The sequence below is a fragment of the Trichococcus patagoniensis genome, assembly GCF_003051085.1.
GTDB classification, from domain to species: domain Bacteria; phylum Bacillota; class Bacilli; order Lactobacillales; family Aerococcaceae; genus Trichococcus; species Trichococcus patagoniensis.
This window is the reverse complement of record NZ_QAOM01000008.1, coordinates 1-115,343: the sequence shown is the minus strand read 5'-3', so window position 1 is coordinate 115,343 and position 115,343 is coordinate 1. Positions and strand designations below refer to the sequence as shown.

Annotated in this window: 94 protein-coding genes; 18 read left to right on the top strand and 76 right to left on the bottom strand. The window is 46.4% G+C overall.

Going from position 1 to position 115,343, the window contains the following annotated elements; genetic code table 11:
• Nucleotides 1-1,101: 1,101 nt before the first annotated feature.
• Nucleotides 1,102-2,805: an NFACT RNA binding domain-containing protein gene (locus C8U37_RS07010; protein WP_108032548.1), complete on the top strand. Its 1,704-nt coding sequence runs from the start codon at nt 1,102-1,104 to the stop codon at nt 2,803-2,805.
• Nucleotides 2,806-3,066: 261 nt separating this feature from the next.
• Here C8U37_RS07010 and pyrE read toward each other — a convergent pair whose 3' ends face one another.
• The 7 genes from pyrE to lspA all read right to left on the bottom strand — a co-directional run bounded on the left by pyrE (nt 3,067) and on the right by lspA (nt 8,338).
• Complete coding sequence (pyrE, locus tag C8U37_RS07005; RefSeq protein ID WP_106449535.1) at nt 3,067-3,699, bottom strand: orotate phosphoribosyltransferase; 633 nt, start codon at nt 3,697-3,699, stop codon at nt 3,067-3,069.
• A gap of 1 nt (nt 3,700) precedes the next feature.
• On the bottom strand, nt 3,701-4,414 hold the full coding sequence (pyrF, locus tag C8U37_RS07000) for an orotidine-5'-phosphate decarboxylase (RefSeq protein ID WP_108032547.1): 714 nt from the start codon (nt 4,412-4,414) through the stop codon (nt 3,701-3,703).
• Nucleotides 4,404-5,333 carry a dihydroorotate dehydrogenase gene (locus C8U37_RS06995; RefSeq protein ID WP_108032546.1) on the bottom strand — a complete coding sequence of 310 codons (930 nt, stop codon included), beginning with the start codon at nt 5,331-5,333 and terminating at the stop codon, nt 4,404-4,406. Before C8U37_RS06995 ends, pyrF begins: the two co-directional genes overlap by 11 nt.
• Nucleotides 5,330-6,106, bottom strand: a complete 777-nt coding sequence (locus tag C8U37_RS06990; protein ID WP_211306148.1) for a dihydroorotate dehydrogenase electron transfer subunit — start codon at nt 6,104-6,106, stop codon at nt 5,330-5,332. The genes C8U37_RS06995 and C8U37_RS06990 overlap by 4 nt, the downstream gene beginning before the upstream one ends.
• A 121-nt stretch (nt 6,107-6,227) precedes the next feature.
• Nucleotides 6,228-6,767: a bifunctional pyr operon transcriptional regulator/uracil phosphoribosyltransferase PyrR gene (pyrR, locus tag C8U37_RS06985; RefSeq protein ID WP_086984896.1), complete on the bottom strand. Its 540-nt coding sequence runs from the start codon at nt 6,765-6,767 to the stop codon at nt 6,228-6,230.
• Between the two features lie 173 nt (nt 6,768-6,940).
• On the bottom strand, nt 6,941-7,846 hold the full coding sequence (locus C8U37_RS06980; protein WP_108032544.1) for an RluA family pseudouridine synthase: 906 nt from the start codon (nt 7,844-7,846) through the stop codon (nt 6,941-6,943).
• Between the two features lie 12 nt (nt 7,847-7,858).
• Nucleotides 7,859-8,338, bottom strand: a complete 480-nt coding sequence (lspA, locus tag C8U37_RS06975; protein WP_086627934.1) for a signal peptidase II — start codon at nt 8,336-8,338, stop codon at nt 7,859-7,861.
• A gap of 261 nt (nt 8,339-8,599) precedes the next feature.
• Between lspA and C8U37_RS06970 the strand changes: the two genes are divergently transcribed.
• A complete protein-coding gene (locus C8U37_RS06970) occupies nt 8,600-9,979 on the top strand; it encodes a polysaccharide deacetylase family protein (RefSeq protein WP_108032543.1) in 1,380 nt (459 codons plus the stop codon).
• A complete protein-coding gene (locus C8U37_RS06965) occupies nt 9,979-11,220 on the top strand; it encodes a putative glycoside hydrolase (protein WP_245879780.1) in 1,242 nt (413 codons plus the stop codon). The genes C8U37_RS06970 and C8U37_RS06965 overlap by 1 nt, the downstream gene beginning before the upstream one ends.
• Before the next feature lie 340 nt (nt 11,221-11,560).
• On the opposite strand, the gene C8U37_RS06955 is transcribed toward C8U37_RS06965, so the two are convergent.
• From C8U37_RS06955 to C8U37_RS06925, 7 genes are all read right to left on the bottom strand, one after another.
• Nucleotides 11,561-12,193: a copper homeostasis protein CutC gene (locus C8U37_RS06955; protein WP_108032541.1), complete on the bottom strand. Its 633-nt coding sequence runs from the start codon at nt 12,191-12,193 to the stop codon at nt 11,561-11,563.
• A gap of 54 nt (nt 12,194-12,247) precedes the next feature.
• Nucleotides 12,248-12,745, bottom strand: coding sequence for a mannose/fructose/sorbose PTS transporter subunit IIB (locus tag C8U37_RS06950; RefSeq protein ID WP_170100213.1), 498 nt, complete (start codon nt 12,743-12,745; stop codon nt 12,248-12,250).
• 68 nt (nt 12,746-12,813) lie between these two features.
• Complete coding sequence (locus C8U37_RS06945; RefSeq protein ID WP_108032540.1) at nt 12,814-13,194, bottom strand: DUF956 family protein; 381 nt, start codon at nt 13,192-13,194, stop codon at nt 12,814-12,816.
• 127 nt (nt 13,195-13,321) lie between these two features.
• On the bottom strand, nt 13,322-14,248 hold the full coding sequence (locus tag C8U37_RS06940) for a PTS system mannose/fructose/sorbose family transporter subunit IID (RefSeq protein WP_108032539.1): 927 nt from the start codon (nt 14,246-14,248) through the stop codon (nt 13,322-13,324).
• A gap of 17 nt (nt 14,249-14,265) precedes the next feature.
• Nucleotides 14,266-15,066, bottom strand: coding sequence for a PTS mannose/fructose/sorbose transporter subunit IIC (locus tag C8U37_RS06935; protein ID WP_108032538.1), 801 nt, complete (start codon nt 15,064-15,066; stop codon nt 14,266-14,268).
• Nucleotides 15,067-15,087: 21 nt separating this feature from the next.
• A complete protein-coding gene (locus C8U37_RS06930; protein ID WP_108032537.1) occupies nt 15,088-16,074 on the bottom strand; it encodes a mannose/fructose/sorbose PTS transporter subunit IIA in 987 nt (328 codons plus the stop codon).
• 209 nt (nt 16,075-16,283) lie between these two features.
• On the bottom strand, nt 16,284-19,160 hold the full coding sequence (locus tag C8U37_RS06925) for a sigma-54-dependent transcriptional regulator (protein ID WP_108032536.1): 2,877 nt from the start codon (nt 19,158-19,160) through the stop codon (nt 16,284-16,286).
• A gap of 524 nt (nt 19,161-19,684) precedes the next feature.
• On the opposite strand from C8U37_RS06925, the gene relB reads away from it, so the two are divergent.
• The 3 genes from relB (at nt 19,685) to C8U37_RS06905 (ending at nt 20,994) form a co-directional block, all read left to right on the top strand.
• Nucleotides 19,685-19,906 (top strand): type II toxin-antitoxin system RelB family antitoxin, encoded by a 222-nt coding sequence (relB, locus tag C8U37_RS06920; RefSeq protein ID WP_108032535.1) that lies wholly within the window; start codon nt 19,685-19,687, stop codon nt 19,904-19,906.
• Nucleotides 19,906-20,175: a type II toxin-antitoxin system RelE family toxin gene (locus C8U37_RS06915; protein ID WP_108032534.1), complete on the top strand. Its 270-nt coding sequence runs from the start codon at nt 19,906-19,908 to the stop codon at nt 20,173-20,175. The genes relB and C8U37_RS06915 overlap by 1 nt, the downstream gene beginning before the upstream one ends.
• 357 nt (nt 20,176-20,532) lie before the next feature.
• Complete coding sequence (locus tag C8U37_RS06905) at nt 20,533-20,994, top strand: DUF2798 domain-containing protein (protein WP_108032532.1); 462 nt, start codon at nt 20,533-20,535, stop codon at nt 20,992-20,994.
• Between the two features lie 104 nt (nt 20,995-21,098).
• Here the strand turns inward: C8U37_RS06905 and feoB are convergent, their stop codons facing one another.
• The 14 genes from feoB to C8U37_RS06830 form a co-directional block, all read right to left on the bottom strand.
• Entirely contained in the window at nt 21,099-22,997 is a 1,899-nt protein-coding gene (feoB, locus tag C8U37_RS06900) for a ferrous iron transporter B (protein WP_108032531.1), read from the bottom strand.
• A gap of 1 nt (nt 22,998) precedes the next feature.
• A complete protein-coding gene (locus tag C8U37_RS06895) occupies nt 22,999-23,232 on the bottom strand; it encodes a FeoA family protein (RefSeq protein WP_108032530.1) in 234 nt (77 codons plus the stop codon).
• Nucleotides 23,233-23,500: 268 nt separating this feature from the next.
• Nucleotides 23,501-27,313 (bottom strand): helicase-exonuclease AddAB subunit AddA, encoded by a 3,813-nt coding sequence (gene addA / locus C8U37_RS06890; protein ID WP_108032591.1) that lies wholly within the window; start codon nt 27,311-27,313, stop codon nt 23,501-23,503.
• Nucleotides 27,313-30,960: a PD-(D/E)XK nuclease family protein gene (locus C8U37_RS06885; RefSeq protein ID WP_108032529.1), complete on the bottom strand. Its 3,648-nt coding sequence runs from the start codon at nt 30,958-30,960 to the stop codon at nt 27,313-27,315. The genes addA and C8U37_RS06885 overlap by 1 nt, the downstream gene beginning before the upstream one ends.
• A gap of 355 nt (nt 30,961-31,315) precedes the next feature.
• On the bottom strand, nt 31,316-32,428 hold the full coding sequence (locus C8U37_RS06880) for a hypothetical protein (protein ID WP_108032528.1): 1,113 nt from the start codon (nt 32,426-32,428) through the stop codon (nt 31,316-31,318).
• 1 nt (nt 32,429) lies between these two features.
• Nucleotides 32,430-33,623 (bottom strand): hypothetical protein, encoded by a 1,194-nt coding sequence (locus C8U37_RS06875; RefSeq protein WP_108032527.1) that lies wholly within the window; start codon nt 33,621-33,623, stop codon nt 32,430-32,432.
• Nucleotides 33,624-33,914: 291 nt separating this feature from the next.
• A complete protein-coding gene (locus C8U37_RS06870; protein WP_108032526.1) occupies nt 33,915-37,163 on the bottom strand; it encodes a type I restriction endonuclease subunit R in 3,249 nt (1,082 codons plus the stop codon).
• 17 nt (nt 37,164-37,180) lie between these two features.
• Nucleotides 37,181-37,612 (bottom strand): HEPN family nuclease, encoded by a 432-nt coding sequence (locus C8U37_RS06865; protein ID WP_108032525.1) that lies wholly within the window; start codon nt 37,610-37,612, stop codon nt 37,181-37,183.
• Between the two features lie 8 nt (nt 37,613-37,620).
• On the bottom strand, nt 37,621-38,865 hold the full coding sequence (locus C8U37_RS06860) for a restriction endonuclease subunit S (RefSeq protein WP_108032524.1): 1,245 nt from the start codon (nt 38,863-38,865) through the stop codon (nt 37,621-37,623).
• Nucleotides 38,855-40,378 carry a class I SAM-dependent DNA methyltransferase gene (locus C8U37_RS06855; protein ID WP_108032523.1) on the bottom strand — a complete coding sequence of 508 codons (1,524 nt, stop codon included), beginning with the start codon at nt 40,376-40,378 and terminating at the stop codon, nt 38,855-38,857. Before C8U37_RS06855 ends, C8U37_RS06860 begins: the two co-directional genes overlap by 11 nt.
• 20 nt (nt 40,379-40,398) lie before the next feature.
• Nucleotides 40,399-41,001 carry a helix-turn-helix domain-containing protein gene (locus C8U37_RS06850; protein WP_245879779.1) on the bottom strand — a complete coding sequence of 201 codons (603 nt, stop codon included), beginning with the start codon at nt 40,999-41,001 and terminating at the stop codon, nt 40,399-40,401.
• A 455-nt stretch (nt 41,002-41,456) separates the two neighbouring features.
• Nucleotides 41,457-42,425 carry a restriction endonuclease gene (locus tag C8U37_RS06840; RefSeq protein ID WP_108032590.1) on the bottom strand — a complete coding sequence of 323 codons (969 nt, stop codon included), beginning with the start codon at nt 42,423-42,425 and terminating at the stop codon, nt 41,457-41,459.
• A gap of 194 nt (nt 42,426-42,619) precedes the next feature.
• Nucleotides 42,620-43,555: an MFS transporter gene (locus C8U37_RS06835; RefSeq protein ID WP_108032520.1), complete on the bottom strand. Its 936-nt coding sequence runs from the start codon at nt 43,553-43,555 to the stop codon at nt 42,620-42,622.
• A 403-nt stretch (nt 43,556-43,958) separates the two neighbouring features.
• Nucleotides 43,959-45,854, bottom strand: a complete 1,896-nt coding sequence (locus C8U37_RS06830) for a S8 family peptidase (protein ID WP_108032519.1) — start codon at nt 45,852-45,854, stop codon at nt 43,959-43,961.
• Between the two features lie 318 nt (nt 45,855-46,172).
• On the opposite strand from C8U37_RS06830, the gene C8U37_RS06825 reads away from it, so the two are divergent.
• The gene (locus tag C8U37_RS06825) at nt 46,173-46,448 is read left to right on the top strand and encodes a GNAT family N-acetyltransferase (protein WP_108032518.1); all 276 of its coding nucleotides are present in this window, start codon (nt 46,173-46,175) and stop codon (nt 46,446-46,448) included.
• A gap of 297 nt (nt 46,449-46,745) precedes the next feature.
• Here the strand turns inward: C8U37_RS06825 and C8U37_RS06820 are convergent, their stop codons facing one another.
• From C8U37_RS06820 to C8U37_RS06800, 5 genes are all read right to left on the bottom strand, one after another.
• Complete coding sequence (locus C8U37_RS06820) at nt 46,746-47,522, bottom strand: SagB/ThcOx family dehydrogenase (RefSeq protein WP_108032517.1); 777 nt, start codon at nt 47,520-47,522, stop codon at nt 46,746-46,748.
• 106 nt (nt 47,523-47,628) lie between these two features.
• The gene (locus C8U37_RS06815; RefSeq protein ID WP_108032516.1) at nt 47,629-47,847 is read right to left on the bottom strand and encodes a helix-turn-helix domain-containing protein; all 219 of its coding nucleotides are present in this window, start codon (nt 47,845-47,847) and stop codon (nt 47,629-47,631) included.
• A 10-nt stretch (nt 47,848-47,857) separates the two neighbouring features.
• On the bottom strand, nt 47,858-48,337 hold the full coding sequence (locus C8U37_RS06810) for a DUF2975 domain-containing protein (protein WP_108032515.1): 480 nt from the start codon (nt 48,335-48,337) through the stop codon (nt 47,858-47,860).
• Between the two features lie 321 nt (nt 48,338-48,658).
• Complete coding sequence (locus tag C8U37_RS06805; RefSeq protein ID WP_108032514.1) at nt 48,659-49,495, bottom strand: Cof-type HAD-IIB family hydrolase; 837 nt, start codon at nt 49,493-49,495, stop codon at nt 48,659-48,661.
• Between the two features lie 23 nt (nt 49,496-49,518).
• Nucleotides 49,519-49,902, bottom strand: a complete 384-nt coding sequence (locus tag C8U37_RS06800) for a VOC family protein (RefSeq protein WP_108032513.1) — start codon at nt 49,900-49,902, stop codon at nt 49,519-49,521.
• 189 nt (nt 49,903-50,091) lie between these two features.
• Between C8U37_RS06800 and C8U37_RS06795 the strand changes: the two genes are divergently transcribed.
• Together C8U37_RS06795 and C8U37_RS06790 are read left to right on the top strand one after the other, a co-directional pair.
• On the top strand, nt 50,092-51,006 hold the full coding sequence (locus C8U37_RS06795; protein WP_211306146.1) for a LysR family transcriptional regulator: 915 nt from the start codon (nt 50,092-50,094) through the stop codon (nt 51,004-51,006).
• A gap of 84 nt (nt 51,007-51,090) precedes the next feature.
• On the top strand, nt 51,091-52,032 hold the full coding sequence (locus C8U37_RS06790; protein WP_108032512.1) for an NmrA family NAD(P)-binding protein: 942 nt from the start codon (nt 51,091-51,093) through the stop codon (nt 52,030-52,032).
• 272 nt (nt 52,033-52,304) lie between these two features.
• Here C8U37_RS06790 and C8U37_RS06785 read toward each other — a convergent pair whose 3' ends face one another.
• Entirely contained in the window at nt 52,305-53,435 is a 1,131-nt protein-coding gene (locus C8U37_RS06785; RefSeq protein WP_108032511.1) for a DUF4878 domain-containing protein, read from the bottom strand.
• 339 nt (nt 53,436-53,774) lie between these two features.
• Between C8U37_RS06785 and C8U37_RS06780 the strand changes: the two genes are divergently transcribed.
• Nucleotides 53,775-55,499, top strand: coding sequence for an ABC transporter ATP-binding protein (locus C8U37_RS06780; protein ID WP_108032510.1), 1,725 nt, complete (start codon nt 53,775-53,777; stop codon nt 55,497-55,499).
• Nucleotides 55,500-56,065: 566 nt separating this feature from the next.
• Here the strand turns inward: C8U37_RS06780 and C8U37_RS06775 are convergent.
• The 6 genes from C8U37_RS06775 to C8U37_RS06750 form a co-directional block, all read right to left on the bottom strand.
• Entirely contained in the window at nt 56,066-56,992 is a 927-nt protein-coding gene (locus C8U37_RS06775; RefSeq protein ID WP_108032509.1) for a radical SAM protein, read from the bottom strand.
• Nucleotides 56,993-57,163: 171 nt separating this feature from the next.
• Nucleotides 57,164-57,613 (bottom strand): DUF134 domain-containing protein, encoded by a 450-nt coding sequence (locus tag C8U37_RS06770; protein ID WP_108032508.1) that lies wholly within the window; start codon nt 57,611-57,613, stop codon nt 57,164-57,166.
• Nucleotides 57,606-58,475, bottom strand: coding sequence for a damage-control phosphatase ARMT1 family protein (locus tag C8U37_RS06765; protein ID WP_108032507.1), 870 nt, complete (start codon nt 58,473-58,475; stop codon nt 57,606-57,608). The genes C8U37_RS06770 and C8U37_RS06765 overlap by 8 nt, the downstream gene beginning before the upstream one ends.
• 42 nt (nt 58,476-58,517) lie before the next feature.
• Entirely contained in the window at nt 58,518-60,215 is a 1,698-nt protein-coding gene (locus tag C8U37_RS06760; protein ID WP_108032506.1) for an FAD-dependent oxidoreductase, read from the bottom strand.
• A 26-nt stretch (nt 60,216-60,241) separates the two neighbouring features.
• Nucleotides 60,242-61,066 carry an MBL fold metallo-hydrolase gene (locus C8U37_RS06755; RefSeq protein WP_108032505.1) on the bottom strand — a complete coding sequence of 275 codons (825 nt, stop codon included), beginning with the start codon at nt 61,064-61,066 and terminating at the stop codon, nt 60,242-60,244.
• 211 nt (nt 61,067-61,277) lie between these two features.
• Complete coding sequence (locus C8U37_RS06750) at nt 61,278-62,054, bottom strand: ABC transporter ATP-binding protein (protein ID WP_211306145.1); 777 nt, start codon at nt 62,052-62,054, stop codon at nt 61,278-61,280.
• A 171-nt stretch (nt 62,055-62,225) separates the two neighbouring features.
• On the opposite strand from C8U37_RS06750, the gene C8U37_RS06745 reads away from it, so the two are divergent.
• The 5 genes from C8U37_RS06745 (at nt 62,226) to ilvA (ending at nt 67,851) form a co-directional block, all read left to right on the top strand.
• Nucleotides 62,226-63,095: a patatin-like phospholipase family protein gene (locus C8U37_RS06745; RefSeq protein ID WP_108032503.1), complete on the top strand. Its 870-nt coding sequence runs from the start codon at nt 62,226-62,228 to the stop codon at nt 63,093-63,095.
• A gap of 371 nt (nt 63,096-63,466) precedes the next feature.
• A complete protein-coding gene (ilvB, locus tag C8U37_RS06740) occupies nt 63,467-65,155 on the top strand; it encodes a biosynthetic-type acetolactate synthase large subunit (protein ID WP_245879778.1) in 1,689 nt (562 codons plus the stop codon).
• A gap of 4 nt (nt 65,156-65,159) precedes the next feature.
• Nucleotides 65,160-65,420, top strand: a complete 261-nt coding sequence (gene ilvN, locus C8U37_RS06735; protein ID WP_108032501.1) for an acetolactate synthase small subunit — start codon at nt 65,160-65,162, stop codon at nt 65,418-65,420.
• An 87-nt stretch (nt 65,421-65,507) separates the two neighbouring features.
• Entirely contained in the window at nt 65,508-66,503 is a 996-nt protein-coding gene (gene ilvC, locus C8U37_RS06730) for a ketol-acid reductoisomerase (protein ID WP_108032500.1), read from the top strand.
• Between the two features lie 85 nt (nt 66,504-66,588).
• A complete protein-coding gene (gene ilvA, locus C8U37_RS06725) occupies nt 66,589-67,851 on the top strand; it encodes a threonine ammonia-lyase IlvA (RefSeq protein WP_108032499.1) in 1,263 nt (420 codons plus the stop codon).
• A gap of 308 nt (nt 67,852-68,159) precedes the next feature.
• Here the strand turns inward: ilvA and C8U37_RS06715 are convergent, their stop codons facing one another.
• From C8U37_RS06715 to opp3b, 5 genes are all read right to left on the bottom strand, one after another.
• Nucleotides 68,160-69,809, bottom strand: coding sequence for a peptide ABC transporter substrate-binding protein (locus C8U37_RS06715; protein ID WP_108032497.1), 1,650 nt, complete (start codon nt 69,807-69,809; stop codon nt 68,160-68,162).
• Nucleotides 69,810-69,969: 160 nt separating this feature from the next.
• Nucleotides 69,970-70,914 carry an ABC transporter ATP-binding protein gene (locus C8U37_RS06710; RefSeq protein ID WP_108032496.1) on the bottom strand — a complete coding sequence of 315 codons (945 nt, stop codon included), beginning with the start codon at nt 70,912-70,914 and terminating at the stop codon, nt 69,970-69,972.
• Nucleotides 70,914-72,059, bottom strand: coding sequence for an ABC transporter ATP-binding protein (locus C8U37_RS06705; RefSeq protein WP_108032495.1), 1,146 nt, complete (start codon nt 72,057-72,059; stop codon nt 70,914-70,916). The genes C8U37_RS06710 and C8U37_RS06705 overlap by 1 nt, the downstream gene beginning before the upstream one ends.
• 11 nt (nt 72,060-72,070) lie before the next feature.
• Nucleotides 72,071-73,117: an oligopeptide ABC transporter permease gene (opp3C, locus tag C8U37_RS06700; RefSeq protein WP_245879777.1), complete on the bottom strand. Its 1,047-nt coding sequence runs from the start codon at nt 73,115-73,117 to the stop codon at nt 72,071-72,073.
• A gap of 2 nt (nt 73,118-73,119) precedes the next feature.
• A complete protein-coding gene (gene opp3b / locus C8U37_RS06695) occupies nt 73,120-74,064 on the bottom strand; it encodes an oligopeptide ABC transporter permease (RefSeq protein WP_108032494.1) in 945 nt (314 codons plus the stop codon).
• Between the two features lie 169 nt (nt 74,065-74,233).
• On the opposite strand from opp3b, the gene C8U37_RS06690 reads away from it, so the two are divergent.
• Nucleotides 74,234-74,596: a DUF3899 domain-containing protein gene (locus C8U37_RS06690; RefSeq protein WP_108032493.1), complete on the top strand. Its 363-nt coding sequence runs from the start codon at nt 74,234-74,236 to the stop codon at nt 74,594-74,596.
• Nucleotides 74,597-74,650: 54 nt separating this feature from the next.
• On the opposite strand, the gene C8U37_RS06685 is transcribed toward C8U37_RS06690, so the two are convergent.
• The 9 genes from C8U37_RS06685 to parE form a co-directional block, all read right to left on the bottom strand.
• Nucleotides 74,651-76,327, bottom strand: a complete 1,677-nt coding sequence (locus C8U37_RS06685) for a peptide ABC transporter substrate-binding protein (protein WP_108032492.1) — start codon at nt 76,325-76,327, stop codon at nt 74,651-74,653.
• A gap of 359 nt (nt 76,328-76,686) precedes the next feature.
• A complete protein-coding gene (pulA, locus tag C8U37_RS06680) occupies nt 76,687-78,690 on the bottom strand; it encodes a type I pullulanase (protein ID WP_108032491.1) in 2,004 nt (667 codons plus the stop codon).
• Between the two features lie 140 nt (nt 78,691-78,830).
• Nucleotides 78,831-79,784, bottom strand: a complete 954-nt coding sequence (locus C8U37_RS06675) for a magnesium transporter CorA family protein (protein ID WP_108032490.1) — start codon at nt 79,782-79,784, stop codon at nt 78,831-78,833.
• Between the two features lie 148 nt (nt 79,785-79,932).
• Nucleotides 79,933-80,757: a metallophosphoesterase gene (locus C8U37_RS06670; protein WP_108032489.1), complete on the bottom strand. Its 825-nt coding sequence runs from the start codon at nt 80,755-80,757 to the stop codon at nt 79,933-79,935.
• 98 nt (nt 80,758-80,855) lie between these two features.
• A complete protein-coding gene (locus tag C8U37_RS06665) occupies nt 80,856-81,785 on the bottom strand; it encodes a manganese-dependent inorganic pyrophosphatase (RefSeq protein ID WP_108032488.1) in 930 nt (309 codons plus the stop codon).
• Between the two features lie 99 nt (nt 81,786-81,884).
• Nucleotides 81,885-82,646, bottom strand: coding sequence for a pyruvate formate-lyase-activating protein (gene pflA, locus C8U37_RS06660; RefSeq protein WP_108032487.1), 762 nt, complete (start codon nt 82,644-82,646; stop codon nt 81,885-81,887).
• Between the two features lie 163 nt (nt 82,647-82,809).
• Nucleotides 82,810-85,038: a formate C-acetyltransferase gene (gene pflB / locus C8U37_RS06655; protein ID WP_108032486.1), complete on the bottom strand. Its 2,229-nt coding sequence runs from the start codon at nt 85,036-85,038 to the stop codon at nt 82,810-82,812.
• 300 nt (nt 85,039-85,338) lie between these two features.
• A complete protein-coding gene (parC, locus tag C8U37_RS06650; RefSeq protein WP_108032587.1) occupies nt 85,339-87,774 on the bottom strand; it encodes a DNA topoisomerase IV subunit A in 2,436 nt (811 codons plus the stop codon).
• A gap of 26 nt (nt 87,775-87,800) precedes the next feature.
• Nucleotides 87,801-89,870 carry a DNA topoisomerase IV subunit B gene (gene parE / locus C8U37_RS06645; RefSeq protein WP_108032485.1) on the bottom strand — a complete coding sequence of 690 codons (2,070 nt, stop codon included), beginning with the start codon at nt 89,868-89,870 and terminating at the stop codon, nt 87,801-87,803.
• 182 nt (nt 89,871-90,052) lie between these two features.
• Here parE and plsY point away from each other — a divergent pair, with 182 nt between their 5' ends.
• Complete coding sequence (gene plsY, locus C8U37_RS06640) at nt 90,053-90,655, top strand: glycerol-3-phosphate 1-O-acyltransferase PlsY (RefSeq protein WP_108032484.1); 603 nt, start codon at nt 90,053-90,055, stop codon at nt 90,653-90,655.
• Between the two features lie 98 nt (nt 90,656-90,753).
• Here plsY and C8U37_RS06635 read toward each other — a convergent pair whose 3' ends face one another.
• The 16 genes from C8U37_RS06635 to C8U37_RS06560 all read right to left on the bottom strand — a co-directional run bounded on the left by C8U37_RS06635 (nt 90,754) and on the right by C8U37_RS06560 (nt 106,259).
• Nucleotides 90,754-91,626 (bottom strand): aldose 1-epimerase family protein, encoded by an 873-nt coding sequence (locus C8U37_RS06635; protein ID WP_108032483.1) that lies wholly within the window; start codon nt 91,624-91,626, stop codon nt 90,754-90,756.
• A 36-nt stretch (nt 91,627-91,662) separates the two neighbouring features.
• The gene (gene codY, locus C8U37_RS06630; protein WP_108032482.1) at nt 91,663-92,481 is read right to left on the bottom strand and encodes a GTP-sensing pleiotropic transcriptional regulator CodY; all 819 of its coding nucleotides are present in this window, start codon (nt 92,479-92,481) and stop codon (nt 91,663-91,665) included.
• 72 nt (nt 92,482-92,553) lie between these two features.
• The gene (gene hslU / locus C8U37_RS06625; RefSeq protein ID WP_108032481.1) at nt 92,554-93,963 is read right to left on the bottom strand and encodes an ATP-dependent protease ATPase subunit HslU; all 1,410 of its coding nucleotides are present in this window, start codon (nt 93,961-93,963) and stop codon (nt 92,554-92,556) included.
• 16 nt (nt 93,964-93,979) lie between these two features.
• On the bottom strand, nt 93,980-94,504 hold the full coding sequence (gene hslV, locus C8U37_RS06620; protein ID WP_086628001.1) for an HslVU peptidase proteolytic subunit: 525 nt from the start codon (nt 94,502-94,504) through the stop codon (nt 93,980-93,982).
• A 3-nt stretch (nt 94,505-94,507) separates the two neighbouring features.
• Entirely contained in the window at nt 94,508-95,434 is a 927-nt protein-coding gene (gene xerC, locus C8U37_RS06615; protein ID WP_108032480.1) for a tyrosine recombinase XerC, read from the bottom strand.
• A gap of 71 nt (nt 95,435-95,505) precedes the next feature.
• The gene (trmFO, locus tag C8U37_RS06610; RefSeq protein WP_108032479.1) at nt 95,506-96,816 is read right to left on the bottom strand and encodes a methylenetetrahydrofolate--tRNA-(uracil(54)-C(5))-methyltransferase (FADH(2)-oxidizing) TrmFO; all 1,311 of its coding nucleotides are present in this window, start codon (nt 96,814-96,816) and stop codon (nt 95,506-95,508) included.
• 17 nt (nt 96,817-96,833) lie between these two features.
• Entirely contained in the window at nt 96,834-98,903 is a 2,070-nt protein-coding gene (topA, locus tag C8U37_RS06605; RefSeq protein ID WP_108032478.1) for a type I DNA topoisomerase, read from the bottom strand.
• Nucleotides 98,904-99,018: 115 nt separating this feature from the next.
• Nucleotides 99,019-99,927, bottom strand: coding sequence for a DNA-processing protein DprA (gene dprA, locus C8U37_RS06600; RefSeq protein WP_170100212.1), 909 nt, complete (start codon nt 99,925-99,927; stop codon nt 99,019-99,021).
• Between the two features lie 105 nt (nt 99,928-100,032).
• On the bottom strand, nt 100,033-100,809 hold the full coding sequence (locus tag C8U37_RS06595; RefSeq protein ID WP_108032476.1) for a ribonuclease HII: 777 nt from the start codon (nt 100,807-100,809) through the stop codon (nt 100,033-100,035).
• Nucleotides 100,806-101,684, bottom strand: a complete 879-nt coding sequence (ylqF, locus tag C8U37_RS06590) for a ribosome biogenesis GTPase YlqF (protein ID WP_108032475.1) — start codon at nt 101,682-101,684, stop codon at nt 100,806-100,808. The genes C8U37_RS06595 and ylqF overlap by 4 nt, the downstream gene beginning before the upstream one ends.
• 86 nt (nt 101,685-101,770) lie before the next feature.
• Nucleotides 101,771-102,433 carry a signal peptidase I gene (lepB, locus tag C8U37_RS06585; protein ID WP_108032474.1) on the bottom strand — a complete coding sequence of 221 codons (663 nt, stop codon included), beginning with the start codon at nt 102,431-102,433 and terminating at the stop codon, nt 101,771-101,773.
• Between the two features lie 33 nt (nt 102,434-102,466).
• Entirely contained in the window at nt 102,467-103,015 is a 549-nt protein-coding gene (gene lepB / locus C8U37_RS06580) for a signal peptidase I (protein ID WP_108032473.1), read from the bottom strand.
• Between the two features lie 155 nt (nt 103,016-103,170).
• Nucleotides 103,171-104,652: a S41 family peptidase gene (locus tag C8U37_RS06575; RefSeq protein ID WP_108032472.1), complete on the bottom strand. Its 1,482-nt coding sequence runs from the start codon at nt 104,650-104,652 to the stop codon at nt 103,171-103,173.
• A 20-nt stretch (nt 104,653-104,672) separates the two neighbouring features.
• Nucleotides 104,673-105,374 carry a purine-nucleoside phosphorylase gene (gene deoD, locus C8U37_RS06570; protein WP_108032471.1) on the bottom strand — a complete coding sequence of 234 codons (702 nt, stop codon included), beginning with the start codon at nt 105,372-105,374 and terminating at the stop codon, nt 104,673-104,675.
• Between the two features lie 21 nt (nt 105,375-105,395).
• Nucleotides 105,396-105,620 (bottom strand): YozE family protein, encoded by a 225-nt coding sequence (locus tag C8U37_RS06565; protein ID WP_086985045.1) that lies wholly within the window; start codon nt 105,618-105,620, stop codon nt 105,396-105,398.
• A gap of 15 nt (nt 105,621-105,635) precedes the next feature.
• Nucleotides 105,636-106,259 (bottom strand): YpmS family protein, encoded by a 624-nt coding sequence (locus C8U37_RS06560; RefSeq protein WP_108032470.1) that lies wholly within the window; start codon nt 106,257-106,259, stop codon nt 105,636-105,638.
• Between the two features lie 181 nt (nt 106,260-106,440).
• Here C8U37_RS06560 and trhA point away from each other — a divergent pair, with 181 nt between their 5' ends.
• A complete protein-coding gene (gene trhA / locus C8U37_RS06555) occupies nt 106,441-107,091 on the top strand; it encodes a PAQR family membrane homeostasis protein TrhA (RefSeq protein WP_245879776.1) in 651 nt (216 codons plus the stop codon).
• A 60-nt stretch (nt 107,092-107,151) separates the two neighbouring features.
• On the opposite strand, the gene C8U37_RS06550 is transcribed toward trhA, so the two are convergent.
• The 6 genes from C8U37_RS06550 to ahpC all read right to left on the bottom strand — a co-directional run bounded on the left by C8U37_RS06550 (nt 107,152) and on the right by ahpC (nt 114,735).
• A complete protein-coding gene (locus C8U37_RS06550) occupies nt 107,152-107,640 on the bottom strand; it encodes a dihydrofolate reductase (RefSeq protein ID WP_108032468.1) in 489 nt (162 codons plus the stop codon).
• 96 nt (nt 107,641-107,736) lie between these two features.
• Complete coding sequence (locus C8U37_RS06545) at nt 107,737-108,684, bottom strand: thymidylate synthase (protein ID WP_108032467.1); 948 nt, start codon at nt 108,682-108,684, stop codon at nt 107,737-107,739.
• Between the two features lie 19 nt (nt 108,685-108,703).
• Nucleotides 108,704-110,599 (bottom strand): ABC-F family ATP-binding cassette domain-containing protein, encoded by a 1,896-nt coding sequence (locus tag C8U37_RS06540; RefSeq protein ID WP_108032466.1) that lies wholly within the window; start codon nt 110,597-110,599, stop codon nt 108,704-108,706.
• A gap of 191 nt (nt 110,600-110,790) precedes the next feature.
• Complete coding sequence (locus C8U37_RS06535; RefSeq protein WP_108032586.1) at nt 110,791-112,467, bottom strand: formate--tetrahydrofolate ligase; 1,677 nt, start codon at nt 112,465-112,467, stop codon at nt 110,791-110,793.
• 162 nt (nt 112,468-112,629) lie between these two features.
• On the bottom strand, nt 112,630-114,162 hold the full coding sequence (ahpF, locus tag C8U37_RS06530) for an alkyl hydroperoxide reductase subunit F (protein WP_108032465.1): 1,533 nt from the start codon (nt 114,160-114,162) through the stop codon (nt 112,630-112,632).
• 12 nt (nt 114,163-114,174) lie between these two features.
• Nucleotides 114,175-114,735 carry an alkyl hydroperoxide reductase subunit C gene (gene ahpC, locus C8U37_RS06525; RefSeq protein WP_086628018.1) on the bottom strand — a complete coding sequence of 187 codons (561 nt, stop codon included), beginning with the start codon at nt 114,733-114,735 and terminating at the stop codon, nt 114,175-114,177.
• Nucleotides 114,736-115,343 lie beyond the last annotated feature (608 nt).

Sequence of the window (115,343 nt, the reverse complement as noted above, 5' to 3'; positions counted from 1 at the left end):
AAATAAAGTCAAGAGTAGGATTAGAAAAAGATGAGGTATTCTCATATTCCCTTCCGTTCCCTGTACGCAAATCAAAAAACATGATCCAGGAACCTTCCCTGTGATCATGTTTTTTGTTTTTGATTGACCCAAAAAAACTTCGGGGGAAGTTCAAATTGGCTTTCGAAATGATTTCACCTATTTCGCGTGTACGTGTAATCGAAGGGTGCTGAATAAAGGATGGATATGCATTGAATAATGGCAGTATAAGTTTGCTGATGAAGCTTATGAAAAATCGAGCAAAACACCATACTTTGCAATCTTGTTGATTCATCCATTACGTACTCCATCCCCCCAAGGCTATTTCTCTTCACCACAACACAGTAATGAGATTTTTAATATGCGACAAGCCCAAAGTTCAGTTGTCGCGATGGATTCAGTTTGGATATCGCAATCCTTTTCTTCTGCAACACCCCATGACGTATAGTTGCTGACTTTCTGCTGGTGCTTATGAATGAACAGCAGGCCCCCATTATGATGGGCTCCAATCACAGTGGTGCTGACATTCAACAAAACACGACGACAATAAAGTTGCAACCGCTTCCATGTTTCGATTACTTCCTTAGTATAAGTCACCTCAGTTTAAAAAGCAACATTTTTATGTAATATTATTAACATATTTATTTTACGTGAAATTCCCCCTGTGAAATCCGTGCTGAATTAATTTCCAGTCGTTTAAATCAATGGAACGAACTTCCCGAAAAGTTCACATTGGATTCTAGGGAAACATGCTTACAATACTTATGTATAAGCATTTCAGCATACTATTTTTACACTCTGTTCACCAGCCCCCTACGATTTCTGCGTGAAATATCGGACAGAATATGCAAAGGTGTTTATTAAATTACAAGAAAATAAAAAAATCAAATTAAATGTCACTATGTTGATTGTCTCCTTGGGAAACTAACAGTATTTTGTTTTCATCCACCCCTTCCCGAATTTTCAATGTCCAAAAAACGAATAAATCCCCTTGCCTTTCGGTCGGAACGGCCGTTTTTTCAGTTCGGGTATTTGTGTTATAATGTTAAGGCATATTCAGACATGCCTATAGGAGGTACATCTATGTCTTTTGATGGTATTTTTACGCGTGCGATGGTAAGTGAACTGAACCGGGAGTTGGAAAACGGAAGAATCGGAAAAGTTCATCAACCCTTTCAGCACGAAATCATTTTAACAGTACGCGCCAACAGGAAAAATAAACGAGTCCTGCTTTCTGCGCATCCTTCATATGCGCGGCTGCAAGTCATCGAGGATTCTTTGTCCAATCCGGATTCAGCTCCAAATTTCTGCATGGTGCTCCGCAAGAAACTGGAAGGAGCGATCATCGAAGACATTCGCCAATTAGGCAATGACCGGATCGTCATTTTCTCTTTCCGGAACTTCGATGAACTTGGCGACCAACAGCAACTGGAGCTCATCGTCGAATTGATGGGTCGTCACAGCAACATCTTTTTGATCGATAAAGAATCAAGAATCATCATCGATTGCTTGAAGCATGTGCCTTTTTACCAGAACAGCTTCAGGCCCTTGCATCCAGGCGTAGCTTATCAGCTGCCGCCTCATCAGGATCGGTCGGATCTGTTTGCGCTTGAACCGGACGAGATCGAAAACCTCGTTACGCAATTCGATCCTGAAGTCCCTTTGCGGAACGCTTTACAGCAAACCTTCCAGGGGCTTGGGAGTGATTCAGCGCAGGAAATCGCTCATTATGCCGGTGGAGAAAATCAATCAGTGACGGCAGGCATCCAGCTTTTCAAAGACCGGCTGGAGACGGTGACGCCGACCTTGACGAATGAAGGCAAAAGGAAGCAGCATTTCACGCCCTTCCCTTATGAAAGTCTGACCGGCGAGAAGCAGTCATTCGCTACCCTCAGCCAGCTGCTGGACGCCTACTATGCGGAAAAGGCAACACGCGACCGCATCCACCAAGTCGCTTCCGACTTGCTGCAGATCGTCAGTACCGAACGTAAGAAAAATCAATTGAAGCTGCAGAAACTCGATCAAACTTTGCTGGAAACCGAAAAGGCCGATGTTTTCCGGATAAAAGGCGAACTCTTGACTGCCTATCTGCATCAGTTCGGAAAAGGCCAACAGGAAGTCGTGCTTAACAATTTCTATGACGAGGAAAAACCTGTCACCATCACACTGAACCCTTCCCTTACGCCTTCACAGAATGCCCAGAAGTACTTTTCGAAGTACCAGAAGCTGACTACAGCTGTGAACCACGTGAATGAACAGATCAGGCAGACGCATGCGGAAAACGAATACCTTGAAACGATCGAAACACAGATCCAATTATCCGATCCGCAGGACTTGGAGGAGATCAAGGATGAGTTGAGCGAATCTGGTTACCTGAAGCGCAAGCAGTCGCTGAAGCACAAGAAGAAAAAAGTAAGCAAACCCCATCGTTTCAGATCCACTGATGGCACGAGCATCCTGGTCGGTAAAAACAATCTCCAAAACGATCAATTGACTTTGAAAACCGCCAAAAAGACGGATACGTGGCTGCACGCCAAAAATATCCCCGGATCCCACGTCATCATTGAGAGCAACCACCCGAGCGAGGAAACGATACTGGAAGCTGCCAACATTGCGGCCTACTATTCCAAATTCCAGAACTCGGCCAATGTTCCCGTCGATTATGTGGCCGTCAAGCAGATCCGGAAGCCGAACGGAGCCAAACCCGGCTTCGTCATCTATGAAGGACAGAAGACGGTCTATGTGACCCCCGACAAGGAATTGATCAAATCGTTAAAAGCGGACTGATACCGCAAGAAAAAAGAAGGTACCGACTCTCTTCAACCGAGTCGGTACCTTCTTTTTCTCGACAATCATTTCTTGACCGTATCGAGGTTGTCCGATAAACGCGAAGAATCGGACAACCTGAACGCATTCGATACCGAGCTTGTCCGATAAATACGAAGAATCGGACAACCCGAACACATTCGATCTCGAACTTGTCCGATAAACGCAACAAAGGACCTCCTCATCGCGAGGAAGCCCTTTATTGCGTTTTTACTACTAAGCTTATCCTTTGAACCAGTTCTCCGGGTCTTTGCTCCAGTCTTTCAGCAAATCCAGCTCAGCTTCGGAGATGTAATTCGTTTCATGGGCAACTTCCAACAGTGTGCTGTAGTTGGACAATGTGTCGATCGCTAAACCGGCATCGGCGAAGTTTTTTGTTCCTTTAGCCAATTCATAAGTGAAGATGGCGACGCAACCTAATACGTTTGCGCCTTCCAGTTCAGCGGCTTTGGAAGCTTCGATAACGCTGCCGCCTGTGGAGATCAAATCTTCGACTACAACCATTTTTTGGCCTTCGGTGATTTTGCCTTCGATTTTGCGGCCTGTTCCGTGGTCTTTGGCTTTGCTGCGGATGTAGACCATCGGCAAGTCCAGAATATCGGCGATCCATGCTGCGTGCGGAATGCCTGCAGTCGCTGTTCCGGCGATCACTTCTGCATCCGGGTATTTTTCTTTGATCAGATCAGCCAAACCTTGCGCAATCTGTTTACGTACTGCAGGGAAGCTCATGGTCACGCGGTTATCGCAATAGATCGGGCTTCTCAAACCGGATGCCCAAGTAAAAGGGTCCTGCGGGCTCAGGCTCACTGCTTTGATGTCCAATAATGATTTTGCTACTTCTTTTGCTATCGTCATTTTATTCCGCTCCATTCCATTGGTTCTTGATTTCGTGATAAGCTGCAACGGGATCCGCTGCTTGGGTGATCGGACGACCGACTACGATGAAGCTTGAGCCGATTTCTCTTGCGCGGCCCGGTGTTGCGACACGCTTCTGGTCTCCGACTGCACTGCCGGCCGGGCGGATACCCGGCGTCAAGCAGATGAAGTCTTCATTCGTGTGGTCCTTGATCATGCGCGCTTCCCATGCGGAACAAACGACGCCGTCAAGTCCGGATTTGCAGGTAAGGTCAGCGTAATGCAGGACACTTTCCTGCAGGCTGACTTTGATCAACTGTTCGGACTGCATCGCTTCTTCAGAAGTGGATGTCAATTGCGTGACTGCAATCAGTTTCGGAACAGCGCTCCCTGCCGGCGTGCCGGCTATCAAACCTTCTTTAGCGGCTTTCATCATTTCCGAACCACCTGCTGCATGGACATTGACCATATCGATATCCAAAGCTGCCAAGCCTTTCATGGCGCGATGGACGGTATTCGGGATGTCATGCAGTTTCAGATCCAGGAAGATTTCGTGGCCCAAGTTTTTGATCCATTTCACGATTTCGGCTCCATGCTGGTAATACAGTTCCATACCCACTTTTACATAAAGCGACTCATCTTTGAATAACAGAAGGAAATCTTTTATTTCTTCACTCGTTGAAAAATCCAACGCGATTATCGGTTTATCGTTCATTAAGGATGCCTTCTCTCACTTCATTGATTAATTCCTGCAGGCTGTTGATGCCCAGTTCATCCATGCGTTGCGGAAGCTGTTCGATCAGTTTCGGGCAAACGAACGGATCGGTGAAGTTCGCCATGCCGACGCCGACTGCGCTTGCTCCAGCCATGAACATTTCCAGCACATCATCCACTGTATAGACGCCGCCCATCCCGATGATCGGAATATTGACTGCGCGTGCCACTTGATAGATCATGCGGATCGCTACCGGTTTGATGGCAGGACCGGAAAGGCCGCCTGTTTTGTTGGCGATGATCGGTTTGCGCGTGTGCAGATCGATGCGCATGCCCACCAAAGTGTTGATCATTGAAATGCCGTCCGCGCCGGCAGCTTCAACCGCTTTGGCAATCTCCACGATATCCGTGACGTTCGGTGACAGTTTGACGTAAACCGGAACGGTCGCGCCTTCTTTGGCCGCACGCGTTACGGCAGCTGCCATCTCCGGGTCGGTACCGAACTGCAGTCCGCCTTTGTGGACGTTCGGGCAAGAAATGTTCAATTCGATCGCTTTGACATTCGGTGATTGTGAAACGGCTTTGCAGACTTGGTAATAATCATCGAATGTGTTTCCGGCAACGTTGGAAATCAAAGGCACATCGTATTTTTCAAGCGCTGTGTGCTTCTGTGCAACAACCACCTCAACGCCGGGATTCTGCAATCCGATGGCATTCAGCATGCCGGATGGCGTTTCCGCCAAACGCGGCGTAGGATTGCCTCTGCGGGGCTCCAGTGTCGTCGCTTTCGTCATGATGGCGCCCAACAAGCTCAAATCGTAGAACTTGCCGTAATCCTCGCCGAAGCCGAAACATCCGCTTGCAGGGATGATCGGGTTTTTTAATTCCAAACCGGGTAAACTGACTGCTAATCGATTCATAATACTATCTCCTCTGCTCTGAAGACCGGTCCTTCGACACAGACTCTGTAATTATCGTAAGCTGACGTGCTGTTTTTCTTGTCGCAGACGCAACCGTAGCAAGCTCCGATACCGCAGGCCATGCGTTCTTCCAGCGAAAGGTACGTTTTGCTCGGGTCGAATGTCTTCGCTACCGCCACCAACAAGCCTTTCGGACCGCAAGCGAAGACTGCATCCGGAACGAAGCCATCCAGTTCAGTGAAGTATTGCGTCACGAAGCCTTGTTTGCCGTAACTGCCGTCATCCGTTGCAATGTTCACTTTGCCGAATGCTGCGAATTCTTCTTCATAAAAGACTTCTTCTTTGTTTTTGAAACCGAAGCAGCTCACAACATTGATGCCTTTCGCATGCAATTGTTTTGCCAATTCATAAAGCGGAGGAACGCCGATGCCGCCACCAATCAGTAAAGCGTTTTGGCCTTCTTCGAGCATATCGATCGGATAACCGTTGCCCAATGGCCCCAGGATGTCCAACTCGTCTCCTGCTGTAAGTTTGCTGATGATAGTGGTGCCTTTTCCTTCGGTACGGTAGATAATGACGCATTCTTCCTTCTCGGCATCGATTGAAGCGATGCTGATTGGGCGTCTCAAAAGCAGTTCATCCCCTGGGACACGGATATGCAAAAACTGATCCGGCGCTCCCATTTCATTCACTAATGCACCTTTCAGGCGCAATTCGAAGATATCTTTTGCGATTTCTGTCTGACTTACGACTGTCATCATAGCTTGACTCATAATTATTTTCCTCCTTAATTTTGAAAAAATAAGGTGATCTCAAAAAATGCGATGGAGCAAGCTTCAAAGCAAATTCTTCTGTGTCTCACTGGACACAGTTAAAGAATCACCGACCTGTTGTTTACGCTCTGATCAATGTGACTTTTTCGATGCCGTCGACTTCATCCAAACGGACGGAAATCTGTTCCGCCTGGGAGGTCGGAATGTTCTTGCCGACATAATCTGCCTTGATCGGCAGTTCCCGGTGCCCTCTGTCGATCAGGACCGCTACCGTGATCCGTTTCGCTCTCCCCAGATCCATCACCGCATCCATGCCGGCCCGGATCGTACGTGCGGTGAACAACACATCATCCACCAACACGACATGCTTGCCGGCAACCGAAAACGGAATGTTCGTTTCGTGCAGCACCGGGTTTTCATTCATATCGCGGTGCACATCGTCACGGTAAAGCGTGATGTCCAATTCCCCTACCGGTACCTCGAAGCCTTCAAAATCTTTGATCCGTTCCGCGATGCGCTTAGCTAGGTAAATGCCGCGCGTCTTGATGCCCACCAAAATCAAGTTCTTGGTGCCGTCATTCTTTTCCAATATTTCATGTGTGATGCGGGTCAGCGCGCGTTTCATCGTCTGGGCATCCATGATTTCGATTTCTTCTGCCATGTCCACTACTCCTTCATCGTCAAAATGAAAAAAAATACCCTTATGCATGTGGGCATAAGGGTACAGTCACGTGACGCTATAAAAAATGTGATGCACCTTTTAGCCTCTCTGGACTATTTTAAAGGTTCCTTCAATATTACTGTAATGATAACGAATAGAGGCGTTGCTGTCAATCAGTTTTTGCGCAGTTCCGCCAGTTTTTCGCTATAGAAATCAGGCAAAGGTGCTTCAAAGCGCATTTCTTTGCCCGTCGTCGGGTGGATGAAGCCCAAAGTGGACGCATGCAAATATTGGCCATGGCCGCTGAGTGTATCAGCCGGTCCGTACATAGGATCTCCAGCCACCGGATGGCCGATGTATTTCATGTGGACACGGATCTGGTGTGTGCGGCCGGTTTCAAGGTGCAATTTCAGCAAAGTGAAATCACGGAAACGCTCGATGACATCAAAATGCGTCACTGCCTTTTTACCGCCGTCAGCAACTGTGCGTTTTTTGCGGTCGATCAACATCCGGGCGATTGGCGCATCGATTGTGCCGTCTTCATGCGGGATAACGCCATGGACCAAAGCAAGGTAGGCCCGTTCCATCGTGTGGTTCTCAAGCTGCTCCGCCAATTTCTGGTGGGCTTCGTTCGTCTTCGCGACGACCAACAAGCCGGATGTATCCATATCGATGCGGTGAACGATTCCCGGACGGATATTTGCCGTGCCGTCGGATAGCGCGTTTACGTGAAACAACAAGCCGTTGACCAAGGTGCCGGAAAGATGCCCTTTGGATGGATGAACAACCATCCCGGATGGCTTATTGACGACCAATAGCGCATCATCTTCGTAGATGACGTCCAATGCAATGTCCTCAGGCGTGACATTGATCTGTTCTGGTTCCGGAATCGTCAATTCCAGCAGATCCCCTTCTTGGACCTTATAATTCGATTTGACGGCTTTGTCGTTCACCATCAGATTGCCATCTTTGACCCAGGCCTGAATTTGCGAACGGCTCGTGCCGGTCATGAAATCCGCCAAGATCTTATCGATCCTGCCGGTTTGACCATCAATATTAAAAACGATTTTTTCTGTCATTTGAATCCCACTTTACTTTAGCTTATTTTTTGAACTTATTTTTTCTTCTTCCTCTTCCATGAAAAGGATATAGATCGTCATCAGGATGACGCCTATCGTCAAACAGACATCCGCCACATTAAAAATCGGAAAATCGATGAAGTCCAGGCGGAACATATCCACTACGTATCCCAAACGCATCCGATCGATGAAATTGCCTAGCGCACCGCTCAAAAGAAAAGCGTAACTGATGCCCACGATTTTTTTGTCGAATCCTTGCTTGTGCGCATTATAGACCATCGCGCCCACGACAACAACGGTGATGATGAAGAAAAAGAACATCCTTCCTTCAAAAATACCCCAGGCAGCGCCCTCGTTCTGTATATAGAACAGGGACAAAATGCCCGGTAACACTTCCTTTACTTCGTGCAATGCAAAATTATTTACGATGGCAAGTTTGCTCCACTGGTCCAGGACCAACAGCAAGATGGCCAATATATAATAGATAATCATCCGATAGCCTCACTTATTCTGAAATTAACGTTTTTCCGTATCTTTTGCCTCTATCTATTGTAAACTAATTTTTCAAATTGTATAGTCATTGATTCCGGCATTTCCGCTTGCAGGCTCATTAATCATGGAATGTCCGACTCTTTTTTTAATGTATTTTTAACATTTTTCTGCATATATCGCAATCTACCTTGATAAATAATCGCCATTTTCGGTATAATGAAGATTGTATTGTTATATATCACGTAATAAAGGAGCTTGTTTATGTTGAGAGGTAAGAAGATTGCATTAGTTTTTGCCGGTGCACTGGCATTGTCAGCCTGTGCAGATCAAGTGAAAGAAACGACAGAGACAATCACCAAGATCAAAACCGAGGAAACCGAAATTGTTTCCCAATTGAATGAGCTGCAACAATTGGAGACCGCGTTACAGGAAACATTCGATGCATCGCTGGCCAGCGATGAAGAATTAAAAACTTTCAAAGATGGCTCAGCAGCCGTGTTCAGCAATCTTGAAGAGCGCCGCACTTTAGCTGATTCGATTGAAAGCGCTTTGGAAGGCTTGGCCGAGACAAAAACCGACTTCGTTGCATTCGACGAAGAAACCTTGCCGCTGGATCAGATGCAGGCGATCGGCGAAACGCTGGATTTGTTCAGCGAAAATTCATTGGCTTACCTAGCTGCCTATCGAGAAAGCTTGGATAAAGAAGAAGAATTGTTGACCGGCTTCGGAGCAGATGATGCCACTTTTGATACGTTCTTTGCGGGCATCGAAGCAATCAACCTAAGCGCCGAAACAAACCAAACCAACCTTGCTCCCGTCGCTGAGAATTTGACGACTTTGGATGCGCAATTGGTTGAATTGGAAGCAGCCATCGCCGCAATCGGCGAGGAAGCGTCCTCTTCTGCCGAGGCGTCCACAGCAGTCAGCGCATCTTCGGACAGTTCCGCTGCTGAGGATACAAAAAAGAAGGCTGAACCTGTCAGCTATGAATACCGCATCAATCCGGAGATTTCCACTGTTCAACCAATCGCTGAGGACGGCAACACCCAAGTCGCTTTGTTGACTTTCGACGATGCGCCGCAGCAACCGAACAGCTACACCGTGGAAATTGCCGAGACCGTGAAATCTAAAGAGGCAAATGCCATTTTCTTCGTGATGGGACAATTCCTTACGAACGAACAGGCCCGCGAAGACATCAAGACCGTCTATGATATGGGCTTCGAAATCGGGAACCATTCTTATTCGCATCCCGATTTCCAATCCTTGACCTATGATGAGCAATTGGAAGAAATCAAATCAACGAACGACCTGATCGAAGAGATCACCGGCGAGCGTCCGCGCTTCCTGCGTGCCCCTTACGGACAGTACAACGAAGACACCATCGCAATCGCCTCAGCGGAAGGCATGACGATCATGAACTGGACCTACGGCTATGACTGGGTGGAGGAATTCATGGAAGGCACTGCTTTAGCCGATGTCATGGTTAACTCGAAATACTTGGGAGACGGCGCGAACTTGCTGATGCATGATCGCCCATGGACAAACGACGCAATCGGCGCCATCATCGATGGCCTGCGCGCAAAAGATATCACAATCGTGGATCCGAATGTGATCGAATCGCCGGAACGGGAGGAAATGTAATGATGACCTATTTTAAACAGACACTCGCTGCAGCCAGTTTATTGTTTTTCCTGTCTGGTACGACAGTTGCATTGGCCAGTGAAACCGAAAGCTCTGCGGCCAACGACAGCGCAACTGCAGAATCAACAACAGCCACAAGTACGCTGACGCTGCGCCAAGGTGCCCTTTTGAAGACCCCTACGGCCAAGGAACTGCCGAAGAAATTTTTCTACGACAGCGGCGTCGAAATCGCCTATCCGGCTGACGGCGTCAAAGGGATCTACGTGACAGCCTACTCGGTCGGCTATGAAGAAAAATTCAACAAACTGATTGAGTACGTCGATTCGAACAATCTGAACGCGATGGTCATCGATATCAAGGACGACATGGGCGTCGTGACGGCTGATTTCAACTCGAAGGATAGCCACATCCAGGAAAATACGGAAGAGTATATCCCGGATATCGAAGAGCTGATGGACGTGATGGAAGAGAAACAGATCTATCCGATCGCCCGCATCGTTACCTTCAAGGACACCTTGTTGGCCAACGAGCAACCGGAAATGTCGTTCACAAACAGCGACGGCTCCGTCTGGGTCGCTTCCAACGGCGAATCGTTCATCAATCCGTTCCTGAAGCAGACTTGGGATTACGCAGTCAATGTCGGTATTGAAGCCGCTAAAGTCGGATTCAAGGAAGTCCAGTTCGACTATGTCCGCTTCCCGGAAGGATTCGAAGTTTGGGGCGATGACTTAAATTACGACATGGGCGACTATGCCGACTTGGAAATGACCGATGACCAGAAACGCGTGCAGGCCATCACCGACTTCACCGCTTATGCGAAAGAAAAACTGATGCCATACGGCGTGGACGTATCCGTTGATATCTTCGGCTATACCGCCTCTGTCGTCGAAGCGTCCGGCATCGGCCAGAACTTCCCGCAGATTTCCGAGAATGTCGATGTCATCTCCTCGATGATCTATCCGAGCCACTGGGGCACCGATTACTTCGGCATCTACAAGCCGGATCTGTACCCGTATGAACTGGTCGCCGAATACATAAAGGTCGAAAATGAGTTGCTTGCAACCCTTGAGACACCGCCTATCAGCCGACCGTGGCTGCAGGACTTCACCGCTTCCTACCTGGGTTCCGGGTTCTATCAAACCTACGGCAAAGCGCAAGTCGATGCGCAGGTTCAGGCGTTAGCCGATGCCGGCGTCAACGAGTTCCTGTTGTGGAACGCGCTGAATAACTATACTTATTAAAAATGGTCTAACGAAGGGGCTGTCTCGATGAGGCAGCCCCTTATTTGCGGTTTGGTGGAATACCCCGCCAAATTGGCTTTTGCGGGGAATCTCAGGTTCTCCGCGGACGTTTTACCCCGTCAAATGGGTTTTGACGGGGTATCTCGTGTTGCCCTTGGACATTTTACCCCGCCAAATGAGTTTTGGCGGGGTATCTCTGCGCATGAATGCAATTACCAGCTAAAAAGAGACTGTATCAAAACCAGAAAAACCTGTTCTGGTTCTGATACAGTCTCTTTGGCGCCATTATCGGCGCTTCTGCTGAAATAATCAAAGAAGGTCTATTCAGTAATATAGATTCCTACACAATTCGTGTCCCGTGCACTTCGGTGAATTCCAAAATTTTTTCAAGGTCTGCGAGATTGTCTTTCGTAATGCCGCCACCCGGCATGATCGTCATCTCTGGACTGATTTTCGCAAGTTCGGCAATGTGCGCTGCGTTATCGAAAATCGTGTTTTTTGTTGGACCGCCATGCGTCAAAATCCGTGTAAAACCAATTTCTACCAACCATAACAATGCGTCTCTTTGCTTATCTTCCGGTATTTCATCAAATGCCATATGGAAGGCAAGTTCGATTCCATTATCGATGGCTAACTTGGCGATTTCTTCCAAAAATGGTTTATCCAATTCTTTGGCTGCGGTTAAAGCTCCTACCGCTATACCATTGGAATGCAAGGCTATTATTTCTTCTAAATCTCGCATCATGATGACTTTTTCCATAATAGAATAAACAAAATCTCCGCCTCGTGGCCGCAGTATCACGATAATGGATACATCTTTGTCGGAACAATACTCCGTTGCCATTTTGATGACGCCACTACTTGGTGTTGTTCCCCCTACTGCCAAGTTGTCACAAAGTTCGATCCGTTTAACCCCACGCTTGATGACTCCCGGGACGTTCGTAAAATTTTCTACACATGCTTCTTTTAGCATTCTGTCACCTCATGTAATTTATCCTTGCTGGAAATTCGGCTGAGTATTTAGCGCTTACACCAATCCTTCTTTTTTCAGCACTTGCATGAGATCTAGTTTATTGTCAGCGACGACCTTCCGAATATCCAAGTGGATGCCCTTAAAGTTCAAGTACTCAAAAGCCTGAATATCGCGTTTATCCACCGCAACTGCGTTTGTGATCATCTTCTTACCATCTGAATAGCTCATACTGCCGATATTGACAGCATCAATTTGAACGCCCCTTTGCACGATCCGTGCGACATCGATAGGATTCGTAAACAAGAGCATCGCCCGAAATTGGTTATGCGCATCATCGAAGTAAATTTCGATGAATTTTTCCACTGGAATCACATTGACCTTTACGCCTGGTGGAGCGACCTGACGCAAGAGCGTCTTACGCAGATGATCCTGCGCCACCTCATCACTGATGACAATAATCCGCTCTGCTTTGCTTAGCTTTGTCCACACGGTTGCCACCTGTCCATGAATCAGACGATCATCGATTCGTACTAATCGAATATCCATTACCACTATAGAACCTCCTTAAATCGCTCATCCAGCAACCGTCAACCGTATGCACCTTGATTTCGCATCGCAATTCAGGATGCTTTCTTTTTGAACATGTGCTTGAAGGCATTCTTTAGAACATCGAAGAAACCCAATGATTGAACCATATGATCTGGGCTTACATAGATGCGGATCGCACGTAACACGTCCTTGGGATTTTTTGCTGAAAAAGTATATGTACCATCTTTCTTTGTTTGAAGCGCAAAACGTGGAATCCATTTTCCTTTGAACATCACGGATGCAAGGACATAATCAACCTCTTCCCATGGAATTTGAATGAACTTTCGTGGATCGCGATGATGATAAAATTCAAACGCTTGATCTCCAATCATAATTTTTCCATAGTCTGTTAACCCCATATAAGAAGTACCATCCACTACCATATCAACCTTTGCATTCAGGGATTCAACCATTGTATATGCTCCTCTCTCTTTTCGTCTGGTTTGAGTATAATATATACCCTTTGCTTTATACAAGAAAAAGTAAGGCTCAGGCAGATTTGCCTGAGCCTCACAATCAATTTTTCCGGATATCTGAAGACTACAGCAATCCGATCAGACGTCCGCCGATACCGACAACGAACAGTCCAAGAATGATCACGATTGGAGAAACTTTCTTCTTCAACAACCACATGCAAAGCAATGTCAACAGCAAAGCTGCCAAGCCAGGGATCAACTGATCCAAGTTATTTTGCAAAGTCGTTACTTTTGTATCAGTCAGCGACAAGCCTGACGTATACTGCGACAGGGCTTGCTGGATACCGGCAGTGCCGCTTGGCAGGTTTTCCCAATCGATAAAAGCACCTTCTGAGAGCTTCACTGAAGAAACGGTTGGAGCAAACGTGATGGATACCCAACGTTGCACCAAAGCTGCCAATACGAACATCCCAAGAATGGACGCTCCTTTTGTCAAATCTTGCAGTATGCCACCGGATAGATCCTCAGTGATTTTTGATCCAGCCTTATAGCCGAATTCTTGGGTATACCACATGAATCCCCAACGGATAGCGTTCCATGCAACAAAGAATAAGATAGGTCCTAAGATGTTTCCTGTTAAGGCCAAGGATGCACCTAAAGCTCCCAGAATTGGACGGACTGTAAACCAGAATACCGGATCACCGACACCAGCAAGAGGTCCCATCATTCCGACCTTTACACCTTGGATAGTAACATCATCTACTGGAGCTCCGTTTGCACGTTCTTCTTCCAAAGCCAGTGTTACTCCTAATACCGGAGATGCCACATATGGGTGTGTATTGAAGAATTCCAAGTGGCGTTTCAATGCTAAGACGCGATCTTCCTTTGCTGGATAAAGTTTTTTGATTGCTGGAATCATTGCGAAAGCCCAGCCGCCGTTTTGCATCCGTTCATAGTTCCATGATCCTTGAATGAAGGTGGAACGCCAAGCAACCGCTAGTCGATCTTTTTTAGTTAATACGAATTTTTTATCTACCGTATTTTGTGCCATGTTTGCAGTCTCCTTTCCTAATAGTCATTGAGTATCGAATCAAGTGGATCGCCAGTATTACCAGAACCGCCATTACCGGAACCGCCCATTTTAGAAAGGTTCAAGTAGATCAAGGCCATTGCAACACCTAGGGCTCCTAATGCGATCAACGTCAATTGAGATACAGCGGCAACAACGAAACCAATGACGAAGAATGGCCATACTTCTTTGGTGGCCATCATATTGATTACCATTGCATAACCAACGGCTACGACCATGCCGCCACCGATTGCCATTCCATCAGTCAACCAAACCGGCATTGATTCCAAGCCAGCCTTGACAGCGTCTGCTGGGATGAACAAAAGCAAAGCAGCAGGAATTGCAATCCGCAAACCTTGCATGGCAATTGCTCCAATTTGAAGCCATTCAATCTTGCGATAATCTCCTTCTTCTGCAGCTGCGTCCATCATATGAACAATCGGTACAGCAAGTGTACGAACGACCATCGTCAAGAACAATCCAGCTACAGCCAGAGGGATCGCAATGGCAATAGCGGAAGATACGCCATTTACACCTTGACCACCTAAAACCAAAATAATTGCAGATGCAACAGAAGCGAGTGCTGCGTCAGGTGCTACAGCGGCTCCGATGTTTGCCCAACCTAATGCGATCATCTGTAATGATCCTCCAAGAATAATACCAGCTTCAAGATTTCCTGTGACTAGGCCGATAAGTGTACATGCAACGAGCGGTTGATGGAATTGGAACTCATCCAAAATACCTTCCATACCGGCAAAGAATGCCACGATGATAACCAGAATAATAGAAACGACTGACATAATATACCTCCTCTTTTCTTGTTATGCCTTTGCTAATTCTTCTTTAGCTTTTTTCAGCAACGCATCCATTTTTTCCGATGAATCATTCGGAACTTTCCGGACATCAAATTTAACACCTTTTGTTTTCAATGCTTCAAATGCTTTCACATCTTCAGGCCCCATTGACAAGACCTTATTCACCACAACTTTGCCGACTGAGTGAGCCATTGACCCAACATTCAATTCCTCAATCTTCACGCCGCCTTCAATTACCCGAACGACATCTTGCACATTTTCAAAAAGCAAGAGGGCGTGGGTGTTACCAAAACGAGGATCTTTGGCAATTTCAATCATTTTTTTGATTGGAATCACATTGGCTTTGACTCCTGGAGGAGCCGCTTGCACGATGAGGTTTTTACGCAATTCGTCTCTTGAGACATCATCCGAAACCACAATGATCCGATTTGTTCCTGCTGATTTCGCCCACGTTGTTGCCACTTGTCCATGAAGCAACCGTGAATCCAACCGAACTAAAGATAACTTGATTTTGCCATCGCCAACGACTGTCCCTGCGGGAAGGCTGCCTTTTGGTTGTTGCACCACGGAAGCCGCTTCCATTTTCTTCGGCTCAAGACTTTCTGGCTTCGCTCTTACGCCATCCTTCGCTGCTGGAAGAATTTGTGCAGCAATCTTTTGTGCTGAGTCCATGCTCAGACGTGCAGCATACGCTTCGATGACCATCGGAAGGTTCATTCCGGCGATAATCGCCCATGTGTCTTTATGTGCTTCAAAAAGACTGTTGGCTTGATTGAACGGTGTACCGCCCCATAAGTCGACTAAGAACAACACTTCCTCTGGGTTGTCAAAGGATGCGACGGCCTCTTGCATCTTTGCTTTGACATCGTCAGGTCCTTCGCTAGGCGCCAAGGTCACTGCTTTGACATTTTCTTGTTCGCCGAAAATCATCGAAGCAGATTGCAGAATGCCTTCAGCGAAATTCCCGTGACTTGCTAGGATAATTCCTACCATTTGTATACCTCCTATTGAATATATTTTGTGACTGTTTGGATAAATAGCTTGGTAGGCCATTTCCCACACACTAAACTATTAGCAAAAAGCGTGCCAACTTAGTGTATGGCTCATTTTACTGGAGAAAAACACATAAAAAATACACTAAAACACACAGTGTTTTAGTGTATCGCTCTTTGTTCGCCATTAGTGTATGAAACACTGTATCATTACTCTTGATAGGCCAGCAATTGCTGCAGATAGTATACTTCATCTTTCGGCATTTCAATTTGAAAGGTGCGGCTCATGAGATTTAAGGACTGTTCCAGCTGCTTAAATGTTTCTGTCTGTTCAGCCATTTCCAATTCTTCTCGCGGTGCAATCAACGTATCTTGGCGCAGAGACCGCTCAAACATGCCCGCGATGTGCATCAAAAGATTGATTACTTGGGAATAATTTTCTTCATTTTTCAACAAGGAACGACTAAACTTCCATAAGGGTTCGATCAGTTTTTGCGGATTCAAGAAAGTAAAGCTTTCCGTCATGTATTCCACGCATACCTGCTTTGCCTTTTCCAACGTCAACTCACCATCATCATAGGATTCGGACTCTTCCACTAAATAGTCCAATACTTTTTCGGCATCTCCATTGAAAAAATGTTCCATCGGAATGTAGACGGCATCGATTTTTGGTTTGACGATTCCTGTTGTTGCAAGGATTTCATACTCCTGTTGCAAGTTTGCCAGCTGCTCATCCATCTCGATCACGGAAATCGGCAGTACCTCGATTTCCACATCAAAATATTTCTCTAAATGCCTGTCGATGAGCTCTTTCATCTTTTGCGCTGTTCCTTCACCTGAAGCGCAGATCGCAATGATTGCCTTTTTGCGCATTAAAGTGAGCCCGTTCTCTTCTCTCGTGGTCTCACTGCTGCCTGCATATCCACGAAAAGATTGAAGCGAGCGATAAATTTCATCCAGTGTCGTTTCAACAAGATCCGTCTTGCGTACCGTCTCCAAAACGATCGGGGTCGTGACCATATCGATCGTTTTGACCTCGATGCCTGTTTTTTCGGTGATTTTTTCCGAAAAGGTCGTCAGCGAGCCCATATCGACCAACAAAATGACGCCGCTCCCGCGATCGATTTCCTGGACACAATGAATAATTTTTTCGAGTGCCACTTGGGGCTTCATCTCAAGCGGCATATCCACAGCGCGAATATTGTCGACCCCCAACAATGTCGTCACAACCTCCGCCATGCTCGTTGCTGTACTCCTGCCATGGGCTGCAACCACAACACCCACTCGCCCTGTGACCTTGTCTTGCTTTAATGAAACGAGCAGCAACGTCAGGTAATAAGTCTCCACCTCAGGGATTTTAATGCTGTATTCTTTTTGCAACTCCTGCTTCATCCATTGCGCGACCGCAAACTCCTGGGGATAATCTTCCACCATATTTTTGATGCTTGCATGGAGCGTCCGGTTGCTTTCGCCTAATTGGATCCGTTTTAAAAACGAACTGATATGAAGACTCATCGCATAGATAAAATTCCGTTGGAAGTGATAATCCAAATGATCTTGCGCATACGCAAACATCTCTTTGGCGAAGCGAATAATTCTTTGATCAATGATTTCGGAAAGCTTTTTCTCCGTGTCAAAGGTCAAACCCGTATCCCGATAAAAAGACTTCAGATGGACATTGATATCGGTCGTAATGAAATGGTTGATGGCTTCCTGATCAAGCCCCTCTTCGCGCAGCAGCGCAGCTTTATTCCCAATAATTTCGTATAAATTATAAGGAAGCTCATAGGAATCGCTTATCAACGTGCTTTGCGCTCCTTCATTCGGCACCATTGTCAACACGGGCTCCAGTATCCGAGTGAGTTCATTCAAGCGTTCGCGATGATTGTTCGCCAGATTGAGCAGGCCGTTTTGGATCTCCGGTGTAAGCTCGTCCAGCGTGATCGATATTTCACTGGAATTCATATAGTTCAAAAAGGCCCGCGCACAAACAAGCTGGACATTCGATTTCAGCTGCCCGACATTGCCGTAGGTCACGCTGCCGATCAAAGCCTTTACTGCATCCTCTTTCACATGGATACTTCTTTGGATGCGATTGGCTTCGATCGCGATCATACGCTTCAACAGATCCACCTGCTCCACAACCGGACGCTCCGAAAACTGCGGCAATTTAATGACGATCGGAATGCGTCGCACAAAAGTCTGGAGCAGACTCGAAGCGGGATCTTCCGTCGTTGCACAAACAAGACGGACATTGACTTTATTGGCTTTATCGGTTTCTCCTAAGCGATTATAGGTGCCATGATCGAGAAGGTAAAAAATCATTTCCTGGCCTTCAGGCGGCAGGCGGTGCACTTCGTCCATAAAGAGCATGCCGCCATCCGCCCGTTGAATCAACCCGTCCGTCGTTTCCGTCGCTCCTGTAAAAGCACCCTTGCGATACCCAAACAAATGAGCCATCAATAATTCGGGATTGTGTGCATAGTCAGCACAATTGAACACAACCAGCTCCTTATCAGCTGCAACAACTTGATTTTCTTGCGCGAAACGAAACATCGCATGTGCAAAAAAGGTTTTCCCGCTTCCTGTCGGTCCAGTGATCAAGCAGCTTAACCCCTTCGGTGGATAGAGGATTGCCGCCTTCGCCTGATCAACTTGCGTCCGCATACTGTCATTTGACCCGATTACATTCGCAAAGACCTCTTTATTTTTTTCACGGATACCCACATTATTTCCTTTTTGAGCTGCAGGAACACGAGAACTTCCAGAAGCAAGCACGCGCGTTCCGCTGCTTGGCATTGCTGTTGGCTCGGGTTGGTTTTCCTTATTCGAGTACCGCTTATTATGTGGTGGATTCTGCAATTCCAAAGAATGGTCCGCATATCTGACCGGCCTTCCAGAGGATTTGATCAGCTTTCCCTGACGCACGAGCTCATTTAAGTCGCTGCTTGCATTGGCCCGTTTGATCTGGAACTGCATCACGACTTCCTGAGTCGTCACGCCTTCGTTCTCTTGCTCAAAGGCAACTTCTGTCCACTCCTGTGAGCGGATTTTGACATACTCATAGATTCGGTCGATTCGTTTCATCTAGGATGCCTCCTTTTCCTTAATCATTCTAAAAATACCATAGTCCCGCAAAAAACGAAAGCGGATACTTACGAAAAGTGCCGTTCCACAGCCTCTTCTTTTTCAAAAGGTGATTTCCTGGGTGGTGGGTACTGCTGAAGCCGAAATTATCGAATGCAGGCAGTATATTCGACAATTTTATTGCGAAGCAAGGCAAAATTGTCGAATGTTGGAAGACATCCGACAATTTGATCCCTGTTCGAGACGAAATTATCGAATGTAAGCAGCACATTCGACAATTCGCCGCTCCCCACCGCATAGCATGGTATCGAAAAAAGTATTGTATCTCTTGACGGAAACCAAGGATGCTATAGTCCCGAATGAAACGAAAGAAGAAGCTTACGAGAAGTGCCGTTCCACAGCCGCCTCTTTTCAATAACAGCTGTCAAAACGCTACACCACCGCTCGCGCTACTATTCTGCAATCAAAACATTTGAACCACAGCCATATTTGTAATACAATGTACATACAAGGGAGTGGTCATAATGAGCACCATATCATTACGCATGGATGAAGAAGAAGAAAAATTGATCAAAGAATATGCGAAAGCCAAAAACATTACGATTTCTGCACTCTTCAGGAATGCAGTATTGGAAAAAATCGAAGACGAAATCGATCTGGAACTCTACCACGCCGCCATGAAACAACACAAAGAGAACCCTCAAGTTCTTTCTTTCGATGAAATGATGGAGGAATTAGATTTCTGATGGCTTCATACAAAGTGGTGTTTGAGAGCAATGCACAAAAGACACTGAAGAAAATGGATCGCTTTCAAGCGCAAATCATCCTTTCTTGGATCAAAAAGAATCTGGTGGATACGGAGAATCCCAGACAGCACGGAAAAGGACTTGTCGCGAATCATTCCGGTGAATGGCGTTATCGGATCGGCGACTACCGTCTGATTGCAGACATAGATGATGATACGATCACTATTTTGATTCTGGAAATCGGCCACCGGAAAGACATCTACAAATAACAGCAAAAGGTGCAGCACCCCTTGACGGAAACCAAGGGTGTTGCACTTTTTGCTGTTGACGGTATCGTCCTGGGTTCAGCTAAGGCCTAAATTGTCGGATGCAGGCAGGATATTCGACAATTTTATTGCAACGCAAGGCGAAATTATCGAATGTTGGAAGACATCCGACAATTTGACCCCTGAGCGAGCCGAAATTGTCGAATGTAGTCAGCATATTCGACAATTCGCATCCACCTTACAAAATAGCGATATAATGAATTGCAAAATAATTAATTTAATTCTGAAAATACTTCTTACACACATCCAATTTTTGTGATACCATGGTTGACGTTGCACAAAAATAGAAGGAGTGTTTATATGCCCACAAACAAAAAAGAAGGAATTATTTTTACGACGATAATGTGCTTTATGATGGTGTTAGGAATGAGTATGTACAATCTGCTGTTACATGACAAATTAGCTCTTATACCACTTGCGGTAGGCTTAGTACCAGGTTTTGTTGTTGCCTTTATTTTGGACGTATTCGTTGTAGGAGTGATCGCAAAGAAAATTGCTTTCCAACTGCCCATCAATAAAGGAAGCAAGTTGCAGTTGATTTTGACAATCTCCAGTTTGATGGTCCTAGGGATGGTTACTTGCATGTCCTTATTCGGTGTTCTTATGGAAGGCGGCATCCCGGATGATTTATGGGCAGCCTATAGCGAAGCTTGGAGAATGAATGTTATTGTCGCTTTGCCTTTGCAATTATTGGTGGTTGGACCGATTTCCCGGACAATTCTTGGTAACATCCAAGCCAATAGTCAGCTCGTAGTAGAATAAGTAAATAAAGAGGCTGTATCAAAACCAGGGTTACAAATCTGGTGCTGATACAGCCTCTTCTGTTTATCTTAATTCATATGGGAAACTTCTTTGAGAACAGCGTTTTATACCAAATGGAATAGATGAGCCAAGAAGGTAGTCAGCATTAACGTTCCAATCCCCATCACAGTGGGCACTAAGAAGGATATCCAAGTCCATTTACTGCTTTTCGTTTCTTGATAGATCGTGAATAAGGTTGTGGAACAGGGCCAATGATAAATTGTGAACAGAATCGTGTTCGCTGCCGTCAACCACGTCCAACCATTATCTAAAAGAAGTTGCTTGAACTGATCTAATGAATCAAATTCAAAGAGCGTTGATTTGCTCAAGTACCCCATCACCATAATCGGAATGACAATTTCATTCGCAGGGAATCCCAGAATGAAGGCCATCAAGATGGTTCCATCCAGGCCCATTAAACGGGCAAATGGATCAATCACATTTGTTACCAAACTTAATATGCTGCTGTCACCAATCATGATATTGGCCATCATCCAAATAACTAACCCAGCTGGCGCTGCTACTATGATTGCACGCCACAAAACAAATAAGGTTCTGTCAAAAATAGAGCGAACGATTACCGAGCCGATTTGCGGCTTGCGATAAGGTGGTAATTCCAACGTGAATGAGGAAGGGACACCTTTTAAAATTGTCTTAGAGAGCAATTGCGAAATCCAAAAAGTGGTTAATACTCCCAAAATGACGGTGGCCGCCAAGAAAATAGCAGAAAGTAAACCATTCCCCAAACTGACGGAACTTCCGACAAAAAACATGGTGATGATTGAAATCAAGATCGGAAAACGCCCGTTGCAGGGAACAAAATTATTCGTAACGATCGCAATCAATTTTTCTCTAGGCGAGTTGATGATCCGTGTCCCTACCACGCCTGCCGCATTGCAACCAAAACCCATACACATGGTCAGCGCTTGTTTCCCGCAAGCCCCTGCTTTTGCAAAATTTTTATCCAAGTTAAAAGCTACACGCGGCAGATACCCAAAATCTTCCAACAACGTAAATAATGGAAAAAAAATTGCCATTGGCGGTAGCATAACCGAGATGACCGTTGAAAGTACATTATAAATGCCATCAATCAAAGCACCTCGCAACCATTCAGGCATTTGAATGTAAGAAGCGAATTGGTTCAGATAACCACCAATCACGGAAAACAAATTGGCTATAGCGTTTGAGGGCACATTGGCTCCTTGGATTGTTAACCAGAAAATGATGATCAATAACAGAATCATAATCGGAAGTCCGGTCATTCTTTGCGTCAGGATCTGATCTAGTTTGCGGTCACCGCGATTGTAATCTTCATCAGTGAATTCCACGACATCATTAGCGATAACGGTAGCGCGATCCAACAAGGCTTTCGTATTTTCCTCCTGATTGCCTTCTAAACTGACTAAAGCCTCTTTCATATAAGGATTCATTTTAACTTCCCCAGCCACGACTTTCGCTAAAGTGGCCATTAAATCATCCAGCCCTTCGGTTTGACGCGCTGCGGTGGCAATTACTGGCACTCCCAGCAAAGATTGCAGTTTTTCAATATCAACGACTATGCCTTTTTTCCGTGCCTCATCGATCAAGTTGACACAAACCACTACTTTATCGGTAATTTGCATAATTTGTAGGACTAAGTTTAAACTGCGTTCCAATGATGTTGCATCACACACACAAATAGTCGCTTCGGATAGGTCCGATTGAATGAATGCTTGCGCTACTTCCTCTTCTTCGGAATTGGACGAAAGCGAATAGGTTCCGGGCAAATCCACCAAGCAATAATATTTGCCTTTAGTTTCCGTTATGCCTTCCGCTAAACCTACTGTTTTCCCGGGCCAATTACCTGTATGTTGCTTTAAACCAGTCAACTGATTAAAAACCGTACTTTTCCCAACGTTCGGATTTCCTGCTAAGGTGATGACGTGACCATTTTTTTCATTTTGCAGTACGAATGCATCCGCCATATTAGCCCTCCTCCACTTTTACCTGTATATATTTTGCATCTTCATCCCGGATTGCGATTACTGTCCCACGTACTTCGTAAGCTTTGGGATCCTGCTTGGGACTGAGCAGCACCAATTTGACTGCCCCGCCTGGGTAAAAACCCAAATCCATTAGGCGTTGCTGCATTTTCGGATCCGGATGAGAAACTTCCGTCACGACTGCGGGTTCACTTCTGACTAGTTTAGATAATTCCATCACAAATCACTCTTCCTTTTTAGGTTATTCCTTTTTAATAGCATGTGCTCGTTTCTATGTAATGCCATAATAATAGCGATAAGCTAATCTTTACTGTATGATGCCCTGCCCCAAAATATTTTTAGGTACACCTAAACTACATCTCGTATTATACTTTAAAATTAATTATTTACAAGGTGAAATTTCACACATGCGACCGAATAAGAAGCACTAAAAAGAAAAGAAGATGCACCAACTTTGGCTTTGGCCAAGGCTGGTGCATCTTCTTTCATTGTATTTTTACATTCGTATGGTTCGACAACAGCGCAAGATACGCCGCGCTTACAGGCTTGTGGCGGATCGTCTCGAGCCCTTTTTTGTACAGATTCATCTGGCCTTTGTACTTCTCGACGATGTTCTCCGGCAAAACCGGCGCACGGTCGCCGACGAAATCGGTCTTGAAGTCATAGAGGACGATGTAATCGTCGTATTCGATGAAGCCGTCGATGATACCGTGGATCAGCAGGTTGTCGCCGTCCTCTTCCCGGATCTCCTCGAAAATGCGGCCGGCTGGGATCAGCAGCGAAAACGGCATTTCCCGTTTCACTTTGTCCGCGTTCGCCTGGATTTCCTGCCCCAGATCGGTTTCGAAGAACTGCGCGATCTGTTCCGCATCGATTTTCTTGGCTACGGCTTCCTCCAGCAGTCCATCCTCCGTCAATTCGGCCAACAGTTGCGCGATGTAGGCTTCCGTGATGTCCAACGACAAATCCACCGACTGCATCACAAAATGCGTTGCCGTACCGATTTCGGCGCTTGTCGGCGTCACCGTTTCCTGCATGAACCTTGGCCTAGGGAAATCGGGTTCGACATAACGCGACACGCGTTTCGTATCGGCCAAATCCAATTTCAGCATATGCGTCTCATCCGGATCCTCGAACAAACGCTTGATTTCCGAAACGGACTGGTAGCTGGTCGTCGTCGTTGCCGCCTGGTGCGGGTATTCCGCCTCCATCAGCGCAACCGCCAAGCGCATATCCTCCGCAAGCGAATGCTCGTGCGCCTCGATTTTGCCGTTGGCGAGCTTCTCGATTTCGTCCTTCCATCCCGATTCGTTGATTTCCTCCAACGCCACCGGAATATACGACAGCAGGTCCTCCTCGCGGAAAGTGCTGATGCTGAAACGGACCGGGTACTGCGTCAACTCCCCGCGGTATTCGCGGGCGAAATAATCGTTTTCGGCATCCTGGTGGCGATAGAGCGACATGCCCAGCCACTTCATCAGCGTCGACGACTGCAGGCGCAGGTAGTCAGGCAGCAGTTTCCCGCTCGTTCCGTCCGCCACTTGCCAATCGGCCCACATTTTCTCCTCGGATTTGTAGGATCCGATCAGGAAGAGCTTCTGCTCCGCCCGCGTCAAGGCCACGTACAATTTGCGCATCTCTTCGGCAAGGAGTTTCTTCTTCTTCTCGATCGCCAATGCCTGGCGCGCCAAGGACGGGTACTGCACCCGCTGCGCGACATCGAAATAATCCGTCCCCAATCCGTGCGTCTCGGAGAAGATGTATTTGCTCTGGGTGTCGCTCAGGTTGAAGCGTTTCGACAAGTCCATCAGGAAGACGACCGGGAATTCCAAGCCTTTGCTGGCGTGGATGGTCATCACCCGCACCGCATCCTCGTCGTCGCTGAAGGAAGTCGGCTCGGCCAAATCCTTGTCGCGCTGCTGGATCTTCTCGATGAAGCGAATGAACTGGAACAGGCCTTTGTAGTTCGTTTCCTCGTACTTTTTGGCCCGTTCGTACAGGGCATGCAGGTTGGCCGTCCGCTGTTTGCCGGCGACCAATCCTCCGACATAGTCCAGGAAATGGGTGTCGTTGTATATCGTCCAAATCAAACTGACCAGGCTGCTCCGTCTGGCGAGGCTGCGCCATTCATTCAGCTGCCCGAGGAAGTGCGCAAGCTTGCCGGAGATCTCCTTGAGCTCGCCGCTCTGCTCCAGTGCGCTGGCAGCGTAGCTTTTCAGGAAATGCTGCACCGCATCGTAGAAATCGCCGTTTTTGTGCTGGATGCGGATCAGCGCCAACTGCTTCTCGTCCAAACCGACGATCGGCGAACGCAAGACGGCCGCAAGCGGGATATCTTGGCGCGGATTGTCGATCACCTTCAGCAAGGAGAGGATGATCGAGACTTCGGTCCGCTGAAAATAGCTTTCCGTGTCGTTCAGGATGACCGGTATCTGGAAGTCCTTGAAGATCTCCAGGATGACCAGGTTGTTCTTCTTCGTCGGCGTCAGCAGCACGATATCGCGGAAGGACAGCGGCCTTTCGGTCTTCGTTTTTTTGTCGTAGATCGGATAGTGTTCGTCGATCAAAGCTTTGATCTTCTGCGCCACCATCGTCACTTCGCCGGCGGTCTTGTCGTCGATGGTCATGTCGGCTTCAAGATCGTTCTCCGGTGTCATAGCTGCTTCTTCATTATTGTCGGCGGTTTCCGACAGGTAGATCAAGAGCTCCGTCTGGTTGCGTTCGCTTTCCGGGAAGGATTTGTTTCCGGCCTGCAGTTTGGCGGCTTCGTCGTAGGCCATTTGCCCCACCTGCTCGTCCATCAGCTGTTCGAAGATGAAATTCGTGAAACCGATGACTTCTGCGCGTGAACGGAAGTTTTCCGCCAGAATGATCCGTTCCCCGCCGTTCCTGTCGGCGAAGGCCGCGTATTTGCGCAGGAACAGGCTCGGGTCTGCCAAACGGAACGCATAGATCGATTGTTTGACGTCGCCCACCATGAACAGGTTCTCGGTTTCCGGCTGGTGCCGGGTGACCCAGTAGAGAATGCTTTCCTGCAGTTGGTTCACGTCCTGGTACTCGTCGATCAGGACTTCCTGGAATTTGCTGCGGTAATAGGCCCCGGCGTCGCTCAGTTTGCGTTCCCCGTCAACGATAGGCGCCAAAATCTGCAGCGTCAGGTGCTCCAGGTCGTTAAAGTCCAGCACATTGTCCGCCAATTTGCGTTCCCAATACGCTTCCGAGAAGCGCTTCGTCACGCGCGCCATTTCCTCGGCATACGGGAAAATGCCGTTCAGCACTTGTTCTTGTTCCGCGAGCGGGCGGTTGAAGTATTGCTTCGTCAAGTCGCCGAAATCATCCTTGTATTTGTCGCGCATCGCCTTCAATTGGCCTTTGCGCTCCTTCAGCTCATCGTCATCGGCTTTCTTTGCACTCGTCCAGCGCGCGAAGTTCAGCTGTTCCGTCACGATGCGGTAGCCTTTTTCGTAGTCGTCCTGCTCGATTGCTTCCAGTAGTTGCTCGGCGTAGCCCTTTTCGGTTTCCAGCAATTCCCGCTGTGCCGCCGTCTCCACATCATCGCCGGCCAAATGCAGGGCCTGTTCCGCGTCGTAGCGGATGCCTTCGGTCAGGCTCAGCATCTGCGGCTTCAGCAGTTCCTGATAGAGCAGGCTGTTCACAAGGCCGTCTTCGGTGTTGTACAGCGTCGGCAAGGAATCCAGCCAGTGGTAAGGATTCGGATTGGCGCGCGAAAACTCGTAGAGCGAGAAGACCAGCTTCATCAGGTCGTCATCGCTGCGGTCCTTCGAATAAGCCTTGGCCAAATTCTTGAAGAAGGTGTCCGGTTCGCCGTAGAGCGTCTCTTTGAGTTCCTCCCAGACGTCCTCCTTCAGCAGCTCGACTTCGATCGTGTCCGCCAACAGACGGAAGACCGGATCCAGATCGATCAGATAGAAATAGCGCTGGATGACCTTCAGACAGAAGGCGTGGATCGTCGAGATGTTCGCTTGCGGCATCAAGGAAAGCTGTTTGATCAGATGCAGGTACTGTTCCTGAGACTGGGCTTCGTTGATGGCGGTCTGGATGGCGCTCGTCATCCGCTCCTTCATCTCCTTGGCGGCGGATTCGGTGAAGGTTACGACCAACAACTCGTCTACGTTCGTTCCGCCCTTCACTTTTTCGATGATCCGCTGAATCAGGACGGTTGTTTTGCCTGATCCCGCCGATGCGGAAACGAGGATATTGTCGCCGGTCTGGTAGATGGCTTGCCATTGCGTTTCCGTGAATTTTTCATTGGGTGTGCGTGCCGGAATGCCAGTCATCATGCTTCATCCCCTTCCTGATTGATATCTTCCTGTCCATCCTGCATTTCTTCCTTGATCTTCGCAAGCACGTCCTCCTTCGACAGCTTGACGTACTTCCGGTAACGGTTCTCCGGCAGCGTATTGTCGAACTGCGAAATTGCGCGGTAAGGCCCGCTGACGGATGGCGTATACGGCCGGTCCTTGATCGGATCAAGCTTCAGGTCGCCGGAGAGGATTTTCTCGCCGGCTTCGACCATGTTGGCCCGGTTTTTGTTGATCAGCCGTTGGAAATCATCCAAGGAAATCAATTCGTTCTTCTTGCCGAGATTACCGCCCTTCAGCTTGTTGAAAGGGAACACTTGCGATGACTGGCCGCTTTCCACAGCCGGATCGATTGTATCGAGTACAGCCGGGTCGTTCAGCAGCAGCCCCTTCAGTTTGTAGTCGGAAATGATCGTCTGCTGGTATTCCTCGAGCGTCAGGAAGTTGTTCTGCTTGATGAACGGATTCTTGATGTGCAGATAGAAGGCGCCGGCCGGCAAGGTTTTCCCGGCCAGCAGTTTGTCCGCATTCAGGAGCGCCACATCCAGATAGGTGATCATCTGCATCGCCAAGCCGTAGTAGGCGTCGGAGAAATTGAAACTGTGCGCACTCGATTTGTAGTCGAGGATGGTCAGATAGTTCTCGCTGCCGCTGTTGACCAGGTCGATGCGGTCGATCTTGCCGCGGATGTGCAGCGTGCCGCCGTTGTTCAGCGGCATATGCAGCCCGTCCAGCATGGCCGCGTCGCGCATCTGGCCGAACACCGCTTCGGTCCGGATGTTCCGGAGCGCCGTCCGCCTGCCGTGCTGATTGATGACCCAAGCCATCTTCTGGATCGTTTCGCCCAATTGCTCGCGGATGAAGCCCATCCGGTTGGAAGTGGACAGGATCGTGTATTTCTCTTTGCCGTAGAGGTCCTGCAGCACCGCATCGGCGATGTGCTGCACCGTCTCTTCGCTCAGGTTGTCGGTATCGATCAAACGGCTCTTCAGCTGGTTGACGATGAGTTCCAGTGCTTCATGGAAAAATTCGCCTGTCCCAGCCGGAGACAGCTCGTATTTGGCCCTTTCCTTCAGCTTCAAGCCGTATTGCAGGAAATGGCTGTAAGGATCTTCGAAATAGCGTTCCAGCTGTGAGACCGAAAGATAGAGCTCTTTCCCGTAAAGCTTTTCGGCGACCGGCGCCGTCAGCTTGCTCGGCACGTTCTTGTGCCAGAGGCTGGTGAACACCTGGCGCATGATCCGGTTTGCGTCCGGCACCTTGGAGATGTAGGCCAGGATGTATTTCCACAAAGTCGGGATCGGCTCCTTCGTCGTCCGTTGTTGGCGCAAAAGGTGGACAAGCTGGCTGATGTTCTGTTCCTTCGTGCCCAAAAAGGCGGTTGTGTCTTCCGCGTCGGCGATGTCCTGCGGCTTCACCACGACCGGGATGTCCAGGGCGGCGGCGATGCGCGCAACGTAAGGCGAAAGCTTCGGCGACTTTTTGCTGTCCTCCGAACTCATCGGATAGCTGAAGATGAGCTTGTCCGTACCCGAAAGGAAAGCCTGATAGGCGACGTACGGTTCGGCGGCCATCGATTCGGCGGTCGTCGGGTGCAGATATTTTTCTTCATTATTACTATTATTACTGTTATCATTCAGCGAACCGCTGATTTTTTCGCGGTCCTCCTGCGTCAACAGCGATTTGCTCTCTTTCTGGGCCGGCAGATGGTCCTGGGTCATCCCCATCAAAAAGACCACCTTGGACGGCTCGAAGCGCGCCCCCTCGATGCTCGAGAAGACGACCTGGTCGATGCTCGGCGGTACCAGGCTGAAGGTCGCATTCTGGAAGCCGGTCATCAGGATCTCATGGAAAGCCGCCGCATTGAAAGGACTGTCCCCCAGCAGTTCGACGTATTCATCCAAAAGGTTCAGGAAGACTTTCCAGATCTGCTCCTGCTGGCGTGCCTCCGTCAGCTTTTCCTGTTCCAAGGACAAGTCCCGCCAGAAAATCATCTGTCTGTCGACCTTGGCCGCAACAAGGAAATTGTACAGCAAGGTTGCGGCTTCTCGGCCGGTTTTGGCCTTCGCCATCTTCTGGTGGAAAGGCAGCAACAGATCCTTCAGAAAGTTGCGGACATCGTTGGCGTTTTCCCAGATCAGCTTGTCTTCCGGGCTTTGCTGGTCGTTGCCGTCCTCATCCTTGAAGCGGGCAAAATACCAGTCCTCCTTCGTGATCCAGCGGTTGCCTTCAAACCCGTAGGCCAGCATGACGTTTTCCGTCACATCGACCTTTTCGCGGAACTGCAGCACCGCAGCCAGCGTCGCCTGCAAGTCCTCCGCCTTTTCGTGCGTCACCGGCGTCACCAGTTCCGTGCGCAAGAGGCGCATGATGTCCGGGTAGCGCCAATGATGGCGGCGGATGCGGAACAGGGCGTCGATGAAATCCATGAACGGGTGGTGTTTCATGGCATCGGCCTTATCGTAGAAGACATCCATCCCGGTCTGGTCGAAGATTGGCTTCACGATCGTCTCGTACTCCTCGACCGTCCGCGCCAGGATCAGGATGTCCTTGTAGCGGTAGTTTTCTTCGGCGACCAGTTTTTTGATGTGGTTCGCAACATGAAAAACTTCCGCCTGTTTCGTTTCGCAGCCCCAGATCTGGATGGATGCGCGTTGTTCCTCCGTCAAGGCGAACGAATCCTGCAACTTGTTCCCGTTCACTTCAGAGGATGCGATCCAGTATTCTTCCAGCCGGAGGATGCCGTCGCAGTAGCCGTCCGTGTCTTTGGCGATCCAGTGGTCCTTCATGACTGGCACACCCATGCCGCGCGCCAAATGATACAGCATGTGGTAAGTCGAACCGGCCGTGTAGAACAGCTGGTGCATAGCCGGCGCTTCGCTGACGTAGGCCTTATCCAACGCCAATGTGATCGTCACCTGCTTCGCCGAACGCAGCAGCGTCGTGACGATCTGCAGTTCGCGGGCGGTGAAGCGGTAAAAGCCGTCGATGAAAATATAAGTATGCTGCATATCCAGCGATTCGATGACGCCGGCCAGCGCCTCGAGGATGACTTCCTTTTCGAGGTATTTGTCCAGCAGCGCTTCATTGAAAGCATGGTAAAGAGTCGTCAATTCCTCCAGTTTGAGCTGGAAATCCGTGCCGTTGGAAGAGTCTTCCTGCTTCGAAAGCATCTCCAGCAGGTCGCCCTCTTCGATCCGGCCGCTGCGCAGCTCCAAAAACAAATCCGTCAGTTGCTGAATGAAGCCTTCCTTGTTGGCCTCTCTCCGGAAAAGGATCAGATCCTGCTCCTTCTCCAAAAGGATTTTCCGCACCAGCATGCTCAAGCCGGCTTCGGTCAATTGCTGCCGCTGGAAAATCGGCGACTTCTTCAGCAGATACCACGCCAGCCGGCTGAAACTGAACGTCTGCAGATTCATCGAGCCGATCATGTCCTGCCCCTTGAAATCGCCCAAATCCCACAAATTATCCAGGATCGACATCTCCGCTTCGAACTTCGCATGCTCCGGCACCAGCACAAATATATCCGCATCCGGCTCCTCCGTCATGATCCGCGAAATCCGCCCGTAGATCGCCTGCTTCTTATCCGCCGATTCCTTGCCTAAAATAAACTGCAACCCCATAGGATCGCCTCCTGTTCGTGTAAGTCAATAAGGCTATTTTACCATAAGGGGGTGAGGAAACATTCAGATTTGCGGTAAATAAAAAAGCGGAAATCCTGAATTTGAGGATTACCGCTTTTTATTTTTCTGAAAATAAAAACGCCGAAGAACTAGGAATCTGCATGAAATTTTAAGCTTCGATTCCCGCAAATATTATAAGGTAGTTCTATCATTATAAAGCTTGTATCAAAAGTCTTTCCCATCAAATTTCATTATATAAATTTCAACGATGTTCTGATGGGAAAACGTCGATTTTCTTGTTTATATATTTTAGCAATTCACTAAACACTTTAGTTATTAAACTAATTTTATTGATTTATTTTTCCCCTAGCGACACCCACGAATCCGTATCTTTACATAATTTATTTATTTTATCATCCATAGTATTATAAATAGATAATACTATATTAGTTACATTTTCTATAAGTTCGCGCCATTGAATAGTCTCTAGAAACTGTTCTTGATTATACCTTAAATGCGCAACATTACAGCGTACTTTGTAGATGTAATTCGCTACTTTTTCAGATTTGTTACTACATTCTTCCCCTTGAAAAAAAGCATCATAAAAATTATTTAATAAGGACCCTTCAGTGTAAGTACTAATAATATTCACCACATTAGATATTTCCGTCCTACGGAAACCTTCGTTAGCAATTATTCCTACAGCAGTTTTTTTATCAATTGGATATTTCTCTGATAACTCAATAGCATTATGTATAATAAAAAGATATTCTATGCACTGGTATAACTGAAGGAATTTATGTTCATTCATCCCACTTTGAATTAGATTAATAATAGATGTCGAGATACTGCGGCTACTCTCCAAAAATAACAAATCTCGCAAATTTTCGCAAGCTTTATCGCTAAGTGAATTATTTGAGGAAATAGTAAGCATAATCCCATGCATCCTAAGTAAGTCTTCCATATAGCTAACCTTAATACTAGTATTCAAAATTTTTGCAACTATAAATTCTTCGAAAAAGTCGGCAATTTGATTATATGTAAAGTCTACATGATCAGCGCCATTTTCTGATGAAATCTCTAGACATTGGTTAATAACCTCTAGCGAGGATAAGCCATCTTTAATTGAGATGCAATCTGAACTCATCGCTAATATACCTATACCTTGTTGGATGCCATCATCATTTTCCTTCACCAAGCCTACTACATCCAACATATTGAAATGCTTTTCTAGAAGAACAATATACCTTTCTTCCTTGTAATTGGCAGTAAAAATATTGACTCGATCATTTGTCCTTATTTGCTTAATTTCAGCATGTTTTGCTGCTTTAAATGCTTCATTTTTATATTTTTCATCGATAACAATATATCTCTTTGTCGAAATAATCCTGCTCTTATCCTCTTCATCGACTAGTCCAGATAATCTCGTAAATATATTTTCTATAACACTAACAACATTTTGTGACATATCATTCTCTCCAGAAAGTCTCAAGTGACGGTATCTCATCTAAATCATCATAACGCAAAATTTCTGTAAACGCATTCTTGAATAACCTTCTCATCTCATCTCCTATTTTTGTTTTAGGTAGTTCTTCTACGACGTCACTTAAACTGCTTAAGCCTAAAAATGCTATATCATCAATTTGATTCATTTTTTGTAAAATAATATTTACTTTTTCTCTGAGAGATTGTAAGCGCGCTGTTTTTTCTTCATCCGTACGGTTAACTGGTACTTTTCCCATTATGAACTCTGAACAAGCAACTATAAAACCTAAACATGCTGGAGCGCTAGTGAAAACATCTTTTCCGCTCCTAAACTGCATTTCAATAATGTCTTCATTATTATATTTTGCAAAAGCCAAATCCAAAGTACACAAAAACCCAAGGCATTCAACAAACAAATTAAAATTAACATCTTTTTCAATAGATTCCATCATGTCAAATCTTTGAAACTCGTCAGCTAATTCATCAGAAACATTAACTTTTACTTTTCTGGTATTGAAGCCTAGATACATTTCTATAATAGAAGATTTATGATATTTGCCGGCTTGACTCCTGCGCTTACCATCATCGACACCTAAAATTTCAATTTTCCCAGATAAATCTGGAAATTTTTTATTAAGCTCACTTATCATATTTTTTGAAAGGTTACCAAAGATAACTTCTACCTGTCTTCTTGTATTCCACGGCACTTGACCTGTATTTAACACCAACATTCTATATAATAATTTTGTACTCTGATTTGTTAACCAAAATTCAACTCTAATTTCTCTAGATTCATTTCCTTCAAAGTTTGTGAAATAAACCCCACTTCGTTGCATACCATCTATTATTGAAATATTTGCACTTTGTATATCACTTAAACTTTCTTTAAATAATTCATGTTCTTCGCTGAACTGTTTAAGTTGTTTAAAATCGTTCTCCTCATATAAAAGTCCAATAACTACTTGGGGAAATAGCGCCCCATTAATGAAATCATCATTCATCCTTTTTCTAATTTTACTTGCAACGGACGATCTTTTTATTACCCCTCTTTGCCCTTCAATATTCCCATCCGCATTAAATGACTCAAAAACCAGCGTTTTATATTCTTCTAAGGTCATTGAAGCAAGAAGAGATACACAATTACTTCTTTCATCAATTTTTCCATCTAATATCTTCATAATTTACCTCCAAAATTTATATATAAATCTAATCTAGTTCACATTTCCCAAATGTTTTCGTATATGGTCTTTTCTAACAAATCCTTTGCTACTTCCCAGATATTTCTTTTTATTGAAATCTTTCTCAGCGGTAATTCTAACTGATAATTAACTTATAATTAATTGGCAAATAGTCTCTTTGCAGAGAACAATATGTTTCAATTACAGAAGTATTGATCAATTGAATTCAAAAACAATTTGATATCCTTCTGTCCCAACATTACCTTCTGGATTGATTGAATCTTCTAAAATTTACAACCTCTTGTAAATCCCATCACCTTCCGCTACCCTGTCCCAAATGCCTTCATCATGCACATTGCCAGCCATTCGTTCGGCTTGACGCATAACGATCATCAGTGCTTTCTTTGCTTGATCTGGCGGATAATCGTATTTTTTAAGGAGTCTCTTGATTACTTTTCTCATGCTGGCTCGTGCGCTTTTTCTGACGCTCCAGTCGATGGTAATATTGTTTCGGATTGCAATGGTGAGTTCATGTGCAATTTTCTTAAGGATTTCATCTTCCATCAATTTTTTCACAATATCATCTGCAGTGAGCGCATCATAGAAAGCTATCTCGTCGTCACTGAGCCCTAACTCAGCTTCTTCTTCGCTCATTTTCTTGATATCATGGGCCATCCGAATGAGTTCTTCAATAACCTCCGCATTTGTTATCGCCTGATTACGATACTTATTGAGTGCTTTTGTTAACCGCTCGGAGAATTTTTCTGATTTCACCAGATTCCTTTTCTCCATCGCTTTAATGTTTCCTTCAAGTAGTTTTTTCAGCAGCTCGACGGCTAGATTTTTTTGCTGCATATGTTGCACTTCCTCAAGGAATTCTTCGGACAGTATCGAGATCTCAGGTCTTTTTATCCCCATCGCTTCGAAGACATCAATAATTTCCTCAGAGATGATGGACCTTTCCAAAAGCTGGTGAAGTCTTGCTTCCACTTCCTTTTTGGATAAGGCTGGATTTTCTTTCTCTTTTAATTTTGCCAGACTTGCTTTAACGGCTTTAAAATAACTGACTTCCAGCGCTTTCTGCTTGCCTTTTTCTGTGGCGGCGCACAAAGAATGCGCTTTCCCTAGTTCCAGTGCCGTATTCTTGAATTCCTTCTGGTCTTCCTCTGATTTGCCTAGCACAAAGTCCATCCCGCCCACGATTGCACGCATGCGCTCCACTTGGGAGGTTCCCATGTATTTGAAATAATCAAAACCATGCATCATATTGCTGAGGATTTCCAATTTCTCAAGCATGATAGCCAAAGCGACATCTGTATCAATACCGGTATTTCTGCGGTCACTGTTGGTGTATTGATTCAGCGCATTTTTAAGATTCTCCAGAATCCCTATGTAATCGACGACAACGCCACCGGATTTCTCCTTGAAGACGCGATTGACCCTGGCGATGGCCTGCATCAAGTTATGGCTTTTCATGGGCTTATCGATGTACATTGTATGCATGGAGGGCACATCAAAGCCAGTCAGCCACATATCGCGCACGATGACAATTTTGAGTTCATCAGCGTTGTCTTTCATCCGTCTCGCCAACAGGTCTCTCCGCTGTTTCCCGCCTACATGTTTCTGTAGATTCTCATTATCGGACGCACTGCCGGTCATGACAACTTTTATTTTCCCCTTGTCTGCATCGTCACTGTGCCAATCGGGCCTCAAATCGCTAATCGCATCATAAAGCTCCACACAAATGCGCCTACTCATGCAGACAATCATCGCTTTACCGTCGATGCTCTTCTCCTTTTCTTCAAAATGCATGACAATATCTTCAGCCAGCTTTTTGATACGGTTCGGCGAGCCAACAATTGCCTCCATCCTGGACCATTTTGTTTTATTCTTATCTCTCTCGAAATCCTCTTGGCCTTCTGTTATCTCTTCAAACTCATCATCGATTTTTGTGAGTTCTTCCTCATCCGTCTCCAGTTTGATGATCCGGTTCTCATAATAAATACGAACGGTCGCTTCATCTTCAACAGCCTGCGTCATATCATAGGTATCGATGGTATGACCGAACACCGCCACCGTAGAGCGATCCTCTAAATCAATCGGTGTGCCGGTAAATCCAATGAAGGAGGCATTGGGCAAGGCATCTCTAAGATATTTGGCATAGCCATAGGTGACTTCCCCGGTCTTGCTGTCCACCTTCGCCTCCAATCCATATTGGCTACGGTGCGCTTCATCCGCGATGATGATGACATTTTTCCGGTCCGTTAAAACTGGCATTTCGCCTTCTTCCGGCTTAAATTTCTGAATGGTGGTAAAGATGATACCGCCGGACTCCCTGTCGTTCAACAGATCGTACAATCCATTTACTTCCACGCTGTTTCCATTGCTGTGGTTGTACTTTTGTGCATCCGTTAATTTTCTGACAGTAGCCTGTTTTGGCGTTTGTCTTAGGATATCTTTGGATTTAGCAAAAGTCGTAAACAGTTGCTCATCCAAATCATTCCTGTCAGTAATGACGACAATCGTAGGATTGTTCAGCTCTTGAACCAAACCAGCTGTATAAAATACCATGGAATAACTTTTTCCTGATCCCTGAGTATGCCAAATAACACCAATTTGACGATCCCCGTTTTCTTGCGTTGCCTCCTTGGTTTTCATTACGGCTTTCTTAACTGCAAAGTACTGATGGTAAGCTGCCAGAATTTTGATGATGGATTTTTTGTCGCCTATCTTTTTTTCGCTGATATCCTTCTCTGGTTCCTTCGATTCTTGGAAAAGAAGGAAGTTATGGATGATATCCAAGAGTCTCTCTTTTTGGAGCATGCCATTAAACAGTACTTCATATTGCGGATTAGAAAGAGGTTCCACATTCTCACCGTCAACGGTACGCCAATTCATAAACCACTCCTCACTGGAAGTGATGGTTCCCGACTTCGCGTTGATTCCATCGGATAAGATACAGAACGCATTGTAATGGAATAAAGACGGGATATCCCGCTTATAGGTCTGAATCTGATTAAAGGCATTCTCAATACCTACATTTTCATCGCTGGCAGACTTCAACTCAATCAGGACTAATGGAAGTCCATTGATGAATATAATGATATCCGGCCGGCGATCTTCGTGTTCAATGATCGTAAATTGGTTGACTGCCAAGAATTCATTATTTAACGGATTTTCGAAGTCGATGATATTGGCTCTCTTTGTCCGGATTACACCATCTTCCTTGAAGCTGACTTCAACCCCTTCCGTCATGAGCTGATGAAAGTATTTGTTGTTCTCTACAACAATTGGGCTGTTGAAGGTAATCAGCTGACGATAGGCGTCTTCCAGTGCTTCTTTTGGGAGTCCCCGATTGATTTTAAAGAGTGCATCATTTACTCTAGATGGCAGGATGACTTCCCGATAATCAGTCCGTTCCGGATAATCTCCTCCCAAGGAGATATCTGGACCGAAGGTATAATCGTAGCCCAAGTTTTGCAGTATCTCAATGGCTGCTTCTTCCAAAAGATCTTCCGTAAAATTTTCAAATTGGCTCATGTGTATTCCCCTTTATTCTACAATCTAGAAGCAAGGATTGCTTCTGCGGTATAGATCGCAAACTGTTCCAATTGATTGGGCATGACTACTATTTCGAAAGTCTTCTGTCCCCTATAAAAATCTTCTATTTTAATACTCTCAATTTCACCATCTCTAGTTGAGACTTGCGTGATGTGCCCATGTACAATGCCATTTCTAACGTGGCGGAGCACATTGTTAAAACTATAATCTCCCCTACACTTTCTTATATTACTCTTGTATATCCCAAATTCCCCAGAATCATCGACATCCGTTATTGGTAATTGATGTGCTAATTTTTGCTGTGGTAATACTAACAGTCCCACAGCACAATTGATCATCTGCGTTACTCCGTATGGTCCATGATACGCTTTTAGGATTTTCAAAGTTCTTTCTATAAAATCATAATTAAAATTATTATACTCTCCCATACAACACCTCAATTCTCACTTGGCACGCGAATTTCTCCAGACATAAGTTTAGGGAGAATAGTATCTCGAAGTTTCATAAGATTTCTTGATTCACTATCTAAAATTAAATATTCTTTATCAAATTGTGAAACAATTTTTTCGAATTCTCTGACATAACCTCTAAATGGCCTGATTACTTTAACAGATTTTAGGTCATTTTTATTTATTGAACCAAATATTGTGCCTTCACCATTATAAACATCAAACGTATTTTTTAATTTCATTAAACCATAAAATAAAAATGAATTATTCTCATTTTTAGAATTAATTGCAGATAATCCACGACCAATGCAGCATATTTCATTTGCTATATTTAAATCTCCAACAGGGGCTCTTACACTCATCAATATATCACCTTTATTCGCCATACGTTTTGGCTCTGTTGTAAATAATCTTCTATTTGGATATCTCTGTGTAAAATCAGTACGACCTTGATAAAAAACTTCTCCAATACCATCCTCATTGTATGAGGATCCCTTCGGCGATTGGCCCATAGTAATATTTGCAATATCTTTTAACTGTACCACTTCCCAGCCTACAGGAATCAAACCAAGCTCGCTTTCAACCATCTTTCCACCGCTTGACTTATAAGGTTCACCCTCTTCATTAGGGAATTCGAAATCTACAAACCACTTTTTAAAAATCTCCTGGGCCATATTCTCCAGATTTTTATTGATTTGTTTGTTCACTTCGATTTTTTCGTCTAGTGTTGAAAGGAGACGTGCAATAGCTTGTTGTTCTTCTAAACTTGGTACCTTGATTTTAATTTTTTTGAAATCTTTAAGTACTATTCTTGGTATAGCCGAACCGCTGACATAATTTTCTGATATCATTTTTTTTGTAACTGGATTTATAATAAAATACTTTAAATAATCTGAATTTATAATTTTCGTATTTGGACGAAAAATAGCAATTGAAGATAAAACTGCCTCTTGTCGGTTTTCTCTGACAGTAAATATGTGTTTTAAATAACTTCCATCTTTTGCTACTAACACATCATTTTTTATTGGTACACAATCATTGCTGATCATTTTATCAAAATCATCTTTCGATATTTTTTTACAAGATGAATAATCAAATCCATAATCCCTCATATCTTTTACTGTAAGCATTGGATACCCTTCTCTTACACCTTTTGGACTAAAGTGAGAACCATCTGTTATCTTAAAGCATGTATCTTCTAAGCTTAATACATCCCAATCATTAAAACTCATACCCAATCCCCCCTAGATTCTTTCTTATCTCATCCTCTAGGTGTCGGGACTTGGCAAAGAGTTCCGCTAGCTCAGCTGTCATATCTCCCATCTTTTCCTCGAATGGAATACCATCATCTTCTACATTTTCTATGCCTACGTATCTTCCAGGAGTAAGAATATACTCGTGTTCTCTGATTTCTCCAATTTTTGCAGATTTACAGAAACCTTCGAGATCATCATATTCGCCATCCAGGTTGCGCCACTCATGATATGTGTTTGCAATCTTGTCGATATCCCCTTCATTAAGTTCTCTATGACGACGGTCAATCATTTCTCCTAGCTGTCTCGCATCAATGAACAATATTTCATGCTCTCTGTTTCGGAATCTAGTATTCTCTTTCTTATTTCTATTGAGGATCCAAAGCGATACCGGAATTCCCGTCGAATAGAATAACTTCTCGGGAAGCGCGACAATTGCATCCACTAAATCTGCTTCTAGAAGATTCTTTCTTATCTCACCTTCATTGGATGTATTGGAACTCAATGAGCCATTGGCTAACACGATACCCGCTGCACCATTCGGCGCAAGATGATACACCATGTGTTCAAGCCAAGCGTAGTTCGCATTCCCTACTGGTGGGATACCGTACTTCCAGCGCACATCATCCACAAGGTGATTACCGCCCCAGTCGCTGATATTAAAGGGAGGATTTGCAAGGATATAGTCCGCCTTCAAGGTCTTATGCATATCATGATGAAAGGTGTCAGCATGGTGCAGTCCAAGATTCGCATCCAGTCCACGGATTGCTAGGTTCATTCTACATAGTTTCCAAGTTGTAGAATTCATTTCCTGTCCATATATCGAAAGATTCTCGATCCTTCCCTGATGGTCTTCGACAAATTTTTCACTCTGTACAAACATACCTCCGGACCCGCAACAAGGGTCATAGACTCTGCCTTGGTATGGTTCAATCATTTCAACCAACGTCTTAACAATGCTGGTTGGTGTATAGAATTCTCCGCCGCCTTTGCCTTCAATAGACGCAAACTGACCCAAGAAATACTCGTAAACTCTGCCGAGCAAGTCTTTTTCACCATTCTGGTGCAACTTAATGGTCGAAATTAGGTCAATCAATTCACCTAGCCGTCTTTTATCAATTTCTGGTCTTGCATACCGTTTGTCCAATACCCCTTTAAGTGAAGTATTTTCCTTTTCGGTTAAAATCATCGCATCATCGATAAACTGCCCTATTTTGGCATCCTTGGCATTGTCCATGATGAAGCTCCATCGTGCTTCCTTGGGAACCCAAAAAATATTTTCCGCTTCATACTCATCCCGGTCTTCTTCAAATCCTGCACCTTCCTCAAGAAGTGCATTATACTTCGTTTCAAATTTGTCAGATATGTACTTCAGAAAAATCAGCCCTAATACCACATGCTTATATTCACTAGCATCCATGCTGCCCCTTAATTTATCCGCTGCTTTCCAGAGCGTTTCCTCGAATCCAATGTTTCCTGTTTGTTCTGCCATGTTTATTTCCCCTCCGATTGTCAATAGTTATTGTCATCAAAAAATTCAAAGAGCTCATCTTCATATTCATCTTGCTCGGATCCGGTACTAACCCAATCCGGTAACACCTGATAGTAATGGGCCAACGCCTCGACTGTTTTTTGCAGCACGATTTCATGCTGAGCTTTTTCCATTAATTCAACAATCAATCTATACGTATCCATATAGGGATTGTCATCAACCACTTCCATCGCTGCTTTGAATCTGGCCATCAGCGACCTTCTCTCAATCTCCCACTCAATGGCATTCATCTCTTCTTCGTCATATACTGGAACTTCCACCAAATCATTGATTTCGCCTAAGGAGAAATGCTGCTCAATTTTTTTAACGACAGGCTTCAGTTCTCGCTTTATCTTTTCTTTTTGGATCTCCAGCTGATCAATTTCTGTAATTTCTTTACTGAAGTAAGTTCTATCAATCCCAAAGATATCTTCCAAAACGGGTAGATACTTCTTGGGTATGTTTTGACGTCCCTTAACCCACATGTTAATATTTTGCTTCTTGATGCCTAATTTTTGTGCCAACTCTATATGTTGAATACTATAGAGGTTCAGAACATATTCAAGTCCTATCAAGCCACTCACACCCCCACATTAGGTTACGACTTAGTGCATATTTAGTTTACCCCTTTTTATTGACTCGGTCTATAAAATATTTTTTTTAATAACCTTTTTGCCTCTTACTGTCAAAAGATTTAATTTAGCCGTTTCCCTCAAATATTTCATAAATTCTCGCATACATGTCGTGAGAATTTATTATTACGCAGATTAATCCTGAAATTCGAATCAAAATAATATGAATATTACTAAGTTATTGCAATGGTGGGCGCCCAAAAAGGCATAAGGATTTTAATGAAGTTACTTACGCCTTTTTCTTTATTCACATTTGTTTTTGCATGTAAATGCTGCGACACTATCGTCCTAGGCATGCAGTTGTCACTGCAAAACTGTATCGACTTATAGCTTGTTCGGCTCATTTTTCCTTGAATTTCAGCAATCACATTTTGCATCCCCTTCTGAATGTCATCGGTAATAATCCCTTAATAAAGAGTGTTCTCCTCGAAATAGTCTTCATCAATTTTAAGCAATTCTATTTTTTTATGCGTTTGGACACCTACTTTGTACTTCAGCATCATATCGGTCAATTGAATACCATCAACAAGAACAATTCCTTGACGCATTGCATACTCGGTCGCAGCTTTAGAGAACCGCGAAGTGGTGATAAACACGCCTCTATCAGCATTGATGCCTGCTAAGGCACCATAGAAACCTTGAATGTCCGGTCGTTGAATAATGTTGTCTTCTTTGTATCGCTTCGCTTGCACATACACCGTATTCGTTCCTAATGGGTCTTGATTAATAATGCCATCGATACCTCCATCATTTGACTTACTTGTAACCATCGCATTACCATTAGGTCCAACATAGCCCATAGTGTCCAGTAAATCGATTACTAATTTTTCAAAGAAATAAGGATTGATGTTTCTAATTTTATCCAACAACTCTGTGGCAACTTCGTTATTTACTTTTTTTGAAAACTCAATAATGCGGATGCGCTCATCAATTGGATCCTCATCATTGACTTCATCGGCTAAAATGTTGTCACTCTTATTTCTGACCTTCATCTCTTCTTCATACTTGATATATTCAGGAGTCTTTTTCAAAAGGTCTTTCGTCAATTCATCCCCTTTGCTACTCAAAAGTTTAATTCCAAATTCGGTAATGGTATATGTAGCCCTTCTGGGTCTTGCGATAGCTCCTGCTCTATATAAATCAGTTAGAGCAAAACTGAATCGATTCTCAAGTATGCCGTCTGCCTCAGGATACTTTGGATATTTTATTCGAATAATTTCAGATGGAATATGTAAATACTCAAAAACTGCTTTCGAAATTTGTTTATTCGTTTGCTCAGATTTATCCTTCAAAACCAATAATATGTATGGATAAAGTGAATCATAAGTTGGAATACCATCCTTTGATTGCTTTAATTTTTCCCAATCCTTATTCACTATGCACTTCGCCTCCATCTCAGTTTTCATACCAGACTCTTGCCAACATCCCATCCTGTTACTATGGGATGTTTTTTTCTTAATGACATTTTAATTATCTCAATGATTAACATATTGAGCAACAACTAAATATTTTAAAAATACGTAAAAAGGCCAGAACCGAAGTCCCGACCTTATTTTTGACTATATATTTGCTATTTAGCCTTTTTAAGCTCGCGGTTTCTTAAGGTTACCGCAAAGAAGAATGAAGCTAAGCAAACGATCATGAAGACGATGCTGACGATGATAGTTGTATTGTAATTGCCGGTTGCATCGTAGAAGTAACCCAGCAGCGGGCCGCCCAAAGCTAAGCCTAGGCTGGCTGCTATCGATAGGATGCCCCAAACGGCGGTGAATTCTTTTTTACCCAAAACCTCTAACGTCACTAGTTGGTTCATTACGGCAGGAACGCCTGTGCTCACTGCATAAATCATCGCTCCGCCGATTAGGATTTTGATGTTATCGGTTGCGGCAAAGATGCAGAATGCAAAGATGTAGATTGCCGTGAAGATATAGAATGCTTTCGTTGCACCCAGCTTGTCGCTGACCAGGCCCATGACGACTTTTGATGCAATCATGACGATGGATGCAATCGACAAAATCATCCCCGCCTGAACATCGGTAGCGCCTTTTGTCGTAAAGAATATCGGAATTTGTTGCGTGAAGGTAGAAATCATTGCGAAACACACGAAAGCCACGGCCAATAAGTAGAATACCGGCGAACGCAATGCTTGCACATAAGTCATATCCGTATCTTTATGTTTGATGTTTGCCGACGAAGCCTCATTCGCTGCTTGCTCCGCTGCTGCCGCAAGCGAATCTTGCGTCACGCCATAAGGTAACATGCCTACATCAGCAGGCTTTTCGATCAGCAGGAATGCTCCCAGGAACAACGCGACAGCGTACATGGCGCCCAATAACAGGAAGCCTTTTTCCCAACCATAATTTTGGATGAAAGACGGGACAACAGCGCTCGTGATGGCGGTGCTCAGGCCGATCATTGCAGCAACGATAGAAGTTGAAGACATCATGAAAATCCCGATGACGATTGCCGCTGAGTAGAATGCAAGCAAGGATCTGCCGTTGGCCAACAGGAGGAATCCCTAAACCGAGCATCAACAGCATGCCCGCTATGATAATCCGTATGTATTTTTTCGACAAAATAAAACGCTACTCACAATGATATATTTTTCCTTCGTTTTAAATAAAGCCGCCATCTGCTATTGAAAACACTTCAATCAAGAGACATTATTCACATGTTTTTTCATTTAAATACCGTTTTTGGAGTAGACAACAAAGTAAATCAGACTGAACAACGATGTTTGTGTAGATTCAATCTCATAATGCTTACAGACTAACCTCGTTCATTATAAAGGTTTATTCTCACAGTATCTGAGCAATACAAAAAAGCCGGAACCGAAGTCCCGACTCTATTGCATTGATGAGGAAAGTTAATAGCAGCTTAAACCCTATCAAGGATACCTTGCTGTTTTATCATTTGATGATTGAACTTGTCGTCTGGCCGCCAATAGTAAAGTTCACATCTCCTATAGAGACGCTATCGACAACAAAAGTGAACATCCGTTGTTCAGTCGACTGGATTAATTTTTCGGATGTGAAGGATACCGTCCCGTTTGCTCCGGCATTCCCGGAATTAAGGCTTGTCGTTGCATCTTCCCAGTGGCCTGTGACAGTTGCATCAGCTACTTGGGCACCCGCTTCCATGACCTTCACTTTGGCTGTTGCCCATACATAATTAATTTTGTTTATTTTTCTGGTTGTGGCGCTCATCTGGACAATTAAATCCACAGTCCTTGCAGGTGCAATTGGAGGTGCAACATTTATGGTCACTGTTGCAGTGTCCGTTGCGCCTGCGCTGTCCTTTACTTCATACACAAAGGTGTCCGTGCCTGTGAAGGCAGCGTTCGGTGTATAGGTGATATCTGGCCCAGACCCACCCACTGTTCCGTTTTCCGGACCTGATGCAATCATGTAGGTCATCGAATCGCCGTCTGGATCCGCAGCGATGAGTGTGATTTCTACAGATGTATTTTGTGTTGTGTTGACAGTCTGGTCATACGCGACAGGTGGAGTATTTGTCCCAGGCACAATACCCAGCGCTGAGGAAGCGTCCACTAATCCGTAGCCGTACAGGTTGTCCTTACCTGTATCCCCCAAATCCACGGCTGTTTGATTCATTTTATTGCGGACTGCCTCCGCAGTGTAGCTCGGATCAGACGCCATCAGCAAAGCTGCGACACCTGCGACATGCGGGGACGCCATTGAAGTTCCGCTTGCTTCAATGAAGTACTCGCCTGCGTAACCTGCGAACGAAAATGGCTGCGGGCCTGCAAAGTTGCTGCCGTCTTTCCAAGTCGACAGAACCGCTACCCCAGGCGCAGCTATTTCAACGTCTGAACCCGTGCTGGAAAAGCTGGCCCTCTGATTGTTTTTGTCGAGAGCCGCAACTGCTACTACCGATGCATATCTAGCAGGGTAACTGACATTATTGCCATTGCCCGCAGCACTCCCGTCGTTGCCTGCAGAGCCTATATGCAGAACCCCGGAGCTGGCCAGCACATCAAAAGCTTCCCGAAGCTGTGACGAATTGGATCCGGTGCCATAGCTATTATTTGTGATGCGTATGGGAGAATCAGGATGTGCGGCATTATAATTCTGAATCCACTGCAGCGCTTCAATAATCCTGCTTGCGGTACCTTCCCCATTGTCATCCAGAACTCTGAGCGCCACGATCTGTGCGTTTGGCGCAACCCCTACAATTCCGAACCCGTTGCTCGCTGCAGCAAGTGTTCCTGCCACATGGGTACCGTGCCCAAAAACATCCTCAGGGTAGAAATCATCCGAAACAAAATCGTAGCCTAATTCGTTTGCGGAAAAGTCAAAGTTGTCCTGAAGGTCAAAGTGATTGAAATTCACTCCGGAATCCAAGACGGCAACCTTGACTCCCTCGCCGGAATAGCCAATGGCATGCGCTGCATCGGCGTTGACTGAATCCACACCCCAACTGTTGCCTAGCTCGTTTTCTGGCGTATATTCAAGTGCCTGCACGGCAACATCCAATTCGACTACTTCCACCTGCGGATTATTCTTAAGCGCTTCGATGGCTTTCGCCGGAAGTTTTCCGGAAACCGCTGGGATAATGGTGAAAACATTGCTGACCTCGCCGCCCAAGCCTTTGAATGCATGCAATTCCGCCTGACCAGGCTTGTCTTTAAATCTTACAATCACATCCTGAAAATCGGCAGAATTGTTCGGGGTTGCCGCTGCCTCAGATGATGATTGGGATGCCATTGCCTCAGTATTTATTGATGTATAGTTAAAAATGAACAAAGATGTTAATAAGACTGCATAAAATCTTTTCGAAAACATATTATTTCCCCTTTCTTGCTATCAAAAATCGACCACGGATGGTCGGTTACGCCTTTGATTTCAAACGATTCTAACATTATATTATTTTAGTGCATTATTCTTTGATTGTATACCTTTACATTGATTGTTTTCGAGAAGAAGTTTCTTTGTTTCCAGAATATCTTTTTAAAATTGAACGTAATCGTGCTGTTGTGGTAGATTGGTTCAATCACATTCAATGCTAATCTCTTGACTGGTCTCAACCGCAGGAATAAGATGAAATGGAAACCGGATATGTAGCGTTAAAAATACATCAAAAATTAAAAAGGAGATCAGACTATGAACTTTGATAGCGGTGACTCACGCTTCTACAAAAACGATGAAAATGAAAATTTGATATGCGAAATCAACTATTTTGTTGATGGCAGCGGGATGATTGTCATCGACCGTACTTTTGTGAATGACGATTACCGTGGCCAAGGAATTGCCGCGCAACTGGTTGAACGCGTGGTGGAATTGGCCAGGGAGGAAAACAAAAAAATCATCCCGATCTGCCCTTTTGCCAAGGGCATGCTCGAAAGGAACAGCTCACTTTACGCTGATGTGATGGGCTAAGATTTTTCCACTCGGTCAAATTAAAAATAGGCAGGCAAAAAGCGGAAAGACTGTATGTTGAAACAGTCTTTCCGCTTTTGTTTAATTTTTTTTGTATATCGGTTCGTTTTTCCCGGTGAGGGGCCGCTCGCCGGGAAATCCACTACAATCCGGATGCTAATTACCGTTGAAGCTATCCTCATCGGTAATTTCGCCCGGATTACGAGGCATTTACCCGGTGAAGGGCTCCTCACCGGGTAATTTGCCCTTCGCCAAAAAAAAGAAACCCTGATGATCAGGATTTCTTTTTTTAATCGTTTATTTGCGTTCCCGTTTCTCGACTTTCTTCCCGACAGCCGCCAAAAAGATCGTGAATTCGTCTTCGCCGTCCAGATGCAGCAGTTCGTCGACCATGTCCTGATCGTAAATGCCTAATGCGCAGGTACCGGCATCAAGCGATTCGCTCGTCAGGTACAGATTCTCCATGACCGCGCCGATGTCGATCAGGATCTTTTTGTGGGCGGTGATGTCGTATTTCCACTCCGAGCGGTACGGAATGCAGCTCCAGGAGAAGATGACCGAAGCGCGTTTGGCGAAATTCGGCACGAACGGCTGATCGAGCGTCATTTTGTCGACCTGCTCATCAATGTCGTTGACTTCGCTCAGGTACAACAGTTTATGGCAATCCGCCAAATAACGGTATACGCCCTTCTTCAAGCCATCTATGTTCAGGATGAACAAGTACGTTTCGAAGGAATGCGTGCCGCCGCTGCATGGGACCGTACGGAAAGTGATGCCTGATCGGTTGGTGCCGGTGATGGCCTGCGTGCTCCACAACAGGTAGGACAGTTCGTCCAAGGTGAGCGCATCTTTCGCATAATGGCGGACACTTCTTCTTTCCTTGATGATTTCGTAGATGTTTTCCTTTTTAACGACACTGCCATCGACGGCAGGCAGATCGATGATTTCCGCATCCGCAGCGTGGGCTTTGACGTTGGGCGGTTGCGGGATCCCTTTCTGTTTATCCGTTTCGATCGCGCTGAATGTTTTGAAATCCGACTTCAGAAAATTGCGTTGTTCCTCATATCTAGGCATGGTAAACCTCCATTTTTTCTACTATTTTACCACGCATTGTGAATGTTCGCACTATTACAGACTAAGGGTTTCCCCTGTATTTTTAGGTCATGTCGGCGCAGAATCGCTATTCCTCTTCTTCATCCTTTCGGTATTCCAGAATATCGCCGGGCTGGCAGTCCAAGGCTTTGCAGATGGCTTCCAATGTCGAGAAGCGGATCGCCTTCGCTTTTCCGGTTTTCAGGATGGACAGATTGGCCATCGTGATGCCGACGTGCTGCGACAGTTCGGTGACGCTCATTTTTCGTTTTGCCAACATGACGTCTATATTGATGATTATTGCCATTTTTCCCACCTCATATCGTGAAGTCATTTTCTTGTTTGATTGCGATCGCATTTTGCAGGAGTTTCTGAAGGACAGCGGCAAAGACGGCAATCACCATGCAGGCAAAAATGATGATCAAGCCGATCAGGACGATACCGGGAGCGTCATCCATATCACCCATCATAAAAATGAACGGCATAAACAGGATGAACAGCCCGCCGATTGAAGCTGCGCAGAGTTTAATGTTCTTCAGCACTTGCACCGTTAAATCGGAAAAAGCCAAATCCTTATCGATGTAGCCCAGCAGTTTAAAGACTTGGTACAAGGCGACGAAATAGATGCCAGCAGATGCGTACAGTCCGATCATGAATGGATATTGCAAATAAGTGAGACTTGGAACCAGTTCGACCAAGAAAGCCGCAATTTCCGGGATAATAAAAATGCATAGCGCCACTACCGGAAATCCCATCAGAACAACGACCGCCTTCAAAAAGAATGTTTCTCGTTTCATGTCTACAACACCTCGTTTGGATTTGTTACTGTTAGTTTATCCCGCAATTTATCGTTTTAAAATAATTATTTATTCTTTTAAGCGTTTCTTAACTAATGTGCTCCAACGCTACGGACGCGAATTACCGGCAAGGAAGTCCTCGCCGGTAATTTCGTCGTTATCGTACTGCGATTTCCCGGTGAGGGGCCGCTCGCCGGGAAATCCAACAACATTCGGCTGCTAAAACCCGGTTAGGGGCGCCTCACCGGGTTTTCCGCCCCAGATCCATCAAAAAAGCCAGACCCGCGCACGCATGCGGATCTGGCTTTTTTGTAAATGTTCCTACAGATATTTCTCCAGCATATGTGCGATGCCGTCTTCGTTATTGGACAACGTGATTTCGTTGGCGCTCGCTTTCAGGGCGTCGATCGCATTTCCCATCGCGACACCGATCCCTGCATAGGCGACGATGGAAGCATCGTTCTGCCCATCACCGAAGGAAATGACATGCTCCGCATCGATACCCAGCGGCTGCAGCGTTTTGTCCAGTGCATAAGCCTTGTCGATGCCTTTGTCGGCAATCTCGAAATAGAACGGCGCCGAGAAAAATCCGTTGATCTGTCCTTCAAACGGCCGCATGATTGCTTGCCAGTGCTGCGCCAAATAATCCGGTTCGCCCGCGATCAAAATTTTATGCAGGGGGAAATCGACAAAGTCAGCCAGATGTTCCACTTCGCATAGTTTAAAGTCTCCGCTGCGGGATTCGTATTCGATGATGTTCCGCAAGCCGTGTGGCGGTGCGGTGATCATGCAATCATACACGTTGTTCACATACATGTAATCCTTATGCGCAATCATCGGTTTGACCTCGAATTGCTCCAAGTGCGTCAGCAGCGCTGCGCCTATTTCTTCGGAAATGCTTTGACTGAAGAGTATCTCATCCGTTGCACAATCCGTCACGCAGGCCCCGTTATTGGAAAGGAGCAAGCCATGATAGTGTTCCATCTTTAGTTCTTTTGAGAATTTCAGCATCGCCGGAAAAGGCCTACCGGAAGCCAGCACAAGTTTCAAGCCGGCTTCTTGAGCCCGCAATAATGATTCTCTCGTCTTTGGCGTGATTACTTTCTGGTCATTCAGTAATGTACCGTCGATGTCCAAAACAATTGCTTTCAGATCCACTCAGTTCACCTCATCATTCCATATTAAATCGTGATTTCGATTCTGTTTCCTTCCGGATCGCCGATGACGGACTCATAATAGCCGTCGCCGGTCACTCTGCATGGACTCAACAAAGGATAGCCTGCAGCCACCAATTTCTCCGTCAAAGCGTCGACTATTTCCTTGCTGCCTACCGAGATGGCCAGATGGGCAAATCCCAAGATTTCAGTGTTTTGAGTCCCTTTGATGACATCTTCGCGATGCATGATTTCCAATCTGGCGCCATCCGCGAAGGACAAGAAATAGGAGCGGAATCCTGATTTTTGGTTATGGTACAATTCCCCGGCTGTGGCTTTAAAATAATCACAGTAGAATGCTTTCATTTTTTCCAAATCCGCAGTCCAAAGACCGATATGTTCTATTTTCATCTTGTAATTCCCCCTTTGATAGTGTCAGTATAACCTCTTGAACAGAAAATGACAGGCGAAAGGCTTAGGTTGAAATAAATTTGTCTGGACTATCCGACCCGGAATCAAATGAGTGAAACAATCCTCTCAAAATCTCTGATTGCCTCCTATCGGTGGTATATGGTACTTTACAGACAGACGGATTTTTGATTGGAGGCGAAGCTCATCAATATCGAAAAAATCAAATATTACCTAGACTTGGTTGACTGCCGCAGTTTCACGGAAACAGCCAAACGGAACTATGTGTCGCAGACGACCATCAGCCAGGCGATCGCTTCGTTGGAGGATACGTTCCAGATCCGGCTGATCAACCGCAAAAAGACGCCGATTGAGCCGACAGAAGCTGGCCAGCTTTTCTACGAGGAAGCGCTGGTACTTTGGAAACAATACCAGGGCATGCAGAAAAAAATGCGCAATTTCCAAGCCAATCAACGGGAAACCTTGTCGATCGAATACTCCGCCATGACGGATATCCAGACGCTTCTGTCCGTCATCCCGGCTTTCCGTAAAGAAAACCCGCTCGTCGAACTGAATCTGAACAAGGTGCTGTTGAAGAACATTTCCGATTATCTCGTAAAAGGGATCTATGATGTGGCCATCGCTTTCGATTCCGAATTCGAGGGCAAAAAGGAAATCACGACGGTGCCGTTGTATACCGGAAAATATCAGGCCGTCGTCAGTGCAGGACATCCATTGTTCACGAAAGAATCGGTTACACTTGCCGAACTGTACCGGTACCCGCTCGTCATGCTGGATCCATCCGTCATCGGCGCGTCTTACGATCTGATGGTACAACATGCGCAAAAAGACGGTTTTCAGCCGCAGATCGCCAAAACCGTCGATGATGTCGAAACGGAATTGTTTACAATCCGGACCGACAACCTGATCGGCTTCTTTCCGGACAACTACAATCTCAATTACCCATCAGACGAAATCCGCATGATTCCGATTGAAGGCTCCTTCCATACTTTTGAAATCGCCCTGGGTTACCTATCCAGCAACGCCAAGCCGGCTATCCAAGCGCTGATCCGCTCCATCCAAGCGCATTATTCGATTTCCGAATAAGCCATTCGCTTTTTGTATTGGTTATTGCTCTCTATTTCACATATCATAAAGACAGATAAAAAAGAGATAGGGGACGATACTTTTATGGGTAAATTATTATTGACAGGCGTGGATGGAAACCTTGGAAATCAGGCGGCGGAGTACCTTTTGGATTTGGTCGAAAAGGACCAGCTGATTTTCTGTGCATACAGCGAGGCTGCATTAAAAAAATATGCGGACTTAGGCATTGAAACACATGTCACAAACTTCAACCACAAGGACGGCTTGGCTGAAGCTTTCACCAATGCCGATAAAGTTGCACTGATTTCGATGCCTTTCGTCGGGGAAAAACGCCAAAATGCACACAAAAATGTCGTGGATGCCGCCAAAGAAGCCGGCGTTCAGCAGATCATCTACACTTCATTGGTCAACGCGGCTGATGAAGGCAACCCGAGCATCGAAAAAATCGATCACATCTTTACGGAAGACTATATTAATGAAGTCGGCATGGATCATATTTTCCTGCGCAACTCTCAATATGCCGAAGCCATGGTCACCAACTACTTCACTTTCGTAAAAATGGGCGGCGTTATGCAGAACAACCAAGCTGACGGCAAAATGGCCTATATCTCCCGCAAAGATTGCGCCAAGGCCGTTGCGCATGCATTGGCTACCGATAAATACCACGATGCGGTCCTGAACATCAATGGCCCTGAATTGATGACCATCACGGATTTCGTGAATTACGGCAACGAAGCGACCGGCAACAACGTCAGCTATCAAGCCATCTCAGATGAAGAAAACTACGCCATCTTTGACGCGATGGGCGTGCCGAGAACAACAGAAGGCCAATTCAAAAAAGGCTCCGAAGCACCCTTCTCTTCTGAAGGCATGGTCACATTCGGCGAGGCGATCCGCCTCGGCAAAATGGATAACTTTACCGATGACTTCAAACAACTGACCGGCGAAGATGCCGTGACTGTGAAATATATGTTCGAACATGCCGATGATTTTCAGGTTGGCGAACGGCATTCGGAAGATAACTGAATCCGATAACTGAAAATGAAGGGGTGTATCCAAATCAGAATGGTATTTTCTTGCTTGGGTACACCCCTTTGACATTATGTGGTAATTGAACCTATGAACGGAACTAACTCTAGAAACCAGCAACTGCTCTTCTCCGCTGAACGCATGCTTCACCGGAGTTCGGCACACAATCTGCTTTTGTCCTCCGATGAGGCTGTCTTCGTCGGAGATACGTTCGGTTGTTAACGGTGTCCTTCGGTGAACAGCTCCTTCACCGGAGGACACCACTTTGCTTATTGAGCGCTAGAAAAATAATACGATGCAGAGAACCCTTCAGTATATGAAATCAAGAAGTTATCCCCTATTGGAGCGTATTTTACGACTCGGCCTGAAGCCTCTGCTCCCGGGAACAGATCGGTGTAGCCAAACTCGTTCCCGTTCAGAGTTCCATAGGCATCTTGGGCAATCTCACTTCCTGAAGAGGAAATGATGTCAAAGGACGGAAATGTTGTATAAGGTGTATCTTGATTTCCATCCAACAACTTCAGAGCAACATCAAAAATGACCCATTCCATTCCCTCTGGAGGTGCTTCATTGAATTGGTTTTCAGCCATTAGCGTGTCCAAGGCAGCCTGACCTTTTGTAATGCCATTGACTTGGAGGGAAATAGTCCCTTCGTAGTTCTCCGTCCAATCCTCATTGGAATACTCAACCGGAATTTCAATGGCTTGTCCCAAAGGCACAGGATTGCTTCTTTTTCCGACTATAGAGGAAGTGGAAGCAGATTCTTCTGTGCTTGTTTCATCCAGGGGCTCGGTTTCCTCAAAGGCACTATCCAACTCAGTGCTGAGGGACATAAAGCCTGACATGACCACATCCATCATTTCATCCGTAATTTCCGTAATATACCACTCGTTGTCCTCTTTAACTAAATTGATTTTCAATGTAGTTTCTTTGAACGTTTCCGAAACGATCTCTGCCTGTTCCTTCATCGTATCAGCGAACATTTGGTTTGTTTCATCTTCGGTCATTTCTGTACCGCTGAATGCCAAGGGCAACATTTTCATGAATACGGAACTGAATGTTGCTGTAATCAATGGAGCACCATCGACATACTTCGCATTCATCGTCACGACTGCCTTGTCATCGTCAATTTCGCTTTTTGTTACTTCATAAGTCATTTTTTCAGCATTGGTTTTGAAATATTCCAGTAGATATTCATTCGAATCATCAGTCAGCAGCTCTTCAGGCTCCGTCACTTCTTCCTCATTCGTGGAAAGGACAGTGGCTGCCATGGCTTCGGTATCAAGTTGTTGCCCAGCCGCAAAAAATTCTTCGACCGTCGATTCAGGTTTTGCGCCACTACAGCCGGCCAATAAAGCTAGTGACAGCATCGTTACTACGATTGTTCTCCATTTTCTCATTCTATTACTCCTCCAAGTTTCGAATTGTGATCCTTAGCACTCCTTTATGTAAATAACTACGGATTACCGAATTGATAAAGCAAATGTTTCTTTGATGGTAGTATCGCTCATTGATTGAGTCCAGCTTTTGATGTCCGGATACTCAAGAGCTCAGCGTTCTGAACCCTGCCAATAGAGGGATATTTATTTTAATATAATTGTACCACTATGCGGATGTTAAGCAACATTATTCAAATAAACTTTTTCCAGAAGTCTGCAGGAATTTACAGGAGCGTATCAATACCTCATTCCGGCAATCTATGTTATAACTATATTTGAATGATTTTAGAGGAGGTCACTATGCTTAAACGTTTTTTCGGCTATTATAAACCCTACAAGCAGCTGTTCATGCTTGATTTTTGTTGTGCTATTTTGGCGGCTGTCCTGGAACTTTCTTTCCCGGTCGTCGTCAACAGCGTCATTGATTCGATTTTGCCTTCCGGGCAGTGGAATTTGATCCTCATGGTTTCGCTGGGCCTGTTGGTGTTGTACATCGTAAACACAGCGATGCAGTATATCGTTGTCTATTTTGGGCACGTACTGGGCGCCAACATCGAGACCGATATGCGCCGAGAACTGTATGGCCACATGCAGAAGCAGCCTTTCAGCTACTATGATGACCAGCAGACCGGCAAATTGATGTCGCGGCTGACGACGGATCTTTTCGAAATATCCGAAGTAGCGCATCACGGACCCGAGGATATCTTCATCACCATCATCACCTTGTTGGGATCTTTTCTGTTGATGCTGCAGATCCATGTGCCGTTGGCGATCGCCACTTTCATCCTGATTCCCTTCATTACGATAGCGCTCGTCTTTTTCAACAAGAAAATGACGAAGATCAATACCCGGATTTTTGAAGAGCTGGGGGAATTCAGCGCGGGGATTGAAGCGTCTGTCAGCGGCATCCGCGTCGTGCAGGCATTCGCAAACGAAGCCTATGAAGCGAAACGGTTCGAAGGCTTGAACCAGGCTTATCGCCGGTCCAAAATTGCCTTCTACAAAATGATGGGCATCAGTTCTTCCTATAACTATCTGCTGATCCGGCTGATCAACCTGTTCGCGCTGTTCTTCGGCGCCTATTACACGATCCAAGGCCAGCTTTCCTACGGCGAGTTCGTCGGTTTCATCCTCTTGTCCAACATTTTTGTCCGTCCGATCGAAAAAGTGAACACGATGATCGAAAGTTATCCGAAAGGGATCGCCGGTTTCAGACGCTTCACCGAAGAACTTGACCGGACACCGGATATTCTGGATAAACCGGATGCTATCGAAGTGTCCCATCTGAATGGCGACATTGTCTACAATATGGTGTCATTCGGCTACGACGGTTCCAAAAAAGTATTGGATGGAATCAATCTGAAGATCCGCGCTGGTGAGACAGTCGCTTTCGTCGGTCCAAGCGGCGCGGGGAAAACAACCTTGTGCAACCTCCTTCCCCGCTTTTACGAAGCAACGGAAGGGACCATCACTGTCGACGGCATCAACATCCGGGATCTGACCATGCACTCGTTGCGTAACCAAATCGGCGTCGTGCAGCAGGATGTCTTCCTCTTCCCGGGTACCATCCGCGAGAATATCGCCTACGGCAAACTGGATGCTACCGATGCAGAAATTGAAGATGCGGCCAGGATGGCGAATCTGGACAAAGTCATCGCGGAAATGCCGAAAGGCTTCGATACGATGATCGGAGAACGCGGCGTCAAATTGTCCGGCGGGCAAAAGCAACGGCTTTCGATTGCGCGCATGTTCCTGAAAAATCCTCCGATCCTGATTTTGGATGAAGCGACTTCCGCCCTGGATACCGAGACCGAGCAAGTCATCCAGGAATCTTTGGATAACCTGTCGAAAGGCCGGACGACTCTGATCATCGCCCACCGTTTGACGACCATCAAGCATGCCGATCGGATCATCGTCGTCGATGAAAAAGGAATTTCCGAACAAGGCTCCCACAAGGAATTGCTGGCTCAAGACGGAACCTACCGCCGCCTGTATGAAGCCCAGTTCTTGGGAATCGATCAGTGATAATCAAAAGCATCCATATAAAAACAAGAAAGTGCTGTCTGGTGTTTCTGCGCATTCTCGGGGCGGAGACCCGAGAAAACCCGCATCTGTCGGCTGAACGGATACCGAAAACCGCAAAACACCAGACAAATCGCTCTTCTGTCGGGCGTACGCCCAGGACGGATCCGGAACAGTCGAGAGAACCCGCATCTGTCGGCTGAACGGATACCGAAAACCGCAAAACACCAGACAAATCGCTCTTCTGTCGGGCGTACGCCCAGGACGGATCCCTGAACAGTCGAGAAAACCCGCATCTGTCGGCTGTTCGGTATGCATAGCCATTCCAACAACCGACATCCACATATTTATGTGTCTCAAAAAAAGAAGAAGCCGTCTCATTTTATTTTGAGATGGCTTCTTCTTTACGGTTGGGTAGTATGTTTGTCCGGTCTGGGATTCGCGTTCATGGCGGATTTCCCCGCCAAAATGGTTTCGGCGGGTTGTTTCTTAGCATCAGAAGGTGCAACAGCCACTTCTGTATGAAGATCGGGAGACTTCTTTCGGCATTAAGTCAAAGGAAGCTAAGCTCAACTTAATCTGTAGGTCACGATGCCTTTATAATCTATCGCATAGACTTTTTCGTCAGCTTTCAGTCTGGCAAAAATGGCCTCGTTTTCTTTGCAGTTTCTGGAATTCAAAAAGCCTTCTACTTCGAATTGATTCATCGGATGGCGTTTGATGATGCTCATGATGGCTGCATAATCATCCGGAATCTCGCTGTGGAAGCCTTCGGTATCGAGAAAATTGATCGGAATCCCGCCTAATATGTCGACTGCGCGGTTCATCCTTTCTGGGCTGATCGCTTTGGCATAGGCTTCGGCAGGCGGACGGACCGGTGTATTGATGTAGACGCGGTCATATTTGATTTTTTTTAAAGCCTCCGCATACTTACTGAGGGATTCGTCATCGTCATTGATACCGTCTACCAGCATAATCTCAATCCACAAGGCCCCTGAATACTCCTTGGAAAAGGTGATCAAGCCGTCGTTGACCTGATCAAAATCGATTGTGCGGTGCGGGCGGTTGATTCTCCTGAACGAGGCAGCATCGTAGGCGTCCAATGTCGGAAGAACGATATCAGCCGCTTGTAATTCTGCGCGCAGCTCCGGATCATAAAGCAGGGCCCCGTTTGTGATCACCGCAATCGGCTTTTCGGTCCGTTCTTTTATTCCCAGCATAAGCTCGCCCAGACCCAAATAGAGGGTTGGTTCACCTTCTCCCACTATCGTAACGACATCAAAGGGCACAGCACTTTTCAAGAATGTGTCAAATTCATCCAGTATTTCCGCGACAGGAAAAAACATCTCACGCGTGTTCATGAAATGATCCGTTTTCCCGAGTTGGCAATAGATGCAGGAATAATTACAGGTCTTCTTAGGGATCGGGCTTACTCCCAAAGATATTCCGAGTCGTCTTGAAGGTACTGGACCATAAATATACTTCATGTCTGCCATTGACCATACACTCCTTTATGAGTATCCGTCGATTTGTATCCGCTCTCATGCCAAATTGACATGCTGGTGTCGATCGGTTCAAATCTCAGTTGAAAAGCTTTAAGACATTTTGAAAAAGAGACCCTAACCTGAAAAATTATCAAGCTAAGGCCTCTACTCATAACCTAACCATTATTTGCTATCATTATCCTGCTTATCCAACGGGACAGCAAGCAAGTCGACTTGATTTCCGGAAATTTCGGGTGCACTCTCTTCCTGAACGCATTTCTGGCGGTCTCTACCGTGTCTGCGTCTGCGGCAACCATTTCCGCAGCACTCCCCACTCTCATTGCATAGCCTGTATTCGCCACCCTCAATCCGCAGCATTTTCCCATTTACGACCAATTCAGCCAATTTTTTCCTTGCGCTATTGTACATGCCTTGCACCGTAGTCCGGGCGATATCCATTTGTTCTGCGCATTGCTCTTGCGTGAAGCCCTCTTGATCAATCAAACGGATCGTTTCATATTCATCTATCGTCATGAAGACGATCTGTTCCGGTTTCTTCTCGTCATTAAGAGGTCCAAACCGATCATTACTGGGTAAACAACATACTTTTCTCCATTTTCTTGGCCTAGCCATTATCGCAAAACCTCTTTCCGTTGTATTTGAATACATAATCATTGACAGTGACTCCAATTGATTTGGCAATTTTAGGGCATTTTGCTTTCAAAAGGAAAAATATTTTGCGGGACGCATCCGATAGGGCCTCGTAATTCCCTTGTCCTTTGCTGATGACAATGTCGGCAGTATTGAATACTTCCAGAAATGCCTCGCTGCATGATTCCAGCACCGCACCCGGGGCGCCGCAGCCAGTCGAAACAATATCAGCAACATTGTCCATTCCCACTCGCAGGGCTTCCTCGATTGTTACATCATTGATGATGGCCGCATCCCTTACCGCGTATATGACCTGGTGGTCCACTGCCAAAAAGCGCGCCAACAGTTTGTCAAAAACGGCTTCTCCGGCATTATCGCCGATGATCAGGATTGTCTTTGCTTTTTCCAAGTCCTTTTTGAAAGACCCTTCATCGGAGATGACAAAAGGCATCTCTAATTCCTCGATCAGAAAAGATTCGAGGTAGCGACTGCTGTACAGTGCCGAATCCATCACATTGCCTGTAGCGGAAATTTTTAACGCACATACCATTGGATCAATTGCTTCTTCAAGCAAGTTTACAAGCGTCGGTTCGAGGCTGAACGCTGTTTGGATATCACTGCTTTTGATGTTTGCGTATGGATCAGCGCTTTCCGTATATTTCTTCACAACTGCGTGCATATCTTCGCACACTTCCGGCGCATATCGGTAAGGTTTATTGTCGGAATATGCATTGAAGGCTTCACACAGGATCTTTTCCTGTAAATCCGTATCGTTTGTTACCAATCGCGTTGCCTCAAGCACTTGCTTCAACATGCAGGGCAAGCAATCCAAATATAATTCCATCCTTGGACCTCCTATATTATTTTCGTCTTTTTAAAGAAGCCCTTACTTGAAGTTATAGGCTGTTACAATTTTTTCGCGGCCGGTCGTGCAGTCTTGGACGTATTCATACAAGCAGATGCCCAAGAATGAGCCGGAAATATTCACTACGTTAGCGTACCCTGCGTTCTGCAAGGCCATAACCGCGTTGTAGCTTCTCTGGCTGGAACGGCAGTGCAGATAGACGGGTTGGTCTTTCGGAATTTCATCGAAACGATCCCTCAATTCGCTTAATGGGATGTTCACGGCATTCACAAGATGTCCTCTTGCGAATTCGCCCGTTTCCCGAACATCAACGATATAGGCGCCTTTTTCGACCAATTCTCTGACTTTTGTAACCGGCACCTGTTGGAATCTGCCGTACAGCAGGTTAAGTCCCACCAGTGCTGCATAGTTGACGACATCTTTGGCAGTTCCGAACAGAGGGGCATAGCACAATTCCAATTCTTTCAGGTCTTCCAGTGTCCCGCCCATCGTAATCATGGCTGCGATCACATCGATCCGCTTATCCACATTGCCTTTGCCGATTGCTTGGGCTCCTAATATCTTTCCGGTCGGATATTCGTAAATAAGTTTGAAGTGCATCGGATTGCTGTCTGGCATCAATCCGACTTTATCGTTGGCGATGATATAGACAAAATCGCAGGAAATATCGGCAGCTTTTGCTGTTTTTTCATTCAGTCCGGTTGAAGCAGCCCCCAGTTCAAAAACTTGCACCACGGAAGAGCCGATCACACCTTTGTAGTTGTGAGGCATCCCGTACATATGATCAGCCGCTGCCCGCGCCTGTCTTTGGGCAGGACCTGCCAAAGCAAGTTTTGTCGGTTTATGCGTCAATTGGCTGTATACCTCAATCGCATCCCCTACAGCGTAAATATTCTTATCGTTGGTCAAATAATTATGATCTACTTTGATCGCACCAGTGACGCCTATTTCAATGCCGGCATCCCTGGCAAGGCTGGTTTCCGGAGTGACCCCAATCGACATGACGACTGCTTGGGCAGCTATTTTCCGACCGGATTGCAATTCAATGGCATCATCCGCTATTGCCTGCACACCATCATCCAAAATCAGATTGATCCCATTGTCCATCATTTCCTTATGCAGGATTTGAGCCATATCGAAATCAAATGGGGCCATGATCTGATTTTGCGCTTCAATCAGGCTGACATTTTTCCCTGCCAAACGCAGATTTTCAGCCACTTCGACTCCTATGAAACCGCCGCCGACAACGGCCACATCCTGGATATCGTTTTCGACGATATAGCCGTTCAGCTTCTCGATGTCCACGACATTCCTGACCGTAAAAACATGCTGACTGTCGATGCCCGCGATGTTTCTTGGAAGGATCGGGCTCGCCCCTGGTGACAAGACAAGCTTATCGTAACTTTCTTCATATTGTTCACCGGTAATAAGATTTTTTATGGCTATTTTTTTGGAATCCCGATTGATGTGGACTACCTCACTATTGACACGGGCTTCAATGTCATATTGTTTCTTGAATTTTTCTGGGCTCATCAAAACCAAGTCAGCGCTGTTTTCTACTATTCCGCTCAAATGATAAGGTAACGAGCAGTTTGAAAAGGATACGTGTGGCCCCTTGTCGAACATGATGACCTCTGCATCCCCGTCGATTCTTCTTACTCTTGCTGCCACTGAAGCTCCGCCTGCAACTCCGCCGACGATCAAAATTCTTTTACCCATAAATTCATTTCTCCCTGTTCATTTTTTTAAGATAGGCTCAGCTGACTTCCTGTCGCCAAATAACCTATCTTTTCCTTCATTTGTTCTTTCAATCGATTATAGGGTGCCAGCCCTGTGCAGTGGCACGTGTAGTAATCCGCCTTTGTCGTCAACAAAAATTCGCCTATTTGTCTCATTACTTCAGGATCTTCTTGTTGATCTTTTGATCGGTTGTATAAATGGAAGCCGCCGATGACGAAATCCGGATATGCATTTTTCATGGAATGAAAATGTTCCACGATATTCACTATCCCTCTGTGGGCACAACCCGCTATCAAAACCGTTTTCCCGGCATCTGTGATTATCAGGTTGTGTTCATGGCTAAAGTCATCCTGCAAAAGATCCGACCCCTGTTTCATAAAAAGTGTCTCATTTCCTGATGGATAGAACCGATTGACAGCAACACCAGCGAACAGCTCAAGTTCCTCGTCCAGTTTGAGATGATCATCAACGAATACAAAGCGTTCGTTCGGCAATAAGTGCTGATTTAATCCTATGTCGGCCATACCGCTGGGTCTAGCCGAATAATGTTCCTCGAAAGCTTTTTTGTTCACATATATTTTTGCCGTGGTATTCAAATTCAAAAAAGTCTCCAGACCGCCGCCGTGATCGGAATGCCCATGCGAAATGATTACGGTGTCGACCGCTGCGAGATCGATCCCCATCTTTTCGGCATTCTCAGCGAACAAGCCACTTGCGCCCAAATCAAAGAGAAGCTTGTGCTTGCTCGTTTCAATATAAAGACTGAGACCATGTTCCGTCCCGAAAGTGTCGGCAATTGCCGTGTTTTCGGCTAATGTTTTAATTATCACCTTTTAAACCTCCTTTTTGCATGGATTGTGCACCTAGAATTTTACCTCATTTATGACATATGTCAATAACCTGTTTGTTTTTTCACATGTAAAATTCATGAATAAACAAAACATAAAAAAGCCGTGAACTGTTGCAACAACGCACATTTCACGGCTAATTCCTTTTTTTATTTGCTTCTTTCTACCAACGCTGATCAAGTTGAAATCTTATTTATTTCGGAAAGACTGCCAGCCGGTTCTTGGACATCCGGATTGTCTGCACCGGCTTTTCGTAGAAATCATTCAATATTTCCTCTTTCAGCAAGTTGCTTGTTTTGCCTGTCATATGGATAGAACCATCCTTCAACAGCATCAGCTTTTGGAAACACGGCAGGATTTCCTCGGTGTGATGGCTGACGTAGATCATCGTCGGCCCTTCCGGCTCATCGGCGATCCGCTGGATATCCTCCAGCAGTTTCTCCTTCGCAAAGAGGTCCAGGCCGTTGCACGGCTCATCCAAGATCAATATTTCCGGATTGGCCATCAAAGCGCGGGCGATCAGAATGATCTGCTGCTGCCCTTGGGAAAGGATGCCATAGCGGATCCCGATCAGTTCCTTTCCGCCGCATTTGATCAGCAGATCCAGCGCCTGCTGTTTTTCGGCTTCAGTCGGGATGGTCCAGACACCGATCGAGGCGAATTTGCCGCTCAGGACGATGTGTTCGGCAATTTCTTGCTGATTCAGCTGTTGCTGCAGCGCGGAACTGACCCAGCCAATCCGTTTGCGCAGCTCGGGGATGACCGTTTTCCCGAACGTTTCACCCAACACGACCAGTGTGCCGCTGCTGGGCCACAGATAGCCATTCAGCAGTTGCAGCAAGGTTGTCTTGCCCGATCCGTTCAAGCCGAGTATGGCCCAATGCTCGCCCTTTGTTGCGTGCCAATTGATGTCTTTCAAAATTTTCCGGTTGTCGCGCGTGACGCTTACATGGTCGAATCTGATCATCATCTCACCCCATCTAAAATTTTGTGGTCATTAGGTATCATTAATGCGAATATACCACATTTGCCGCATCCGGAAAAGGCTTTCGCCATCCCGATCCTTAAGGGAATAAAAAATGAGAAAAGCATCGCATCACACCGCAATGTCATCTATACTATAGATTGAGGTGAAAAATGTATGGAACAGAATAAAGAAAAAGTATCCTTGATCATTGAAGGAGGAGCCATGCGCGGCGTCTTTTGCGCAGGAGTCATCAACACGCTGCTGCGTCAAGAAATCTACATGGATTATGTCATCGGGGTTTCTTCCGGATCAGTCAATGGCATCAATTATGTCAGCCGGGACCTTATCCGCACAAAAGCTTCATTTGTTGATATCGCCGCAAATCCGGCTTTTTCAGGGGTGAAATACCTCCTCAATGGCCAGGGTTATTTCAACACCAAATACATCTATGAAGATGCGATCACGACCGATATCCCCTTTCATTTCGATTCATTCAAGCACAATTCGGCTTCCATGAAAATCGTTGCGACGGATATGGAGACCGCACAACCTGTTTATTTCGATAAAGAAGACATCGCAACCACCGAAGAATTGGCACTCAAAATCCGGGCGTCTTCCACTGTGCCGTTGCTGATGCCCCCTACCCAAATCAATGGCAAATTCTATCTGGACGGCGGCATCGTTGACTCGCTTCCAATCGAAAAAGCGATTGCAGACGGCAACCAAAAGCACGTAATCCTGCTGACGCGCCCGCGCGGCTACATCAAGGAAAAGCAGCGCTTCAATGCCATTATCCGGCGCCATCTGCGGGCTTATCCCGAAGTGATTGCAGCCATCGAGCAGCGGCACATCGCCTATAACCGCTCAATGGCACTGATTGAGCAACTGGAAAAGGAAAACAAGGCGTTTGTCATTGCGCCCGACCAGCTTTCCATAGGCAGGATGGAACGGAACGTGCAGCGTCTGGATGCTTATTACCAGTATGCCGAACGGGCCGCTGAAAGGCAGCTGCCTGAGTTGCAGGAGTTCTTGTCAAGCCGGTGATGCGCACAAAAAAATCGTCCGGCATGTCCAATTCGGCCAATTATTAGAAATAAATGAAATTAATGTGAAAATTACCGTTGACACTCTCATGTAAATCTTATATGATTATATCAATCACTTAAGCAATAACAAATCCATATAGAAATCAGGTATCCCATATGAAAACGATGAATCCACTAAACATTATTATCGTCTTAATGATCTAGGAGTTAAACACTGTAGAAATTTTTTACAGATTGTTTAAGTCCTATTTGTGGTAATCAAATGGGATGAAGCATCCCATCATTGATTGATGAGGATGCTTTTTTTTATCCATATTGCAAACAGACATAGGTAAAACGAGAAATGGGGAGATTAACATGGAATCTGAAATGAAAACTAAAACAAAAAAAGGCGTAACCCTTCTTGTTGAGGCGTTGAAAAATGAAGGTGTTGAAGTTCTGTTCGGCTATCCAGGCGGCTCTGTCCTTCACATCTACGATGAATTCTACAAATCCGAATCGAATCATGTCCTGACAAGACATGAGCAAGGCGCTGTCCACGCGGCTGACGGCTATGCCCGCGCTACCGGCAAACCTGGCGTCTGTATCGTTACAAGCGGCCCCGGCGCAACAAATGTGCTGACCGGAATTGCAACAGCTCAATTGGATTCTATTCCATTGATTGTTATCACTGGCCAAGTGCATGAGGCCGGCATCGGTAAGGACGCTTTCCAGGAAACCGACATTATCGGGATGACGACGCCGGTGACGAAATACAACTATCAAATCCGTAATGCCAAGGATATCCCGCGCATCATCCACGAAGCTTTTTATCTGGCGAATACAGGCAGAAAAGGACCGATTGTCATCGATATTCCAAAAAACATCGGTGTCCAGGAAGTCTCCTATGAAGATTACACCCAACCCGATAAAAATCTACCGGGCTATAATCCAGAGTGTCTGCCTGTTCCGGAAAAGATTGCTAAAGTGAACGAAGCGATCGCTGCAAGTAAAAAACCGATCATTTTGGCCGGTCAAGGCGTTATCCATGCCCAGGCTGAAAAAGAACTCTTGGCTTTTGCTGAATACTACCAAATTCCCGTGGTAAACACGCTTTTGGGTCTTGGCAGCTTCCCAATCAAACATAAGCTATCATTGGGAATGGCCGGTATGCACGGCTCCTACGCTTCGAATATGGCTCTGATGGAATGTGACCTGCTTCTCAACTTCGGTGCACGTTTCGATGACCGTGTCGCCAGCGACCCAACCAATTTCGCACCGGAGGCGGTTATCGTCCATGTCGATATCGACAATGCCGAACTTGGTAAAATCATGCACACGCATATTCCGGTGTTGTCTGATGCCCGCTTGGCTTTGATTATGCTGAACGACACAAAATTGGCTGAAGTGCCTGACCATTCCGTTTGGTTCAGCCACGTGATGGACAATAAAAAACAGCACCCTTTCGGTTATGAAAAATCCGATACATTCATCAAGCCGCAACATGTAGTCGAGTATGTCGGCGAATTGACTCACGGTGAAGCCATTGTTGTAACCGACGTTGGCCAACATCAGATGTGGGCAGCTCAGTATTACCCGTTTACACACGGCAAACAATTGCTGACAAGTGGCGGCTTGGGAACGATGGGCTTCGGCATTCCGGCAGCGATCGGCGCCCAAATGGCTTACCCTGACAAAACGGTCGTTTGCTTCGTCGGCGACGGCGGTTTCCAGATGACCAACCAAGAATTGGCGATCCTGAATGCCAACAGGCTGAATGTGAAATACTTTATCCTCAATAATGAAGTATTGGGCATGGTTCATCAATGGCAGAATAAATTTTATAAAGGCCGTTACTCCCATTCCGAGATTCCGGATTCACCTGATTTCGTTAAACTGGCTGATGCATACGGCATAACAGCTGCGAGAGTATCCGATCCGGATAAAGTCGATGAAGCCATCCAGACAGCCTTGAATTATCCAGGTCCTTATATCTTGGATATTCTGATTTCAAAAGATGAAATGGTCTACCCTATGGTAGTTTCGGGCAGGCCAAATAACGAAATGGAAGGGGTGTAGGACGATGCTAAGATTAATCCAAACCAAAGTCGTGAATAAACCCGGCGTTTTGAATCGTATCACGCAAGTTATCCTGAAGCCGCAATACAACATCGACACCCTGACGCTGACCGGTACCGAGGATTACGATGTTTCCATGATTACGGTCGGCATCAGTTTCGATAAAATAGAAGATGCTGAACTGTTGACGAAACAGTTGGAAAAACAAGTCGACGTCATCAGCGCAACCGACATCACCGAAAAACGTTTAGGCCTAAGAGCTTAAACCAATACAACCGTACCACCCTACTTACCGAATCAAATTGCTTAAAAAGCATTGAGAATATAAAAAAAATAAGGAGGTCATTTCAATATGACTAAAGTATACTACGATCAAGACGTAACAGTAAAAGCACTAGAGGGCAAAAAAATCGCCGTTATCGGATATGGTTCGCAAGGACATGCACATTCACAAAACCTACGCGACAACGGTAATGATGTCATCATCGGAATCCGTGCAGGTAAATCTGCAGACAAAGCAAAAGAAGACGGATTCGAAGTATTCTCTGTTGCTGAAGCAACAAAACAAGCTGACGTAGTAATGATCCTTATCCCTGATGAGCAACAAGCTGAAGTTTATGCAGCTGAAATCGCTCCTAACTTGGAAGCTGGAAATGCCATCGCATTCGGTCACGGATTCAACATCCATTTCGGCACAATCACACCTGCTGCTGACATCGATGTATTCATGGTTGCTCCAAAAGGCCCAGGCCACATGGTTCGCCGTCAATTCGCTAAAGGCTCTGCAGTACCTGCTTTGTTCGCAGTCTACCAAGACGCAACAGGCAACGCAAGAGACCTCGCTCTTGCTTGGACACAAGGAGTCGGCGCTACACGCGTAGGCGTTTTGGAAACAACATTCAAAGAGGAAACTGAAACTGACTTGTTCGGTGAGCAAGCTGTATTGTGCGGCGGAACAACTCACTTGGTTCAAGCAGGTTTCGAAACATTGGTTGAAGCTGGATACCAACCAGAAATCGCTTATTTCGAAGTATTGCACGAATTGAAATTGATCGTTGACTTGATGTATGAAGGCGGCATGGAAAAAATGCGCTACTCCATCTCAAACACAGCTGAATACGGCGACTATGTTTCCGGACCACGCGTCATCACTCCGGATGTTAAAGACCGCATGAAGGATGTCTTGACGGATATCCAAACAGGCGCATTCGCTAAACGCTTCACTGATGATTACAAAGCTGGCTTCCCTGATTTCCACGCAATGCGCGCTAAACAACAAGGCCACCAAATCGAAGCAGTCGGCGCTGAATTGCGCAAAATGATGCCTTTCGTGAATGAACAACAATAATAATTCAACCCTTTAGTTGAGAGCAATCCTTATTTTAAGCCTTCTCTCGTCATGATTGAATTAATAAAGATGGGGAGCAGATAGAATGATAGATGACTTAGTGAACAAAGAAGACGTGCTTAAAGCATATAAAGTACTGCGCAGTGTGGTCAAGCAGACACCCTTGCAGCATGATGCGTATCTATCGCAGAAGTATCATGCCAACATCTTTTTGAAGCGGGAGGACCTTCAGATCGTCCGCTCCTTCAAATTGAGAGGCGCTTATTATGCCATTTCGCAGTTGAGCGAAGCCGAAACGGAGACCGGGGTAATCTGTGCTTCAGCCGGGAACCATGCACAAGGGGTAGCTTACACATGCAACCATTTGGGCATCAATGCTACCATCTTCATGCCGTCGACGACGCCTTCCCAAAAAATAGACCAAGTCCGTTATTTCGGGAAAGAATATGTTGAAATCAAATTGATCGGCGATACCTTCGACGAATCAAACAAGGCCGCCCATGCTTATGCGGATGAACACAATCTGACTTTCATTGAGCCTTTCAATGATCGCAATGTGATTGCCGGCCAAGGCACTTTGGCAGTGGAAATCCACCAGGATCTCGTTGCCGAAGGCGAAACGGCTGATATGGTATTCGCGGCAATCGGTGGCGGCGGCTTGATTTCAGGCGTCAGCAGCTACATGAAGGAAGCCATGCCCGAGACAAAGATCATCGGCGTGGAGTCCTTGGGCGCCCCTGGCATGAAAGCTTCGCTTGATGCGAATAAAGTGACGACTTTGACTGATATTGATAAATTCTGTGATGGGACCGCCGTAGCGACTGTCGGTGACCTGACTTTCAGACACTGCCAGCAAAATGTCGATGACATCCTGCTTGTGCCAGAAGGGCAAGTTTGCGGCACCATCATCGATTTATACACTAAACAAGCTATCGTAGCGGAACCATCCGGCGCCCTCTCCGTTTCAGCCCTGGAACAATACAAGGATGAAATCAAGGGCAAAACGGTCGTCTGCATCATCAGCGGCGGGAACAATGATATCAATCGGATGGCTGAAATTGATGAACGCTCCCTACTCTATCAAGGTCTGAAGCATTATTTCATCGTGAACTTCCCGCAAAGGGCCGGCGCGCTGAAAGAGTTCGTGAATGATATCTTGGGCGGTAATGACGATATCACCAAATTCGAATATACGAAAAAGGTCCATCGCAGCGAAGGACCGGTACTGATCGGAATCTTGTTGAAAAATCGCGACGATATTGAGGGCTTGCTCAGCAGGCTCGAAAAATTCGATCCCCATTACATTTCAGTGAATGAGAATTCCAAACTGTATTCCTTCCTGATCTGATGTATTACAAAAAAAAACTGACGCGAGCCGCTAAAGTGGCTCACGTCAGTTTTTTTGTTGCGTGGAATTTTTGGAGCCTGGATTGTGCGGCGACGCCGCAAAACATGAATAACTGCGGGTTATTCATGTTTTTGAACCCAATATCACCGGAAAACATGAATAAATTCTGAGTATTCATCTTTTCAACCTCGATATCACCGAAAACCATGGATAACCCCGGAATATCCATGGTTTCCGCCCTGCTCTTTCAACGCAGAAGGGCCGACTCAGACGAGTCGGCCCTTCTTGCTGTTCTATACATTACATTCTTATTCTTCGATATACGCTCTGCTTAGGTCAAATTCATTCCCAACGGAATTGAAGATGATGCCCTTCAAGTTAGGATTTCTGAGTTGTGTTTCTGCTTCCTGATACAATGGGATGATCGCTGCATCTTCCATGATCAGCTTGTGGGCAGCCATCAGATCAGCCCAACGCGCTTCAGGATTGTTTGCGTCTGTCGTTTTGGAGGCATCGATCAATGCATCGAAATCTGCATTCGCATATTGTCCTTCGTTGTAGGCGGATGTGCTGTAAAGCAAGTCCATATAGTTGATCGCATCGGCAAAATCCGCTCCCCAACCTGTTTGCAACAAGTCGAATTCATCTTGATTCGCCAATTCCAAACGATTTTTCTTCGGTACATTGCGCAATTCTACAGTGATGCCTTCCAAATTGTTTTGGATTTGGCCTTGGATGTATTGGCTGATTTTTTTGTTCTTTTCATCATCATCCCCAACCAAGGAGAAAGTGATTTCTTCTACGCCTAATTCAGCTTTAGCTTCAGCCAAAAGTGTTTGTGCTTTTTCCAGATCATAATCCAGGTAAGAGCCGGCTTCAGCAGCAAAGTCTTCGCCGGTCGTCGGGTTGCTGACAAAATCAGCTGGCAGGAAGCCGCCGATCGCTGTCGAACCATCGCCGATGACGCTATTAACCAATTCATCACGATTGATGACAAGTCCGATGGCTGCTCTCAGCTTCGCATTTTGCAGATAGACGTTGTCGTGGTTGAATTCGATGTACGCCGTGCGGGCCTTTTTCTGAACGACTACGTTAGGATCAGTCGCCAATTGTTTAACCAATTCGCCGGTCACTTGTGCGTTGTCTACTGATTCTTGTTGGAACAGATTCACGACTGTGCTCGTTTCTTTGATTACTTGAACATTGACTTCTTCCAACTGCACGTCGTCAGCTGCATAGTAATCTTCGTTCTTCACGAGATCCCAAGTCAGACCAGTGCCGTCCCAGTTCTCGATCGTGAAAGGTCCGTTAGCCAAAACGTTTTCGCTGCTTGTTCCGTACTTATCGCCTTTTTCAGTGACAAATTCCTCGTTTTGCGGGAAGAATGCGCTGAATGCCAATAATGATTCGAAGTATGGTGTCGGCTGCGTCAATTCGATTGTGATTTCCGTGTCGCTGACTGCCGTAACGCCCAACTCTTCCGGATCCATTTCTCCGGCCATGATCTCATTGGCGTTCTTGATGGTCTCAGCCAAGTACGCGTAGGATGCGCCAGCATCCGGGTCCACCAATCTTTGCCAAGCGAATACGAAATCGTTCGCTGTCACAGGCTCTCCGTTTGACCAGACAGCATCATCACGAAGCTTATAAGTATAAGTCAGGCCATCTTCCGAAACAGTGCCGGCTTCCGCAGCGATTGCAGGTACTGGCTTTCCATCTTCATTTATTTTCAATAAGCCTTCAATCGCGTGGCTGATGTAATTCGAACTGTTGATGTCTGTCATCAGTGTTGTATCCAACGTTGCCAATTCGGTCGGCGCCGTATAATTGACTACCTGTCCACCGGCACCTTCACTTGCTGTATTTGCTGCGCTGTCGTCTGTTGCGCCGTCTCCTCCGCAAGCTGCCAAGATGACAGCTGTTGTAGCTAAAATGAAAGAACTTTTCAATCTCCTCATGTAACTCTCCCCTTTTTCTATTCGTATTTTAATATTATACTACAAATAATCAGGATATTCCATAAATAATGGGAATTATTATCATATAATTTTCATATTTTCTTCATTTCATTAATTTTCTATGGCAAAAAAGCCCGGAACAAGTTCCGGACTTTTTTTATCAATAATTTTCGTATTTTGCTTTCAATACGGGAACATCGGACTCGCGGCAGTATACAAAGTGCCCTGGAACGATTTCGCGCATCGCTTCCGGCTCGCCATTATCTTCACGCGGAACATAGGTGAAGCGGGTGCGGTTGCGCTCATACACCGGATCCGGCAGCGGTATGGCCGATAACAGGCTTTCCGTATAAGGATGTAAAGGTTTGTTGTAAACGTCGTCTGCGGGCGCTAATTCGACCAATTTGCCGAAGTACATAACGCCGATGCGGTTACTGATGTACTTGACCATCGACAGATCATGCGCGATGAACAAGAAAGTCAGTTTTTGTTTTTTCTGCAATTCCATCAGCAAGTTGACCACTTGCGCCTGAATGGATACGTCCAAGGCGGAAATGGGCTCATCGGCAATGATGAGTTTTGGATTCACAGCTAAGGCTCTGGCGATTCCGATACGCTGTCTTTGACCGCCGGAGAACTCGTGCGGATAACGGGAAGAATGATCTTTATTCAATCCGACCAAATCCAACAATTCCGCAACTTGGTCATCGACTTCCTTCTCAGTAGTCGCAAGCCCGTGGATCTTCAAACCTTCCGCAACGATATCGCGCACTTTCATGCGGGGATTCAAGGATGCATAAGGATCCTGGAAAATCATCTGCATATCTTTACGGAAAGCCAGTTGTTCTTTTCTGTCATGCAGCGTATGGATTTCGGTGCCATCGAAAAAGATTTCACCGGAAGTCGGGTTGTACAATCGGATGATTGCGCGACCGGTCGTCGTTTTTCCACAACCGGATTCGCCTACCAAGCCGAGTGTTTCGCCTTCGTAGATATCAAAGGAAACATCATCAACTGCGCGGACTTCATTCTTTGTGCCGACATTGAAATATTGCTTCAGGTTTTTTACTTCCAGAATCTTTTTCTGTCCTGTTGTGTCATACATTACAGCAGTCCTCCTTTCTCAGTGATTTTCGGATCGATGGTAGGGCCTTTACCGTGAGGCAATACAGCCGGTTCCTTATCTGCAGTGTCCATCACTTTCAGTTCATCGGAAGGAGCGAGTTTCATTTCTGAGAAAGTCGCCTGTCGGTTCACGATGCCCTCAGGAGGATTCACGGACGGTGCGTCAGGATGCAGCAACCAGGTAGCAGCCGAATGGGTATCAGATACCTTAAAGAACGGCGGATCGTACAAGGTGTCGATCTTCATTGCATATTCGCTCCGTGGTGCAAAAGCATCACCAGTCGGGGGATCCAATAAATCCGGGGGCGTTCCTGGGATCGCATAAAGCGATCCTGCAGTGTCCAGTGTCGGCATCGAGCTCAACAGTCCCCATGTATAAGGGTGTTGCGGATTGTAGAAAATTTCATCAACAGTCCCTACTTCGACGATTTTACCGGCATACATGACGGCTACACGGTCCGCAACGTTCGCCACTACACCCAAATCATGGGTGATGAAAATGATCGATGTCTTGATTTTCTGCTGCAGATCCTTCATCAACTCCAGGATTTGCGCTTGGATCGTAACGTCAAGTGCTGTTGTCGGTTCATCCGCAATCAGAATATCCGGGTTGCAGCCCAAAGCGATCGCGATGACGATCCGTTGGCGCTGCCCACCCGAGAATTGGTGCGGGTACTGTTTCATTCTTTTGGCAGGGCTCGGGATACCTACTAGCTGCAATAATTCTTCAGCTTTTTTGTAGGCTTCCTCCTTGCTGATGTTTTGATGTTTGATGATCGGTTCAGCGATTTGCTTGCCGATTTTTTGAGTCGGATTCAAAGAAGTCATCGGATCTTGGAAAATCATTGCGATTTCCGAACCACGGATCTTCTGCATTTGTTTTTCGGTTTTATGCACCAAGTCTTCGCCTTTGAACAAGATTTCCCCGTGTTCAATGTTGGCGTTGTTCGCCAATAGACGCATGATGCTGCGGCTAGTCACTGATTTACCAGAGCCGGATTCACCAACGATGGCTAATGTTTCACCTGGCTTCAGGTCAAAACTGACGCCACGGATAGCTTTTACTTTACCTGCATAGGTATCAAAAGTAATTTGTAGGTCTTTTACTTCCAATATATTTTCCATCTGGTTACCTCCTAATCTCTCATTTTTGGATCGAACGCGTCACGAAGTCCATCAGCCAATAAGTTGAAGCAAATCATGATGACGCTCATGATTCCGGCTGGATACCACATCAGATGCGGCAAGAAACGGAATGTCTTGTAACCATCGTTGATCAATGTACCTAGTGATGCATTCGGAGCAGGAATACCGATACCGATAAAGCTCAGGAATGCTTCGAAGAAGATTGCCGATGGAATGGAAAACATGACTTGAATGATGATGACACCGGCCAAGTTAGGCAGAATGTGTCCGAAGGCAATTTTCATCGGTGATTGACCCAACGTGCGGGCAGCCAGGATATATTCCTGATTTTTCAGTTTCAGGGTTTGCGCTCGGACGACACGCGCCATCGAAAGCCATTCAGTCAAAGCCAAAGCAATGATGATGGAACTGATGCCGGGTTTCAGAACAAGCAACATCAAAATAACGACTACCAAGTTAGGCACGCCGGAAAGGATTTCCAGGATACGTTGCATGATGTTGTCGATTTTTCCGCCCAACCAGCCGGATGTCAAACCATAGACAACGCCGAGTGTCAGGTTGAATAAGGCTGCCATGAACGCGATGAACAAGGATACGCGGGTACCGTAAAGGATCCGCGACAACAAATCGCGTCCCAGGCTGTCCGTACCGAGGTAGTAGTAAACATCCTCAGGAACGTTGGATGCCTCATACTTATCGATGACGACGCCATTCTGCTTCACGGTTCCATTCAGACCATTGATGTCTATGCCGGGAATCTTCGGCGGCATATTTGCGTACTGGACCGTTTGCGCATTCGGGTCATGCGGTGCGATGACAGGAGCCAACAGACTGGACATGGTGATGATGATCAAGAGGATCAAACTGACCATGGCGACTTTATTTTTCTTCAGACGACGCCAAGAATCTGCCATAAAGCTTAGGGAAGGCGCAGAGATTTTTTCTTTATCCTGCATACTTGACTCGGATGCCGTTTCGAAAAGGTCTTTCGTGATTGTCGGCATAGCTGTTGTATTGCGTAATTCATTTTCACTCATGCTTATTCCCCTCCTTCTGTAGCGACTCTGATACGAGGGTCGATGATGCCATAAAGGATGTCAACCAACAAAATGACGATGACCAACATGGTCGAATACATCATCGTGACGCCCATGATTGTCGGATAATCATTCGTCAGGATGGATTTTACGAATTGTTCGCCGATGCCAGGGATGGCAAAAATATTTTCCACAACCATCGAACCTGTCATCAAACCGACTGTCATCGGGCCGATGATGGTGACCAAAGGAATCAGCGCATTACGGATACCGTGTTTGAACGCGACTTCCCAACGGCTCAGACCTTTCGCTCTAGCGAGTTCGACATAGTCGCTACCCAATACGTCGACCATTTCGGTTCGCATGAACCGGGCCGAATCGGCCAGCGGGGAAATGCTCAGCGCGATCGTAGGCAGAATTGACGAACGGAAACCATCATTCCACAAGGCGATCGGCAACACTTTCAGCCATACGCCGAATACCAACTGAAGAATAACTGCAAAAACAAAGTTAGGGATCGAACGGCCAACGATGGCTGTCAATGTGGCAACTGTATCCACCCAAGTCCCCTGTCTCATAGCTGCGATCACACCCAGCACAATACCGAGGATCGTTCCTATGATAACTGCTTGAAGCCCTAATTGCATGGAGGGTCCTATTCTGCTGCTCAACAAATCCGTAACCGGAGTATTGTTGAACTGGAACGAAACACCCAGGTCTCCACGTACTAGTCCAAAAATATAGACTGCGTATTGGACAAGAATCGGTTTATTCAGTCCATACTTCTCATTCATGATAAAAATTTGTTCTTCAGATAACTTGTCTTGGTTACTGTATGGTGTACCCGGCAAAGCTTTCATCAGAAAAAAAGTTATCGATGCAATCAAAAACAAGGTAATTGCCATGTATAAAATACGCTTGCCGATGTACTTTGCATAACTTTTCATCGTTTGTCATCCTCCATTGTATAGTTTTTTTGTAAATAGCACCTGATAGTATATCATACTTAAATATACAAAAAAGAAAATGAACACAAAATCAAATCATATTTTAATTGAGTTTTCTTTCTTTTTTTTGTACATTTAAAATTGAGAAAACAAAAAGGAGCCTAAATAAGTGAACCTCACAAAAAAAAACGTACTTGTTTCATTATTCATTTTTATATGCGCACTGGTATATCAACTGATTAAATATGGATCCTTAAGTTGGACCGAAACATCCAATGTCCTGTTCATGATAGCGGGTCTATTATTGATCATCGGTTTGTCCGGACTCGTGTTGGCTTCCGGAAGTTTCGACTTCTTTCACTACAGCGTCAGAAAAACGCTCAGAAGAGAGCCTAAGGAGGATGGCTTCAAAGAACCATTGAATCCGCGTGCTTTATCATCTTCCGTCGGGAAAAGTTATCAAAATGTCCTGACTATCGGACTGTTGTTGTTGGGGATCAGCATCATCTGTCTCTGGGATTACATATTATAAATAAAACATCCATCCGGCATAAAGGTATGCCAGATGGATTTTTTATTGCCTTAATTAATCCACGTTCTGTGCTCCAGAATTTGAAGCCCATTTATAGGAGTAGTCAGCACCGACTAAGTGCTCGCCCAAATCTGTTACATACGGTTTTTGCAGAACTGCGTAAGAACGTTGATACAGAGGTGCGATACCCGCATCTTCCATCAAGATCTTTTCAGCAGCAAGCAGGCTAGCCCATCTTGCATCAAGGTCAGTCACGTTTGTGCGAGCTTCTTCGATCAAAGCATCGTATTCAGCATTCGAGTAACCGGATTTGTTATTGCCGTTCTCTGTCTGGAACAATTCCAGGAAGTTGATTGGGTCAGCATAGTCAGCTCCCCATCCGGATAGTTCGATATCGTATTCACCGGCAGTATCAGCTTCAAGACGGACTTTGAAAGGTACGTTACGCAAAGTTACTGTCAAGCCAGGCAAGTTTGTCTGTAATTGGCTTTGCAGGAATTCAGAAGAACGTTTCGCATTTTCTGTGTCATCGCTCAACAATTCCAAAGTAATGGATTCAACACCTAATTCAGCCAATCCTTGTTCGAAGTAAGTTTTGGCTTCTTCAGCATTGAATGTCAAAAGATCGCCATTTTGTGCACGGTAGTCTTCACCTGTTGAAGGATCCAAAGCAAGTTTTTCAGGAACCAATCCGTTTGCAGGCACAGAACCGTTCTGCAATACAACATCAGCATACGCTTGTTTGTCGAAAGCCATAGCTAACGCTTTACGGATATTAGCATTCAGTAAAGGTGTATTTTCTCTTTGTTGGTTGAATTTCAAGTAGAATACAGTAGAAGTCGGCATTGTGTGCATTTCAGCATCGCCGGTTCTTTGTGCTACATATTCACCAGTCAAGATCATGCGGTCGATTGCGTCTGTATCATACAGATTCAAGGCTGTGGAAGTTTCTTTGATGACTTCTACGTTGATTGCTTGCAATTTTACAGCGTCTTTATCCCAGTACTCTGCGTTAGGTTCATACGACCATGATAAGCTCGCTGCATCCCAGTTAGCTAATACAAATGGTCCGTTGTACAATAAAGCATCGCTGCTTAATGCGTATTGGTCGCCTTGTTCTTCAACAAATGCTTGATTTTGAGGGAAGAACATAGCCAATGTCAATAGATCTTTGAAGTATGGCACCGGAGAAGTCAATGTGATTTCCAACGTTTTTTCGTCGATCGCTTTGACGCCTAATTCTTCAGTGGCAACTTCGCCAGCCATGATTTCAGTTGCGTTAGCGATAACGCCGTCCATCATATAAGAATAAGATGCAGCCGATGCAGGATCCACCAACTTACGCCATGAATAAACAAAATCTTCTGCCGTTACAGGCTCACCGTTTGACCAGTTTGCTTCATCGCGGATAGTGAAAGTGTATACCAAACCGTCTTCGCTGACTGTAGGATCTTCTGCCGCGATACCTAATTCAACCGTTCCATCCAAGCCTTGGCGATACAGGCCTTCATTTACGTTGCTTAAAGCAGTAAATGCAACTGTATCTGTAGCTTGTACAGAATCCATTGTAGGGATTTCAGCGCTTTCAACCAGATTTAACACCTGATTGCTGTCTGTTGCACCTGCAGACTCTGATGAATCAGCCGTGCTTCCTTCTCCACCGCATGCAGCTAATACAAGTGCGGAGCTTAAAGATAATAACACTAAAGATGATAGTTTCTTGTTGCCCATATTTCTTTTCCCCCATTCCCTCTGTTTCTATAATTTCTATAGTAAGGTTAATTATAGTTCTGACTGATATTAAAATCAAGTTTGGGAATTTAATAAATTGATTAGAATTAGATTAATATATTCATATTTTCACTTTTTTTGAGTTTATATAGCGATATTAGATATATATTGAGAATCTAACACGGCATGTCAGAACATTCTAAAAATAATGAAAGCGAAGCCAAAAGGTGTTAAAACGGCAAAAACAGCTTATGAACATTTGTTTATTAAGAAACATTGATTTAATATATGAATGTTGAGATATTTGCATGATAAAGAGATATTCAATCGTTTTCACAAAAAAATATCCAAAAATCTATTTAATAAACGCTATTATTCTGGTTTTCTGCGTATAACACGGTCGTTGTATGGGCTTTGACCAAGATTTTTTCCATCGCGGCAGCCTCGGCTTTTCGATCCAGGAAGACTTGGTTGTCTTCGACAAGGATGGCATACTTTCCCTTCTCCATCCGGAAGATTGTATCGCTTCGGTTCGCATTGAAAACAACGATGTACTTTTTTTCTTCGTTCTGCAAGGCAAAGGCAACGATGTTGAAATTCTCGCTGAGCGTTGTGAAATGCGCATCAATTTCTTCGACGGTATGCATTCTGAACAGATATTCACTTTTGCGCAGCGCGATCAGACCCTTCACGTAGTCCACTGATTTTTGGAACGTCGTCATCCGTTCCCATTCAAACTGATTGATTTCGTCAGAGGACTTGTAGCTGTTGGCTACCCCTTCCTTTGTGCGCAAAAATTCCTGTCCGCCATGGATAAAGGGAATACCTTGAGCCAGCAACACAATGCTGGTTGCCAGCGTATGCCTTTTTATGCGCACCTCTTCGCTGTCATTCGGATTCGAACGCAACAATTTATCATAGAGCGTCAAATTATCGTGCGCTTCCACATACTGGATGACTTGTTCCGGATCGACATAACTGCTGTGGCTGGAAAGATGCATGCCGCCCTTTATGTTCCGGATCAGCAAATCTTCCTGATAATTTTTTCCGCTGATGAAACCTCTGTCCTTTTCATCACCAAAATCACTGCCTTTCAGCGCTACCCGGATCGAATCGTTGAAGTGGGCAATCCTCGGCATCGCTTGGGCATTTCTCTGGGAAGCTTTCAATTCCTCGGGAAGGGGTGTACTCATTTCCCAGCCTTCTCCGATGATGACGATTGAGGGATCCACCTTATCCAGCGTTTCCCGGATCGCGTTCATCGTGAGTGAGTCATGGATGCCCATCAGATCGAAGCGGAAACCATCGAGATGGTATTCTTTTGCCCAATACTTGACGCTGTCGAGGATGTATTTGCGCATCATATGCCTTTCCGAGGCCGTGTCATTTCCAACGCCCGTGCCGTTCGCCAGCGACCCATCCGCGTTGTAGCGGTAAAAATAGCCCGGGACCGTCCTTTCCAAAGCCTGGTCTTTTGGATCGTACACGTGATTATAGACGACATCCATAATCACCCTCAAGCCGTTTTCATGCAGCGTCCGGATCATTTCCTTCAATTCGATGATCCTGTTGAATGGGTCAAAGGGGTCGGTTGAATAGGAACCTTCCGGCACATTGTAGTTCAATGGATCATAGCCCCAATTGTATTGCGGTTCCGTCAGATTCGCCTCATCGACTGTGGCATAATCGAACATCGGCAAAATCTGGACATGGGTGATGCCCAAATCGATCAGGTAATCCAAACCGGTGCTTATGCCACTGGGATTTGTTGTATTTTTTTCGGTCAGACCAAGGAATTTCCCTTTTTTGCTTATACCGCTCGTTTCGGATATGGAAAAATCCCGGATGTGCAGCTCATAGATGATTGCCTCTTCCGCTAGACCGAAGGCAGGCAGCCGCTCCCCCCACCCATCAGGATTTGTCCTGAGCAAGTCCGTAATGACTGATTTCGTGCCGTTCACTGTCGTTGCTCGGGCATAAGGATCAACTGTGATCGTTTCGCGGTTATTCAGGAACAGAATGTTATAGACATAAATGGTACCGTGCTGATCACCGGGCAGGTAAGCTTCAAAAATCCCCTTGGGTTTCTGCACCATCGCTATTTTTTGGGAAGGCTTTTTGATGGACTCATCTGTGTACGTCCAAACTTCCACGGATTTTGCTGTTGGGGTCCAAACCCTCAATAGCGTGCCTTCATTTTCGTATAGCGCTCCCAGTTCCCCATCAAAAGAAAAGTAGTTGTCAAAATCATTCGATCTGACGAACAGAAACATTTCCTTGTCGATTGTTTCCTTATCCCTTTTGTCGCTGAATAGTTTTTCCAAATCGTAGCTCTCCAACCAACTCTGGAAATCCTCCACCATCTCGCTTCACCTCCCTCCTATAGTATACCAACCATGGACGAGTTCCTGTACTCAAAAGGCATGCCAAAAAGCGTAACCGGCAGAAATAATTGCCGATTACGCTTCATTGTGATGTCACCTGCCTCTATTCACACAGCATGTCAGAAGTAATCTTTCTTCTTCAACCAATAGACTGTAAAGAAGCAGATGACGACAGTGATCAGACTGGTGATGCCGAACGCCCAAGGATGATTCTCAAAGGGCAGATCGACGTTCATGCCCCAGAACCCCGCCATGATGGTCGGGATCGTCAGGACGATGGTGATCGAAGTCAAAACTTTCATGATATTGTTCAGATTGTTCGCGATGACGCTCGAAAACACTTCGCTCAGCTGATCGATCATCTTGCTTGATTCGGTGACCATCACTTCTGCTTGATTTGAAATATCGATGATATCATGCAGCAATTCTTGGCTTTGCATATCGTCGTCTAGCACCGACTCATGGATGGACTCCGTTATGAGCGGATGATTTTTGTTGATGGATGTCTCAAAATAAACCAAGCTCTTGTGGAGGGCAATCAGCTTGTAAAAATATTCATTGCGGGTGGCACTGGTGATCTGCATCTGCAGGTCCTCAATGATGCCATCGATTGCTCTCAAATGATGAACAAAACTCTTCGTCAATTCCCATAATATATACAAAATGATGTGATGTTGTGATGTCGCTGGTTCATTTTTGAAGGATTCGTTCTTCATGATGCGAGTCAAAAAGGAAGGCGTTTCTTTGCAGACGGTGATCAGGGTCCCATTGATCGTTATGATCGACAGGGGATACGTATGGTATTCCGTATATTTTTCCTCCACCGAGCGCAGTTGAGGGAAGAGAACGATCAGAAGATTGACATTGTCCCCTGCACCACTTTTGACTTTCTCTTGTCGCGGGATCTCATATTCATCCAACGAGTCCATGATGTAATCCTTTGGAATGCCGAAAATAGTAATTAAATCCTCAACATCATCGGCGCTAGGATTCTCGACATGAATCCAATCAGCCGCTTTCCAATTCTTCGTCTGAGTATAAACCCCTTTATCCGACAAGTCGAACGCTCTCATAGAAATCCACCTCTAACCTGTTGTATTATTCTGAACATGCGTGCCTACAAGATAAGCATAACTTATTTTTGCCAAAAGGAAAGCGATAACCCTCTCACAAAGGTTATGCCCTTTCCGGTCACTAAACCACTGGAAGGAAAGCTGCCAATTACACGTCAACCATGATTTCTTCCATAGTATAGGCCATTTCGATGTAAGGGTCCTCCGTATACCAATGCCGTGCACTGCCGAGGCAAGCACAATAGAAAGTTGTATCATTCTCCTGCAGTATTTTCCGGAAGTGGACATGGCCCATGATGCTGTGCTTTATCGGGTAGCGGTCATACACTTGCATATAGCTTTTGCTGCCGAGGAAAGCATTGTAGTAATCGTATACCTTATGCGGGAGCGGGATGACGAATTGCGGATGCGTCACAACATGTGTCATCATGATTATTTTCCGGTCGCTGACGGCTCTCAGGTCACTTTCCAGTTCCTCCTGCATGGCAGCTGCAACCGAGCGATCATCGTACTGCCAATGCACATACAGGCGGTCATTCCAACCGCCGACTTTCAGTTTTTTCCTGGAAAACTCTTCTATTGTATAGCGGTCACTGGCGAACCCATAATCATACCAGCCCGGATTCCCCACCACTGCCCATTTATCCCCGATCAGAAACGGATTTCCGACAGGATTTTCATCCCGCTCCTTGAACAACCGATAGATGCGATCCGTATCCTCTTCATGGTTGCGGATGGACCAAAAATCATGATTTCCGGGTACGAATTTGATTTTCGAAACGTTGTGATCCCGCATGCGATCCAGGAAAGTAAAGGTATCGTGGTAATCGGAAGAGACATCCCCCGCCAACAAAAGCAAATCGATTTCTTGATTATAGAGCAGCTCCGCCAAGAGATGGTCATACGTTTGACCTGGAGCCAGCCTTTTCGCGTTCGAGTCGATATGCAGATCTGACAATACCCCAATTTTCACGTCCCCAACTCCCCTCTTTACTTTGCTTTCGGTGTGAAAAAAAGCGAAGTTGCATATCAGATTTACTGAGTTGCAGCTCCGCCCTTATTATACAATGATTATTTTGAAAATGCTTCCGTCAATGGCGGCACTACTTGTTTTTTGCGTGAAACAACGCCAGGAAGCAAGGCAACATTCTCGTTCAACGAGACGCCGAATGCAGATGCGACTGTGTCCAAATGCGAACCGACAGCCAACAAAGCCGAATCACTGTCGATGATGTTTGTGATCACCAACAAGAAGACATCATACCCTTGCGCACCGTTTTCAGCTTCCATAGCGGCAATAAGCTCAATTTGTCTATTCAGAACATCTTGAACGTCGACGGTGTTCACTTGTGCGATGCGGACATTTTTGTCGCCCATCGGGAAGGATTTCGCGTCCAAAGTCAACAATTCCGCAATCGACTTATCGTCCAGATTCGTTCCTGCCTTAAGCATCGCAAGGCCGTATTCATTCAAAGAAACCCCGGCGATTTCAGTCAAAGCTGCTGCCGCTTCTTCATCTTCCGGCGTGCAAGTCGGCGATTTGAACAATAACGTGTCGGAAATGATGGCTGAAAGCATCAGACCGGCGATGTCGGCAGGAATCGCGATATTCTTTTCCTTGTACATTTTGTAAAGGATCGTATTTGTGCAACCGACTGGCTCTGCACGGTAATACAACGGGTTGGCCGTTTCGAAGTTCGCGATGCGGTGGTGATCCACTACGGCATAAACTTCGACCTCTTTGATGTCGCTTACGCTTTGCTGGGCTTCATTATGGTCGACCAAAGCAACCATATCCGTTTCGTTGGCTGCCGTCTCGATGACGCGTGGAGCGTCTGTTTTGAATTGATCCAGTGCATAGGCTGTTTCTTCACTCGGCAAGCCAAGCGCCACTGCTTCGGCTTCGATTCCGTTTTGATTCAGATAGTAGGCATACGCGATAGCAGATGTGATCGCATCCGTATCCGGATTTTGGTGCCCAAAAACTAACAGTTTGTTCATTCAATTCACTCTCTCTTCCATTGTCTTAATTTATCATAATAAAAAAGGAAGAAAAGAGCAACTGCAATTCTCTTTTCTTCCTTGAAAAATAGTATTATTTTATAGATCCAAATAACCTTTATAGTCTTCCGTATGCAGAAGTTTCCTGGCATTTTCGACGCGCTCGGCGGTAGGTGGATCGATTCCCTCCAACTGATACGGGATGCCCAATGTTTCCCACTTGTAGACGCCCATTTTATGGTATGGAAGGATTTCAACTTTGACGATGTTCTTCAGCGTCTTAAGGAACGCGTCCAAACGGACCAGGAATTCATCGTAGTCGGTACGTTCCGGTATCAGCACATGGCGGATCCAAACCGGCTGATTGATTTCCGACAAATATTTCGCCAATTCGATGATGCTTTCGTTCGGCCACATTGTCAATTCTTTGTGCTTCGGGCTGTCGATGTGTTTGATGTCCAACAGGATCAAGTCAGTCACCGCCAACAGTTTGTTGAATTGGCTGAAGAAAGGTTCATCATAGGTGAACGGCAAGCCGCAGGTGTCCAAGGTCGTATGCACACCCTGTGCTTTGGCTTTCGTGAACAATTCGATCAGGAAGTCGATCTGCAGCAGCGGTTCGCCGCCGCTGACGGTGATGCCGCCTTTTTGTCCCCAGAAGGGCTTGTATTGCAGGGCCATGTTCAGCAATTCATCGCTTGTCATCTCATTGCCGCCGCCGATGTTCCAAGTGTCCGGGTTATGGCAGAATTGGCAACGCATGCGGCAGCCTTGCATAAATATAATAAAACGGATTCCGGGCCCATCAACGGAACCGAAACTCTCTGTTGAATGCACAAATCCTTTTAAGGGTTCAGTCATTTCAAAAAACTCCTCTGTCGTTTATTTCTTATCTTCATTGTATATCGCGTAAGGAATATTTCCTATCAAAAAGAGCGAATTTTCGCTCCCTTTGATAGAAAACGGATGAATCAAATGATCCATCCGTTTAAATTTATACGATTACTATGCAGGTTGAAGCAAATTACATCATTTCGTGCATTGTACGGTTGATGACGTCCATTTGTTGTTCGCGAGTCAACTTGATGAAGTTAACAGCGTATCCGGAAACGCGGATCGTCAATTGTGGGTAGTTTTCTGGGTGATCCATAGCGTCAAGCAATGTTTCACGGTTGAATACGTTGACGTTCAAGTGGTGGCCGCCTTTAGCGATGTAGCCATCCATCATGGCAGTCAAGTTTTCTTTTTGGACTTCTTCTTCACGTCCCAAAGCTTTAGGGATGATTGAGAATGTATTTGAGATACCATCCAATGAATATTTGTAAGGGATCTTAGCTACTGAAGACAAACTTGCCAAAGCGCCGTGCGTATCTCTTCCGTGCATTGGGTTAGCACCCGGTGCGAATGGTTCGCCGGCTTTACGTCCGTCTGGCGTGCTACCAGTTTTCTTACCGTAAACCACGTTTGAAGTGATTGTAAGGATAGAAGTTGTAGGGATAGAGTTGCGGTATGTTTGGTGTTTCTTGACTTTGCCCATGTATTGTTTCAACAAGTCGATACCGATTTGGTCAGCACGATCATCATTGTTACCATATTTAGGGAAGTCGCCTTCGATTTCGAAGTCAACAGCAATGCCGTTTTCGTCACGGATCGGTTTAACTTTTGCATATTTGATAGCAGAAAGTGAATCGATTGTAACCGAGAAACCAGCCACACCAGTTGCCAATGTACGGACAACGTGTGTATCATGCAAAGCCATTTCCAATGATTCGTATGAATATTTGTCATGCATGTAGTGGATAACGTTCAATGTATTCACATACAAAGCTACGATCCAGTCCATCATTACATCGAATTTTTCAGTAACTTCAGCGTAATCAAGGTATTCTGAAGTGATCGGTTGCAATTTAGGTCCAACTTGTTTTTTCTTCTTTTCGTCAACGCCGCCGTTGATTGCGTAAAGCAATGTTTTGGCCAAGTTAGCACGTGCTCCGAAGAATTGCATTTGTTTCCCGATTCTCATCGCGGATACGCAGCAAGCGATTCCGTAGTCATCGCCCCATTCAAGGGTCATGATATCATCATTTTCGTATTGGATAGCGCTTGTTTCGATGGACATTTTAGCACAGTATTTTTTGAATCCTTCAGGCAATTTAGTTGACCAAAGAACTGTCAAGTTAGGCTCTGGAGCTGCCCCTAAGTTAGTCAATGTATTCAAGAAACGGAAGCTTGATTTTGTAACCATTGAGCGGCCGTCGTGTGCCATACCCGCGATTGATTCAGTAACCCATTGTGGATCTCCTGAGTACAATTCTTGGTATTCTGGTGTACGTGCAAATTTGATCATACGCAATTTCATTACGAAGTGGTCAACGATTTCTTGTGCTGTTTCTTCAGTCAATGTTCCGTTTTCAAGATCGCGTTGGATATAGATATCCAAGAAAGTTGAAGTACGGCCTAATGACATTGCTGCACCATTTTGTTGTTTAACAGCAGCCAAGTACCCGAAGTATAACCATTGGAAAGCTTCTTGAGCGTTTGTAGCTGGTTTGGAAATATCGAAACCATAGATGTTTCCTAATTCTTTCAATTCTTTCAAAGCGCGGTATTGTTCGCTGAATTCTTCTCTCAAACGGATGATTTCTTCAGTCATCGTGCCGTCGCCGATTTTAGCGAATTCATTCAATTTGTCTTGCATCAGGAAGTCCACACCGTATAAAGCTACACGACGGTAGTCGCCGATGATGCGTCCGCGGCCGTATGCATCCGGTAGGCCAGTGATGACGCCGGTTGTTCTTGCTGCACGCATTTCTGGAGTGTAAGCGTCAAATACGCCTTGGTTATGTGTTTTTCTGTATTGGCGGAAAATCATTGAAACTTCTGGATCTACTTTGTAGCCAGCTTCTTCACAAGCCTGTTCGCTCATGCGGATACCGCCGAAAGGCATCAAGCTGCGTTTAAGTGGTTTTTCAGTTTGGAAACCGACGATTTGCTCTTTTTCTTTGTTCAGGTAGCCTGCTGAATGAGATGTAATGGAAGATACAACTTTTGTATCCATGTCCAATACGCCGCCAGCTTCTCTTTCTTGCTTAGTAAGATCCATAACTTGATCCCATAATTGAGTAGTCGTTTCAGTAGGACCAGCCAAGAAGCTTTCGTCGCCTGTGTATTCAGAGAAGTTGTTGATGATGAAGTCTCTTACGTCGACTTCGTCTTTCCAAGTTTTTCCTTTAAACCCTTGCCATTGTTCCATTATATATTCCTCCTATAAAGTGCTTTCACATTGTGATATGTGTAACAGGTTTCTACATGAATATTATAACACGTACAGAAGAAAGTGCAACAACTATCAATCTTTTTTTTGAACTTTTTGTGACTTTTTCGTTAATTATTTATAAACGTTGCTATATCAACGTTTATAAATTCTGAAAAACGGAATATACTTTCAATTAGTTAGTGAAACCTTTATTTTGTCAGAAAATCTGTTTCATAAAAAAACGGAAACTGTATTATTACACAGTTTCCGTTTTGGCTTTTTGTTTATAACAGTTAATTAGAAAATTCTAATTTGTGAAAAATCAAACTCTTTCTCGATGTCCGATACTTCGCCATCCGTCTTCTCGTTGATTGCAAAGCTGCCGTTGGAATACCTTGGACTGAACGGTATTTCTTTGCTTTCCGCCACGATGCTGTTACCTGCTGTGGTGCGGATTGCATAAAGGTTAGGCAATGACAATTCACAATCCATGAAGATGATGCGGTGCGGCTTGGCCTTCAATTCCTTCAGAAGCATCAATCCCCGTTTCGCGCGGCCCAAAATCGGGACTTCGCCGGATTTGAATTTTTTGATGTTCCCTCTTTGCGTGATCACCAGGACAGGGAATTCCTCATCACCTTCTTTAAAGGCTGCACCCCCGACCACAACGTCACCGTCCTTCAGATTGATGGATTTGACTCCGCTGGCCCGCGTTCCGATGATACCTACCTCATTCACGGCGTAACGCAGACTGAATCCGAAATGCGTCACAAGGAGAACCTCGTAATTTTGTTTATCCTCCAAGCGTTGGATGGAGACAATCGCATCCGTATCGCTCTTCAGCTTCATGGCGACCGCTTTTTTGTTTCTGTAGCCACGGAAAGTCCGGAAGTCGCTCATCAGTGTCTGTTTGATGTAGCCTTCTTTTGATACGAACAGGATTGTCCCGGTTGGTTCGCTGTTGTTAGGGAGAATTTCTACGCTGATGATCTTTTCTTCCGGAGCGAAGGGAATGTTCTGCGAGATATGATGCCCCGTATCTTTCCATTTCAATTCCGGCAACTCATGGATCGGGAAGTGAAGGTAGTCTCCCTTGCTGGTGAACATCACGATCGCATCAAGCGTAGAGGCTTTGCCGACAAAAAGAGGCTTATCCCCTTCGCGCAATCCGATTTCTTCGATAGTCGAGGCTCCGAAAGAGCGCAGGCTCGTGCGCTTGTAGTAGCCCTCTTTCGTGATCACGACAACGACTTCTTCTACCGGCACGAGAACTTCCGTATCGATTTTGATTTCCTCGATTACATGCTGGATCGTAGTCCGGCGAGGATTCGCGTACTGTTTTTTGACTGAGGCAAGTTCTGTCTTCATCACAGCGTACAATGTTTTTTCCTGCTTCAGGATTTCGTGGTAAGTCGCGATCTGCTCATTCAGTTCCAATTTTTCGTTCTGCAGGGCGGTGATATCCGTATTGGATAACCGGTACAGCTGCAGGGAAACAATCGCTTCCGACTGCTGTTCCGAAAAAGCATACTGCTTCATCAGATTTTGTTTTGAGTCCTTTTTATCTTTACTGTCGCGGATCAATTGGATGACTTCATCGAGAATCGAAATGACTCTGATCAAAGCATCCACGATATGCAGGCGCGTCTCGGCCTTCTTCAGGCTGTAATTCGTCCGGCGGGTGATGACGATTTTCTGGTGACGGATATAGGCTTTCAGTATTTGGTGCAAGCCGACCTGCATCGGACGACGCTCGTCGATCGCGACCATATTGAAGTTATAGTTCACTTGCAGATCCGTATTTTTGAGCAGATAGTTGAGGATCCCTTCTGCGTTCGCTTCTTTTTTCAATTCGACGACGATCTGCAGCCCCGAGCGGTCCGATTCATCCCGCACTTCGGCGATCCCTTCGATTCTGCGGTTGATGCGGATTTCGTCCATCCGCTTCACTAGCGTCGCTTTATTGACGTCATAAGGGATTTCCGAAATGACGATCTGCTGTTTGCCGCCGCGGATGCTCTCTATGGAAGTGCGCGAGCGGACGACAACTTTCCCTTTGCCGGTGTTATAGGCGTCCTTCAGGCCATCCAAGCCCTGTATGATCGCCCCGGTAGGGAAATCGGGTCCTTTTACATATTTCATGAGCGCTTTGAGCTCCGCCTCAGGGTGATCGATCAGATGCAAGGTCGCATCGATGACTTCGCCTAAATTATGCGGTGGGATATCGGTCGCGTAACCGGCGGAAATACCGGTGGCGCCGTTCACCAAAAGATTCGGGTATCTGGCCGGCAGCACGGTCGGCTCCTGATCGGTGTCGTCGAAGTTCAGTACAAAGTCTACCGTTTCCTTGTCGATGTCGCGCAACAGCTCCGCCGAAATTTTTGACAATCTGGCCTCGGTATACCGCATCGCAGCGGCTGAGTCCCCATCCATACTCCCGTTATTTCCGTGCATTTCGACCAATACTTCCCGCATCTTCCAATCCTGGCTCAACCGGACCATGGCTTCATAGACACTGGAATCGCCATGCGGATGGTAATTACCGATGACATTCCCGACTGTTTTTGCCGATTTGCGGAAGCCTTTTTCCGAAGTGTTTCCGGCAACATCCATCGCGTACAGGATCCGCCTTTGGACCGGCTTCAGTCCATCGCGGATATCAGGCAAAGCACGATCCTGGATGATGTACTTCGAGTATCGCCCGAAGCGGTCCCCCATTACGTTTTCAAGCATCAGCTCTTTAATTTCCAGATTATCCACTATAGTTCACCACTTTCAAAATCTAACGAAATTTGCTCCATGTCATGAGCGGTCTGCTGATCCGAAGATTCCTTCTTCACTTTCTCCTGCAGATGCGCCTCCCCACTATCGGACGCTGGTGCAATGTCTTCCTCCAGAATGCTCTTATTATCGGACATCGAAAACTCGACATGCTTCTCGATCCATTTCCTTCGCGGTTCGACTTTGTTCCCCATAAGTGTCGTGACCCGGCGCTCCGCTTGGGCCTTGTCATCGATGAGCACCCGGATCAACGTCCTGGTTTCAGGATCCATCGTGGTATCCCAAAGCTGATCCGCGTTCATTTCCCCGAGCCCTTTGTAACGTTGCAGGATATAGCCTTTACCGATGATGTCGATTTTTTCCTGCAGTTCTTTTTCGGTCCATGCGTACTGGATTTTTTCATTCTTACCGAAACCCTTGGATACTTTGTATAGGGGCGGTTGCGCCAGATAAATTTTTCCGGCTTCCAGCAACGGTTTCATGTAACGGTAAAAGAAAGTCAGCAACAAAATCTGAATATGCGCACCGTCCGTGTCCGCATCCGTCATGATGATGATTTTGTCGTAATTGCAATCCTCGATCTCGAAATCTGCTCCGACCCCTGCACCGACTGTGTAGATGATCGTGTTGATTTCCTCATTCTTCAATATATCCTGCATGCTCGCGCGTTCTGTATTGATGACTTTCCCACGCAACGGGAGTATCGCCTGGAACTTGCGGTCGCGCCCTTGTTTGGCGGACCCGCCGGCGGAATCACCCTCGACCAGATACAGTTCGTTCTTTTTCGGGTTTTTGCTTTGCGCAGGCGTCAGCTTGCCGGACAACAGCGATTCGTTTTTTTGGCGTTTTTTGCCGTTTCGTGTCTCTTCACGGGCTTTACGCGCTGCATTTCTGGCCTCTCGGGCTTTAAGTGATTTTCTGGAAAGCATTTGGGCTATTTCGCCATTTTCTGTCAAGTAAATGCTCAATTTTTCGCTGATCAGTCCATCAACGGCTGCCCGCGCTTGCGGCGTGCCTAATTTTTCCTTCGTCTGGCCTTCGAATTGGAGCAGATTCTCCGGTACGCGCAGGGACAACACTGCCGAAAGGCCTTCACGGACATCGCTGCCTTCAAGATTCTTTTCCTTCTCTTTGATCAGGTTCATTTTTCTCGCGTATTCATTGAAGGCTTTGGTGATGGCTGTCTTTGCACCAGTCTCGTGTGTCCCGCCGTCTTTCGTGCGGACGTTGTTGACGAAAGACAGGATCGTCTCCGAATAGCCGTCGTTGTACTGGAAGGAGAACTCGATTTCGATCCCGTCGGCTTCCCCGCTGAAATACACGATATCGTGCAACGTATCCTTTTCTTCATTTAAGTAAGCAACGAATTCCTTGATCCCTTCTTCGAAGAAAAAAGTATCGCTTTGTTCGGTCCGTTCATCTTTCAACGTGATGGTTAAGCCTTTCAACAGAAAGGCAGATTCCCGGAACCGTTCCGCCAACACATCGTAGGACAGCTGCGCTGTGCCGAAAACTTCTTTGTCCGGCAAAAAATGAATCAAAGAGCCGGATGCTTTTGCGGTGCTTTTTGCTTTGGTCAATTTGCTGGCGGGTTTTCCGCCATCCTTAAATTTCATTGAATAGATTGTGCTCTCGCGGATGACCGACACTTCCAGCCATTTGGACAGGGCATTGACGACACTCGCGCCCACTCCGTGAAGACCTCCAGAAGTTTTGTAGCCGCCTTGGCCGAATTTCCCTCCGGCGTGCAGCACTGTGAAAATGACTTGGATGGTGGGCACCCCTGAAGCGTGCAAACCGGTCGGCATGCCGCGGCCATTGTCTTTGACACTGATACTTTGGTCTTCATGGATCGTGATGTCGATCTTATCTGCATAACCTGACAAGGCTTCATCAACCGCATTATCGACTATCTCATATACTAAATGATGCAATCCGCGGGCATCAGTCGAACCGATATACATCCCCGGCCGTTTTCTGACTGCTTCAAGCCCTTCCAACACTTGAATGGAATCATCATTGTATTTATTCTCTTTATTTTGTGCCATAAAAAAACTCCTTCATCTCTGTTCTGAACCGAACATCTATTCTATCATACTGTATAACTTTCACTTTGGAAAGTATAAAAAACGAGCCGGAATTTTGCCTCCTATAGGAAAAACGGGGATAAAATGGTAAAATGAACTGGAATTGTTTTATATTGGAGTATCAACTTAGGAGTGAAGTGAGAATGACAGCAATCGTCATCGTCCTGGCCTATCTTTTGGGTTCCATCCCGTCAGGCATTTGGATCGGAAAATATTTTTATCAAACAGACATCCGCAAATACGGCAGCGGAAACAGCGGAACTACCAACACCTTCCGCGTATTAGGAAAAAAAGCCGGCATCATCGTCCTGATCATGGACCTGCTCAAAGGCTCGGCGGCAACCTTATTGCCGATCTGGCTGGGAGTCGAAATCCATCCCCTATTGGCCGGGGTTGTTGCAGCCTTAGGGCATACGTACCCCCTTTTTGCCGGATTCAAAGGCGGCAAAGCCGTTGCCACCAGCGCGGGTATCCTGTTGGCCTACAATCCGCTTTTTTTTGGGGAAGCAGTCGTCGCTTTCATCATCTACCTGTACTTCTCCAGAATGGTCAGCTTATCCAGCATCTTGGTCTGTTTTACGGCGGTAGCTCTTTCCTTCTTTTTTAAGGATTGGCCATTGACGCTCGTTACGATCCTTTTGACGATCTTCATCATCTATCGCCATCGTTCCAATATTTACCGGATCAGAAATGGAACGGAAAGCAAAGTGCCTTTCGGCTACAAATCGAAGAGCGCTAAAGAATAATAACAAAATAAGGCGGGGCCGTAAATCATCGTTGATTTACGGCCCCGCCTTTTATCAGTTCCAAAGACAAACGCTGCCTGGCTTGGCTGACGACTGAATTAAAAGAAATCGACCCGATGGACATAATACCGTTTATTCCCGGGTTCAAGCGATTGGATGGCTGTTTTCCGTTCCAGCTCCCCGTCCGAATCCGACCGGTCAGCAAGTCCGCACCAAGGTTCCAAACAAACATAAGTGGCGTCTTCCTGAGGCTTCGTCCAGATGCCCAAGTATTCGAAATCTTTATAGGACATCGTGACCCCATGCTCACTTTTATCGGAAGCCAGCGTCACGGTTGTCGGTTCCGGCGTTTTGAAAATGATAGCATCATTCAGGAAGAGATCCCTTTGCAATGGGAATTTGTTCTGCTCCACTTCAACCGTTTTGTCAGTTGCGAGGTAAGGCCCATCAAGGAACAAGCGTTGGCGGGAAGTTTCCGGAGTCATTTTGATGTAGTAATCCTCGAATGTTTCCCCTTCCGTCAATGGCACATTAAAACCCGGGTGTCCGCCGATCGAGAAATACATCTTGTTTGCATCAAGGTTCTTCACTTTGTAGCTGATCGACAATTGGCTCTCGAACAATTGATAAGTCAACTGCAATTCAAACAGAAATGGATAAACATCTTTGAAATCACCATTCGGCGCAAGGATGAAGGTAATGCTGTCGGTCAAACGCTCATGCACCGAAAATTTCGAATCGCGCGCAAATCCGTGTTGCCCCATTGTGTAAGTTTTATCGTTATGTCGGAATGTATCATCCTTCAGGCGTCCAACAAAAGGGAACAGGATCGGCGCATGTCTGTTCCAAACTTTTTCATCAGCCTGCCAAATATATTCGATACCGGTTTTCTTCGCGATTACACTGGTTATTTCTGCACCTTTATCTTTTACGGTTACCTTAAGGTGCCGATTTTCGATTACAAACTCCATGATATTTCCCCCTAGTTTGGCTTTACACCATTTTTCTTACTGATCATTTTTTGGATACAAAGCCCTTTTTAAAGCATCAAGCAATTCTGCAGAAACGACTCTGATGAAGGTTCCCTTCATACCGAGCGATCTCGTCTCGAGAATACCGGCTGATTCCAGTTTTCTTAAGGCATTCACAATGACGGAACGGGTTATATTTTTTTCTGCCGCTATTTTTGATGCGGTGATGCGTTCCTCCAAGGATGGAAAAGTCTCAAAAATCGCTTTGACCGCCTCCATTTCGCTGAAAGACAGCGATTTTATGGCGACCTGGACCAGTGTGGTCACGCGCGTTGCCTCTTGCATGCGCAAATTGATGGCATGCAGCAATTCAATGCCGATAACGGTGGCACCATGTTCGGCAAGGATCAGATCGCTACTGTCAAAAACGGGAAACAATCGCGCCAAAACCAAGCTCCCCAAGCGCTTGCCGGAAGCAAAAATCGGAACGATCGTTGTGACACCCGTAATGAACAAGTCCCTGCTCTCGATCGGAAAGGCCGTAAAATCAGATTCGATGCCGATGTTCGCGGTCGTCTGCAACAACGCAGACAGATTGTGGGCATACTGCTCCGGAAATTTCTTGTCCTCCAGCATTTGTTTGATGCGGGCATTGTTGATATTGGTCGCTTCGCTGTAGCCCAGTAAATTGCCGGACAGATCAATCAGATACGTGTTGGCGCTCAGTATGTCGCCGAGCACGCTCGCCATTTCCGTAAAAGGCAAGGCCGTCGCTTCGTCGCTGACAGCAACGAAGCCCCCTTCTTTTTGCAGCATGTAGTTGATTCTTCTCAACTTTTCTAATAATTCGTCCATGTTTTCCCCCTACGATCATCCATCAGAAAATATCCGCAAGGTTCATCCAACCTAAAGGGGATTTTTTTATGCTTAAAGGATATATCTTCTTAAATCTTTGTTTTCTACAATTTTCTCAAGTTTTTCATCCACATAATGTTCCGTTATCGTGATATCTGTACCGGGAATTTCGGAAGCTTCAAACAACAGATCTTCCAGCAGTTTTTCCATGATCGTGTGCAGCCTTCTGGCACCGATATTATCGGTTTCCTGGTTGACTTCTGTCGCGATGACGGCCATTTTCCGGATGGCTTCCTGCGTGAAGGTGATGTTGACGTCCTCCGTTGCCAACAGCGCGATGTATTGCTTCAGCATCGCGTTATTGGGCTCTGTAAGGATGCGGACGAAATCATCTTCCGTGAGGTCGTTCAATTCCACCCGGATCGGGAAACGTCCTTGCAGCTCCGGGATCAGATCGCTTGGCTTGGAAACGTGGAACGCGCCGGATGCTATGAACAAGATATGATCCGTTTGGATAGTCCCATACTTAGTGGAAACTTGGCTGCCTTCGACGATCGGAAGGATATCCCGTTGCACACCTTCCCGCGACACTTCGCCTGTGTTTTGTGACTTGGAAGTGATCTTGTCGATTTCATCGATGAAAATGATGCCGTTGGTTTCAGCCAACTTCAAAGCTTCCTGCGAAATATCATCCTTGTTGACAAGTTTGTCGGTTTCTTCCTGTACGAGCACCTCGATGGCATCTTCGACCAAAAGTGTCCGCTGGATTTTCTTTTTCGGCGTCATGGATTCGAATGCCGACTGCAGCATCATCATTTGTTCGTTGTTTCCGCCGCCACCTAATGGATTGGCTTGTTTTTCCTCCACTTTTATGGAGACTTCACGTTTATTCAGCAAGCCTTTGCGCAATTGCTCGATGATTTCCGCTCTGCTCTGGGCGATTTCGGCAGTCACTTCTTCGGTTTCCTCTTCCTGATTTTCCGGCAGAGGCATTCCAAGGTTTTTGAACATATTTTGCCAGTCATTCATGCTTTCCTGTTTGGGCTTGGCTTTTTTGATCCCCGGCTTCATGACTTTGACCAAGCGTTGCAAAGCCGCTTCATAGGCTTTGGCATACACGTCGCCGCGTTTTTGCTTTTCGACGATCTGGATGGCGTTCTCCACCAGGTCGCGGACCATCGATTCGACGTCACGGCCGACATAGCCGACTTCCGTGAATTTGGTTGCCTCCACCTTAACAAAGGGTGCTTCGACCAACAGCGCCAAGCGTCTCGTCAGCTCCGTCTTCCCTACTCCGGTCGGCCCAATCATCAGGATATTTTTCGGAGTCACTTCTTTTTGCATGTCGGCGTCCAGTTGCTGTCTCCGGTAACGATTCCGCAAAGCGACAGCGATCGCTTTTTTGGCAGCATCCTGGCCGATGATATAGCGGTCGAGCTCCTTGACGATTTCTCTGGGTGTTCTGTTGTGTTGTTCCTTCATTATATTAGCCACCTATCTAAAATTCTTCAACAATAATGTTGTCGTTAGTAAATACGCAGATTTCTGAGGCAATCTTGAGGCTTTCGTAGGCGATCTCCTTAGCGGAAAGATCGGAGCCTCTTCTTTTTAGGGCTCTTGCTGCAGCCAAGGCATAATTCCCGCCTGAGCCGATCGTAAGGATCCCATCATCCGGTTCGATGACTTCTCCGCTCCCGGAAACAAGCAACATCTGCTCCTTGTTCATGACGATCAGCAACGCCTCCAACTTCTGAAGGGCACGGTCGCCGCGCCATTCCTTGGCCACCTCGATGGAAGCGCGCATCAGGTTGCCCTTGTATTGATTGAGTTTCTCCTCAAATTTGTCTTCAAGGGTGAAAGCGTCAGCTACGCCGCCTGCGAAGCCGACGATGACTTCATCATGATAGATGCGTCTGATTTTTTTGGCGGTCCCTTTCATGATGACGGATTCGCCCATCGTCACCTGGCCGTCCCCCGCCATGGCTGAACGTCCGTTGTGCTGCACTGCACAGATTGTTGTCATATGTTATTCCCCCTGTTTCTTGCTGTCCCGTTTTGCCCGCGGATGGAATTGATTGTAGTTCCGTTGTAGGGCGTCTTTCGTTACGTGTGTGTATATTTGAGTGGATGACAGACTGGCATGGCCCAAAAGCTCCTGAACGGTCCGCATATCCGCTCCGTTATTCAGCATATCGGTTGCAAAGGTGTGCCGCAGCATATGCGGATGCAACGTCCCGGTCAAGCCGGTTTTTTTCATGATCTGTTTCAGTATGTATTCAATGCCGCCTGCCGTGAGCGGATCGCCCAAGCGATTCACAAAGAGATGGTCATGGCTGCGTTGGTGTTTTGACATCAATTCCGACCGAGTCATTTCCAGATACTCCTGGATTGCTGCGGCAGCATAATGCCCGAACGGCACATAGCGCTCTTTATTCCCTTTACCGAAAATCAGAATGACGCCCAGGTCGAAGGAAATATCCTGCAACTTGATGTTCTTGCATTCGCTGACGCGGATTCCGGTCGCATACAACAATTCCACCAACGCCCGGTTCCGATAGTCCAGTATTTCGGTCCCTTCGGCTGCGCGCAAGAGTTTTTCCAATTCTTCTTCGTACAGGTACTGAGGCAGACGCAGCTGCTTTTTCTTGAAAGAGATATAGGATAAAGGGTTTTCATCAAGAAGGTCGTTGCGGATCAGGAAATGATAGAACCCCCTCAAGCTCGACAACGTGCGCGAAATGGTGTTTCGGCTCAGTTTTTGTTCATCCAAAAAACTCAGATACAGGCGAACGTCGTACAATTGTACCGCCATCAAGTCGCTGGTTCCACTTTCTTCGAGAAAGGATTCGAATTTTTTCAGGTCAAACAGATAGGCTTTGACCGTTTCGTCGGAATAGCGCCGTTCAATTGCCAAATAGTTTATGAATCGATCGATTAATTCTTGATTAGACAAAAAAATCCCTCCAACATCTTATGAATAAATTTATCACAATGTTGGAGAGATTTCAATGTAAGCTGACGAACTTAAATCGTTTGCACGAATTCGTCCAAGGCAGCCAACGCTTTATCGGCTATCATTTGGTTTTTAAGCTGTTTATCACGGATTTTCTTGCCGCCTAACGGTTCGATTATGCCGAAGTTGGCGTTCATCGGTTGGAAGTGCTTGCTGTCGGTGTTCGTTATGTAGTGCGACATGGCACCAATCATCGTTTCTTTCGGGAAGACGACACATTCCTGTCCATTCGCCATTCTGGCAGCATTAAGGCCCGCCAGCAAACCGCTGGCGGCACTCTCGACATATCCTTCCACGCCGGTCATCTGGCCAGCGAAGAACAGATCATCGCGTTTTTGGCTCTGATAGGTGGAGCGCAGAATTTTCGGAGAGTTAAGGAACGTATTCCTGTGCATAACACCATAACGCACGATTTCAGCATTTTCCAGTCCCGGGATCATCTGCAGAATCCGCTTCTGCTCTCCCCATTTCAGGTGCGTCTGGAACCCGACGATGTTGTATAAGGAGCCGGCAGCATTGTCCTGACGGAGCTGCACAACTGCGTATGGAATCTTTCCGGTCTTCGGGTCTTCCAGTCCGACCGGCTTCATCGGACCGAACAGCAGCGTTTTTTCGCCTTTTGAGGCCATAACTTCGAACGGCATGCAGCCATCGAAGTACTTTTCCTCCTCGAATTCCTTCAGAGGGGCCACTTCAGCAACGATCAGTTCGCGATAGAACGATTCGAATTCCGCTTTTGACATCGGGCAGTTCAAGTAGGCGGCTTCGCCGTTGTCGTAACGCGACTTCAGGTATACCTTTTCCATATTGATGCTGTCTTTTTCCAGCACTGGTGCGGCGGCATCATAGAAGTACAGCCCTTCCATCTCGATAAAATTTTGGATTGATTGGCTCATTGGTTCCGAAGTCAAAGGGCCGGTCGCTACCACCGAGATCCCTTCCGGCAATGCCGTCAGTTCATCCAGATGGATCGTGATATTGGGATGGCCTTCCAATGCTTTCGTCACATAGGCTGAAAAATTGTCGCGATCGACAGCCAGTGCGCCACCCGCCGGCAGAGCGGTCGCATCGGCCGCTCTGATAATCAAGGAATTCAGATGACGCATTTCTTCCTTTATCAATCCCGCGGCGTTCGTGACTTGGTTCCCCCGCAGGGAATTGGTGCAGACCAATTCCGCGAAACCTGAAGTATGGTGGGCAGGCGTCATCTTTTTCGGTCTCATCTCATAGAGATCGACGTGGATGCCTTGCTCCGCTATTTGAAAAGCCGCCTCGCTTCCGGCCAAACCGGCACCGATTACGGTAACTGTTTTCGTTGTCATAGTCTGCCTCCATAACGTTATTTCTGTACATCTTCCTCGTATTCACAATGACTGCATTTCACTTGGATGCCGCCTTTGACCTTCTTCTCAACAAGATAATGTTGACATTTCGGGCAATCGCGGCCAATCGGTTTGTCCCAAGAGATGAATTCGCACTCTGGATACTGATCGCAGCCATAGAATATTCGGTTCTTCTTGGATTTCCGTTCGATGACCTCGCCTTTGTGGCATACAGGGCACGTCACGTTGATTTTCTTCACGATCGGTTTCGTGTTCCGGCATTCCGGGAAATTGCTGCACGCATAGAACTTTCCGAATCTGCCTATCTTGATGACCATCGGATGTCCGCATAATTCGCAATCGAATCCGGCAGGTTCATCTTTGATCTCAATTTTTTCGATCTCGACTTCCGCTTTCGACAACTCTTCGGCGAATGGTTTGTAAAATCGATCGACTACTTTGACCCATTCCATATTGCCCTCTTCGACACTGTCCAGGTCCTGCTCCATCCCGGCAGTGAAGGAAATGTTCACGATATCCGGGAAATAAGTCGAAATCAAGCCATTGACGATCGTCCCCAGTTCGGTTGGTTCGAAACGTTTTGCCGTCACTTTTACGTAATAGCGTTTCTGGATCGTTTCGATCGTAGGCGCGTAGGTCGAAGGTCTTCCGACTCCATTCTCCTCCAGAGCTTTGATGAGCGTCGCTTCCGAATAACGGGCCGGCGGTTGCGAGAAATGCTGATTCGGTTCGATGTCCTTCGAGAACACAGTATCGCCGACAGCCATTTCCGGCAGAAGGTTGTCTTTTTCTTTGGCGGTGCCTTCTACGTAGACTTTGCGGTAACCGGCAAAATTTTCTTTGGAACCCGTCGCCCGGAACATGACGTCCTCGTGCTTAAGATCGACTTTCATCGTATCGAAGATTGCCGGTGTCATCTGACTCGCCAAAAAGCGCGCCCAGATCAATTGGTACAGTTTGAATTGGTCCTTCGTCAAAAAGGCTTCGATTTCGCTTGGCACTCTTAAAACGCTGGAAGGACGGATGGCTTCATGCGCATCCTGTGCCGATGCGGCCTTTTTGTTCTCGCGCTGTTTTTCGATGGCATATTCCGGGCCGTATGTGCCCGTGATGTATTCATGCGCTTCCTCAATCGATCCGGCCGACACACGTGTCGAATCCGTTCGCATATAAGTAATCAATCCCACTGAGCCTTCTTTGCCGAGTGGAATCCCTTCATAGAGTTCCTGCGCGATCATCATCGTTTTCCGCGTACGGAAATTAAGTTTGTTGGCGGCTTCCTGTTGAAGACTGGAAGTCGTGAACGGCTGAGCCGGGTTACGTTTTTGCTGTTTCTTCGTTACATCGGAAATCTCAAAAACATTGGAAGTAATCTTCTCAAAGACCGCATCCGCTTCCTCTTTGGTCTTCAGCTTCAGCTTTTTCCCGCCCAAGCCATAAAAGGCTGCCTGAAAAACATGTTTGTCCTTCAGGAAAGTGCCATCAATCGTCCAGGATTCCACAGGTTCGAACCCGGCAATCTCCTCTTCGCGGTTGACGATCAGTTTCAGGGCAACGGATTGGACCCGTCCGGCACTCAACCCTTTTTTGACTTTCTTCCATAGTATTGGTGAAATCGAGTATCCGACCAGACGATCCAGTATCCTTCGGGCTTGCTGGGCTGAAACAAGATCCATGTTGATTGGTCTTGGATTTTTCAGTGCTTCTCTGACTGCATCTTTGGTTACTTCATTATAAACGACGCGGATATTGTCTGCTGGGTCCAAACCCAACAAGTGAGCGAGGTGCCACGAGATGGCTTCCCCTTCTCTATCCGGGTCGGAAGCCAGGTAAATTTTTTCTGCCTTATGGCCATATTTTTTCAATTCTTTAATCAGGTCGCCTTTCCCACGAATGGAAATATAATCCGGCTGATAGTCATTTTCGATATTGATTGCCATGCGACTCTTTGGTAAGTCGCGCAAGTGGCCTTTACTCGCTACCACTTTATAGTTTCTGCCAAGATACTTTTCTATCGTCTTGGCTTTGGTAGGTGATTCCACGATGACTAAATATTTATAAGCCAAAGAAACGACTCCTCTCAACGAAATATTTTGTATGTATATTTCTGTCATTTAAATCGTTTCCCATCTTATGCCATAAACTAGGTGTTTGTCAAATGGAAGTTATTTCGCGGATGCATCAGTTCCACTGCGTTTTCATTTCTTCCAGCACGTCAGTCGCGTTCAAAACGCAAGCTGCGCCGGCCTTTATCAATTGATTGGTGCCGACGCTGAGCCGGCTGGTAATATTTCCGGGAACCGCATAAACATCCCTGTTTTCCTGCAGCGCCAAATTCGCGGTTATGAGGCTTCCGCTATTTTCCGTCGCCTCGATGACCAACGTTGCCAGCGAAAGGTTGGCGATCAGGCGATTGCGCATCGGAAAATGGAAACGTTCCGGTTTCGAGCCTAAAGGATATTCACTGATGACGAGCTGCTCTGCCATCATTTGCCGCTGAAGGGCAGCGTTTTCCCTTGGGTAAGTGACATCCAGACCTGACCCGATGATGCCGATTGTGGCTCCGCCGTTTGCAATGGCACAGGAATGAACCATTTGATCGATGCCTTTGGCGAGCCCGCTTACGAGCGTGACGTCTTCCGCAACCAACGGCGGTATCATTTCCTCCAAGACCGCCTTTCCATACGCGGTCGGACTGCGACTGCCGACGACGCTCAAACAAGGTTGCTCCAATAAACGGATATTCCCCGCACAGAACACCACAATAGGCGGCAGATAGCTGTTCAGCCAGCCTTCGGGATAGCCGTTGTCCAGAATCGTCAAAACCTGGATATTTCTGATCCGATACAGTTCCTTCAGCTCTTCATAAGTCAGCTTGCTGCAGGCCGTCTCCAGCGCCATCTTCAACTTCTGTTGTTTGGTTTCTTGGGTCATCGGCACATAACTGTTTACGATTTCTTCTATTGAATAGAAAGGATCCCTCGTCCAGGTCAGGTACAGATGCTTCATAAAATTCGGCGTGCACACGCCGGTCATTGCATGATAAATCAATTTATCCCGGACCGTCAGATCCTCGCGGTTCATTTCCATAAAAAAACTCCTTTGCATACCATCTGTTAAGACAATACGCAAGGAGTCGGATTCTGCTTTTTATAGCTTAATTATGTTGAAATAGCGCATGCCATCCGGGAATTTTTATTGCCCTCTCAGCATGCTTTTGATCGGATCAAACGTCTTCCGGTGGATGGGCGTGATGCCATGAGTATCCAAGCCTGATAAATGCAGTTGGGTGCCATAGCCGGCATTCTTCTCAAATCCATAGTGCGGATATTGCAAGGCATACTCGGACATCAGGCGATCTCTGTATACTTTCGCGACGATGCTGGCGGCAGCGATCGAGACGGACTTGGCATCGCCCTTGATGATGGATTGCTGTTCAACAGGCAACGGCAGCTTCATGGCGTCGATGAGCAGACTGTCCGGCTCTTGCTTCAGATTGGCGATTGCCTGCATCATCGCCAGTTTCGTGGCTTGATAAATATTCACGGCGTCGATTGTTTCTGGTGAAATCAATCCGATGCCGACGTCGGCAATGGCCATGATTTGATCGTAAAGTTGCTCTCTTTTTTTCGCCGAGAGTTGTTTCGAATCGTTGACGGGAAGGAACGGGAGCTCTGCCGGCAGAATGACTGCTGCAGCGACCACGGGGCCGGCTAAAGGGCCTCTGCCGACTTCATCGATGCCTGCGATGGCGAGACGGCCTCTCGACTTCAGCTCTTCTTCGAAGGCCATCATTTGGATTTGCCGCTCTTTTAAGGCAAGGTCGAGTTGATAATTCCGCTCCCAGGATTTGACTGCAGCTTGGACACCTTTGCGGGCATCGGCTCGGATTGTTTCCCAACGTTGATCTTCCAATGACTCGATTTCCTGCAATTGCTCCTTGATGGCAGCGATGCTCAGTGGTTTGTTCATTCCGCTAAGCCCTCTCCAGTCTCCGCTGCCTTTACGGGAACCTGGTCCAATGTATATGGTCCCAATTTGCCACCGCGGATGTCAAAAATGATTTTTTCGCTGGCTCGGCTGTAATCCTCACCAAAGCGCAGTTTTGTGGTCAATTCCATCAACAGGTCCGGCACGGCACCTTCAAAGTCTTTTTCGTTTACCTTATAGAATGCCTGCAATCTGCCCGGATAATGCTGCATGAAATGACGCAATGCAAATAATGCGACGTCATCCTTATGGAAAACCGTATCCTTGATCGCTCCGGTCAAGGCAAGTTTTTGCCCGATCAGCTGATCCTCGAACTTTGGCCACAGTATCCCTGGCGTGTCCAGCAACTCGAAATCGCCGCCGATTTTCAACCATTGTTGCCCTTTGGTTACACCGGGCCGATTGCCTGTCTGCGCGCGGTTCTTCTGCATCAGCTTGTTGATCAAGGTTGATTTCCCGACGTTCGGGATACCAAGGATCATCAAGCGGATGGCGCGGGGTTTGACGCCTTTATTGATCATCGCCTGCGTTTTGTGGGCCATCATCTCTTTCAGTTCTTTTTTGATGTTCTCTACATCTTTATTGCTCAGCGTCGACATCGAAACGGCCCGCTGCGCTTTCTTATCCTGCTTGAAGTATTCGACCCATTCTTTTGTGGCTGCCTTATCTGCAAGATCGGCCTTGTTAAGGACAATCAATCTTGGTTTGTTTCCGATGATGTCATCGATCAAAGGGTTCCGGCTGGATACCGGGAGGCGCGCATCCAGCAACTCAATCACCAAATCGACCATTTTTAATTTTTCCAACGCTTCACGTTTCGCTTTTGCCATGTGGCCTGGAAACCATTGTATTAACATATTGACACTTCCTTTTCTGAGTAAATCATGTTGTTCCCATTCAAGACAAAACACAAGTGCAAGTACACTTGTGTGCGGTTGTCCCTTTATTCATCTGCCCCATTGTCATCGATGATGCCTATTTTGGTCAACGGCCACAGTCTTAAATCGGCCGTCCCTTCTATCTGTGCAGCTGGGATGAATCCGAAAACCCGACTGTCTTTGGAAACGCTGCGGTTGTCCCCCAAGACGAAATACATATCTTCTGGGACTGTCGCTTCCCCTGTCAGGCTGAAGAGTGTGAAATCCCCGGTCAAAGCCTGATCTGAAACTTCTTTCAGCGCCTCCAGGTAGTGCTCCGCCACTTTTTCGCCGTTGATGTAGAGTTCATCCTGGAAATACGTGATTTCGTCCCCGGGCAGCCCGATGATCCGCTTCACATATTCTTCGTCGGTCCCGTCAGGAGCAGGGAACACCACGATATCAAAACGATCGACTTCAGCCAATTTATTCAGGATCAGCCGGTCTCCGGTCTCCAAAGTCGGCACCATCGAATCGCCGACAACCTGGAACGGATAAAACAAATAAGTCCGGATGACAACGAACAGCACAAAGGCGATTGCCACCGAAAGGATCAGATTCAGCGCTTCCCGCAAAAAACTGCCTCGGTTTTCTGGTTGGATTTCTTTCTTTTGATCGACCCCGAATCTTTCGTTCCTTGAAACAAAACCAGAGTCTTGGTCATTATGATCTTTATTACCAAATGACATCGAATCACCCTTTCTTATAAATCCAGCTGGTATTTAATTTTGAATAAAGCCAAAATCCTCAAGCGGATAGTACACCATCGCCGCTTTTCCGGCTATATCAGCCTGCGCGACAAAGCCGAATATCCGGCTGTCCCTGCTGCGCACTCTGTTGTCCCCCAACACAAAATAACTGCCTTGCGGGACCGTCTCTATTCCTGTCAAGGTCAGCAAATCAAAATCCGAAGTGAAAACATCCATCCCCTGCTGCTTCTCCGTCCCCAGAAAAGACTCTGCAACAGCCTCGCCATTCAGGTACAGTTGATCCTCGCTGTAAGCAATGGAATCGCCCGGCAATCCGATGACCCGCTTAATGAGCGTTTGACCTTCTTCATTGCTGAAGATGATGATATCAAAGCGACCAATGTCGGAAAACGTCTCATATAAGAGATAGTTGCCTTGTGCCAAAGTAGGGCTCATGGAATCGCCTTCCACTTTCAGCGGAATGAATACAAAAAAACGGATGATGATCACCAACAGCAAGGCAAAGGTGATCGCCTTCATCCAATCCCAGAGACCATCCTGCATCTTTTTATCTACTTTCATCGGTATCAACCTTTTTGGTTATAGTTTGTGCTAAAACAACACTCATAGTTTAGCACATTTTACGCATAAAAAGAATCGCAACCGGTCCAAAGGCGAATATTCCAAGCAACACCAAAAAGGTTTGGCACTTCGTAAGAGCTGCCAAACCTTTCGGATTATTCGTTCCCCATCAATATTTCCACAGCCTTATCGTACTGTGTATCGTTCTCCGTAAGGACTTCCCGCAATTGTTCGACTATCGCCAATGCAGTGTCACCTGTCACGATACCGGTTGTTTCCAGCTCGTTTGCAGCTTGGAATGACGCTACCTGTTCGACAGTGTCTTCATCATAATAGCCGTCCGCTTCGACTGCGTAGCCGATGGCATTCAGCATTGCTTCCACATTTTTGACCGCTTCCGAGACAGTTCCTTCTTCATAAGTTGCCGTGGAATCGATGATCGTCAAAGTAGCGTACTCTGGAAGTGCGACTTCGTAGTCGACGGCAATCCCTTTTTCGTGGATCCAGTTGCCGTTCGGCGTCAGCCACTTCGCTACAGTCAATTTCAATTCGCTGGTTTCGGTCAACGGATACACTGTCTGCACAGTCCCTTTTCCGAAGGTCGTTGTCCCGACTAATGGTATCTCGGAAGATTCCTGCAGTGCTCCCGCAACGATTTCCGAAGCGCTGGCGCTTCCTTCATCGACAAGCAGGACGGTTGGTTCGGTTATCTTGAAATCTCCGAACTCGCTTGCACTTGCCACTATTTTATTCGGATCGGCATCTTTTTCCTGCGTCTGCATGATGACGTCCCCGTCGTTCAGGAACATATTGCTGATTTTCAGAGCCTGGTCCAATAAGCCACCTGGATTCTGCCTGAAATCAAACACAAAGGATGTAACTCCCTGTGTGCGCAGATCTGTTACAGCACTGACGATATCGTCATAGGTCGGTGTTGAGAAACTGGAAACATGGACGATGCCGATTTCCGGATGTTCTTCGTCCAGTTCAAATGTCACCGTTTCGATTGGAATCGTGTCCCTGATGATGTTCACTTTGAAAGTCTGATCACCGCGGACTATTTCCAGAACCACTTCACTGCCCTTTTCGCCTCTGATCAGAGCGACTGCCTCACTAGCGGTCAGGCCCTGCAATGCCTGGCCATCCGCACTGAGGATGATGTCATTTGGCAATAGTCCGGCTTTTTCTGCAGGGGACCCTTTGATCGGCGAAACAATGACGATCTGTTGATTCAAGGACATGATTTCAGCTCCGATGCCTTCGAATGAGGCGGAGATCGTCTCATCCAAGTTTTCGCTCGCTTCCGTATTCAAGTATTGACTGTATGGATCGCCGACTGCTTCCACCATGCCGCTCAAGGCGCCTTCGATCAGCGCTTCTTCATCGACACCTTCGACATAATTATTGAGCAGCGTCTGATAGACGGCTCCGATGCGGTCCGCTGCAGCCGAATCCAACGTCGAACTATTTGTTCCTTGAATGATTTCCTCCGTGGAGGGAAGCGTGACGCTTCTCCCGATCCACGCATACGTCCCACCGATCGCCGCAGCAGCGACGATGATCAAGGAAAGGATATAAACGGAGAGTTTGACTCCGCGTTTTTTGCCGTTTTTAAGTTTATGCCCGTTGTTGCCCATTCATACTACACCTCTTTAGATTATAAGATAGATTCCAACGCAACAAGCATCATGTCGTCGAACGTTGTTTCACGCTCTTCGGCAGTCGTTTCTTCCCCGGTCAGGATATGGTCGCTGATCGTCAATAAAGCCAACGCTTTCCGGTTGTATTTGGCGGCAAGCAGGTACAGTCCGGCAGCTTCCATTTCTACGGCCAGAACACCATAATCCGCCAATTTCTGTTTATCCAACTCTTCGTTGTAGAAGCGGTCCGAGGATAAGACATTGCCGACGTGCACGGATAATTTCCGTTCCTTCGCGACCATATAGGCATTGTGCATTAGTTCAAAGTTGCAGATCGGCGCAAAATTGACTTGGCCGTTGAACGTATTGCTGACGACGCTGGAATCTGTTGTCGCGCCTTGGGCAATGACGATGTCACGCACATGGATATCTCTTTGGATCGCCCCTGCCGAACCGACACGGATCAGATTCTGCACGTTGTACTCTGTGATCAGTTCATTGGCATAGATCATGATCGAAGGCAAGCCCATGCCCGTGCCTTGGACAGAGACGCGCTTGCCTTTGTATGTCCCTGTGTAGCCAAACATGTTCCGGACCGAATTGTACTGCTCGACGTTCTCCAAGTAGGTCTCCGCAATGTACTTCGCTCTTAATGGATCACCCGGCAATAAGACTGTTTCCGCGATTTGCCCAGGTTTTGCTGCGATGTGTGTACTCATTTCATTTCCTTCTTTCTTTATCTAATTTCTGTTCCTCTCGACGTATACGTCAAACAACTCATCAAAGACGGACATGAACTCTGTATACTCTCCGCTCAACTCCAGGTAATCGGCAAGTTCGTGGTAGTCGGTCATTTGCTTCGGAAAGCCGATATCCTCGGAAACCCGATTCGCGAATGCTGTTTTGTCGTCTTTTTTGTATGGGTCTCTATACGTGAGGATGAAAAGGTAAAAAGATTGTCTCATAAATTAGGCCTCTTTCTATTCTATCAAATTTTCTGTTGGTATGGTTACTTCAAATGAATATTCTTTCGTCCCTTTATCGATGGAAAGCAAACGGATGGCACTTTCTTTCGGCAGATCCATGCTGGCCAAGTTCATCAGCACCGTTTCCGAATCCGCATCCAAGCTGACGAATGCAGGCAGCGTCAAAAATTGAGCCAACAGACTCAAGGCTTCTTTTTCGGGCAAAGACAACCCGCCCAGCGAGATGGCCGTCACCTTCATCTGCAGATTGCCGTCCGTTGTCGCATGCGGCTCCCCTGATAAAGCAAACGGAATCGAAAGCCCCAATAGCACGGTTTCACCTTTTAAAGTCACCACATCCGTGATTTCCACCGAATACCCGGCCAGGCTCTCCTCAGATTGCATGTATTCGTTGGCGATGATAGCCAATTCGGTATTGCTCAAGGACAAGCCTGCCGAAAGCTGATCCTCTGATTGCGCCGTGATTTGTGTGTCAGTTGCAGTTTGAGCGGGTTGTTCCATCGTGATTTTCGAGAATAGCCAAACCACCGCGATGACCAGCACGAGCGACAATGTGACGAAAGCGATTTTCCATGGATTCGGACTGTTTTTCGCACTTCTTTGTTGATTGGTTCCCATTCTATTCGCCCCTTTCAAAATATCCCCGTAAAAATCTCTGTTTTTTTCGAGTGAGGGAGATACAGTTATTTTCTAAATCTTACCATTTAATGTGCTATAATGCATTCAGAAGGACGTTGTTGGAGACTGTTTTTTTATTTGGCCAAAAAAAATTGCTAACAGGCAACAAGGAGGAATGAATGTGACTACTTTTCCGCAAACAGAAGGCAGACGCAAAATCATTGTAAACGAAGTGTTGAATGCCGTAACACATGGAATCGGAACCTTGCTAAGCATCGCAGGATGCGTCTTACTCATTTTGAAGGGGTCCCAATCAGGAAACGTTACAGAAGTCGTTGCTTATGCTATTTATGGTGCTTCGATGATTTTACTTTTTCTGTCGTCGACGCTCTATCACAGTTTCAGTATGACCCGGTTTCAAAAGATTTTCCGCTACATCGATCACGCAGCCATATATTTGTTGATTGCAGGGACGTATACGCCATTTTGTTTGATTGCGGTCCGTAACGGCCAAAGCAGAGCCTTGTTCATTGCTGTTTGGGCAATCGCAATCATCGGGATTATCCTGAAGATCTTTTTCGTCGGAAAATTCAACGGGATTTCCACACTCTTATACTTGGGTATGGGATGGATGGCGCTGTTCATCATTCAACCGATGTATCAGACAGTCGGCTTGAACGGCATTGTACTCATCGCGTTAGGCGGCTTGAGTTACAGTTTGGGGACTATTTTTTACTCGAACAAAAAATATGGCTTTATGCATGTCATTTGGCACCTCTTCGTTTTGGCAGGCGCCGCTTTCATGTACTTCGGCATATTGCTTTACGTGTGATAAAATCAAAAAAATGCAAAAAATTGGGCTGACTCTTTCATTGGAGTCAGCCCTTTTTGCTTATTTCACCCGTTTGAAAACTTTGAATTCATGTTCGTAACGGTTTTTGTCATCGACAACGCCTGCGGTTGACGAGGCTAATTCCCACTCGTTCCAGTCTGTTGTCGGAAAATAAGTGTCCCCGTCAAAATCGGCATGAATGACAGTCTGGTACAGGAGGTCCGCGTACGGCAGGAACAGCTCAAAGATTTCGCTGCCGCCGATGATGAAAAGCGTGTCCTCTGCATTATCCAGTGCCAATACCTCATCCACTTCATGCAGGATGGTACCGCCCGGATGCGTGTAGTCGGTTTGCCTTGTGAGGATGATATTTTCTCTTCTGGGCAGCGGGCGTGAACCCATCCCCTCGAACGTTTTTCTGCCCATCACGATTTTGTGGTTCAGTGTTTTCTCTTTGAAATACTTCAGATCATTCGGCAGGTGCCAAGGCAACGTGCCGCCTTTTCCGATGATTCCATTGTCGTCTTCAGCCCATAATAATGCGATCATCTCATGTTTTGCCGCGCAGCCGAGCCAACGCCCGGATCAATCAGGAACCTATATGGATCCTGATGGCGGCAACCTCCTTTTCCTCAGTATGAAAAATTATACAGCAATCGGTGCTTTGATGCCCGGGTGACTCACGTAGCCTTCCAGGACGATATCTTCTTTTTCCATTTCAAAAATGGATTTCTCCGGATGCTTCAGCACGAGCTTCGGCAAAGCGAATGGCTCCCTGGAAAGCTGCAGCTCGATCTGTTCGATATGATTCAGATACAGATGGGCATCCCCGAATGTGTGGATGAATTCCCCGACTTCAAGACCCGTTTCATTTGCGATCAAATGCGTCAGCAAGGCGTAGCTGGCTATGTTGAATGGCACCCCCAAAAAGATATCCGCGCTTCTTTGGTACAGTTGGCAGCTGAGCTTCCCATCCGTCACATAAAATTGGAACAGGGTATGGCAAGGCGGTAAGGCCATTGAAGGGACGTCTTCCGGATTCCAGGCCGAAACCATCAACCTTCTTGAATCAGGGTTCGTCTTGATCATTTCGATGACATCGCTGATCTGATCGATGAATTCCCCTTGCGTCGTTCGCCAATGGCGCCATTGGGACCCATAAATGTTGCCCAATTCGCCGTGTTTGGCTGCAAAGGCTGCGTCCGTCAAAATCGCTTCCCGGAATTTGGACATTTCGGCAGTGTAGCTTGCTTTGAAGCCTTCTTCCTTCAGGACCCGGTGACCGAAGTCATCCATATTCGGCCCTGTGTAATCTGCTGATTTCACATAGCGCTCGAATGCCCACTCATCCCAGATGTGGTTGTTGTTTTCCAACAGGTATTTGATGTTCGTGTCGCCCTTCAGGAACCACAGCAATTCGCTTTTGATGAGGCCGAAAGCGACTTTCTTGGTCGTCAGGATCGGGAAGCCTTCAGCGAGGTCGAAACGCATTTGATGGCCGAAGATGCTTTTCGTGCCGGTTCCGGTGCGATCGTGTTTCGTTGCGCCTGTTTCCAGGACAGTTCTTGCTAAATCCAAATATTGTTTTGTCATCTTTGTTCTCCTATGTGCATTAATCTTTGGCGAATTGGCTGAGATATTCCCAGCGTTCCCATTTTTCGGCAAGCGCAGCTTCCGCGTTGTCCAGTTCCTGTTGCAATTGGGTCAAATTTTCAAAGTTCGAAGCATTTTCGGCCATCGCGCTCTGCAATGTCTGACCTGTTTCCTCAAGTGCGGCAATGTCGTCCTCGATTGTTTCCCATTCCTTCTGCTCCAAGTAGGTCCATTTGGTCTTTTCCGTGACCGCATCCTGAGACGCTACAGTTGCTGCTGCTTTTTTGTTTTGCTGTTTAGCGGTTTCGCTGTCTTTTTGACTGGATACCAGCAAATATTCGCTCATATCCCCAAAGAATACGCCCGGTTTGCCTTCATCATTCAGGATCAACAGCTTGTCGGCCACTTTATCCAAGAAATAGCGGTCATGCGAAACGGTGATGACGGCTCCGCCGAAGCTATTCAAGTAATCCTCCAATACCGTCAGCGTATCGATATCCAAGTCGTTCGTAGGCTCATCCATAAGCAACACATTCGGTTTTGTCATCAGCAACTTCAACAAGTAAAGCCGGCGCTTTTCCCCTCCGGATAACGAACTGATCAAGCTGCCGTGCGTTTCGCGCGGGAAGAGGAAAGTCTCCAGCATCTCTTTGACGCTGACGACGATGCCGTCGCTTAATTTCACCTCTTCCGCGATTTCCTGCAGATAATTGATGACGCGCTTATCGTCAGGGAGCACTTCGGAAAGTTGTTTGTAATAGGCTATTTTGACGGTCTCTCCGATGATCAGATTCCCGCCGGCAATTTCTATTTCGCCTGCCAACATATTCAGCAAGGTTGTCTTGCCTGCCCCATTCTTGCCGACGATGCCGATGCGATCGTTCGACTGGAATATATAGGAAAAATCGTTGAGAACCTGTTTGTCTCCCGCAAAAAGCGAGATATGTTCCAGATTGAAGACGCGTTTGCCCAAACGGGACCCATCCAATTGGATTTCGAGTTTGACATCGGTCGTACTTTGTTGCGTTACCTTTTCCAAATCCTCAAAACGGTGAATCCGTGCCTGTTGCTTTGTCGTCCTGGCTTTGGCGCCCTTGCGCATCCATTGCAGTTCGCTCTTGTACAATTTCAGCTGCTTCTCGTCCATTTTTTGCTGGATCGCGTCACGTTCGCTCTTCTGAAACAAATAGTCTTCGTAGTTCCCTGTGTAGACTTCCAAACCGCCGTTCTTCAGTTCGATGATTTTCGTCACAGCGTTCTCCAGGAAGTAGCGGTCATGGGTCACCAAAAGGACGGAGCCTTTGTATTGGGCAAGATAGTTTTCCAGCCACGTGATCGAATCCATGTCAAGATGGTTGGTCGGTTCATCCAACAGCAACAGGTCCGGCGCTTGGATCAGCACCTGCGCCAAGCCGACGCGTTTCCGTTGGCCACCGGATAGCTCGCCTACTTTTTTCGTGATGTCATCCAAACCCAACCTGTTCAGGATGGATTTGATCTGAACCTCCGTTTGCCAAGCATTTTGCGCATTCATGTCAGCTTCGGCCTTGCTGTATCGGTTCTGATAATCCGGATTCAGACTGTCGTTCACCAACAATTCCAAAGCTTCCTCATAGGCGCGGACCGTCTTGATGATGGGTGCTTCGCCTTCATAGACCGCTTCAAAAACAGTCGATTCTTTGTTCAGTTGGGGTTCTTGGGCCAAGTAACCGACACGGTAATCACTGGGCACGTCCAAGTTGCCGGCATCCGGTGTTTCGATTCCCGCGATGATCTCCAGCAAGGAACTCTTACCGGTTCCGTTCTGACCGATCAGGCCAATATGTTCGCCTTCACGGATCGTGAAGGATATTTTATTGAATAGTGTCTTCATCCCGTAGGATTTTTCTAACTCGATGGCATTAAAATCTTTCATATGTCGCAATCATCCTTTGTTTTCAATCCATGTCGTTTTATGTTCAGGGATCTTGATAGTCTCTTGACATTGTAACATATCCGGCTGGGCTGCGGGACATTGAAGGCCCAAAAATCAAGCCGTATTTCAGAAGCGCTTTTCGTCAAAAAAATAGAGAGGTTTCCCTCTCTATTTTTACGATTTTTATGAAATTAGAACAATCCGGTAACGACTCCATCTTCGGTGACGTCCATGCGCAAAGCAGCCGGTTCTTTCGGCAGACCCGGCATGGTCAGGATATCCCCCGTCAACGCAACGACGAACCCGGCTCCGATTTTCGGAACAAAGGAACGAATGGTGATGTCAAAGTTTTCCGGACGGCCGATCGCTTTCTGATCATCTGACAAGGAATACTGCGTTTTTGCCATACATACCGGCAAACGGTCCCAGCCATTCTTCTTGTACTGACGCAGTTGATTTTTGGCTTCTTTTGAATAGATGACACTTTTGCCGCCATAAATTTTGGTGACGATCGTTTCGATTTTTTCTTCGATGCCGCTGTCTTCCGCCACATAAAGGGGAACGAAAGCTTTTGTGTTTTCATCGATTGCTTTCACGACAGCGTTCGCCAAAGCTTCTCCGCCTTCAGCGCCTTTTGCCCATACTGCTGTCTGGATGCATTCGACTTCCTGCGCCGCACACAAGCTGACGACTGCCTCGATTTCCGCCGCGGTGTCGTTCGTGAATTCATTGAGCGCCACAACGACAGGCACACCATACTGTTGCATGTTTTCGATATGCTTCTGCAGATTTGCGAAGCCGGCTTTGACCGCTTCGACATTTTCGCCGCTGTTGAGGTCTTTCACCAATACGCCGCCATGCATCTTCAACGAGCGCACGGTCGCTACGATAACGACTGCATCCGGGCTCTTGCCTAGTTGCGGCACTTTGATGTCCATGAACTTTTCGGCACCCAAGTCGGCTCCGAAACCGGCTTCCGTAATGACGTAATCGGCCAATTTCAAGGCTGTTTTGGTTGCCAATACGCTGTTGCAGCCGTGCGCGATATTGGCGAACGGTCCGCCATGCACAAATGCCGGCGTATGATACAACGTTTGGACTAGATTCGGCTCCAAAGCATCCTTCATCAACAAGGTCAATGCGCCTTCCACTTTCAAATCTCTGACAGTGACGGGTACGCGGTCAAACGTATAGCCGATGACGATGTTCCCGATCCGGTTCTTCAGATCCGTCAGTGAAGTCGATAGGCAAAGGATTGCCATGATTTCGCTCGCTACCGTAATATCGAAACCGTCTTGGCGGGGAACGCCTTGGATCGGTCCGCCCAACCCGATGACGATGTTGCGCAAAGCACGGTCGTTGATGTCCAATACGCGCTTCCAGGTGATCCGGCGTTGATCGATGTTCAAGGCATTGCCTTGTTGGATGTGGTTATCGATCAAAGCTGATAAGGTATTGTTCGTCGCTGTGATGGCATGCATGTCGCCAGTGAAATGCAGGTTGATGTCCTGCATCGGTTGCACTTGCGCATAACCGCCTCCTGCCGCTCCGCCTTTGACGCCCATCGTCGGCCCTAATGAAGGTTCACGCATCGCGATCATCGCTTTCTTGCCGATGCGTGTCAGCGCATCTCCTAGGCCGACTGTTACGGTTGATTTACCTTCACCAGCCGGGGTAGGATTGATGGCAGTGACAAGAATCAACTTCCCGTCTGCCTCTTCACTCAAGGAATTGATTTTCTTGATGTCCACTTTTGCCTTGTATTTGCCGTACAGTTTCAGATCATCTTCTGTCAGGGAAAGGGTTGCCGCTACTTCTTTGATCGGAAGCATCTCATTTGCTTGAGCTATCTCGATATCCGTCTTCAAAACCATCACTCCAAATTCTTCATGTTTACATACATTTTAGCACATAGACCTGAAGAAAGAACGTGTTTTATGGCCGTTTGATTGATAAAACTGCTTACATTTTCATCAAACAATAAAATCCAGAGAAGGATTCCGAATTGAAATCCCTTTCTGGATTTGAGCTTATTGACGGATCAGGTGATCGAATGCGCCCAAAGCGGCAGTCGCTCCGGCGCCCATCGAGATGATGATTTGTTTGTACGCACTGTTTGTGCAATCTCCGGCAGCGAATACGCCTTCCAGATTGGTTGAACCATGGTTGTCGACGATGACTTCGCCACGTTCATTCAACACAACGCCGGAATCCTTCAACCAAGCCGTGTTCGGAACCAAGCCGATCTGAACGAAGACACCTTCAAGTGCGATGGTGTGTTCCTCATTCGTAGTGCGGTCCATGTAGGAGATGGCTTCCACTTGATCGGTCCCAGTGATCGCTTTCGTCGCCACATTCGTTATGACTGTGACGTTCTTCAAAGCATGGACACGGTCCTGTAATACTTGATCAGCTTTCAATTCCGGCAAGAACTCGAGCACGTATACGTGTTTCGCCAAACCAGCCAAATCGATCGCCGCTTCTATGCCGGAATTGCCGCCGCCGATGACAGCAACGTCTTTCCCTGCAAACAACGGACCATCGCAATGCGGACAGTTGGTCACGCCTTTCGTGCGGAACTCTTCCTCACCGGGCACGTTGACATTGCGCCAATGCGCACCGACTGTAAGAATAGCGGTCTTGGCTTTGAGCACTGCGCCGTTTTCCAGTTCAACCTCGATCAGGTCATTTTTACGGATACTTTTCGCGCGTTGGCCTTTCATGATATCGACCTTGTACTGATTCACATGTGCTTCCACTTGCGCCATCAGTTTTGGTCCTTCCGTGTAAGGCGTTCCGATCATGTTTTCGATGCCGACAGTGTCCATGACTTGTCCGCCGTAGGTCTCGACGACCATGCCGGTATTGATGCCTTTACGGGCAGCGTAGATGGCCGCGCTGTTGCCTGCGGGGCCTCCACCGACAACAAGGACGTCGAAAATATCCTTATCGGAGAACGCATCCGCACTTGTCGGACCGGCGGCTTTATCGATCAATTGCTCAATCGTCATGCGGCCGCTGGCAAACTCTTCCCCATTAAGGAAAACAGTCGGAACAGCCATGATTTTCTTCGCTTCGATTTCATCCTTGAACATGCCACCCTCGATCATAACGTGGGAGATTTTCGGGTTCAGTACGGACATGATGTTCAATGCTTGGACAACATCCGGGCAGTTATGGCACGTCAAGCTGACATAGGTTTCGAAATGGAGCTCTTTGTCGATTGCTTTGATGCGCTTGATGATGCTGTCATCCACTTTAGGAGCCCTTCCGCCTACCTGCAGCAAAGCCAGGATAAATGAAGTGAACTCATGGCCCAACGGAAGACCGGCGAACGTGATGCCGCTTTCCGTTTCTGGACGTGTGATCGTAAAACTGGGCGTACGGGTCAAGGTTGCATTTTCAAAAGCAATCTTATCCGACATACCGGCGATTTCCTGCAAAAACGCACTGACTTTTCCGGAATTTTCATCCTCGCCCAGACTGGCTTTGAAAACCACATCCGATTCCAACAGTTCTAGATATTGGCCGAGTTGCCCTTTTATTTCTGTATCTAATGCCATGGGAATCCTCCTTTAAATTTTACCTACCAAGTCCAAGCTAGGTTTCAATGTTTCCGCGCCTTCTTTCCATTTCGCAGGGCAAACTTCGCCTGGATGGGTGCGGACATATTGGCCTGCACGGATTTTGTCGATCAAACCGCTTGCGTCACGGCCGATGCCGTCAGCATTGATTTCCACTGCCTGCACGATGCCGTCCGGATCGATGATGAACGTTCCGCGTTGAGCCAAGCCTTCTTCATCCAAGACATCAAATCCGATCGAAATCGCATGCGATGGATCTCCGATCATGGTGTATTCGATTTTTCCGATGGCTGGTGAATGGTCGTGCCATGCTTTATGCGTGAAGTGTGTATCGGTTGATACGGAATAAACCTCTACTCCCAAGCCTTGCAAGGTTGCATATTGGTCTTGCAGATCTTCCAATTCAGTTGGGCAAACGAAAGTGAAGTCTGCAGGGTAAAAACAGACGATGCTCCATTTTCCTTTTAGGTCTTCCGATGAAACCTCAATAAATTCACCTTTGTGATAAGCATTCGCTTTAAATTCCACTATTTCTTTTCCGATTAATGACATTTCAATTCCTCCAATTATAATAATTATTTTAGAATAATCCCTATCAATAACTATATAGAATCCGTCATTAACGGTCAAGTTTTAACACTTGATAACTATAATTATTTTTTCATTTTTGAAAAGAATGGATTGCAGCCTACATAAACCTCAATATTTTAATGGATTAGCCGTTCAGAAGCCTGCCTGTCACTCCGGGAAAAGTCATTAAAAATTCAAACTGAAACAATTCCCCGGTCACGCATCCGCGATAAGCACCCTCATGAAGTCAATATCATTCTCAATTAGATGAATCCATTCTCATTTAAACAGACCTACAGTATGCGGCTGCTGGCCGGAGGAGAGCAGCCGCATAGCTACGCAGCTCCGGACAGGTTTACGCTCACCGGAGATTACCAGAACCGCTATGCTGCAACTCCGTCCAAGTTGCCCTCGCCGGAGAACGCAAACGCAAATGTTGGCCGAACTCCGGCGAAGCCTCCGTTCGCCGGAGCAAAGCGGCGGCGTGCCCCGTTAAACCTAGATTCCCAAAAAATTATAACGTGGTCGGGGGCATTACACCTAAGGTGTTATATAAGTTCTCCTGTTTCTTCGTAACCTCACCCACTCGC

Bases quoted from the DNA above. Each gene is read 5' to 3' on its own strand.
- opp3b (WP_108032494.1), bottom strand. From the start codon at position 74,064: ATGAAAAGTTATGCAAAGTACATCGGCAAGCGTATTTTATACATGGCA.
- C8U37_RS06710 (WP_108032496.1), bottom strand. From the start codon at position 70,914: ATGTATGACACAACAGGACAGAAAAAGATTCTGGAAGTAAAAAACCTG.
- lepB (WP_108032474.1), bottom strand. From the start codon at position 102,433: ATGTCATTTGGTAATAAAGATCATAATGACCAAGACTCTGGTTTTGTT.
- pflB (WP_108032486.1), bottom strand. From the start codon at position 85,038: ATGGAACAATGGCAAGGGTTTAAAGGAAAAACTTGGAAAGACGAAGTC.
- C8U37_RS06825 (WP_108032518.1), top strand. From the start codon at position 46,173: ATGAACTTTGATAGCGGTGACTCACGCTTCTACAAAAACGATGAAAAT.
- C8U37_RS06870 (WP_108032526.1), bottom strand. From the start codon at position 37,163: ATGAGCCAATTTGAAAATTTTACGGAAGATCTTTTGGAAGAAGCAGCC.
- C8U37_RS06775 (WP_108032509.1), bottom strand. From the start codon at position 56,992: ATGGCAGACATGAAGTATATTTATGGTCCAGTACCTTCAAGACGACTC.
- C8U37_RS06955 (WP_108032541.1), bottom strand. From the start codon at position 12,193: ATGCTAAAAGAAGCATGTGTAGAAAATTTTACGAACGTCCCGGGAGTC.
- C8U37_RS06770 (WP_108032508.1), bottom strand. From the start codon at position 57,613: ATGGCTAGGCCAAGAAAATGGAGAAAAGTATGTTGTTTACCCAGTAAT.
- C8U37_RS06970 (WP_108032543.1), top strand. From the start codon at position 8,600: ATGTTGAGAGGTAAGAAGATTGCATTAGTTTTTGCCGGTGCACTGGCA.
- C8U37_RS06665 (WP_108032488.1), bottom strand. From the start codon at position 81,785: ATGAACAAACTGTTAGTTTTTGGGCACCAAAATCCGGATACGGATGCG.
- C8U37_RS06885 (WP_108032529.1), bottom strand. From the start codon at position 30,960: ATGGGGTTGCAGTTTATTTTAGGCAAGGAATCGGCGGATAAGAAGCAG.
- ahpF (WP_108032465.1), bottom strand. From the start codon at position 114,162: ATGGCATTAGATACAGAAATAAAAGGGCAACTCGGCCAATATCTAGAA.
- hslV (WP_086628001.1), bottom strand. From the start codon at position 94,504: ATGACAACAATCTGTGCAGTGCAGCACAACGGACGTTCAGCCATGGCG.
- C8U37_RS06705 (WP_108032495.1), bottom strand. From the start codon at position 72,059: ATGGAAAATATATTGGAAGTAAAAGACCTACAAATTACTTTTGATACC.
- ahpC (WP_086628018.1), bottom strand. From the start codon at position 114,735: ATGTCATTAATCGGAAAAGAAATAGTGGAATTTAAAGCGAATGCTTAT.
- C8U37_RS06995 (WP_108032546.1), bottom strand. From the start codon at position 5,333: ATGAATCGATTAGCAGTCAGTTTACCCGGTTTGGAATTAAAAAACCCG.
- C8U37_RS06575 (WP_108032472.1), bottom strand. From the start codon at position 104,652: ATGGGCAACAACGGGCATAAACTTAAAAACGGCAAAAAACGCGGAGTC.
- pyrR (WP_086984896.1), bottom strand. From the start codon at position 6,767: ATGGCAGAAGAAATCGAAATCATGGATGCCCAGACGATGAAACGCGCG.
- C8U37_RS06780 (WP_108032510.1), top strand. From the start codon at position 53,775: ATGCTTAAACGTTTTTTCGGCTATTATAAACCCTACAAGCAGCTGTTC.
- C8U37_RS06790 (WP_108032512.1), top strand. From the start codon at position 51,091: ATGGGTAAATTATTATTGACAGGCGTGGATGGAAACCTTGGAAATCAG.
- C8U37_RS06830 (WP_108032519.1), bottom strand. From the start codon at position 45,854: ATGTTTTCGAAAAGATTTTATGCAGTCTTATTAACATCTTTGTTCATT.
- parC (WP_108032587.1), bottom strand. From the start codon at position 87,774: ATGCTTGAAAACGTAATGGGGGACCGCTTCGGGCGATACTCGAAGTAC.
- lepB (WP_108032473.1), bottom strand. From the start codon at position 103,015: ATGAAAGTAGATAAAAAGATGCAGGATGGTCTCTGGGATTGGATGAAG.
- C8U37_RS06940 (WP_108032539.1), bottom strand. From the start codon at position 14,248: ATGGCACAAAATACGGTAGATAAAAAATTCGTATTAACTAAAAAAGAT.
- pflA (WP_108032487.1), bottom strand. From the start codon at position 82,646: ATGACTGAACCCTTAAAAGGATTTGTGCATTCAACAGAGAGTTTCGGT.
- pulA (WP_108032491.1), bottom strand. From the start codon at position 78,690: ATGGTGGAGGATTTCCAGAGTTGGTTGGAGAGCTACGATTTGGAAAAA.
- deoD (WP_108032471.1), bottom strand. From the start codon at position 105,374: ATGAGTACACACATCGCAGCAAAACCTGGGCAAATCGCGGAAACAGTC.
- C8U37_RS06880 (WP_108032528.1), bottom strand. From the start codon at position 32,428: ATGTCACAAAATGTTGTTAGTGTTATAGAAAATATATTTACGAGATTA.
- C8U37_RS06540 (WP_108032466.1), bottom strand. From the start codon at position 110,599: ATGAAAGATTTTAATGCCATCGAGTTAGAAAAATCCTACGGGATGAAG.
- C8U37_RS06915 (WP_108032534.1), top strand. From the start codon at position 19,906: ATGGCTTCATACAAAGTGGTGTTTGAGAGCAATGCACAAAAGACACTG.
- C8U37_RS06785 (WP_108032511.1), bottom strand. From the start codon at position 53,435: ATGAGAAAATGGAGAACAATCGTAGTAACGATGCTGTCACTAGCTTTA.
- ilvB (WP_245879778.1), top strand. From the start codon at position 63,467: ATGAAAACTAAAACAAAAAAAGGCGTAACCCTTCTTGTTGAGGCGTTG.
- C8U37_RS06990 (WP_211306148.1), bottom strand. From the start codon at position 6,106: ATGAGTCAAGCTATGATGACAGTCGTAAGTCAGACAGAAATCGCAAAA.
- C8U37_RS06635 (WP_108032483.1), bottom strand. From the start codon at position 91,626: ATGGAGTTTGTAATCGAAAATCGGCACCTTAAGGTAACCGTAAAAGAT.
- C8U37_RS07010 (WP_108032548.1), top strand. From the start codon at position 1,102: ATGTCTTTTGATGGTATTTTTACGCGTGCGATGGTAAGTGAACTGAAC.
- C8U37_RS06820 (WP_108032517.1), bottom strand. From the start codon at position 47,522: ATGCCTAGATATGAGGAACAACGCAATTTTCTGAAGTCGGATTTCAAA.
- C8U37_RS06765 (WP_108032507.1), bottom strand. From the start codon at position 58,475: ATGGAATTATATTTGGATTGCTTGCCCTGCATGTTGAAGCAAGTGCTT.
- ilvN (WP_108032501.1), top strand. From the start codon at position 65,160: ATGCTAAGATTAATCCAAACCAAAGTCGTGAATAAACCCGGCGTTTTG.
- C8U37_RS06980 (WP_108032544.1), bottom strand. From the start codon at position 7,846: ATGACAGAAAAAATCGTTTTTAATATTGATGGTCAAACCGGCAGGATC.
- ylqF (WP_108032475.1), bottom strand. From the start codon at position 101,684: ATGTTAATACAATGGTTTCCAGGCCACATGGCAAAAGCGAAACGTGAA.
- C8U37_RS06685 (WP_108032492.1), bottom strand. From the start codon at position 76,327: ATGGGCAACAAGAAACTATCATCTTTAGTGTTATTATCTTTAAGCTCC.
- feoB (WP_108032531.1), bottom strand. From the start codon at position 22,997: ATGGCGGATGCATTCGTACTGCAAAATGAAAAAAATGGTCACGTCATC.
- C8U37_RS06550 (WP_108032468.1), bottom strand. From the start codon at position 107,640: ATGATCGCATTATTATGGGCTGAAGACGACAATGGAATCATCGGAAAA.
- C8U37_RS06595 (WP_108032476.1), bottom strand. From the start codon at position 100,809: ATGAACAAACCACTGAGCATCGCTGCCATCAAGGAGCAATTGCAGGAA.
- pyrE (WP_106449535.1), bottom strand. From the start codon at position 3,699: ATGACGATAGCAAAAGAAGTAGCAAAATCATTATTGGACATCAAAGCA.
- plsY (WP_108032484.1), top strand. From the start codon at position 90,053: ATGACAGCAATCGTCATCGTCCTGGCCTATCTTTTGGGTTCCATCCCG.
- C8U37_RS06925 (WP_108032536.1), bottom strand. From the start codon at position 19,160: ATGAAACGAATCGACCGAATCTATGAGTATGTCAAAATCCGCTCACAG.
- C8U37_RS06715 (WP_108032497.1), bottom strand. From the start codon at position 69,809: ATGAGGAGATTGAAAAGTTCTTTCATTTTAGCTACAACAGCTGTCATC.
- ilvA (WP_108032499.1), top strand. From the start codon at position 66,589: ATGATAGATGACTTAGTGAACAAAGAAGACGTGCTTAAAGCATATAAA.
- C8U37_RS06800 (WP_108032513.1), bottom strand. From the start codon at position 49,902: ATGAAAATAGAACATATCGGTCTTTGGACTGCGGATTTGGAAAAAATG.
- lspA (WP_086627934.1), bottom strand. From the start codon at position 8,338: ATGATTATCTATTATATATTGGCCATCTTGCTGTTGGTCCTGGACCAG.
- parE (WP_108032485.1), bottom strand. From the start codon at position 89,870: ATGGCACAAAATAAAGAGAATAAATACAATGATGATTCCATTCAAGTG.
- addA (WP_108032591.1), bottom strand. From the start codon at position 27,313: ATGACTGGCATTCCGGCACGCACACCCAATGAAAAATTCACGGAAACG.
- C8U37_RS06855 (WP_108032523.1), bottom strand. From the start codon at position 40,378: ATGGCAGAACAAACAGGAAACATTGGATTCGAGGAAACGCTCTGGAAA.
- C8U37_RS06860 (WP_108032524.1), bottom strand. From the start codon at position 38,865: ATGAGTTTTAATGATTGGGATGTATTAAGCTTAGAAGATACATGCTTT.
- trmFO (WP_108032479.1), bottom strand. From the start codon at position 96,816: ATGACAACGAAAACAGTTACCGTAATCGGTGCCGGTTTGGCCGGAAGC.
- ilvC (WP_108032500.1), top strand. From the start codon at position 65,508: ATGACTAAAGTATACTACGATCAAGACGTAACAGTAAAAGCACTAGAG.
- C8U37_RS06815 (WP_108032516.1), bottom strand. From the start codon at position 47,847: ATGGCAATAATCATCAATATAGACGTCATGTTGGCAAAACGAAAAATG.
- hslU (WP_108032481.1), bottom strand. From the start codon at position 93,963: ATGAAGGAACAACACAACAGAACACCCAGAGAAATCGTCAAGGAGCTC.
- codY (WP_108032482.1), bottom strand. From the start codon at position 92,481: ATGGACGAATTATTAGAAAAGTTGAGAAGAATCAACTACATGCTGCAA.
- opp3C (WP_245879777.1), bottom strand. From the start codon at position 73,117: ATGAGTGAAAATGAATTACGCAATACAACAGCTATGCCGACAATCACG.
- C8U37_RS06875 (WP_108032527.1), bottom strand. From the start codon at position 33,623: ATGAAGATATTAGATGGAAAAATTGATGAAAGAAGTAATTGTGTATCT.
- C8U37_RS06935 (WP_108032538.1), bottom strand. From the start codon at position 15,066: ATGTCAGTCGTTTCTATTATTCTGGTTATCATCGTGGCATTCTTTGCC.
- dprA (WP_170100212.1), bottom strand. From the start codon at position 99,927: ATGGAAATGAACCGCGAGGATCTGACGGTCCGGGATAAATTGATTTAT.
- C8U37_RS06760 (WP_108032506.1), bottom strand. From the start codon at position 60,215: ATGGGTAAAAGAATTTTGATCGTCGGCGGAGTTGCAGGCGGAGCTTCA.
- C8U37_RS06545 (WP_108032467.1), bottom strand. From the start codon at position 108,684: ATGACAAAACAATATTTGGATTTAGCAAGAACTGTCCTGGAAACAGGC.
- pyrF (WP_108032547.1), bottom strand. From the start codon at position 4,414: ATGAACGATAAACCGATAATCGCGTTGGATTTTTCAACGAGTGAAGAA.
- C8U37_RS06945 (WP_108032540.1), bottom strand. From the start codon at position 13,194: ATGGTTGAATCCCTGAATGCAAAGGTTGATATGGTAGTGGATGGTACT.
- C8U37_RS06965 (WP_245879780.1), top strand. From the start codon at position 9,979: ATGATGACCTATTTTAAACAGACACTCGCTGCAGCCAGTTTATTGTTT.
- C8U37_RS06810 (WP_108032515.1), bottom strand. From the start codon at position 48,337: ATGAAACGAGAAACATTCTTTTTGAAGGCGGTCGTTGTTCTGATGGGA.
- C8U37_RS06905 (WP_108032532.1), top strand. From the start codon at position 20,533: ATGCCCACAAACAAAAAAGAAGGAATTATTTTTACGACGATAATGTGC.
- C8U37_RS06930 (WP_108032537.1), bottom strand. From the start codon at position 16,074: ATGGTAGGAATTATCCTAGCAAGTCACGGGAATTTCGCTGAAGGCATT.
- C8U37_RS06560 (WP_108032470.1), bottom strand. From the start codon at position 106,259: ATGGGAACCAATCAACAAAGAAGTGCGAAAAACAGTCCGAATCCATGG.
- C8U37_RS06565 (WP_086985045.1), bottom strand. From the start codon at position 105,620: ATGAGACAATCTTTTTACCTTTTCATCCTCACGTATAGAGACCCATAC.
- C8U37_RS06865 (WP_108032525.1), bottom strand. From the start codon at position 37,612: ATGGGAGAGTATAATAATTTTAATTATGATTTTATAGAAAGAACTTTG.
- C8U37_RS06745 (WP_108032503.1), top strand. From the start codon at position 62,226: ATGGAACAGAATAAAGAAAAAGTATCCTTGATCATTGAAGGAGGAGCC.
- C8U37_RS06895 (WP_108032530.1), bottom strand. From the start codon at position 23,232: ATGGAATTATCTAAACTAGTCAGAAGTGAACCCGCAGTCGTGACGGAA.
- relB (WP_108032535.1), top strand. From the start codon at position 19,685: ATGAGCACCATATCATTACGCATGGATGAAGAAGAAGAAAAATTGATC.
- C8U37_RS06750 (WP_211306145.1), bottom strand. From the start codon at position 62,054: ATGATGATCAGATTCGACCATGTAAGCGTCACGCGCGACAACCGGAAA.
- C8U37_RS06675 (WP_108032490.1), bottom strand. From the start codon at position 79,784: ATGAGAGCGTTCGACTTGTCGGATAAAGGGGTTTATACTCAGACGAAG.